Origin of the sequence: Actinoallomurus sp. NPDC050550, assembly GCF_040655075.1 — a bacterium.
Lineage (GTDB): Bacteria > Actinomycetota > Actinomycetes > Streptosporangiales > Streptosporangiaceae > Actinoallomurus.
Genome location: NZ_JBFAJC010000007.1, coordinates 57,235 through 165,877, shown reverse-complemented (window position 1 = coordinate 165,877; position 108,643 = coordinate 57,235). Strand labels below are relative to the sequence as shown.

At 70.9% G+C, this 108,643-nt stretch carries 111 protein-coding genes and 2 pseudogenes (2 of these 113 running past the window's edge); 63 read left to right on the top strand and 50 right to left on the bottom strand.

Annotated elements, in window-relative coordinates:
• Positions 1-964, bottom strand: partial view of a zinc-dependent alcohol dehydrogenase family protein gene (locus tag AB0I04_RS12770; protein ID WP_360882846.1) — the 5' portion only. Its footprint begins 35 nt before the window's first position; 964 of the gene's 999 nt are visible here — the first part of the coding sequence; the start codon lies at positions 962-964; its stop codon lies beyond the left edge, outside the window.
• 372 nt (positions 965-1,336) lie between these two features.
• On the opposite strand from AB0I04_RS12770, the gene fusA reads away from it, so the two are divergent.
• Together fusA and AB0I04_RS12760 are read left to right on the top strand one after the other, a co-directional pair.
• Positions 1,337-3,415 (top strand): elongation factor G, encoded by a 2,079-nt coding sequence (gene fusA, locus AB0I04_RS12765; RefSeq protein WP_360882843.1) that lies wholly within the window; start codon positions 1,337-1,339, stop codon positions 3,413-3,415.
• A 221-nt stretch (positions 3,416-3,636) separates the two neighbouring features.
• Entirely contained in the window at positions 3,637-4,608 is a 972-nt protein-coding gene (locus AB0I04_RS12760) for a hypothetical protein (protein WP_360882840.1), read from the top strand.
• 17 nt (positions 4,609-4,625) lie between these two features.
• On the opposite strand, the gene AB0I04_RS12755 is transcribed toward AB0I04_RS12760, so the two are convergent.
• The 6 genes from AB0I04_RS12755 to AB0I04_RS12730 all read right to left on the bottom strand — a co-directional run bounded on the left by AB0I04_RS12755 (position 4,626) and on the right by AB0I04_RS12730 (position 9,264).
• Positions 4,626-5,519, bottom strand: coding sequence for an alpha/beta fold hydrolase (locus AB0I04_RS12755; RefSeq protein ID WP_360882837.1), 894 nt, complete (start codon positions 5,517-5,519; stop codon positions 4,626-4,628).
• Between the two features lie 258 nt (positions 5,520-5,777).
• On the bottom strand, positions 5,778-6,113 hold the full coding sequence (locus tag AB0I04_RS12750; protein ID WP_360882834.1) for a hypothetical protein: 336 nt from the start codon (positions 6,111-6,113) through the stop codon (positions 5,778-5,780).
• A gap of 29 nt (positions 6,114-6,142) precedes the next feature.
• A complete protein-coding gene (locus tag AB0I04_RS12745; protein WP_360882831.1) occupies positions 6,143-6,517 on the bottom strand; it encodes a hypothetical protein in 375 nt (124 codons plus the stop codon).
• A 148-nt stretch (positions 6,518-6,665) separates the two neighbouring features.
• Positions 6,666-7,142 carry a PPOX class F420-dependent oxidoreductase gene (locus AB0I04_RS12740; RefSeq protein ID WP_360882829.1) on the bottom strand — a complete coding sequence of 159 codons (477 nt, stop codon included), beginning with the start codon at positions 7,140-7,142 and terminating at the stop codon, positions 6,666-6,668.
• A gap of 52 nt (positions 7,143-7,194) precedes the next feature.
• Positions 7,195-8,703, bottom strand: a complete 1,509-nt coding sequence (locus AB0I04_RS12735; protein WP_360882826.1) for a DHA2 family efflux MFS transporter permease subunit — start codon at positions 8,701-8,703, stop codon at positions 7,195-7,197.
• Positions 8,704-8,775: 72 nt separating this feature from the next.
• Positions 8,776-9,264 (bottom strand): MarR family winged helix-turn-helix transcriptional regulator, encoded by a 489-nt coding sequence (locus AB0I04_RS12730; protein WP_360882823.1) that lies wholly within the window; start codon positions 9,262-9,264, stop codon positions 8,776-8,778.
• 110 nt (positions 9,265-9,374) lie between these two features.
• On the opposite strand from AB0I04_RS12730, the gene AB0I04_RS12725 reads away from it, so the two are divergent.
• Complete coding sequence (locus tag AB0I04_RS12725) at positions 9,375-10,964, top strand: MFS transporter (RefSeq protein WP_360882821.1); 1,590 nt, start codon at positions 9,375-9,377, stop codon at positions 10,962-10,964.
• A 108-nt stretch (positions 10,965-11,072) separates the two neighbouring features.
• Here AB0I04_RS12725 and AB0I04_RS12720 read toward each other — a convergent pair whose 3' ends face one another.
• Entirely contained in the window at positions 11,073-12,191 is a 1,119-nt protein-coding gene (locus tag AB0I04_RS12720) for a Gfo/Idh/MocA family oxidoreductase (protein ID WP_360882819.1), read from the bottom strand.
• Between the two features lie 100 nt (positions 12,192-12,291).
• Here AB0I04_RS12720 and AB0I04_RS12715 point away from each other — a divergent pair, with 100 nt between their 5' ends.
• The 3 genes from AB0I04_RS12715 to pgi all read left to right on the top strand — a co-directional run bounded on the left by AB0I04_RS12715 (position 12,292) and on the right by pgi (position 15,867).
• Positions 12,292-12,900 carry a TetR/AcrR family transcriptional regulator gene (locus AB0I04_RS12715; RefSeq protein WP_360882817.1) on the top strand — a complete coding sequence of 203 codons (609 nt, stop codon included), beginning with the start codon at positions 12,292-12,294 and terminating at the stop codon, positions 12,898-12,900.
• A 164-nt stretch (positions 12,901-13,064) separates the two neighbouring features.
• Positions 13,065-14,114, top strand: a complete 1,050-nt coding sequence (locus AB0I04_RS12710) for a biotin/lipoate A/B protein ligase family protein (RefSeq protein WP_360882814.1) — start codon at positions 13,065-13,067, stop codon at positions 14,112-14,114.
• A gap of 109 nt (positions 14,115-14,223) precedes the next feature.
• The gene (gene pgi, locus AB0I04_RS12705) at positions 14,224-15,867 is read left to right on the top strand and encodes a glucose-6-phosphate isomerase (RefSeq protein ID WP_360882812.1); all 1,644 of its coding nucleotides are present in this window, start codon (positions 14,224-14,226) and stop codon (positions 15,865-15,867) included.
• Between the two features lie 96 nt (positions 15,868-15,963).
• Here pgi and AB0I04_RS12700 read toward each other — a convergent pair whose 3' ends face one another.
• Positions 15,964-17,016: a DoxX family membrane protein gene (locus AB0I04_RS12700; RefSeq protein WP_360882809.1), complete on the bottom strand. Its 1,053-nt coding sequence runs from the start codon at positions 17,014-17,016 to the stop codon at positions 15,964-15,966.
• A gap of 167 nt (positions 17,017-17,183) precedes the next feature.
• On the opposite strand from AB0I04_RS12700, the gene AB0I04_RS12695 reads away from it, so the two are divergent.
• Genes AB0I04_RS12695 through AB0I04_RS12670 form a run of 6 tightly spaced genes read left to right on the top strand, consistent with a single transcriptional unit; the run spans position 17,184 to position 21,504 of the window.
• Positions 17,184-17,798, top strand: coding sequence for a DUF4178 domain-containing protein (locus tag AB0I04_RS12695; RefSeq protein ID WP_360882806.1), 615 nt, complete (start codon positions 17,184-17,186; stop codon positions 17,796-17,798).
• A gap of 3 nt (positions 17,799-17,801) precedes the next feature.
• On the top strand, positions 17,802-18,296 hold the full coding sequence (locus tag AB0I04_RS12690) for a DUF2617 family protein (RefSeq protein WP_360882803.1): 495 nt from the start codon (positions 17,802-17,804) through the stop codon (positions 18,294-18,296).
• Positions 18,297-18,312: 16 nt separating this feature from the next.
• Positions 18,313-18,729 (top strand): DUF4247 domain-containing protein, encoded by a 417-nt coding sequence (locus AB0I04_RS12685; RefSeq protein WP_360882800.1) that lies wholly within the window; start codon positions 18,313-18,315, stop codon positions 18,727-18,729.
• Positions 18,730-18,739: 10 nt separating this feature from the next.
• Positions 18,740-19,165 (top strand): DUF350 domain-containing protein, encoded by a 426-nt coding sequence (locus AB0I04_RS12680; protein WP_360882797.1) that lies wholly within the window; start codon positions 18,740-18,742, stop codon positions 19,163-19,165.
• Entirely contained in the window at positions 19,165-20,700 is a 1,536-nt protein-coding gene (locus AB0I04_RS12675) for a polyamine aminopropyltransferase (RefSeq protein ID WP_360882793.1), read from the top strand. Before AB0I04_RS12680 ends, AB0I04_RS12675 begins: the two co-directional genes overlap by 1 nt.
• Positions 20,701-20,736: 36 nt before the next feature.
• On the top strand, positions 20,737-21,504 hold the full coding sequence (locus AB0I04_RS12670) for a ribonuclease HII (RefSeq protein WP_360882790.1): 768 nt from the start codon (positions 20,737-20,739) through the stop codon (positions 21,502-21,504).
• A 239-nt stretch (positions 21,505-21,743) separates the two neighbouring features.
• Here the strand turns inward: AB0I04_RS12670 and AB0I04_RS12665 are convergent, their stop codons facing one another.
• Entirely contained in the window at positions 21,744-22,034 is a 291-nt protein-coding gene (locus AB0I04_RS12665) for a transposase (RefSeq protein WP_360882788.1), read from the bottom strand.
• 5 nt (positions 22,035-22,039) lie between these two features.
• Between AB0I04_RS12665 and AB0I04_RS12660 the strand changes: the two genes are divergently transcribed.
• Positions 22,040-23,251 (top strand): transposase, encoded by a 1,212-nt coding sequence (locus AB0I04_RS12660; RefSeq protein WP_360882785.1) that lies wholly within the window; start codon positions 22,040-22,042, stop codon positions 23,249-23,251.
• A 334-nt stretch (positions 23,252-23,585) separates the two neighbouring features.
• On the opposite strand, the gene AB0I04_RS12655 is transcribed toward AB0I04_RS12660, so the two are convergent.
• From AB0I04_RS12655 to AB0I04_RS12645, 3 genes and pseudogenes are all read right to left on the bottom strand, one after another.
• A complete protein-coding gene (locus tag AB0I04_RS12655) occupies positions 23,586-24,191 on the bottom strand; it encodes a response regulator transcription factor (protein ID WP_360882782.1) in 606 nt (201 codons plus the stop codon).
• Positions 24,188-24,430 (bottom strand): hypothetical protein, encoded by a 243-nt coding sequence (locus AB0I04_RS12650; RefSeq protein ID WP_360883187.1) that lies wholly within the window; start codon positions 24,428-24,430, stop codon positions 24,188-24,190. Before AB0I04_RS12650 ends, AB0I04_RS12655 begins: the two co-directional genes overlap by 4 nt.
• A gap of 155 nt (positions 24,431-24,585) precedes the next feature.
• A pseudogene (locus AB0I04_RS12645) lies at positions 24,586-24,966 on the bottom strand (histidine kinase dimerization/phosphoacceptor domain-containing protein); the annotation flags it as partial.
• Between the two features lie 759 nt (positions 24,967-25,725).
• Between AB0I04_RS12645 and AB0I04_RS12640 the strand changes: the two are divergent.
• The 5 genes from AB0I04_RS12640 (at position 25,726) to AB0I04_RS12620 (ending at position 31,247) form a co-directional block, all read left to right on the top strand.
• Complete coding sequence (locus tag AB0I04_RS12640; protein ID WP_360882779.1) at positions 25,726-26,139, top strand: hypothetical protein; 414 nt, start codon at positions 25,726-25,728, stop codon at positions 26,137-26,139.
• Between the two features lie 86 nt (positions 26,140-26,225).
• Complete coding sequence (locus AB0I04_RS12635) at positions 26,226-26,924, top strand: sugar isomerase domain-containing protein (RefSeq protein ID WP_360882776.1); 699 nt, start codon at positions 26,226-26,228, stop codon at positions 26,922-26,924.
• Positions 26,925-26,951: 27 nt separating this feature from the next.
• Positions 26,952-27,584: an endonuclease gene (locus tag AB0I04_RS12630; protein WP_360882773.1), complete on the top strand. Its 633-nt coding sequence runs from the start codon at positions 26,952-26,954 to the stop codon at positions 27,582-27,584.
• A 185-nt stretch (positions 27,585-27,769) separates the two neighbouring features.
• Positions 27,770-30,139, top strand: a complete 2,370-nt coding sequence (locus AB0I04_RS12625) for an AAA family ATPase (RefSeq protein WP_360882770.1) — start codon at positions 27,770-27,772, stop codon at positions 30,137-30,139.
• 40 nt (positions 30,140-30,179) lie between these two features.
• Positions 30,180-31,247 carry a winged helix DNA-binding domain-containing protein gene (locus AB0I04_RS12620; RefSeq protein WP_360882767.1) on the top strand — a complete coding sequence of 356 codons (1,068 nt, stop codon included), beginning with the start codon at positions 30,180-30,182 and terminating at the stop codon, positions 31,245-31,247.
• 63 nt (positions 31,248-31,310) lie between these two features.
• Here the strand turns inward: AB0I04_RS12620 and AB0I04_RS12615 are convergent, their stop codons facing one another.
• Positions 31,311-31,481, bottom strand: coding sequence for a hypothetical protein (locus AB0I04_RS12615; protein WP_360882764.1), 171 nt, complete (start codon positions 31,479-31,481; stop codon positions 31,311-31,313).
• Between the two features lie 217 nt (positions 31,482-31,698).
• On the opposite strand from AB0I04_RS12615, the gene AB0I04_RS12610 reads away from it, so the two are divergent.
• A complete protein-coding gene (locus AB0I04_RS12610; RefSeq protein ID WP_360882761.1) occupies positions 31,699-32,658 on the top strand; it encodes an alpha/beta fold hydrolase in 960 nt (319 codons plus the stop codon).
• Positions 32,659-32,681: 23 nt separating this feature from the next.
• Here the strand turns inward: AB0I04_RS12610 and AB0I04_RS12605 are convergent, their stop codons facing one another.
• From AB0I04_RS12605 to AB0I04_RS12595, 3 genes are read right to left on the bottom strand one after another with little or no spacing between them, the layout of a single operon-like run.
• Positions 32,682-33,872, bottom strand: coding sequence for a low temperature requirement protein A (locus AB0I04_RS12605; protein ID WP_360882758.1), 1,191 nt, complete (start codon positions 33,870-33,872; stop codon positions 32,682-32,684).
• Between the two features lie 10 nt (positions 33,873-33,882).
• The gene (locus AB0I04_RS12600; protein ID WP_360882755.1) at positions 33,883-34,146 is read right to left on the bottom strand and encodes a hypothetical protein; all 264 of its coding nucleotides are present in this window, start codon (positions 34,144-34,146) and stop codon (positions 33,883-33,885) included.
• Positions 34,127-34,417: a hypothetical protein gene (locus AB0I04_RS12595; protein ID WP_360882752.1), complete on the bottom strand. Its 291-nt coding sequence runs from the start codon at positions 34,415-34,417 to the stop codon at positions 34,127-34,129. The genes AB0I04_RS12600 and AB0I04_RS12595 overlap by 20 nt, the downstream gene beginning before the upstream one ends.
• A 100-nt stretch (positions 34,418-34,517) precedes the next feature.
• On the opposite strand from AB0I04_RS12595, the gene AB0I04_RS12590 reads away from it, so the two are divergent.
• The 3 genes from AB0I04_RS12590 to AB0I04_RS12580 all read left to right on the top strand — a co-directional run bounded on the left by AB0I04_RS12590 (position 34,518) and on the right by AB0I04_RS12580 (position 36,037).
• Positions 34,518-35,318 carry a helix-turn-helix transcriptional regulator gene (locus AB0I04_RS12590; protein WP_360882749.1) on the top strand — a complete coding sequence of 267 codons (801 nt, stop codon included), beginning with the start codon at positions 34,518-34,520 and terminating at the stop codon, positions 35,316-35,318.
• Positions 35,315-35,440, top strand: coding sequence for a DUF397 domain-containing protein (locus tag AB0I04_RS12585; protein ID WP_360882746.1), 126 nt, complete (start codon positions 35,315-35,317; stop codon positions 35,438-35,440). The genes AB0I04_RS12590 and AB0I04_RS12585 overlap by 4 nt, the downstream gene beginning before the upstream one ends.
• 90 nt (positions 35,441-35,530) lie before the next feature.
• Positions 35,531-36,037, top strand: a complete 507-nt coding sequence (locus AB0I04_RS12580) for a hypothetical protein (RefSeq protein WP_360882743.1) — start codon at positions 35,531-35,533, stop codon at positions 36,035-36,037.
• Positions 36,038-36,123: 86 nt separating this feature from the next.
• Here AB0I04_RS12580 and AB0I04_RS12575 read toward each other — a convergent pair whose 3' ends face one another.
• Entirely contained in the window at positions 36,124-36,930 is an 807-nt protein-coding gene (locus tag AB0I04_RS12575; protein WP_360882740.1) for an alpha/beta hydrolase, read from the bottom strand.
• An 86-nt stretch (positions 36,931-37,016) separates the two neighbouring features.
• Here AB0I04_RS12575 and AB0I04_RS12570 point away from each other — a divergent pair, with 86 nt between their 5' ends.
• Positions 37,017-37,559 carry a helix-turn-helix domain-containing protein gene (locus AB0I04_RS12570; RefSeq protein ID WP_360882737.1) on the top strand — a complete coding sequence of 181 codons (543 nt, stop codon included), beginning with the start codon at positions 37,017-37,019 and terminating at the stop codon, positions 37,557-37,559.
• A gap of 42 nt (positions 37,560-37,601) precedes the next feature.
• Here the strand turns inward: AB0I04_RS12570 and AB0I04_RS12565 are convergent, their stop codons facing one another.
• From AB0I04_RS12565 to AB0I04_RS12550, 4 genes are all read right to left on the bottom strand, one after another.
• The gene (locus AB0I04_RS12565; protein WP_360883184.1) at positions 37,602-38,333 is read right to left on the bottom strand and encodes a GNAT family N-acetyltransferase; all 732 of its coding nucleotides are present in this window, start codon (positions 38,331-38,333) and stop codon (positions 37,602-37,604) included.
• Positions 38,334-38,571: 238 nt separating this feature from the next.
• The gene (locus AB0I04_RS12560) at positions 38,572-39,573 is read right to left on the bottom strand and encodes a zinc-dependent alcohol dehydrogenase family protein (protein ID WP_360882734.1); all 1,002 of its coding nucleotides are present in this window, start codon (positions 39,571-39,573) and stop codon (positions 38,572-38,574) included.
• Between the two features lie 455 nt (positions 39,574-40,028).
• Positions 40,029-40,598 (bottom strand): hypothetical protein, encoded by a 570-nt coding sequence (locus AB0I04_RS12555; RefSeq protein ID WP_360882731.1) that lies wholly within the window; start codon positions 40,596-40,598, stop codon positions 40,029-40,031.
• 250 nt (positions 40,599-40,848) lie between these two features.
• Positions 40,849-41,715 carry a helix-turn-helix transcriptional regulator gene (locus AB0I04_RS12550; protein WP_360882728.1) on the bottom strand — a complete coding sequence of 289 codons (867 nt, stop codon included), beginning with the start codon at positions 41,713-41,715 and terminating at the stop codon, positions 40,849-40,851.
• Between the two features lie 141 nt (positions 41,716-41,856).
• Here AB0I04_RS12550 and AB0I04_RS12545 point away from each other — a divergent pair, with 141 nt between their 5' ends.
• A complete protein-coding gene (locus AB0I04_RS12545; RefSeq protein ID WP_360882725.1) occupies positions 41,857-42,780 on the top strand; it encodes an SDR family NAD(P)-dependent oxidoreductase in 924 nt (307 codons plus the stop codon).
• Between the two features lie 31 nt (positions 42,781-42,811).
• Here the strand turns inward: AB0I04_RS12545 and AB0I04_RS12540 are convergent, their stop codons facing one another.
• Positions 42,812-44,275 carry an MFS transporter gene (locus tag AB0I04_RS12540; RefSeq protein ID WP_360882722.1) on the bottom strand — a complete coding sequence of 488 codons (1,464 nt, stop codon included), beginning with the start codon at positions 44,273-44,275 and terminating at the stop codon, positions 42,812-42,814.
• A 212-nt stretch (positions 44,276-44,487) separates the two neighbouring features.
• On the opposite strand from AB0I04_RS12540, the gene AB0I04_RS12535 reads away from it, so the two are divergent.
• Positions 44,488-45,162, top strand: coding sequence for a hypothetical protein (locus AB0I04_RS12535; RefSeq protein ID WP_360882719.1), 675 nt, complete (start codon positions 44,488-44,490; stop codon positions 45,160-45,162).
• 122 nt (positions 45,163-45,284) lie between these two features.
• Entirely contained in the window at positions 45,285-45,644 is a 360-nt protein-coding gene (locus AB0I04_RS12530) for a hypothetical protein (RefSeq protein WP_360882716.1), read from the top strand.
• A gap of 72 nt (positions 45,645-45,716) precedes the next feature.
• On the opposite strand, the gene AB0I04_RS12525 is transcribed toward AB0I04_RS12530, so the two are convergent.
• Complete coding sequence (locus AB0I04_RS12525; protein WP_360882713.1) at positions 45,717-46,427, bottom strand: hypothetical protein; 711 nt, start codon at positions 46,425-46,427, stop codon at positions 45,717-45,719.
• Between the two features lie 205 nt (positions 46,428-46,632).
• Here AB0I04_RS12525 and AB0I04_RS12520 point away from each other — a divergent pair, with 205 nt between their 5' ends.
• Positions 46,633-47,196, top strand: coding sequence for a hypothetical protein (locus AB0I04_RS12520; protein ID WP_360882710.1), 564 nt, complete (start codon positions 46,633-46,635; stop codon positions 47,194-47,196).
• Between the two features lie 15 nt (positions 47,197-47,211).
• Here the strand turns inward: AB0I04_RS12520 and AB0I04_RS12515 are convergent, their stop codons facing one another.
• Positions 47,212-48,714, bottom strand: a complete 1,503-nt coding sequence (locus tag AB0I04_RS12515; RefSeq protein WP_360882707.1) for a serine/threonine-protein kinase — start codon at positions 48,712-48,714, stop codon at positions 47,212-47,214.
• A gap of 19 nt (positions 48,715-48,733) precedes the next feature.
• Positions 48,734-50,605 (bottom strand): N-6 DNA methylase, encoded by a 1,872-nt coding sequence (locus tag AB0I04_RS12510; protein ID WP_360882704.1) that lies wholly within the window; start codon positions 50,603-50,605, stop codon positions 48,734-48,736.
• 201 nt (positions 50,606-50,806) lie between these two features.
• On the opposite strand from AB0I04_RS12510, the gene AB0I04_RS12505 reads away from it, so the two are divergent.
• From AB0I04_RS12505 to AB0I04_RS12485, 5 genes are all read left to right on the top strand, one after another.
• On the top strand, positions 50,807-51,544 hold the full coding sequence (locus AB0I04_RS12505) for a hypothetical protein (protein WP_360882701.1): 738 nt from the start codon (positions 50,807-50,809) through the stop codon (positions 51,542-51,544).
• A 171-nt stretch (positions 51,545-51,715) separates the two neighbouring features.
• Positions 51,716-52,792 (top strand): helix-turn-helix transcriptional regulator, encoded by a 1,077-nt coding sequence (locus AB0I04_RS12500; protein ID WP_360882698.1) that lies wholly within the window; start codon positions 51,716-51,718, stop codon positions 52,790-52,792.
• 79 nt (positions 52,793-52,871) lie between these two features.
• Complete coding sequence (locus tag AB0I04_RS12495) at positions 52,872-53,378, top strand: PadR family transcriptional regulator (RefSeq protein ID WP_360882695.1); 507 nt, start codon at positions 52,872-52,874, stop codon at positions 53,376-53,378.
• Between the two features lie 2 nt (positions 53,379-53,380).
• On the top strand, positions 53,381-54,106 hold the full coding sequence (locus AB0I04_RS12490; RefSeq protein ID WP_360882692.1) for an ABC transporter ATP-binding protein: 726 nt from the start codon (positions 53,381-53,383) through the stop codon (positions 54,104-54,106).
• The gene (locus AB0I04_RS12485) at positions 54,106-55,842 is read left to right on the top strand and encodes an FtsX-like permease family protein (RefSeq protein WP_360882689.1); all 1,737 of its coding nucleotides are present in this window, start codon (positions 54,106-54,108) and stop codon (positions 55,840-55,842) included. The genes AB0I04_RS12490 and AB0I04_RS12485 overlap by 1 nt, the downstream gene beginning before the upstream one ends.
• A 67-nt stretch (positions 55,843-55,909) precedes the next feature.
• Here AB0I04_RS12485 and AB0I04_RS12480 read toward each other — a convergent pair whose 3' ends face one another.
• Positions 55,910-56,806: a helix-turn-helix transcriptional regulator gene (locus AB0I04_RS12480; RefSeq protein ID WP_360882687.1), complete on the bottom strand. Its 897-nt coding sequence runs from the start codon at positions 56,804-56,806 to the stop codon at positions 55,910-55,912.
• Positions 56,807-56,933: 127 nt separating this feature from the next.
• Here AB0I04_RS12480 and AB0I04_RS12475 point away from each other — a divergent pair, with 127 nt between their 5' ends.
• Entirely contained in the window at positions 56,934-57,911 is a 978-nt protein-coding gene (locus AB0I04_RS12475; RefSeq protein ID WP_360882684.1) for an aldo/keto reductase, read from the top strand.
• 72 nt (positions 57,912-57,983) lie between these two features.
• Entirely contained in the window at positions 57,984-58,961 is a 978-nt protein-coding gene (locus AB0I04_RS12470) for an aldo/keto reductase (protein WP_360882681.1), read from the top strand.
• 7 nt (positions 58,962-58,968) lie between these two features.
• Here AB0I04_RS12470 and AB0I04_RS12465 read toward each other — a convergent pair whose 3' ends face one another.
• Entirely contained in the window at positions 58,969-59,865 is an 897-nt protein-coding gene (locus AB0I04_RS12465) for a helix-turn-helix transcriptional regulator (RefSeq protein WP_360882678.1), read from the bottom strand.
• Positions 59,866-60,029: 164 nt separating this feature from the next.
• On the opposite strand from AB0I04_RS12465, the gene AB0I04_RS12460 reads away from it, so the two are divergent.
• Together AB0I04_RS12460 and AB0I04_RS12455 are read left to right on the top strand one after the other, a co-directional pair.
• A complete protein-coding gene (locus AB0I04_RS12460; RefSeq protein ID WP_360882675.1) occupies positions 60,030-60,173 on the top strand; it encodes a hypothetical protein in 144 nt (47 codons plus the stop codon).
• A 25-nt stretch (positions 60,174-60,198) separates the two neighbouring features.
• A complete protein-coding gene (locus AB0I04_RS12455; RefSeq protein WP_360882673.1) occupies positions 60,199-60,576 on the top strand; it encodes a DUF2255 family protein in 378 nt (125 codons plus the stop codon).
• A 140-nt stretch (positions 60,577-60,716) separates the two neighbouring features.
• Here AB0I04_RS12455 and AB0I04_RS12450 read toward each other — a convergent pair whose 3' ends face one another.
• Positions 60,717-61,214 (bottom strand): MarR family winged helix-turn-helix transcriptional regulator, encoded by a 498-nt coding sequence (locus tag AB0I04_RS12450; protein ID WP_360882670.1) that lies wholly within the window; start codon positions 61,212-61,214, stop codon positions 60,717-60,719.
• Positions 61,215-61,315: 101 nt separating this feature from the next.
• Between AB0I04_RS12450 and AB0I04_RS12445 the strand changes: the two genes are divergently transcribed.
• From AB0I04_RS12445 to AB0I04_RS12430, 4 genes are all read left to right on the top strand, one after another.
• Positions 61,316-61,690, top strand: coding sequence for a nuclear transport factor 2 family protein (locus AB0I04_RS12445; RefSeq protein WP_360882668.1), 375 nt, complete (start codon positions 61,316-61,318; stop codon positions 61,688-61,690).
• Between the two features lie 23 nt (positions 61,691-61,713).
• Positions 61,714-61,953, top strand: coding sequence for a hypothetical protein (locus AB0I04_RS12440; RefSeq protein WP_360882665.1), 240 nt, complete (start codon positions 61,714-61,716; stop codon positions 61,951-61,953).
• Positions 61,884-62,585 (top strand): TIGR03560 family F420-dependent LLM class oxidoreductase, encoded by a 702-nt coding sequence (locus AB0I04_RS12435; protein WP_360882663.1) that lies wholly within the window; start codon positions 61,884-61,886, stop codon positions 62,583-62,585. The genes AB0I04_RS12440 and AB0I04_RS12435 overlap by 70 nt, the downstream gene beginning before the upstream one ends.
• A 119-nt stretch (positions 62,586-62,704) precedes the next feature.
• A complete protein-coding gene (locus AB0I04_RS12430; protein ID WP_360882660.1) occupies positions 62,705-63,376 on the top strand; it encodes a response regulator transcription factor in 672 nt (223 codons plus the stop codon).
• Positions 63,377-63,492: 116 nt separating this feature from the next.
• On the opposite strand, the gene AB0I04_RS12425 is transcribed toward AB0I04_RS12430, so the two are convergent.
• Genes AB0I04_RS12425 through AB0I04_RS12415 form a run of 3 tightly spaced genes read right to left on the bottom strand, consistent with a single transcriptional unit; the run spans position 63,493 to position 67,004 of the window.
• Entirely contained in the window at positions 63,493-64,746 is a 1,254-nt protein-coding gene (locus tag AB0I04_RS12425) for a sensor domain-containing protein (RefSeq protein WP_360882657.1), read from the bottom strand.
• Positions 64,739-66,103: an FtsX-like permease family protein gene (locus AB0I04_RS12420; RefSeq protein ID WP_360882654.1), complete on the bottom strand. Its 1,365-nt coding sequence runs from the start codon at positions 66,101-66,103 to the stop codon at positions 64,739-64,741. Before AB0I04_RS12420 ends, AB0I04_RS12425 begins: the two co-directional genes overlap by 8 nt.
• A 1-nt stretch (position 66,104) precedes the next feature.
• Complete coding sequence (locus AB0I04_RS12415) at positions 66,105-67,004, bottom strand: ABC transporter ATP-binding protein (protein WP_360882651.1); 900 nt, start codon at positions 67,002-67,004, stop codon at positions 66,105-66,107.
• A 325-nt stretch (positions 67,005-67,329) separates the two neighbouring features.
• On the opposite strand from AB0I04_RS12415, the gene AB0I04_RS12410 reads away from it, so the two are divergent.
• A complete protein-coding gene (locus AB0I04_RS12410) occupies positions 67,330-67,728 on the top strand; it encodes a tautomerase family protein (protein WP_360883182.1) in 399 nt (132 codons plus the stop codon).
• 21 nt (positions 67,729-67,749) lie between these two features.
• Here the strand turns inward: AB0I04_RS12410 and AB0I04_RS12405 are convergent.
• The 9 genes and pseudogenes from AB0I04_RS12405 to AB0I04_RS12365 all read right to left on the bottom strand — a co-directional run.
• Positions 67,750-68,580 (bottom strand): annotated as a pseudogene (locus AB0I04_RS12405) (biotin-dependent carboxyltransferase family protein); the annotation flags it as partial.
• A 123-nt stretch (positions 68,581-68,703) separates the two neighbouring features.
• On the bottom strand, positions 68,704-69,354 hold the full coding sequence (pxpB, locus tag AB0I04_RS12400; protein ID WP_360882648.1) for a 5-oxoprolinase subunit PxpB: 651 nt from the start codon (positions 69,352-69,354) through the stop codon (positions 68,704-68,706).
• Positions 69,351-70,094, bottom strand: coding sequence for a 5-oxoprolinase subunit PxpA (locus AB0I04_RS12395; RefSeq protein ID WP_360882645.1), 744 nt, complete (start codon positions 70,092-70,094; stop codon positions 69,351-69,353). Before AB0I04_RS12395 ends, pxpB begins: the two co-directional genes overlap by 4 nt.
• Positions 70,091-70,885, bottom strand: coding sequence for a putative hydro-lyase (locus AB0I04_RS12390; protein ID WP_360882642.1), 795 nt, complete (start codon positions 70,883-70,885; stop codon positions 70,091-70,093). The genes AB0I04_RS12395 and AB0I04_RS12390 overlap by 4 nt, the downstream gene beginning before the upstream one ends.
• Before the next feature lie 58 nt (positions 70,886-70,943).
• Positions 70,944-71,744 carry a TetR family transcriptional regulator gene (locus AB0I04_RS12385; RefSeq protein ID WP_360882639.1) on the bottom strand — a complete coding sequence of 267 codons (801 nt, stop codon included), beginning with the start codon at positions 71,742-71,744 and terminating at the stop codon, positions 70,944-70,946.
• Between the two features lie 83 nt (positions 71,745-71,827).
• Complete coding sequence (locus AB0I04_RS12380) at positions 71,828-73,324, bottom strand: hypothetical protein (protein WP_360882636.1); 1,497 nt, start codon at positions 73,322-73,324, stop codon at positions 71,828-71,830.
• Positions 73,325-73,565: 241 nt separating this feature from the next.
• Positions 73,566-73,817 (bottom strand): hypothetical protein, encoded by a 252-nt coding sequence (locus tag AB0I04_RS12375; protein ID WP_360882633.1) that lies wholly within the window; start codon positions 73,815-73,817, stop codon positions 73,566-73,568.
• Between the two features lie 81 nt (positions 73,818-73,898).
• Positions 73,899-74,603 carry a cytochrome b/b6 domain-containing protein gene (locus AB0I04_RS12370; protein WP_360882630.1) on the bottom strand — a complete coding sequence of 235 codons (705 nt, stop codon included), beginning with the start codon at positions 74,601-74,603 and terminating at the stop codon, positions 73,899-73,901.
• Complete coding sequence (locus tag AB0I04_RS12365; protein WP_360882628.1) at positions 74,600-75,286, bottom strand: molybdopterin-dependent oxidoreductase; 687 nt, start codon at positions 75,284-75,286, stop codon at positions 74,600-74,602. Before AB0I04_RS12365 ends, AB0I04_RS12370 begins: the two co-directional genes overlap by 4 nt.
• 284 nt (positions 75,287-75,570) lie before the next feature.
• Here AB0I04_RS12365 and AB0I04_RS12360 point away from each other — a divergent pair, with 284 nt between their 5' ends.
• The 3 genes from AB0I04_RS12360 to AB0I04_RS12350 all read left to right on the top strand — a co-directional run bounded on the left by AB0I04_RS12360 (position 75,571) and on the right by AB0I04_RS12350 (position 80,442).
• Positions 75,571-76,143: an HhH-GPD-type base excision DNA repair protein gene (locus AB0I04_RS12360; RefSeq protein ID WP_360882625.1), complete on the top strand. Its 573-nt coding sequence runs from the start codon at positions 75,571-75,573 to the stop codon at positions 76,141-76,143.
• A 396-nt stretch (positions 76,144-76,539) separates the two neighbouring features.
• The gene (locus tag AB0I04_RS12355) at positions 76,540-78,597 is read left to right on the top strand and encodes a SpoIIE family protein phosphatase (protein WP_360882622.1); all 2,058 of its coding nucleotides are present in this window, start codon (positions 76,540-76,542) and stop codon (positions 78,595-78,597) included.
• Between the two features lie 198 nt (positions 78,598-78,795).
• Positions 78,796-80,442: an RNA polymerase sigma factor gene (locus AB0I04_RS12350; protein ID WP_360882619.1), complete on the top strand. Its 1,647-nt coding sequence runs from the start codon at positions 78,796-78,798 to the stop codon at positions 80,440-80,442.
• 164 nt (positions 80,443-80,606) lie between these two features.
• On the opposite strand, the gene AB0I04_RS12345 is transcribed toward AB0I04_RS12350, so the two are convergent.
• The 4 genes from AB0I04_RS12345 to AB0I04_RS12330 form a co-directional block, all read right to left on the bottom strand.
• Positions 80,607-81,329 (bottom strand): peroxide stress protein YaaA, encoded by a 723-nt coding sequence (locus tag AB0I04_RS12345; RefSeq protein WP_360882616.1) that lies wholly within the window; start codon positions 81,327-81,329, stop codon positions 80,607-80,609.
• 100 nt (positions 81,330-81,429) lie between these two features.
• A complete protein-coding gene (locus AB0I04_RS12340; RefSeq protein ID WP_360882613.1) occupies positions 81,430-81,660 on the bottom strand; it encodes a hypothetical protein in 231 nt (76 codons plus the stop codon).
• Positions 81,661-81,792: 132 nt separating this feature from the next.
• Positions 81,793-82,857 carry an ABC transporter permease gene (locus AB0I04_RS12335; protein WP_360882610.1) on the bottom strand — a complete coding sequence of 355 codons (1,065 nt, stop codon included), beginning with the start codon at positions 82,855-82,857 and terminating at the stop codon, positions 81,793-81,795.
• Entirely contained in the window at positions 82,854-83,756 is a 903-nt protein-coding gene (locus AB0I04_RS12330; RefSeq protein ID WP_360882607.1) for an ABC transporter ATP-binding protein, read from the bottom strand. The genes AB0I04_RS12335 and AB0I04_RS12330 overlap by 4 nt, the downstream gene beginning before the upstream one ends.
• A 187-nt stretch (positions 83,757-83,943) precedes the next feature.
• Here AB0I04_RS12330 and AB0I04_RS12325 point away from each other — a divergent pair, with 187 nt between their 5' ends.
• The 8 genes from AB0I04_RS12325 (at position 83,944) to AB0I04_RS12290 (ending at position 92,190) form a co-directional block, all read left to right on the top strand.
• Positions 83,944-86,037 carry a DNA topoisomerase IV subunit B gene (locus AB0I04_RS12325; protein WP_360882604.1) on the top strand — a complete coding sequence of 698 codons (2,094 nt, stop codon included), beginning with the start codon at positions 83,944-83,946 and terminating at the stop codon, positions 86,035-86,037.
• A 151-nt stretch (positions 86,038-86,188) separates the two neighbouring features.
• Positions 86,189-86,524: a metalloregulator ArsR/SmtB family transcription factor gene (locus AB0I04_RS12320; protein WP_360882601.1), complete on the top strand. Its 336-nt coding sequence runs from the start codon at positions 86,189-86,191 to the stop codon at positions 86,522-86,524.
• Positions 86,521-86,793 (top strand): hypothetical protein, encoded by a 273-nt coding sequence (locus AB0I04_RS12315; protein WP_360882598.1) that lies wholly within the window; start codon positions 86,521-86,523, stop codon positions 86,791-86,793. Before AB0I04_RS12320 ends, AB0I04_RS12315 begins: the two co-directional genes overlap by 4 nt.
• Positions 86,794-86,910: 117 nt before the next feature.
• Positions 86,911-89,187, top strand: coding sequence for an MMPL family transporter (locus AB0I04_RS12310; RefSeq protein ID WP_360882595.1), 2,277 nt, complete (start codon positions 86,911-86,913; stop codon positions 89,185-89,187).
• Between the two features lie 192 nt (positions 89,188-89,379).
• On the top strand, positions 89,380-89,856 hold the full coding sequence (locus AB0I04_RS12305) for a hypothetical protein (protein ID WP_360882592.1): 477 nt from the start codon (positions 89,380-89,382) through the stop codon (positions 89,854-89,856).
• Positions 89,853-91,016 carry a sensor histidine kinase gene (locus AB0I04_RS12300; protein ID WP_360882589.1) on the top strand — a complete coding sequence of 388 codons (1,164 nt, stop codon included), beginning with the start codon at positions 89,853-89,855 and terminating at the stop codon, positions 91,014-91,016. Before AB0I04_RS12305 ends, AB0I04_RS12300 begins: the two co-directional genes overlap by 4 nt.
• A complete protein-coding gene (locus AB0I04_RS12295) occupies positions 91,013-91,669 on the top strand; it encodes a response regulator transcription factor (protein WP_360882586.1) in 657 nt (218 codons plus the stop codon). Before AB0I04_RS12300 ends, AB0I04_RS12295 begins: the two co-directional genes overlap by 4 nt.
• A gap of 164 nt (positions 91,670-91,833) precedes the next feature.
• Positions 91,834-92,190, top strand: coding sequence for a hypothetical protein (locus tag AB0I04_RS12290; protein ID WP_360882583.1), 357 nt, complete (start codon positions 91,834-91,836; stop codon positions 92,188-92,190).
• A gap of 65 nt (positions 92,191-92,255) precedes the next feature.
• Here AB0I04_RS12290 and AB0I04_RS12285 read toward each other — a convergent pair whose 3' ends face one another.
• Positions 92,256-92,783, bottom strand: coding sequence for a PadR family transcriptional regulator (locus AB0I04_RS12285; RefSeq protein WP_360882580.1), 528 nt, complete (start codon positions 92,781-92,783; stop codon positions 92,256-92,258).
• A gap of 84 nt (positions 92,784-92,867) precedes the next feature.
• On the opposite strand from AB0I04_RS12285, the gene AB0I04_RS12280 reads away from it, so the two are divergent.
• The 4 genes from AB0I04_RS12280 (at position 92,868) to AB0I04_RS12265 (ending at position 96,356) form a co-directional block, all read left to right on the top strand.
• Positions 92,868-93,683 (top strand): alpha/beta hydrolase, encoded by an 816-nt coding sequence (locus AB0I04_RS12280; protein ID WP_360882577.1) that lies wholly within the window; start codon positions 92,868-92,870, stop codon positions 93,681-93,683.
• A gap of 71 nt (positions 93,684-93,754) precedes the next feature.
• Positions 93,755-94,270 (top strand): GNAT family N-acetyltransferase, encoded by a 516-nt coding sequence (locus AB0I04_RS12275; protein ID WP_360882574.1) that lies wholly within the window; start codon positions 93,755-93,757, stop codon positions 94,268-94,270.
• A 31-nt stretch (positions 94,271-94,301) separates the two neighbouring features.
• Positions 94,302-94,877, top strand: a complete 576-nt coding sequence (locus tag AB0I04_RS12270; RefSeq protein WP_360882572.1) for a TetR/AcrR family transcriptional regulator — start codon at positions 94,302-94,304, stop codon at positions 94,875-94,877.
• 66 nt (positions 94,878-94,943) lie between these two features.
• Positions 94,944-96,356 (top strand): MFS transporter, encoded by a 1,413-nt coding sequence (locus tag AB0I04_RS12265; RefSeq protein ID WP_360882570.1) that lies wholly within the window; start codon positions 94,944-94,946, stop codon positions 96,354-96,356.
• 87 nt (positions 96,357-96,443) lie between these two features.
• Here AB0I04_RS12265 and AB0I04_RS12260 read toward each other — a convergent pair whose 3' ends face one another.
• A complete protein-coding gene (locus tag AB0I04_RS12260; RefSeq protein ID WP_360882567.1) occupies positions 96,444-98,960 on the bottom strand; it encodes a DNA topoisomerase IV subunit A in 2,517 nt (838 codons plus the stop codon).
• A gap of 143 nt (positions 98,961-99,103) precedes the next feature.
• On the opposite strand from AB0I04_RS12260, the gene AB0I04_RS12255 reads away from it, so the two are divergent.
• From AB0I04_RS12255 to AB0I04_RS12235, 5 genes are all read left to right on the top strand, one after another.
• Positions 99,104-100,234, top strand: a complete 1,131-nt coding sequence (locus AB0I04_RS12255; protein ID WP_360882564.1) for a lactate 2-monooxygenase — start codon at positions 99,104-99,106, stop codon at positions 100,232-100,234.
• A 102-nt stretch (positions 100,235-100,336) separates the two neighbouring features.
• Complete coding sequence (locus AB0I04_RS12250) at positions 100,337-101,221, top strand: ABC transporter ATP-binding protein (protein ID WP_360882561.1); 885 nt, start codon at positions 100,337-100,339, stop codon at positions 101,219-101,221.
• Positions 101,218-102,090 carry an ABC transporter permease gene (locus AB0I04_RS12245; protein WP_360882558.1) on the top strand — a complete coding sequence of 291 codons (873 nt, stop codon included), beginning with the start codon at positions 101,218-101,220 and terminating at the stop codon, positions 102,088-102,090. Before AB0I04_RS12250 ends, AB0I04_RS12245 begins: the two co-directional genes overlap by 4 nt.
• 22 nt (positions 102,091-102,112) lie before the next feature.
• The gene (locus AB0I04_RS12240; RefSeq protein WP_360882555.1) at positions 102,113-102,481 is read left to right on the top strand and encodes a hypothetical protein; all 369 of its coding nucleotides are present in this window, start codon (positions 102,113-102,115) and stop codon (positions 102,479-102,481) included.
• Positions 102,478-103,083, top strand: coding sequence for a response regulator transcription factor (locus AB0I04_RS12235; protein WP_360882552.1), 606 nt, complete (start codon positions 102,478-102,480; stop codon positions 103,081-103,083). The genes AB0I04_RS12240 and AB0I04_RS12235 overlap by 4 nt, the downstream gene beginning before the upstream one ends.
• Positions 103,084-103,246: 163 nt before the next feature.
• Here AB0I04_RS12235 and AB0I04_RS12230 read toward each other — a convergent pair whose 3' ends face one another.
• Positions 103,247-104,452: an RNA-guided endonuclease TnpB family protein gene (locus tag AB0I04_RS12230; RefSeq protein ID WP_360882549.1), complete on the bottom strand. Its 1,206-nt coding sequence runs from the start codon at positions 104,450-104,452 to the stop codon at positions 103,247-103,249.
• A 179-nt stretch (positions 104,453-104,631) separates the two neighbouring features.
• Between AB0I04_RS12230 and AB0I04_RS12225 the strand changes: the two genes are divergently transcribed.
• Positions 104,632-104,961, top strand: a complete 330-nt coding sequence (locus tag AB0I04_RS12225) for a helix-turn-helix domain-containing protein (protein ID WP_360882546.1) — start codon at positions 104,632-104,634, stop codon at positions 104,959-104,961.
• Positions 104,962-105,063: 102 nt separating this feature from the next.
• Here AB0I04_RS12225 and AB0I04_RS12220 read toward each other — a convergent pair whose 3' ends face one another.
• A complete protein-coding gene (locus AB0I04_RS12220) occupies positions 105,064-106,134 on the bottom strand; it encodes a glycosyltransferase (protein WP_360882543.1) in 1,071 nt (356 codons plus the stop codon).
• Between the two features lie 418 nt (positions 106,135-106,552).
• Between AB0I04_RS12220 and AB0I04_RS12215 the strand changes: the two genes are divergently transcribed.
• Positions 106,553-108,187 (top strand): hypothetical protein, encoded by a 1,635-nt coding sequence (locus AB0I04_RS12215; protein WP_360882540.1) that lies wholly within the window; start codon positions 106,553-106,555, stop codon positions 108,185-108,187.
• Positions 108,188-108,326: 139 nt separating this feature from the next.
• Here AB0I04_RS12215 and AB0I04_RS12210 read toward each other — a convergent pair whose 3' ends face one another.
• Positions 108,327-108,643 carry the final stretch of a hypothetical protein gene (locus tag AB0I04_RS12210; RefSeq protein ID WP_360882537.1) on the bottom strand. The gene runs 664 nt beyond the window's last position, so the window shows 317 of its 981 coding nt (coding positions 665-981); its start codon lies off the right edge, out of view — the gene reads right to left on this strand; it ends in the stop codon at positions 108,327-108,329.

The following is a 108,643-nucleotide window of genomic DNA, read 5'->3' as shown; positions in this document are numbered from 1 at the left end:
GGGCGTTCGACTCCAGGTACCGGTGGGCCTCGACGATCTGCTCCAGGTCGAAGGTGCGGTCCACAACGGGCCGGAAGGCGCCCGAGCGCAGCCCGGAGGTCACGAAGGCCGCAGCCCGGCGCAGCCGCTCGGGTCGTCTCGTCGTCTCGTACAGCGTGTAGGTGCGCATGCTCAGCGCGGGCATGCCGAGGTCGAGCCCCGGATAGGGGGTCGGCTCGCCGCTCAGCGCGCCGTACACCAGGTGCATGCCCTCGTCGGCGACCACCTTGGCCAGCTCCATCACGCCGGGACCGGCGACCGCGTCGAAGACGAATTCGGCGCCCCGCCCGCCGGTCGCCGCCAGCACCCGCTCGACCACGTCCTCCGACTCAGTGACGATCACCTCCGCCGCGCCCTCCTTCAGCAGCGCCTCCCTCTTGGCGGTGGTACGGGTGAGGGCGATCGGCGTGGCGCCGATGCGGCGGGCGACATGGATGGCGGCCAGCCCCACGCTGCTGGACGCGGCGTTCAGCACCACCGTGTCTCCGGGGCGCATCCCGCCGACCTCCACCAGCGCGCCGTACGCCGTGACGTACGGCATCCACACCGCCGCGCCCTCGATCGCGCCGAGCCCATCGGGGCGGCGCACCACCGCCGCGGCGGGCACGATCGCCTGTTCGGCATAGACCCCGTAGTCGTTCTGCGAGAACGCGGGCACGGTGCTGACCGGCTGCCCGGGCCGCAGCCCGGTGATGCCCTCACCGACCGCCTCGATCATGCCGGCGGCCTCGGTGCCCAGCCTGGCGGGGAACCGCTTCACCGGCTCGATGTAGTGGCCGCTCCGGAACAGCGCCTCGGCCCTGTTCAGGCCGATCGCGTCCACCCGGATCCGTACCTCGCCCGGCCCCGGCTCGCCGACCTTCAGGTCCTCGAGCCGTATCACCTCGGGGCCGCCGAGCTCGTGGAACCGCACCGTCCTGGTCATCGCGTCGTCCTTCCGTGACGTCGTGGTGCCCCAACTCAAGCGCGAAGTTACGATCGCTGTCAAACTTCGATCGTCATCGTACTTAGTTGGCCGCGCGACCGTGCGGCGCCGCCTCCGGCCTCAGGTGCGGGGCGTTCGACATTCGCATGGCCAATTCCATGGCCACGCGCCATTCCCGTTCCCCGGCCCGGATCAACGCCGTCGTGTCCGCCGATTCGGTAGCGCATTCAATCCGTCAATCGCGCCGAGCCACGCCGGTCGGGGCGACCGGCCGCCGAAAATCGCGTGCGCCGCCCGGGGTGCCGCGTTCATACTCATGACCTGGTACGACCGGTCGTCGCATCCCACCCGAGCGCAGAAAGGAACAAGCCCATGGCCACCACCACCCGTCTGGATCTGGCCAAGGTTCGCAACATCGGGATCGTGGCCCACATCGACGCGGGCAAGACGACGACCACCGAGCGCATTCTTTACTACACCGGCGTCTCCTACAAACTCGGCGAGGTCCATGACGGTAATACGACAATGGACTATCTGCCGCAGGAAAGGGAACGCGGCATCACGATCACGTCCGCCGCGACCACCTGTCACTGGGCGCTCGACGGCACCGATCACCTGATCAACATCATCGACACTCCCGGGCACGTCGACTTCACCGTCGAGGTGGAGCGCTGCCTGCGGGTGCTCGACGGCGCCGTGGCGGTCTTCGACGGGGTCGCCGGCGTGGAGCCGCAGTCCGAGACCGTCTGGCGTCAGGCCGACAGGTACGGCGTGCCGCGGATCTGCTTCGTCAACAAGCTCGACCGCGCCGGCGGAGACTTCCACCGGTGCGTCGGCATGATCGCCGATCGGCTCGGGGCGGTGCCGCTGGTCGTCCAGTTGCCGATCGGGGCCGAGGACGGCTTCACCGGCGTCATCGACCTCGTCCGGATGAAGGCGTACGTCTGGTCCGCCGAGGCGAGCCTCGGCGAGGCGTACGACCTCGTCGACGTTCCGGATGCGCATCGCGCGGCCGCCCGTGAGTGGCGCGGCAGGCTGCTGGAGACGGTCGCCGAGTACGACGACGAGGCCATGCGGCACTACGCGGACGGCGTCGAACCGTCCGAGGAGTCGCTGTACGCGGCGATCCGGCGGATCACGATCGCGTCCGGCAGGTCGGCGGGCGTCACGGTCACACCGGTGCTCTGCGGCACGGCCTTCAAGAACAAAGGCGTGCAGCCGCTGCTCGACGCGGTCGTTCGGTACCTGCCGTCCCCACTGGACGACGAGCGGGAAGTCGCCGTCCGGCCGTCCGAGGACGAGCCACTGGCCGCGCTGGTGTTCAAGGTCCTGACCGACGCGCACCTCGGCAGGCTGGCCTTCGTCCGGGTCTACGCCGGCCGCCTCGAGCCGGGCGGCACGGTGCTCAACTCCGTCAAGGGCAGGAAGGAGAAGGTCGGCAAGCTCTACCGGATGCACGCCGACAAACGGCTGGAGCTGGAGTCGGCGGGTGCCGGTGACATCGTCGCCGTCATGGGGCTGAAGGACACCACGACCGGCGAGACGCTGTGCGACGGCCGGAACCCGGTGGTCCTGGAGTCCATGGACTTCCCGGACCCGGTCATCGAGGTGGCCATCGAGGCCGTGGCCCGGCGCGACGGGGAGAGACTTCGGCTCGCGGTCCGCCGGCTCGCGGAGGAGGATCCGTCCTTCACGGTACGGACCGGGGAGGAGACCGGCCAGACCGTCATCGGCGGGATGGGCGAGCTTCACCTGTCGATCGTCGTCGACCGGCTGGAACGCGAGTTCGGCGTCGAGACGACGGTCGGCCGGCCGCGGGTCGCCTACCGGGAGACCATCCGCAGGCCGGTCGAGAAGGCCGAGTACACGCACAAGAAGCAGACGGGAGGAAAGGGGCAGTTCGCCAAGGTCCAGCTCTCCATCGAACCGATCGCGGACGGCTACGAGTTCGTGAACAGGGTCACCGGTGGGCGTGTCCCGAAGGAGTTCATCCCCGCGGTGGACGCCGGCTGCCAGGACGCGATGCGGGTCGGCGTCGTGGCCGGCTACGAGATGACGGGCGTGCGCGTCACGCTCCTCGACGGCGCCTTCCACGAGCAGGACTCCTCCGAGCTCGCGTTCCATCAGGCCGGCTTCCACGCGTTCAAGGAGGCCGCTCGCCAGGCCGCTCCGGTGCTCCTGGAGCCGGTCATGGCGGTCGAGGTCACCACGCCCGACGACTACACGGGCGAGGTGATCGGTGACCTGAACGCGCGCCGTGGCCACATCCAGGCCATGGACGAGCGGTCCGGCGCCCGGATCGTACGGGGGCTGGTGCCGCTGTCGGAGATGTTCGGCTACGTCGGTGATCTCCGTAGCCGGACCTCGGGACGGGCGAGCTACTCGATGGAGTTCGACTCGTACGCCGAGGTCCCGCGTCACCTGGCCGAGGAGATCGGCGTACGAGCCTGACCGTACGGGCGTTCCGCCGCGGTCCCGCGGTGGAACGCCCGGCGTTTCCGGCGGCGTCACGAGCCTCGGCGAGGCACGGTCCCGTCTGGAAGGCAGGCGACGTCTCCCCCGCGAAGGGGAGGCGGATCACCGGCTGTTCACACCGCAGAGGGTCCTGCCCGATCGGCGTCTCCGCAAGGCTCGCCAGGGTCACATCGGCTCGACGGGGAGTGCTGGTTCGGATGGTGCGAGATCTGGCGGGACCGCCGGTAGGCGTGGGCGCGCGCTGGAGCGCCGCGCGCAGGATCGCCGGTTACGGCGCGGCGCTCAGCATGGGGTCCTACCTGGTCGTCAAGGTCATCTGGGTCGTCGCGGCGTTCATCGGCCGCGCCCCGGAGGGTTTCGGCACCGCCGACTGGGTGGTGCTGAACGCCGTCACGGTGGCGATGTCGACGACTGGGGTCGGACTCGGGCTGGCGCTGGCCCAGCGGTGGGGACGCCGACTGCCCGCCGCTCCGGTGGTCTTCTTCGCGTGGGTGGGGGCGGGCTTCCTCGTTCCCATGATTCCGTACATGGTGGCCGAGGGCCTCCTCGGCACGTTCGGGGCCGACCTGGGCGGTGGGCAGGACAAGTCCGGTTCGGCGCCGCAGTGGGAGACGGTGCTCATCTCGATCGGGTTCGCGGGGATGGCCGTCGGGCTCGCGGTGGCGCTGCCGATCTATCTGCGGGAGCGGTGGCCGCGTGCCTTCCTCGGCCGGCTCGGACGCGGCGAGACCGGCGCGTCGTCACTCGTCAGGGCGGCGCTCGCCGTGACCGTCGGGCTGGGCGTGCTCTGGTGCTTCTGGGGCATGGGCGGGACGCTGGGCCTCGATCCGGCCCATCGCGACCACTGGGATCTCAATGGACGGCTGCTGAACGCCAGTTCGGGACTGTGGGCCCTGCTGGGTGCCTGGAGCGTGTGGGCGCTCACGCGCGGGCGGCCCGCCGGGCTGCGGCGGTGGATCCCGACGACCCTGGCCTTCGCGGCGTCGGGCTCGCTCTTCGCGTGGAGCGGCTGGAAGCTGCCGATGGTGATCCTGCGGCCCGGGGGCTTCACGACCGCCGAGTACACCGGGGTGGCGGTCGCCGAGCACGCTCTCGGCATCGCCGCCGGCCTGACGCTGCTGACGGCGGTCCTGCGGATCGTACGGAGAGAAGGCCCCGAGGGCGGCTGACCGCCCCCGGGACGGGTTCAGCCGTGGGAGAGGCAGGTCGTGGTGGTGGCGTGGGCGGGGTCGAGGGCGTTCTCGACCTCGTGCAGCACGACCGGGTCGAAGGCCATCGCGGCGTGCTCGGAGATGTCGACCGGGCAGAGGTTCTGCACGGTGACGTTGCGGACGCCGGAGCCGCTGAGGAACTGCGTGCCGTACGGCGTGACGACCTCGTCGTACTTGGTGGCGATGACGGTGTAGGAGACGCCCGGGACCGTGTCGCCGCCGGCGTTCAGCCTGGTCAGCAGGGCCGATCCGACCATCTGGTCGACGCAGGCCGGGCAGCCGGCGTTCAGGAGGTCGAGCGCGCCCGGGTAGGAGGACGCCAGGGCGGCGAGGCCGTCGAGGGTGGTCCCATGGTTGGAGGGGGCCAGCCCGACGAGGGCGTGCACCTTGGCCGCGCCGCCGAGGAACCGCAGGTAGTAGCGCGGCATCATGCCGCCCTGCGAGTGCCCGACGATGTCGACCTGGGCGGCGTCCGTGGCGGCGAGGACGCCGGTGACGAACGTCGACAGCTGGGCCGCCGAGTCGGCCACCGGTGCGACGGCGCGAAGGACGGGGACACCAGAGACCTCGCCGTAGGTGAGGGCGAAGACGCAGTATCCGCGCGCGGCGAGGGCGGGGGCCGCGGTGAGCCAGTTGACGCTGCCGTTGGCGAAGGTGCCGTGGACAAGGACCACGGGGCGGGGATGGGCGGCGGTCGGCCGGCACGACCAGTCGTTCGCGCCGGGAACGCCGGGGGCGGCGAGCGCCTTGGCCGCCTCGATGGGGGTGTCCGCGTGCGCGGGGGCGGACAGGACGGCGACGACGACGGTGGAGAGGGCTGCGGCGGCGGTGAGGAAGAGTGTACGGAGGGTGCGGGGGCGTGCGGGCACGGTTCCTCCCGGAGGCGTGGGGGAGCGCCGAAGTGAGTCAGGTCACATAACCGATCACTTATGGGAGGAAGTTACCCGCGGGTTAACTATCTGACCAGAGCGTTACGAATAACGGTCGAGTAACGAATACCGGTGAGTATCCGGTGGGGCGTCGGAAGTGTCCGGCGCCCCACCGGAGCCGGATCTACGGCGGCCGGTCGGCCACCATCTGCCTCAGGGAGGTGTCGCACCCCGACCGGCGTGTGATCAGAGCTGGTCTTAAGCGATCTTGATCGAATCGACCAGCGTCAGATCTGCGTCCGCCCAACCGCCGGGCGCGATGGTGAGGACGGGATCCGTGGCGCAGATCGCGCCTTTGTACCCGTATAGCGGCGCGTAACCGTTGTTGAGGATGCGATGCGTGCCGTACTGGTTGGAGAACGCGTAACAGCCATGCCCGTAGTAAATGGTCGACGGTTGGTCGTTGTTCCAGCCGGCGCCGGGATAGATGCATACGTCCCCGGGTGGGCAGCCGTGCATGGTGGCGGCGTTGGCGCCGGTGGCCGTGATGGTCGCGGGTGCCAGTGCGCTGAGAATGATCCCGATACTGCTCAACCGGCTATGTGGAAACTTCATGATCGGGTCTAGTTGTCGACGAGGTCGATCGAGTTGACCGGCGTCAGGTTCACATCCGCCCAGGCGCCGCCGGATGCGATGTAATACTCGAAGCCCGTGCTGCAGTTAGAGCTCGTGTACCCGTCGGTCGGCGCGTAGCCGGTCTGATTGTTGAGGACGCGATGCGTGCCGTACTGGTTGTAGAGCTTGTAGCAGCCGTACTTGTAGTACTCGTTCGACGGTTGGTCGTTGTTCCAGCCGGCGCCGGGATAGATGCATACGTACCCGGACGGGCAGCCGTGGATGGTGGCGGCGTTGGCGGCGGTGGCCGTGATGGTCGCGGGCACCGCCATTGCGCTGACGATGATGCCGACGGTGCTCAGCCGCCTACCTGGAAACTTCATTTTTCGTCCCCCTGCCTCTGTAGTGGGCTTTGACGGCATTCTGTCGCCGCCGATAACTGGCCCCCTTTTGAAAGGTTGTCTGTGCCCAACTGTCATCGACAAGAAGATTCAGCAAGGACGAAAAGTCCCAGCTAGTGCAGGTGGGACGTCAGCGGATGTCCAGTGCGGTGCCGTACAGACGGCTCACCCGCAGCCGGATCACCAGCCGTTGGTCGGCCACCATCTGCTTCAGGAAGGCCGCCTGCTCCTCTGAGTCCTCGAAGGGCGGGACCATGCCGAGCAGTTCCAGCCCCGTGGGGTCCCCGGGCGTGGTCGTGACGGGGGAGATCTCCGCCGTGCCCTCGGCGACGGCGAACGACCAGTGGTCCTCGCTGCTCACGTAAAGCGCGCTCCGGGGATCCTTCCGCAGGTGCCGCACCTTCAGCCGGTCCGCCGTGGTGCTGATCCGGGCGATGCGCTCCCCGCCGTCCCACGAATACAGGACGGTCGAGAGATGGGGGTGGCCGCTGCTCTTGTTCGTGGCCAGCGCCCCGAACCGGTGCTCGGCGAGGAACCGTACGAGGGCGTCGTCGGAGAGGGCGACGGGGGCGGGGCCGGAGCCGGGGGCGTCGTCGGTGGTGCTCATGGTTCGTGGTCCTCTGTCCAGGGGGGATGGGTGCGGTACGGCGGGTGCGGACTCAGCGGCCGGGGGCGGTGACGGCGGACACGGTGGTGTCGCCTTCCTGGGCGCTGACGGCCGCGGGGACGTCGGTGGGGCCCTCGGCGTCCGTGGCGGCGGCGGTCGTGCCGTGTCGCCGGAGGACCGTCAGGGCGAGGACGAAGGCGACGGCGAGCAGGCCCGCGCCGATGCCGAACGCCAGCTGGAATCCGCCGGTCAGCGCGGACGCCCGGTCGTGCCCGTGCGTCGCGAGCCGGGTGGTGTGCGCGGCCGCCAGCGTGGACAGCACCGCGACGCCGAGCGCGCCGCCGACCTGCTGCGTCGTGCTGAACAGCCCGGAGGCGACGCCTGCGTCGTCGGGGCGCGCGCCCGACATGCCGAGGGCGGTCAGCGCCGAGATCGCCAGGCCGAACCCGCCTGCCAGCAGCATCGTCGGCAGCAGGTCGACAACGTAGTCGGCGTGCACGGGCAGCCGCGTCAGCAGCCCGATGCCGGCGACCAGTAGCGCCAGGCCGGCCAGCAGCACGGTCTGCTCGCCGAACCGCGCGATCAACCGCGCGGAGAGGAGGAGGGAGACGGCCGCGATCATCCCGGCCGCCGGCAGCATCGCCAGGCCGGTGGCGAGGGCGCCGTACCCCTGGACGTTCTGCAGGTACAGCGCGATGAGGATCTGGAACCCGAACAAGGCCGAGACCATCAGGACCTGGATGACGTTGGCCCCGGAGACGTTCCGCGACCGGAACATCCGCAGGGGCAGGAGGGGAGCGGCCGCGGTGGCCTGCCGGAGAACGAAGGCGGCCAGCAGGGCGACGGAGACCGCGCCGAGGAGCAGCGTGGACGGGGCGGCCCAGCCGTGGTGGCTCGTCTGGACGATCGTGTAGACGGTGAGCATCAGCCCCGCGGTGACCAGCAGGGCGCCGATGGCGTCGGCGCCCGCCGCGAAGCCGAGGCCGCGGTCCGCGGGCAGGACCCGGATCGCCAGGAGGAGCGTCGCCACGCCGATCGGCAGGTTGATGAAGAAGATCCAATGCCAGTTGATCGCCTCGGTGAGGACGCCGCCGAGGACCTGGCCGATCGAGGCACCGGCGGCCCCGACGAAGCTGAACGCCCCGATCGCCGTACCGCGTTCGCGCGGCTCGGGGAACAGCGTGACGATCATCCCGAGGCTCACGGCGGAGGTCAGCGCGCCTCCGATCCCCTGGATGAACCGGGCGGCGATGAGCATCTCCTGGCCGGTCGCGAGGCCGCACAGCAGCGACGCGGCCGTGAACAGCACGAGGCCGGCGACGAACACCCGCTTGCGGCCGATCAGATCGCCGAGCCGTCCGGCCAGCAGGAGAAGACCGCCGAAGGCGATCATGTAGGCGTTGACGGTCCAGGTGAGGTTCGCGGGTGAGAAGCGCAGGTCCCGCTGGATGGCCGGCAGCGCGACCGTCACGATGCTGCCGTCCAAGATGATCATGAGTGTCCCGGCGCACAGCGCGATGAGCGCCGCCGTACGCGAGTGGACAGGGGAAGAGGGGTGCATGGTGTCTCCCGGTTCGTAGCAACCGGGTGAGACGCTAGCAGATAGTTTTGTTGTAGACCATCTTCTTTGGACTCACTTTCGCGCCTGGCGGGTCCGCCGTACCGGCCGGTCGCACTCCACCGGCGTCGACAGGAGGCCCTCGGCGAGCCGGGTCAGCGCGCCGACGAGCACGTCCCGCTCGCCCTCGGGGAGCGCCTCCAGGACCTCGCGGTGCACACCGTCGGCGATGCGCGTCCCCTCGGCGACGATCCGCTCGCCCGCCTCGGTGACGGAGATGACCCGCGCGCGGCGGTCCCGGCTCGACGGCCGGCGCTCCGCGAGCCCGGCCTTCTCCAGCTCGTCCACCGTGACGACCATCGTCGTCTTGTCCAGGTCGGAGATCTCGGCCAGCTGGATCTGGGTGCGTTCCTCCTCGAGCGCGTGGAACAGCACGCAGTACGCCCGCGGCGTGATGCCGATCTCCTCGAAGGCGGCGCTCATCCGGGTCGTGAGCACGTGGGCGGTGTGCGTGAGCAGGTACGACATGTCCGGAACGGTCCGAGAGGGTGCGCTGGTCGTCATGCCGCCAATCTAGCAAATACGTAAAGTTGCAGATTATCTATCGGCTTCCGTAACTGGCCGGTCAGCGCATGGTGCGTGGACGGTCAGCGGTCGCGCCGAGGCTTTGGGTCATGGAAACCTCCTCTGCCGAGACCGCGGCCAAGGCCGGCCGCAGGGAGTGGATCGCGCTCTGCGTGCTCCTGCTCCCTCTCCTCCTCGTCTCCATGGACGTGTCGGTGCTGTACTTCGCCGTCCCGTTCATCAGCCGGACCCTGCAGCCGACGAGCACCGAGCAACTGTGGATCTTCGACATCTACGGCTTCGTGCTCGCCGGACTCCTCATCACGATGGGCTCGCTCGGCGACCGGATCGGCCGGCGCCGCCTCCTGCTGCTCGGAGCGCTCGGCTTCGGCCTCGCGTCGGTCGCCGCGGCGTACGCACAGAACGCGGGGATGCTCATCGCCGCCCGAGCCGTGCTCGGCGTCGGCGGCGCGACCCTGATGCCCTCGACGCTGGCGCTGATCCGCAACATGTTCCACGACGAGAAACAGCGCGGCACCGCCGTCGCCGTCTGGTCGGCCGTCACCACGGGCGGCATCGCGCTCGGCCCGGTCCTGAGCGGACTGTTGCTGAACCACTTCTGGTGGGGTTCGGTGTTCCTCATCAACACCCCGGCCATGGTGCTGCTCCTCGTCTTCGCTCCGCTCCTGGTGCCGGAGTTCAAGAACCCGGGGGCCGGCCGGTTCGACCTGGTGAGCTCGGTGCTGTCGCTGGGGGCCGTACTGCCCGTGATCTACGGTGTAAAGGAGATCGCCGCCGGCGGTGTCGACCTCCTGCGGGTGCTGAGCATCGCCGTCGGCCTCGTCGTCGGCGTCGTCTTCATCCGACGTCAGGCCCGCCGCCCCGATCCCATGATCGACCTGGCGATGTTCCGCAACCGGGGCTTCAGCGGGTCGATCCTGACCAACCTCATCGCCATGTTCGCCCTGGTCGGCTTCGCGATCTTCACCACGCAGTACCTGCAGTCCGTGCTCGGCATGAGTCCCCTCACCGCGGCGCTGTGGAGCCTCGTGCCGTCGCTGGGCGTCGGCGTCGCCGCGCCCCTGGCCACCCAGCTCGCCCGCCGGGTGAACCGGGCGTACATCATCGGCACCGGCTTCCTCGTCGCCGCGTTCGGCTTCGCCGGCCTGACCCAGGTACGGGCGGACTCCCCGGTCCTGGTGATCCTCGTGGGGGCCGGCGTGTACGCCATCGGCCTGGCCGTCGTGATGACCCTCGTGACCGACATGGTGCTGGGCGCCGCACCGCCCGAGCGCGCCGGGACGGCCTCGGCGCTGGTGGAGTGCGGCGCCGAGTTCGGCGGCGCCCTCGGCATGGCGATCCTCGGCAGCGTCGGGACCGCGATCTACCGCCACGACGTCACGGGCGCGACGCCCACCGGTCTGCCGCACGACGCGGTGCACGCCGTACGGGAGACGCTGGGCGGTGCGCTCGCGGTGGCCGGCCGACTGCCTGGAGGGGCCGGTGACGTGGTCCGGCGGGCCGCCCGTACGGCGTTCGTCGACGGCATGCACGCCGCCGCGGTCGTGGGTGCCGTGGTCATGGTGGCCGCCGCCGTCCTGGCCTTCGCCGTCCTGCGCCGCGCCGAGATCGCCCAGCCGACCGACCGGCCCACGGCGACGCCGGAGCCGGCGCGCCCCGCCCCCGTCTCCGGGCGCTGAGCACAGCGGAGGGCCGAAGCCCGTCAGTCGTCTTCCAGTGTCCGAGACCGCTGCCTTCCATCGCACCGGATGTGGGTCGTTTCCGGTCCTCCCCCCACACGTCGTGCGTCACCGGGCGACGGGGTGCGTGGCGCTCGTCTCGGCCGACTCCCGGATGGCGTCGAGCAGCCGGTGCAGGCGGACTCCATGGTCGAAGCCCGCAACGCTCCGGCCTCCGTCGCGGATGTCGTCGGCGAGCCGTGCGTAGACCCGGGCGACGTTGCGGGCGGCCTCCGCCGGGATCTCGGCCGGGATGCTCCGGTGGTGCTCCGGTACGGGCAGGTCCTGGTACGGAGTGCCGACCTCCCGGGTGCCGCGCAGCCGAGGCTCGGAGATCTGGATCTGGGCGGACTTCCAGTCGCCCGCCGCGACGACGGTCAGGTCGCCCTCGGTGCCGGCGATCTCCAGAACGGTGCGGTTGTCGCCCACTCTTGCGTCCTCCAGGTGGACCGAGGCCATCGCCCCGCCGGTGAGGACGCCGTGCAGGAGCACCTGGTCCGGGCTGGTGGAGGTCACCGCGTCCCCGGACTCGGCCACGGTGTACCCCGTGCGCTGGACCGCGAGGGCGGCCGCGAGCTCGGTGAAGTCGCCGGCCAGGTACTCCAGGACGTCGAGGGTGTGTCCTCCGACGACCTCGAGCAGGCCCGCGCCCTGCGCCCCGTCGAGCGTGTAGGCCGCCCAGGCGGGGATCCCGCCGGCCGCGCCCTTGCCCCGAACGGCGTGGACGTGCACGGACGTGACGCGGCCGACATACCCCTGCGCGATCAGCTCGCGAGCGTAGGAGACCGCCGGCGCGTACCTCGCCTGCAGCCCGATCACGTCGTGCACGCCGGCGGTCCGGGCCGAGGCCGCGAGGTGCTCCGCCTCCTCGGTGGTCAGCCCGAGCGGCCACTCGCAGTAGACGTGCTTGCCCGCGGCCAGCGCCGCTCCGACGAGCTCGGCGTGGGCGGACACCTTGACCGTCACGACGACCAGGTCGACCTCGGGATGCTCGGCGAGCATGCGGGCGTCGGTGAAGGCGTGCGGGGCGCCGAAGGCGCGGGCCGCCTCTTGAGCGCTCTCCGGACGGCTCGTGCCGACGGCGGTGAGCTCGAACTCCGGCAGCGCGCGCAGTGCGGGGATGTGCGCGGTGGCGGCCCACCCGCGATCGGGGCTCGCGCCGATGACGCCCACGCGGATCCTGTCCATGGTCTACCTCCAACGATAAACGGACGAGGTTGGTCCGCTTAGTGTTCCGGAGCGTACGCTAACCGGACGCGATGCGTCCACTTGTTGCTAGAGTGAACGCGTGAGCGGAACGAGTGCCGCAGTGGACCGGTTGCTGGCCGGTGACGCGGAGCGCCGGCCGAGGGCCGACGCGCGACGCAACGTGGAGCGGCTGGTGGACGCCGCCCGTACGGCGGTCGCGGAGGTGGGGGTCGACGTCACCGCCCACGAGATCGCGCGCCGGGCCGGTGTCGGCATCGGCACGTTCTACCGCCGCGTACCCTCCCGCGAGGCGCTGCTGGAGGCCGTGCTGGCGGAGGTCCTCGACGAGATGATCGAGGTGGCCCGCCGGGCGATGGCCGACCCCGATCCGTGGCGCGGCCTCACCGAGTTCGCCACCGCGTACGTCCAGCTGCGCGCCGCGAGCTGCGGCCTGAACGAGGCGCTGGGCGGAGAGTGCGGCCTCACGCTGCCGCAGCTCGCCCCGCTGCGCGACCAGCTCCGCCTCCTCGTCGGGCACGCCCACGAGGCCGGCGTGCTGCGCCCGGACGTGCCCTGGGAGGACGTCGCCTTCGTACTCGCCTCGGTGACCACCTCCACCCGCACGATCGGCCTGCGGGCCGGCGCGGACCAGTGGCGGCGCAACCTGCGGATCGTCCTCGACGGCCTCCACGCCGCACCCGGCCGATGAGCCAGGAATCCCCGCCGGCCCGCGTGGTCGACGAGCCAGGAACCCACGCCGGGGCCGCGAGGCTGACGAGCCAGGAATCCGCGCCGGGGCCGCGCGGTTGATGACCACCGGGATCGCGCATCGGGGCGCGGCCCGGCGGTAACGGTCAGGGCAGGTGGGCCAGGATGCACGGTGAGTACAAGGTGCCGGGTGGCAAGCTCGTGGTCGTCGACTTCGACGTCGAGGACGCACGACTGCGGAACCTCCGGGTCAGCGGCGACTTCTTCCTCGAGCCGGACGAGGCCCTGAACGCGATCAACGACGCTCTCGCCGGGCTGCCGGTCCACCTGGAGGCGCGGGACATCGCCGCCCGCATCGACGCGCGGCTGCCCGCCGGGACCACGATGTTCGGGTTCAGCGCGGAGGCCGTCGGGATCGCCGTACGCCGGGCGCTGACGGACGCGACCGACTGGCGCGACCACGACTGGCGGCTGATCCACGAGGAGCCGCAGGACCCCGCGCTGCACATGGCCCTCGACGAGGTGCTCACCGAGGAGGTGGCGGCCGGGCGCCGGCCGCCGACGCTGCGGGTCTGGGAGTGGGCGGCCCCGGCGGTGGTGATCGGCAGCTTCCAGTCGCTGCGCAACGAGGTGGACGCCGACGCCGCGCGGCGGCACGGCGTGACCGTCGTCCGCCGGATCAGCGGCGGCGGCGCGATGTTCATCGAGCCCGGCAACACGATCACCTACTCGCTGTACGCCCCCGACGCGCTCGTCCAGGGCATGACCTTCGCCGACAGCTACGCCTTCCTCGACGACTGGGTGCTGGGCTCGCTCGGCGAGCTCGGCATCAAGGCGTGGTACCAGCCTCTCAACGACATCACCTCCGACCAGGGGAAGATCGCCGGAGCGGCGCAGAAGAGGCTCAGCGCGGGCGCGGTGCTGCACCACGTGACCATGTCGTACGACATCGACGCGGACAAGATGCTCCAGGTGCTGCGAATCGGCCGGGAGAAGCTGTCGGACAAGGGCATCGCCAGCGCGAAGAAGCGCGTCGACCCGCTGCGGCGCCAGACCGGGCTGCCCCGATCGGAGATCATCGACCGGATGATCGCGCACTTCGGCGGCCGGTACGGGCTGACCGAGGACCGGCTCACCGCCGATGAGCTGCGCGCGGCCGAGAAGAGGGTGGCCGAGAAGTTCGGCACCCTGGAATGGACGGCCCGCGTGCCCTGACCCGAGGCGGGGGTCCGTGAGACGTGGCCCCGCGTGCTTCGGTTGGATGGTCGTGGAGAGGGCACCCGCTCAAGAGTGCTCGGCTGGATCCGATGAAGGGGAGACAAGGATGTCCGACCATGTTCGGGTGGATCAGACGGAACAGTGGCGGGCGCTGCGGCAGCATCGACGGGAGCTCGGCGAGGCGCCACTGCGCGAGCTGTTCGCGGCCGACCCCGATCGGGGCCGCCGATACGCGATGGAGGTCGGCGACCTCTACATCGACTACTCACGGCATCTGATCACCGACGAGACGCTTCGCCTGCTGCGCGAGCTGGCCGAGGCCCGGAAGGTCGCCGAGCTGCGCGACGCGATGTTCCGCGGCGAGAAGATCAACGTAACCGAGGGCCGCGCGGTGCTGCACCTCGCGCTGCGCTCCCCGCGCGACGCGAGCATCGAGGTGGACGGCGAGAACGTCGTCCCGGCCGTGCACGCGGTGCTGGACAAGATGGCCGCCTTCGCCGAGCGCGTCAGGTCGGGAGAGTGGAAGGGGTACACCGGCAAGCCGATCCGCACGGTCGTCAACATCGGCATCGGCGGCTCCGACCTCGGCCCGAAGATGGCGTACGAGGCGCTGAAGCCGTTCACCGACCGGTCGATCCAGGCCCGCTTCGTCTCGAACGTCGACGGCGCCGACCTGCACGAGAACATCCGCGACCTCGACCCGGCCGAGACGCTCTTCATCGTCTCCTCCAAGACCTTCACGACGGTCGAGACCATCACGAACGCCACGTCGGCGCGCCGGTGGCTGCTGTCCGAGCTGGGCGACGACTCGGCCGTGGCGCACCACTTCGTGGCGGTGTCCACCAACGCCGAGCAGGTCGCCAAGTTCGGCATCGACACGGCCAACATGTTCGAGTTCTGGGACTGGGTGGGCGGCCGGTACTCCGTCGACTCTGCCATCGGCCTGTCCCTGATGATCGCCGTCGGGCCGGAGGGGTTCCGTGAGTTCCTCGACGGCTTCCACCTGATCGACGAGCACTTCCGTACGGCGCCGCCGGAGGCCAACGCGCCGTTGCTGCTGGGCCTGCTCGGTATCTGGTACGACGACTTCCACGACGCGCAGACCCACGCGGTGCTGCCGTACAGCCACTACCTGTCCCGGTTCACCGACTACCTGCAGCAGCTCGACATGGAGTCCAACGGCAAGTCGGTGACCCGCGAGGGCGAGCCGGTGAGCTGGGAGACCGGCCCGATCGTGTGGGGCACACCGGGCACGAACGGCCAGCACGCCTACTACCAGCTGCTGCACCAGGGCACGAAGCTCGTACCGGCCGACCTCATCGGGTTCGCCCGGCCGGTGGAGGAGCTCGGAGAGCTCGCCGAGCAGCACGACCTGCTGATCGCGAACCTGTTCGCGCAGGGTCAGGCGCTGGCCTTCGGCAAGACCGCCGAGGAGGTCGCCGCGGAGGGGATCCCCGCCGCGCAGGTGCCGCACCGCACGTTCCCCGGCAACCGCCCGACGACGACGATCCTGGCCGAGTCGCTGACCCCGTCGGTACTGGGTCAGCTGATCGCGCTGTACGAGCAGAAGGTGTTCGTCCAGGGCGCGATCTGGGACATCAACTCCTACGACCAGTGGGGCGTGGAGCTCGGCAAGGCGCTCGCCAAGCGACTGGAGCCCCAGCTGACCGCCGCCACGGCGGACACATCCGACCTGGACGGCTCGACGGCCGCCCTGGTCGAGCGCTACCGCGCGCTCCGAGGCCGCTGACCGGGCGAGCCTCCGCGGGCGTCCGCGTAGCCCTGGCCCGGCCGTGCCGTGGGGGCGTCGGCCGGGCCGGTGGGTCTGCTGCGGGAGCCGGCCGGGTCAGGATCCCTTCGCGGACGGTCCCTTGCGCGACCGCGCTCGGGACGTGCCCTTCGGAGGTGTGCCCTCGGCCGGAGGCTCCTCTTCCGGCTTGGGCCCGGCGACGCGTACGTCGCGGGACGTGCCCATCGTGCCGCGCTTCGGTCGTCCGGCCGTCGTGCCGCCGCCGGTCTCCTGAGTGTCCTGCGGGGGACCGGAGGGGGCAGGCGCGTCCGGGACCGTCGCGTCCGGCGCGGCTGCGGCGTCCCGCCCACTCGACCCGGAGGCGGCGTCGCGCCCGCCTGACCGAGAGGCGCCGCGTCGTCCGCCCGGCGTGGAAGTCGCGTCCTCCCCATCCGAGCGGGAGGCGCCGCGCCGTCCGCCCGGTGCGGGGGCGGCGTCCGGCGTGGCAGGGGAGGGCGAGGTGGCCGCTTTCCGGCGGAGACCTCGCCGGCCGGGAGTGGTCGAGGTGTCCGGCGTTCCCTTGGCGCCTCGCCCGCCGCCCGGCGGCTCGGAGGAGGCGCCGGGGGCCGAGGGCTCCGGGATCTCGTCCGGGCGTGACCGGCGGCGGTGTCCCGGGGGACGGCCGTTCCCGCCCCACAGGCGATGGTCCAGGGTGAGCCTGCCGCCGGCGCCCGCCGCGAACAGCAGAGACGCCAGTCCAAGGACGAGGACCAGCTCGAAACCGTTCCGGGGCGTGCCCTTGTCGACGACGAAGACTCCGTGCGTGGCGTGGACGAACACGAAGGCCCCCGCCATGTCCAGGAAGAGCAGCAGGCCCGCCACCGGCAGCGCGACGCCGAGGATCAGGGCCGTTCCCCCGAGCAGTTCGACGAAGGTCGCGTAGACGGCCGCCGCCGTCGGCGCGGGGACGCCCATGGCGTCGAAGTTGTGGCCGGTCTGGTCGACGCCGACCTGGATCTTCTGCCAGCCGTGGGCGAGGAACACGAGGCCGACGCCGCATCGGGCGAGCAGGGCGGCGACGTCGTACAAGGGCCGCCCGCGCGGCGCTGCGGGTCTCTCTTCATGTTCGTCCGTCCAGAAGGCGCTCATGTCCTCGGGCGAGGTTTTCATCCTGAGATGATCCGTCGGAAGCGGAATCGTCGTCCACCGGGTTCCGCAGCCCGTTGCTTGATCGTGAGTACGGCGAAGGCGGACATCCCGCTGTCCTACTGCGGTTTGACAGCATGCGCCTGGTTTCAAAAAAATGTTACGCCTGATGCCTGTGGGAAGGTTTCGTCATGAATACGGCGGTCGTCGTTCTGCTGGCGTTGATCCTGCTCGCGCTGATCGCCGTGATCGTGGTCTTGATCATCGTGGTGGGTCGGCGCGGCGGTGACGCGCGGCCCGCGCCGGTTCCCGTGCCGCGCGATCCGTTCGGCCAGGAGGACCAGCCCGGTGGCGATCCCCGGTCGCTGAAGGCCGGCGACATGGTCGACTACCTGGGCGCACGGTACTTCGTGCGCGGGTCGATCCGGCTGCGCGAGGGCGGCTTCACCTGGAGCGAGCATCTCCTGGACGGCGACGGCGCCGCCGGCGTCAAGGTCTGGCTCTCGGTCGAGGAGGACCCCGACCTGGAGGTCGTCTGGTGGACCGGGCGCGACGCCGGGCTGCGGCCCGACGGGCGCTCCCTCACGCTGGACGGCGTGGAGTACCGCCGCGACGAGCACGGCACGGCGGCGTACACCACCGAGGGCACCACCGGCCTCGGCGCCTCCGGTCGCGTCGAGTACGTCGACTTCGAAGGCCCTGGCGGCAGGTACCTGTCCTTCGAACGCTGGGACGGCGGCGCCTGGGAGATGAGCACCGGCGAGTCGGCGCCCGCCGGCGCCCTCACGATCTATCCGGGCGGCTGAGCGATGCTCGCCGACATCGACGTCCCGTACGCCGACACCGGAGCGCACATGCTGTCGTTCGCGCTGGGCCTGGCGCCGCAGGACGCCCTCGCCGTCCTCCCGGTGGAGCGCGCCGGCCTGCGGATCGAGCTCCGGCTGCTCGGCGCCTCCCACCAGGTGCTGGCCGGGCCGGTCAGCGAGACGGTGGCGTGCCTGGAGGGTCGTGGTGCGCTGCCCGGCCACGTACGCCGGGCCCTGCCGTCCTGGTCGTACGAGTTCGCCGCCGAAGTCGTGGCCCATGAGGGCGACGCGGCGTTCGCGCGGGCCGTGGAGGGGCTGCGCGCCCGCCTGTCCGGCCGCGACGACGCCCTGACGGGGACCTTCCCCGGATCCCCGTACGCCGTCACCGCGCTGGCGGTGGAGTCCGAGCCGGGCGGCGTCGCCTGGCGGACCTGGCACGCCTACCCCCAGACCGAGGAGGTCGTGATGACGCGCAGCCGGCTGGTGAGCACGTCATGAGGCTGGTGAAGACGCCATGAAGTACGCCGCGATCGCCGGGGGCGTCGTGGTCGCCGTCATCGGCACGCTCATCGGGGTCGCCCACTTCTCCACCAACCCGCAGAAGTGGGTCGCCAAGCGGTACAGCACGGTCGGCTACCACCGGTACCACTCGCCGAAACCGCCGTCCCTGGTCGCCGCCGAGATCACCCGCAAGTTCCGTCCGATCGACCGGCTCACCGACAGCGCCGGCACGTACCTGCAGTACAGCAAGTGGGTGGTCGGCGTACTGCCGAGCGGCGCCGGGTCCGACATCACGGTCGACGGCCCGTCGGACGGCTACAACCGCTACGCCTCCCACGTCGGCGGGCACTGGCAGCGCCCGGGAAGCAGCGGCTGGGGCCGGCACGGCGGCGCGTCCTTCCGCGGCGGCGGCTCGGGATCGGGCAAGTGAGGAGCATTTGATGCATGACATCCTGCGCGAGATCGGCGCCACCGTGGCCTACGGCCTGGTCGGGATCGGGCTGATGGCGCTGAGCTACCTGGTCGTGGAGCTGACCACACCGGGACGGCTCTCCCGCCAGATCTGGGAGGACCGCAACCGCGGCGCCGCGCTGCTGCTGTCGATCCGGCTGCTCGGGGTCGGCGCGATCGTGACCGTCGCGATCGCCACCAGCGACGACAACCTGGGCACCGGGCTGGCCGACACGGTGGTCTTCGGCGTGCTCGGCGTGCTGCTGACGACGCTCGCGTTCTACCTGCTGGACATGGTCACCCCCGGCCGGCTGGGCGCGATCCTCGTCGACGGGACCACCATCCATCCGGCCGGCTGGGTGGTCGCCGCGGCGGACCTGGCCGTCTCGGGCGTGATCTGCGGCGCGGTGTCCTGATGCCCGTCCGCGCCGCCCGGGCCCTGGTGTTCGCGGCGGTGTTCGTCTGCGCCGCCTGCGGGCTGGTGTACGAACTGGCCCTGGTCGCGCTGGGCAGCTACCTGATGGGCGACTCGGTCACCCAGGCGTCCATCGTCCTGTCGGACATGGTCTTCGCCATGGGCGTCGGCGCGCTGGCCACCAAGCCGCTGCGGCGGCGGGCCGTCGAGGCGTTCGCCGTGGTCGAGGGCCTGCTGGCACTGCTGGGCGGGCTGTCGGTGCTCGGGCTGTACGCGGCGTTCGCCTGGCTCGACCTCTACGTTCCCGCGCTGATCGCGGTGGCGTTCGCGCTCGGCGCGCTCATCGGGGCCGAGATCCCGCTGCTGATGGTCCTGCTTCAGCGGATCCGGCGGCAGGACGCCGGCAGCGCGGTCGCCGAGTTGTCCGCCGCCGACTACGTCGGCGCGCTGGTCGGCGGGCTGGCGTTCCCGTTCGTGCTGCTGCCGGTGTTCGGGCAGATCAAGGGGGCGCTGCTGGTCGGGGCGGTCAACGTGGTGGCGGGCACGGCCGTGGTGCTGTGGCTGTTCCGCCGGGAGGTGGGGCGTCTGGCGCGGGCGCTGCTGTGCGGCGCGATGGTCGTGGTCCTCGCCGTGCTCGGGACGACGTACGCCCTCGCCGACCGGTTCGAGGTGACCGCGCGGCAGGCGCTGTACCGGGATCCGATCGTCGTGTCGGAGCGGACGCCGTACCAGGAGATCGTGCTGACGCGGAAGGTGGCGCTGTCGGGCCGGCCCGACCTGCGGCTCTTCCTGAACGGCGACCTGCAGTTCTCCTCCGTGGACGAGTACCGCTACCACGAGTCGCTCGTGCACCCGCTGATGGCGGGGCCGCACGGCCGGGTGCTGATCCTCGGCGGCGGCGACGGCCTCGCCCTGCGCGAGGTGCTGCGGTACCGCGACGTCCAGTCGGCCACCCTCGTCGAACTCGACCCGGCGATGCTCAAGTTGGCCAGGACGGACGGCTACCTGAGCGAGCTCAACCGCCATTCGTTCGCGGACCCGCGCGTCCGTACGGTCACCTCAGACGCCTTCTCCTGGCTGCGCCACAACCCCGAGCGGTTCGACGCGGTCATCGTCGACATGCCCGACCCGGACGCCGTCTCCACCGCCAAGCTGTACTCGGCCGAGTTCTACGGGATGGTCCGGCGCACGCTGGCGCCCGGGGGCCGGGTGGTCGTGCAGTCGACCTCGCCGTTCTTCGCCGCCAAGTCGTTCTGGTGCATCGCCCGGACCATCCAGGCCAGCGGATTCGGGATCCGCCCGTACCACGTGGACGTGCCGAGCTTCGGCGACTGGGGGTTCGTGCTCGCCGCCCCGGGAACGCCGCCCCGGCTTGCGCTCTCCCCGGAGGTGCCCTCGCTGCGGTTCCTCGACGACGCGACGTTGCAGGCCGCCGGCAACTTCGCCAAGGACCTGCGCCGCGACGACGTGAAGGTCAACACGCTGATGGACCCGGTGCTGGTGCGGTACGAGGATGAGGGCTGGCGCGACTATTGACGCGCTCGCGGCCGCGCGGCTGCCATGATGACCCCCATGCATCAGGACGAGGGCATGCTCACGGACGGGCCGGTCGAGGGGGAGAGGCCCGGCGAGACGGGTCCGGATCACCGCACAGAACAGCGGTCGGCGCGGCCCACGGGCCCGGATTACGGCATCGAGCAGCGGCTGATCGAGGCCGGGGCCGCGCGCGTCGCCGGGGTCGACGAGGTCGGCCGGGGCGCGTGGGCCGGGCCGGTCGTCGTGTGCGCGGCCGTCACGGACCTGAGCACGCCGCCCGCCGGGCTCACCGACTCCAAGATGCTCACGGCCCGCCGCCGCGAGCGGATCGCCGGGGAGCTGCGGGACTGGGTGTCCGCGTACGCGTTCGGCGCGGCGAGCCACGAGGAGATCGACGAGGTTGGGATGACGGAGGCGCTGCGCCGCGCGGCCGTACGGGCCCTGGAGGCGCTGCCGGACCGCCCCGACGCGATCATCCTCGACGGCAAGCACGACTACCTCGGCGGAGGCCGTACGTGGCCGGTGCGCACCGAGGTCAAGGCCGATCTGCGGTCGGTGACGGTGGCGGCGGCCTCCGTCCTGGCCAAGGTGCACCGCGACACGCTGATGGCCGAACTCGGGTACGAGGAGTACGGCTTCGCCGCCAACGCCGGGTACCCGTCACCGGTCCACCAGGAGGCGCTGCGCCGGCTGGGCCCGACGCCGCACCACCGGCTGTCCTGGTCCTACCTCGACGACCTGCCGCAGTGGCGGCACCTCAAGAAGCACCGCCCGGACATCGAGGGGCAGCTCTCCCTCATCTGATCCGCGCACGTCAGCGTGGCGGGCTCGTGGTCCCGCGTATCACGAGGCGTGGTCTCAGGACGACGTCACGTCGCTCCGTCCGGCCGCCGTCCAGCCGTTCGACCATGGCCTCCACGGCGTATCGCGCCTGGTTCTGAGGCTCCTGGAGAGATACCCCCGGAATCCCCCTGGCCTTCAGAGCCGGGAGGAATCGTTTCTGTCGTGCGCGGCGCGCTGGCGCCGCCTGAGCGGTTGGTTGGTCAGTCGGGTCGTTTCTGATTCTCGATGCGTTCGGCGATGAATCGCCAGGGTGCGCCGTCGCAGGAGGCAGCGAAGTATGACGGGGGCCGCAGGTGACCGTCCCACAGGTACTTCGACAGATGGGCGCGGTATTCCTGGCTGAGGTGGCGGGCAGAGACGCCTTTGGGACTGTTGGCCGGGCGGGGCAGGGCGATCTTGAGTGGGTAGTGCGCGAGCGGGCGGGCGTGGTCGGTTTCGCCGTTGAATTCGTGGAATTCCACATCGATGTCGTTGCGCAGTAATAGGGTCACTTTCCGTGAAGCTGGTGGTGCAGGTGAAGCTGCTGCCGACGCCTGAGCAGGCGGCGGCGCTCGCGGCGACCCTGCCCCTGTGCAACGTCGCATCCAATGAGGTGTCGGCGGTCGCGTTCGAGCAGGGTGTGTTCGCGCGGCAGAAGCTGCAAAAACTCGTTTACGCGGAGTTGAAGGCGCGGGGGCTGTCGGCGCAGCCGGCATTGCATGTGATCCGTAAGGTCGCCGACGCCTACACCACGCTGCACGCCCAGATCGAAGCGGGACTGCTGGGCGATGAGTATTCACCCCGGTGCCGAAAGGCAACCTCCAAGCTCATCACCTTCCGGGCCGATGCGGCCCAGGCATTCGACGACAGGTGCCTGTCGTGGCAGATGGACGCCCGGACCATCTCGATCTGGACCGCCCAGGGCCGGGTCCGGAACATCGCCTTCACCGGGGAACCCGGACAGCTCAAATTCCTGGCGGACCACCGCAAAGGCGAAACCGACCTCGTACACCGCGACGGGATGTGGTTCCTGATCGCGACCTGTGAGGTTGAAGCAGCGCCGCAGTTCGAGCCTGCCGATTGGATCGGGGTGGATCGGGGGATCGTGAACCTGGCCACCACCTCCGACGGCGACAACCATCAAGGCAAGGGCCTGCAGCGGTATCGCAGGCGGCAAGCCCGGCTGCGCGCTGAACTGCAGGCCAAGAAAGCCGCCGGGAGCCGGTCGGCCGCCCGCCGTCTGGCCCGCCGATCGCAGCGGGAGGCCCGGCACGCCTCGAATGAGAACCACAAGATAAGCAAGACGATCGTGGCCGTTGCCCGACGCACCGAACGCGGTATCGCGCTTGAGGAACTGAGTGGGATACGCGATCGGGTACGGCTCAGGCGGCACCAGCGGGCCACACTCTCTACCTGGCCGTTCCACCAGCTCGGTGAGTTCATCCAGTACAAGGCCCTGCGGGCCGGAGTGCCGTTCGTGGAAGTGGACCCGGCCTACACCTCCCAGCGGTGTCCCGTGCCGTGGTGCGGGCACACCATGCGGGCCAACCGGCCCGACCGGGATACCTTCTGTTGCCGCCGGTGTGGGTTCGCTGGCCCCGCCGACGTCATCGCCGCCATGAACATCCGCAAACGGGCGTGCGTGGCGTGGGCATTCGTCAGCATGCCCGTCCCTGACCCCGACACCAGGGGGAGGGAGATGCGACCCCGGCACGACGGCCAGCCGTGACGGGGAGCGCGACAAGGTGTGAACGCCCGAGCCGCACGCCCGGCCGTTCACGGCCGAGAAGCTGACCGGGCACTACTGGTGGTGCGACGCGAACGCGCCGATGAGCCGGCGTTAGCCAGGGCGGGCCCAGCTCGAAGATCCTCGCCGACGTCGACAGCCCCACCTCGTCGAGTTGGCCGAATTCCTCTGCGGACCGGTGGAGTCCGTGAACGATGCCGTGCTGTCCACGGTGATACCCGACCGTCCGGTGCCGCTCGGCGTCGCGATCGGTCACGCGGCCGGCGCCGTCGGTACCTTCTCGGTGTCCCGCCGTCGACCAAGACATGGGCCGTGGTCACAGCCAGCCGTTGTGGCGGGCGGCCCGTACGGCCTCGATGCGGTTGCGGGCGCCGGTCTTGCCGATCGCGGCGGACAGGTAGTTGCGAACGGTGCTCTCGGACAGGTGGAGACGTCCGGCGATGTCGGCGATGGTGGACCCGTCGGCGGCGGCGGACAGCACGTCGCACTCGCGCTGGGTCAGCGGGCTGGGGCCCGCGCTCAGCGCGGCGGTGGCCAGTTCGGGGTCGACCACGCGTTCGCCCGCGAGGACCCGGCGGATCGCCGCCGACAGCTCCTCGACCGGTCCGTCCTTGACCAGGAAGCCGCTTGCGCCCGCCTCCATCGCGCGCCGCAGGTAGCCCGGCCGGCCGAACGTCGTGACGATGAGGATCTTGCAGTTCGGCAGCTCGGCGTGCAGGTCGGCGGCGGCGTCGAGGCCGCTGCGCCCCGGCATCTCGATGTCGAGGACGGCCACGTCGGGCCGCAGCTCGAGCGCTGCCGGGACGATCTGATCGCCGGCGGAGACCTGGCCGACGACCTCGAAGTCGTCCTCCAGGTTCAGGAGGAGGGCCAGCGCACCGCGCATCATGCCCTGGTCCTCCGCGAGCAGCACCTTGATCAAGAAATACTCTCCTTTAGAGGCAGCGTGATGGTGAGTCGGTAGCCGCCCCCGTCGGCCGGACCGGCCTCGAGCCGGCCCTCCGCCCCGCTGATCCGCTCGACGAGTCCGCGCAGGCCGTTGCCCTGGGACGTCTCGGACGGCGCCGGAGCTCCGCGCCCGTCGTCCCGGACGGACAGGACGGCGGTGCGCCCCTGCCGGACCACCGAGATCTCGCACGCCTCCGCGCCGCTGTGCCGGATGACGTTGGTGACGCCCTCGCGTACGGCCCAGCCGAGCAGGGCGTCGGCCTCCTCCGGCAGGGGGTGCCCTCCTGCCGGACCGTCGCCGTGATGCCGGCGTCCCGGAGGGCGGTACGGGCGCCGTCGATCTCGGCGGCGAGCCCGCGGCCACGGTATCCGGATACGGCGAGGCGCACCTGCCGGAGCGCGTCGCGGCCGATCTCCTCGATGTCGGCGGCCTGGCTCGCGGCCAGCTCCGCGTCGCGCGGGGCGAGCTTGCGGGCCGCCTGTGCCTTGACCACCATCACGGAGAGAGTGTGCCCGAGCAGGTCGTGGAGGTCGCGGGCGAAACGCAGGCGCTCTTCGGATACCGCCGTCCTGGCCAGCTCCTCGCGGGTCGCCCGCAGTTCCCTGATCGCGGCGAACAGCCGCAGGAGAAAGGCGATGATAAAGCCGGAGATCAGGGTGCCGTACCAGGAGCCGATCGCGTCTCCGGCCGACGCACCCCGGATCCAGGCCAGCAGTCCCGCGGCGATGGACAGGGGTGCGATCACCATGGCCGGCCAGGGGCGACGGCCCCACGGGATCACCACCCCGCAGCCCAGGGCCAGCGTCGGCATCAGCTCGTTCATCCCGTGCCCGAACCAGCCGACCAGGACGAAGGCGTCGACCCCGGCCGCCGCGAGGAGCGCGACCGCGAGCCGGTCGCCCTGGCCTCGGCGGTAGCCGTACCAGATGGCCACGACCAGCAGGCCGGTGTAGACCGCCAGGAGCGGCCCGGACGCCCAGACGGGCCGGGCGCGGCCGCTGATCACGTCGTCGAACGCGTTGTAGCCGATCAGGAGCCAGGGATACGTCCCGAACGGGCCGGGACTGTCGTCGACCTGGTCGGCGATCTCCGTCCGGGGCTCGGTGGTCGTGCAGGAGGAGTCGGGCGCGGGGGATTCCCCGGCCGCTCCGGCCTCCGCCGGATCTCGTACGGCCTTCATCCGCCTGTTCACGCCCGCCCCGCCCCGTCGTCTCGCCTCGCCGTGCGGGTCCCGTCCGCCCGCGGTCCCACACTCTAAGCCGGGGATCTGCGGTGCGTGCAGATGCGCCCGTCCCGGTGTCCGTCGGGACAAATGTCATGGAACGTACGGGGCCGGTTCCGTGACCACAGATCGCGTCTCAGCGGCTTGGGCCGAAAGACCTAAGCGGCCGGTGCCCGGTTAGGTCCGGAGACCCTTTCCCGGCCCGCAATGCCCTCGCCATAGTCGACCCGCCCGATTCCGCGCGGGCTCATCGCCGCGCGTTCTCATGAAGATCAAGGGATCCCCATGTATCGCAAAATCGCCATCGTCGCCGTGGCGGGCGTCGCCGCCACCGGTCTCGCCGCGTCCCCGGCCGCCGCCGCCAAAGCCGCCTGTAAGGCGAGCTACTGCGAGTACGAGATCCAGACGTTTTTCTGGGAGAAGACGGAGAGCAAGGACACCAAGTACGCAGCGGCGAAGTTCATCACGCGTCGTGCGGGGAAGGTCCAGGTCGATCTGAACTACAAGCACCGCAATCACGCCGTCGGCGTACGGCTCGTCACCTGTGGGGCGAAGAAGGCGCTCACCGGCTGGCGGCAACTCAACGCCTACAACCACTACTTCACCTTCGACAGGAGCGTGAAGAAGGGCACCTGCTTCCGGGTTCAGGCGGGGCGCTCGGACGCCGGGACGATCAACGGCACCCTCCATCTTCCCTGATGGAGATCCCGGACCGATCCATAAGATCGTGATCAGCGTCTGGAGCGGTGGGCGGGAAAGCTGATAAACCCGTTCGTGTGAACTGGATGCGCGACCATCTCGACCGTGTCGAGCGGCACAACGCCGAGGCCCTGAATTACGCCTGCGGCCTGGTCCTCGACACGGTCGCAGGCGACGGCCTGCTCTACCTCGGCGGGTCCGGCCATTCGCTGGGGATGGTCCTGGAGGGGTTCTTCCGGGCCGGCGGGCTGGCGTGCGTGTACCCGCTGTACCGGCCGGAGATCTCCCCGCTGCACGGGGCCTGGCCCGCCACCCAGGCCGAACGCCGTTCCGGCATGGCCGCTCCGGTCCTGGAGGCCGCTGCGCCCAGGCGGGGCGACCTGGTGATGATCTTCTCCAACAGCGGCTCGAACCCCTATCCGGTGGAGCTGGCGATGGCGGCGAAGTCGTACGGCCTGCCGGTCATCGCGGTGGCGTCCGGCCCGTCGATGGAGGTCGCCCCGGCACGGGCGGGGGTGAAGCTCGGCGAGATCGCGGATCTGGTGCTCGACACCCTGACGCCGCCCGGTGACGTGTCCCATCCCCCCGACGCCCCGCGTACAGCGGCGCTGTCGTCGTTGTGCTCCGTTTACCTGTGGAATCTCCTCCTCGCCCGGATGGCCGATCGCACCGAATTGCCGCTGTGGGTGAGTGCCAACGTCCCTGGGGGAGATGACCGCAATGCGGAACTGCTGGCCCGCTACTCGGAACGCGTGCCCGTACTAAGAACGTCGGTTATGGGGTAAGGACTTGACCTACGTGGAGGTGGCGTCATGGACAAGACGGTCAAGGCGTTGCTGTCGGAGGCCGGGCGAACCTTCGCCGAAGAGGCCGGGATCGAGCTGAAGGACACGCCGGCCGCCCTGTTCAAGCTTCTCGTCCTCGCCAACCTGCTGAGCACCCGGATCGGCGCGGACATCGCGGTCGCCGCGGCGCGGGAGCTGTTCGAGGCGGGCGGCGGGACGGCGCGCGGCATGGCGAAGCTCACCTGGCAGCAGCGCGTCGACGCGCTCGGCCGGGCGCACTACGTCCGGTACGACGAGAGCACCTCCAGCCGTCTCGGGGACATGGCCGAACGGGTCCTCGAGGAGTACGACGGTGATCTGCGGAAGCTGCCGCTCAAGGCCGAGCGCGACATCGGCCACGCGAAGGATCTGCTGAAGGAGTTCTCCGGCATCGGCCCGGTGGGCGCGGACATCTTCTGCCGTGAGGCGCAGGCCGTATGGCCGTGGCTGCGCCCGTACTTCGACGAGCTGACGGTGAAGGGGGCCGAGCGCCTCGGCCTGCCGACCGATCCCAAGCGCCTGGCCGATCTGGCCAAGGAACGCGACCTGGCGCCGCTGGCGGCCGCCCTCGTCCGCGTCGCGAAGGACAAGAAGCTCGCCGATCAGGTGGCGAAGGGATAGTGCATCGGCATCGGCATCCGGCCGGGATCTGCCGCCCGGCCGGCGGGTCGGCGTCGGCCTGGGAGCGTGTGTCAGAGGCGCCGCCACTGTCCGATAACGGTCCTGATAGGGACGCGCCACGCAATGGGATCTGCCATTCGGTGCCCAAGCTGCGCTATACACGTCCTCAGGCATGAGGGAGAGCGATGCGACCGTTCGGCAGATCCCGATCGCGCCCTCCGGTGGCGCGTGATCTGTTCGAACGTGCCCGCTGGCGGTATTTCCGGATTCAGCCGGGTTTGCGGAGACTGACGTTTCTGCTGTTGGTGGTGGGGTCGGCGGCGATCGCGATCGTCGCGAGCCTGCCCTTGCTCACCACCGTCGTCTTCACGGCCACGCTGCTGCTCGTGGTCGACTTCACCCTGCGCTCGCCGAGCGGCATGGCCACCGCCTTCGTCGTCGCCTGCTGGCTGGCGGCCGTGATCCCACTCAGCCGCCTCTACCCGGCGGGCGGGCACGAGGCCGTCTTCCTCGGGGCGCTGGCACTGCCGGTCGCCTTCCTCGCGCACCGCGTCCACGCGTACGCGCCGTGGCGCACCGCGGCCGTGTCCCTCGGCCTGGCCGGGATCGTCGCCGCCGCGCTCGCCAACCCGCTGCCCCGGCTGAACGCCGCGCCCGCGTGGGCGGCGGCGCTGGCCGTCCTCGGGTACCGCTGGTGGCAGGCGCGCCGCATCGTCCCCGCCGAGGCGTACGACACCGGCTGGGCCCAGGAGGACTACGCCGAGGAGGACGAGTACGCCCCGCAGGCCCGCGCGGAGTACGCCGCGCCCGCCCAGGCCCGTACGGCCGACGACGTCCCGGACATCTCGATCGACGAGGCGTTCGCCGAGCTGGAGGCCATGATCGGCCTGGAGCCGGTGAAGCGGCAGGTGCGTTCGATCGCCGCCTCGATCGAGGCCGCCCGGATGCGCGCCGCGGCGGGCTTCCCCACCGAGAAGCCGATGCGGCACTTTGTCTTCGTCGGGCCGTCCGGCACCGGCAAGACGACCGTCGCCCGGGCCGTCGCGCGGATCTTCTACGCCTTCGGGCTGCTGCCGACCCCGCAGGTCGTCGAGGTGCAGCGCGCCGACCTGGTGGGGGAGTACCTCGGCGCCACCGCGATCAAGACGACCGAGGTCGTGGACCGCTCTCTCGGCGGCGTCCTGTTCGTCGACGAGGCGTACTCCCTGGTCAACACCGGCGACGGCCAGCCCGACCGCTTCGGCAGCGAGGCCGTGCAGACGCTCCTCAAACGCGCCGAGGACGACCGCGACAACGTCGTGATCATCCTGGCCGGCTACGAGGAGGAGATGGAGGGCTTCCTCGATTCCAACCCGGGCCTGGCCTCGCGGTTCGGGACGCGCGTGAAGTTCCCCGCGTACCAGCCCGCCGAGCTGCTGGAGATCGCCGAGTACCACACCGGGCTCCGCGGCGACCGCCTCGGCGTGGACGCCGGGCCGTGCCTTCGGCTCAAGTTCGAGGAGGTCTCGCGGCGCGGCATCATCGACGAGCTGGGCAACGGCCGCTTCGTGCGCTCCCTCGTCGAGTCCGCGGCCCGCGCCCGCGACGTCCGGATCGTCCACGCCAGGGCCGAGCCCACGCCGGACGAACTCGTCACCATCGACGCCGTCGACGTCGAGATCGCCTTCGCGGAGCTCACCGAGCGCTACCGCGGCTACGCCGAGACGCCGACCCTCGAGGAGGCACTCGCCGACCTGGACGCCATGACCGGCCTGGAGCCGGTGAAACGGCAGGTCCGCGCGATCGCCGCGCAACTGCAGGTCGCGCAGCTGCGCGAGGAGCAGGGCCTGCGCACCCACCCGCCGATGCGGCACTTCGTCTTCGCCGGCCCTCCCGGCACCGGCAAGACGACCGTCGCACGCGTCCTCGGCCGCGTCTTCGCCGCGCTCGGCCTGCTGGCCCGGCCCGAAGTCGTCGAGACCCAGCGCGCCGACCTAGTCGGCGAACACCTCGGATCGACGGCGATCAAGACCAACAAGGTGATCGACTCGGCGCTCGGCGGCGTGCTGTTCATCGACGAGGCCTACTCCCTCGTCAACCCCGGGTACGCCGGCGGCGACGCGTTCGGCGCCGAGGCCGTGCAGACCCTGCTGAAACGCGCCGAGGACGACCGTGAGCGCCTGGTGGTCATCCTGGCGGGCTACGACGAGGACATGGACCGGTTCCTGCGTTCCAACCCCGGCCTGGCGTCCCGGTTCTCCGAACGCGTGGCGTTCCCCTCCTACGGCCCCGACGAGCTGTTGGAGATCGCGCTCGAATTGGCCGTGAAGGGCGGCGACACCTGGGAGGAGGGCGCCCTGGACGACCTGGCGGGCGTCTTCCAGCGCGTCTGCGGCCTCGGCCGGATCGACGAGCTCGGCAACGGCCGCTTCGTGCGCTCGGTGTACGAGAAGGCCTGCGGCTTCCGCGACCTGCGCGTCGCCGAACTCGGCGCGGACGTCACCACCGCCGACCTGACCACGCTCACGACCGAGGACGTCCGCTCCGCCTACACCGAACTGGCCCGCCGCCACTGACCACCGCCGAGTGTCGGTCCGGCCCTCTAAGGTGCCGTTCGTGGAGAAGGTGACGTGGGGGCAGGTGCTGGCCTGGCGGCTGCGGCGGCAGTTCCTCGAGCCGGTCGACGGCGGCGACCCGGTCGAGGTGGCGCGGCGGCTCGCCGGCGTGCAGGCGCAGGTGGCCTCGGCGGCCGAGCTGGCGATCGCCGTACGGCAGGCCGAGCCCCGCCCCGGCGCGGTGACGGAGGCTCTCGCCGACCGCAGGCTGGTGAAGACCTGGGCCATGCGCGGCACCCTGCACCTCCTGCCCGCCGACGAGGCCGCCGCCTACCTCACCGTGTCCGGCGCCCACCGCAACTGGGAGCGGGCGAGCTGGCAGAAGACGTTCGGCGCCACCCCCGCCGACCTGGAGGCCATCGCGACGGCCGCGACCGAGGCGCTGTCCGGAGGCGCGGCCCTCACGCGCGAGGAGCTCACCGCCGAGATCGTCGACCGTACGGGCTCCGGACACCTCGCCGAGGTGCTCGGATCCGGCTGGGGTACCCTCCTCAAGCCGCTGGCCTGGTGGAAGGTCCTGTGCTTCGGCCCCCCGCGGGGCAACCGGGTCACCTTCGTCAGCGCCGCCTGGCTGCCGGAGACGCCCGACCCGGCGGCCACCGTGCTCCGCGCCTTCCTGGGCGCCCACGGCCCCACCACGCCGGAGCTGTTCGACAAGGCATGGCTGAGCCGGGGCGTCACGCGCAGGGCACTCCTCAAGAGCTGGTTCACCGAGGCGGTCGAGGTCACCGAGGTCGACGTCGAGGGGGAGCGGCGCGTCATGCTCGCCGAGCACGTCGCCGAGCTGGCCGCCACCCCGCCGAGCACGGCCGTCCGGCTCCTCGGCGCCTTCGACGCGTACGTCCTGGGCGCGGGCACGGGCGCCATCGAGATCATTCCCGCCGAGCACCGCGCCGCCGTGAGCCGCAGCGGCGGCTGGATCTCCCCGGTCGTACTCCGCGGCGGCCGCGTCGCCGGCGTGTGGGACGACGAGCGGACCACGCTGTGGGAGGAGATCCCGGCGGACGCGCTCGCCGGCGAGCGGTCGCGCCTCGCCCGCATCTCGCGGGCCGCGTCCTCGCCCGCCTGACCGGGCCTGCACCGGTCAGGCCGGAAGAGCCGGGACCGGGTCTCTCGCGACGGGCTCGTCGATTTACAGCCGGGTGCGCAGCGCGGCCAGGAGTGCGAGGGTACGCGCCCGATCCCCCTCATCACCGGCCGAACTGGCGACCAGCTCGGTCGCGCCGGCGTCGGCGTACGCCCGGACGGCCCGCTCCACCGTGCTCTCGTCGCCCGCGATGATCGTCTCGTGGACGCCCGACATGCCCTGACCGTCCAAGACGGAGCGGTAGGCGGGCTGCCGTCCGGCGGCAACCTGGAGCCCGCGCGGACGATGCCCTGACCACCGTCATCCTCGACGGGCTCAAGGCGGCGGCGGCAGTCGGCCGGCGACCCCGTTACGGTGGACTTACAGCCCGGTAGTGAACACGTAACGTGCCCGCCGCACGATGCGAGGAAGCGACCTCGGGTGGTGAGCAGGTATGAGTCCTGGATCTCTCATCCGGTTCCGTGACATCCACGGATACTGGCGGGCCTTCCGCATGACCGGCAGCGGGCCTCCGCTGCTCCTGATCCACGGCATCGGCGACAACTCCGGCACCTGGCTCGACGTGATCCCGCGCCTGGCGGAGAACCACACCGTCATCGCGCCCGACCTGCTCGGCCACGGCGAGTCCGCCAAACCGCGCGCCGACTACGGCATCGCCGCGTACGCCTGCGGCATGCGCGACCTGCTGAGCGTCCTCGACGTGGACCGTGTCTCGGTGATCGGCCATTCGCTCGGGGGCGGCATCGCCATGCAGTTCGCCTACCAGTTCCCCGAACGCTGCGAACGCCTCGTGCTCGTCGCCAGCGGCGGCATCGGCCGCGAGGTCCACCCGATCCTCCGCGCGGCGGCGGCACCGGGCGCCGAGGTCGGTCTGGCGCTGGCGACGTCCGCGCCGGCGCGCACCGCCGTACGGCTCGCCGCCCCCGTCCTGCGCCTCACCGGCGGCCTGTTCCTGGGCACGGACTTCGACTACCTGCTCCGGCGCTACCGGGGACTGCGCTCCACGACCGCCCGCCAGGCGTTCCTGCGCACCCTCCGGGCCGGCGTCGACGTGCGCGGCCAGGTCATCACCATGCTGGACCGCTGCTACCTCGCCGAGGGCATGCCCATCCTCATCATCTGGGGCCGGGAGGACCGCGTAATCCCCGTACGCCACGCGGGGATCGCCCACGCCGCCATGCCCGGCAGCAGGCTGGAGGTGTTCGCCCGGTCCGGGCACTTCCCGCACCACGACGAACCGGAGCGTTTCGTCACCACCGTGGAGCGATTCCTGGAGAGCACCGAACCGGCACTGCACGACCCGGCGAAGTGGCGGCGGCTCCTGCGCGCGGGCCGGGCCGCGGACCGCAGGAAGCCGAAGGAGGTCGCCCCGCACGTGTCGAGCGGGGCCTGACCCACGGCCTGTGCGGCCGCGGGTCAGGCGGCCTGCTCGGGCACCACCATGACATGGGTCCGGCGCGACCGTACGTCCCAGCCGGCCAACGCCGCCACGACCAGCAGAGCCAGGAACGCCAGCGTCAGCGGGTCGACCAGCTTCGAGACGGGCACGAGCGCGGCGAGCGCCGCCAGCGCCAGCAGACGCGCGTTCGTGAAGTGACCCCACACCGCCCGTTTGAACAGCGCGTGCCCCGCCACGAACAGCGCCGGGCCGCCGAGCACCACCGCCGCCGTACCGCCGGTGACGTGTCCGTGCGGGTGCGCGACGATCAGTTCGTCGGCGACGGCGCTCACGATGATCCCCGCGACCATCGGCAGGTGGATGAAGGTGTACGCGGACCGGCCGAGGCGGCCCGGATCCTCCGAGGCCGCGATGCGCTCCGCCGCGGCTTCCGCGCTCCGGTCGAAGTAGATCCACCACATCGCCACGCTGCCGAGGAAGCCGACCGTGAAGGCGGCGCCCGCGGCCATCCCCACGCCGTGCAGGTCACTGAACGTGTTGCCCGTGACCAGCAGCGACTCGCCCAGGGCGATGATCACGAACAGCTGGCAGCGCTCCGCCATGTGCCCGCCGTCGATCGTCCAGTCCGACGTCCTCGAACGCCCCAGCCCCGGGAACGTGTAGCCGTGCCAGGGCGCGGCGTACTCCAGCGTCAGCGCCCCCACCCAGGCCACGACCTGGGCCGGGTGGTCGGCGAAGGCACCGCCGATCCAGAGCACGGCCGTGGTCAGCTTCCAGGCCAGGATGCGCACGAAGTTCGCGCCCAGTTCGTCACGCCGGGTCATGAAGGCCACGAAGGCCGTTCGTCCCGCCTGACAGGCGACATAGGCGAGGGCGAACCACAGGGCCCGGCTCTCGAACGCCTTGGGGATCGCGGCCGCCATCAGCATCCCGGCGAGCATGGTCCCGGTCAGCGCCATCCGTACGGCGGGATGATCCGGATTGAGCCAGTTGGTCGTCCAGCACGTGTACATCCACGCCCACCAGACGGCCAGCAGCAGCACCAACGTCTCACCGGCGCCGCTCACGGTGAGATCCTTCAGCAGCCGGTGGGACAGCTGTGTCACCGCGAAGACGAAGACCAGGTCGAAGAACAACTCGAAGAACGTCACGCGCGTCGCCCCGTCACCGCGGGAGCGCAGCAGCCCCGCCGGGGTCCCATGCTCCATGCGCCGAAGATTACGGCAGCGCCGACCTGCGCCGGGACTCGAGACGATCACGAAGCTCGTACACCGTCGCACCCGTCACATACGCCTCTCGTCCCCGCACCGCGACCCAGACGGACGCGAACGGATCGAACAGCGCCACCCACCCCGGGAACTCCCGGCGAAGCCGATCCAGCCACACCCACCGCGTCTCCCAGACCGGATCCGGCGCCCGGCCGAACCCGACCTGATCGACCCGCGTCACCGGCGCCGGGGAGTCACCGGTTGCCGAGGACATTGGTGATCTCCTGAGCGGCCCGGCTCGTCTCCTGGGCGGGACAGATCGGGTCGCCCCAGGAGTAGAAGAACCACAGCGCGTCGCCGTCGACCCGGTAGCGATCGATCCGGATCTTCTCGCAGAGGACGGGCGCGTGCCGGTTCCCGACCCGCACGTACGGCATGCCGCCGCGCGGCGTCTCGACCGTGGCGGTGAAGCCGGCGGCGTCCAGCCAATCCCGCAGTTCGTGCAGATGGCGGGCGACCGCCCCGCCCGTCGTCTCTCTGCCCATCCGCGACCTCCTGGAATTCGATCGGTTTCCCGCTCCAGACTGTCGCCGTCCGGCTACTCTCGGCCATATCTGCAGCTCTCCAACCCTCCGCGGAGACCACGTGGACATCGATCCGTCAGCCTCGGCCGCCGAGCAGTACGCCTACCGGCTGCGCCTCCACCGCGAGCGCGCCGAACTCACCCAGGACGACGTGGGCCGGGAATGCATCATCAGCGGCAAGATGATCGGCCACTTCGAGAACGGCCGCCGCATCCCAACCCTCGACGTGTCAAAAGACCTCGACCGCCTGTTCAACCTGGACAGGTACTTCGAAGAACTCCACCCGCACGTCGTACGGGAGGTGACACTCCCGATGGGCTTCGCCGAGTACATCGAGTACGAACAACAGGCGGCGTCATTGAAGGTGTACGAGCCGCAGTTCGTGCCCGGCCTGCTCCAGAGTGAGGCCTACGCTCGGGCGTTGCTCAGTGCGGCGAACCGAGGAGACCGACTGGAGCGGGGCCTCGCGGTTCGCATGGGTCGGCAAGACATCCTCCAGCAGGACGAACCGCCCTTCATCGTGGTCTTGATAAAGGAGGCGGCGCTCCGCGAGCCGGTCGGCGGCGTCGATGTGATGAGGGAGCAGCTCGCTCATCTCCTCGAGATGATGGAGCGACCGAACATCAGCATCCAGGTGATCCCGGCCGGTCGCCCCGTGTATCTGTCGAGTGGGTTCACCCTGCTCGGGTTCGTCGAGGGCCTGGGTATCGGATATGCCGACGCCGCTGGCGGTTACGGGCATTTGATTCAGGCCCCTCAACAGGTCCATGCACTCGCGATACGGTTCGAGCAGATCAGGGGAGAAGCGCTCCCCAGGTCCGAGTCGGAGAAACGGATCCGCGCCTTCTTGGAGGAAATGTGAGCCACAACCTCGCGGACAGTCCTTGGCGCACGTCGAGCTACTCGGGCGAAGAGGGCGGGACATGCGTGGAGGTCACGCATCTCGTCCTCTGCGGGCCTCGGAGCGCTGGTCAAGCCGCTTAGGTTCCGCTCACGAGACCGATGAGTTTCGCCTCGCCGCGTTGTCTACATGTTGGAACGTCCCTTCCGCGCCTGCGGGAGGTCCGAGATGAGATGACGAGGAGCGTGCACACCGTGGACCAGGAGAACGTGAGCGCCACCCTGACTGTCGCCGTGCCGGCCGCGAGGGTGTTCGCGGTGCTGGCGGACCCGACGACCCATTCAGCGATCGATGGCACCGGCTGGGTTCGGGAATCCGTAGACCAGGCGCCGCTGACCGAGGTGGGGCAGGTCTTCCGGATGGACATGTATCACCCCAACCATCCAAACGGTGAGTACCGGATGGCCAACAAGGTCCAGGTGCTCGACCCACCGCGCGCCATCGGCTGGCTGCCGGGGATGGAGACGGACGACGGTCAACTGGAGTTCGGCGGCTGGAACTGGCGCTACGACCTTGCGGCGCTCGGTCCGTCCGAGACTGAGGTCACGCTCACCTACGACTGGTCGGCGGCGCCGCAGGTCATCCGGGAGCGCTTCCAGTTCCCGCCGTTCGGTCCTGAGCATCTCACCAACTCGCTGCACCATCTGGCCGAGCTCGCCGCACCGGCGTCCCGGGCCTGAACGCCCGGCGGCTGGTGCGGTGTCCAACAACGTTCGCCGGGTCTGGTGATACGCCGGTGGATGTCGGTTGGCGGCAGCGCGCTCTTTCATCGGTGTGCGGCGAAGATCGTGCGCAGGTGGGCGGCGAGGGCACGGGGGTGGGATGCGAAACCGTTGTGGCCGCCGGGCAGGGTCGTCACGGGCGTGTTCAGCAGGTCTGCCAGCGCGTGCGCGCATTGTGCGATCGGGCCGGTCGTGGTCGCGCCGACGGCGGGCACGATCTTCGTGGCGTGGGCGCGCAGGGCGGTGATGTCGGGGTGGTATCGGCGTACTGCGGGGGCGTCGTGGGTGAGGAAGAACTCCAGGTTCGGCAGCCGTTCCGGGCCTGGAGGTGTGAAGTGGACGTCGGGTTCGCGGTCGCTGAAGTCCAGCCGGGCCAGCCGTATGAACTGCGCCATTGCTGCGAGGGCCCCATCGCGGCGGTGCGCCTCCTCGACGGCCAGCTGGTCGCCGGCCAGTTCGGCGCGGGTGTCCGCGGGCAGCAGCGTGCCGACCGGTGGTTCGTGGGCGACGGCGACGCGGACCTGGTCGGGGTGGCGGGTCGTCAGTTCCAGGGCGATCAGGGCGCCGATGCTGGCGCCGAATACCAGGGCGGGCTGGTGGGTGACGGTGGCGAGGACGCGGGCTGCGTCGTCGGCGTGGATGGTCAGGTCGGGTGCCGCACCGGTGCTGGTGCTGCGGGACAGGCCACGGCGGTCGAAGGTGACGACTGTGAAGGCGTCCTCCAGGTGGACGGCTAGGCCGTCGCAGGCGTCGGCATCGCCGTCTCCGCCGGGCAGGAGGAGCAGCACCGGGCCGCTCCCGCGCGTCCTGTAGAAGATCTCGGCACCCGAGACCTTGAGAATGCTCTCCAACGATGCCTCCATAAGGAACTCGGGGTTTCTTACGGTGAGGCTAACCCACTCCAGGGGCAATAGGAAACTCGGGGTATCTTAAGCTTGTGGGTGAGAGCAGGCGTCGCGGTGCGGTGCTGGAAGAGGCGATCCTGGACGCTGCCTGGGCGGAGCTTGTCGCGACCGGCTATGGCGGGTTCACGATGGCGGGCGTCGCAGCCAAGGCCGGGACCAGCAAGGCGGTTCTGTATCGGCGGTGGCCGGGCAAGGAGGATCTGGTGTCCGCCGTGCTCGAGCGGCGGGTGCCCCGGCTCGGCCGTCCAGCTCGCACCGGCGACCTGCGGGCGGACACGCTGGCGATCCTGCAGAGCGTGGCCGCCGGACATCACGGACTGCTGGCCGTCGGCCTTGATCCGGGGCTGACCGCGGCACTGCGGCGCCGCAAGGCCGATGAGGCTACGGCACAGCTGGCCGAGGTGGTGGCCGCGGCCGGCTTCGACCCGGCCGCGATCGGCCCGCGAATCCTGCGCCTCCCCATTGTTGTGCTGCAGCATGCCCTACTGGACGGGTCCGCCTCCCCCGACATGGCCGGGACCGTGGACGAGGTCTTTCTGCCACTCGTCCACCTGCGCGACGGCGACCATGTCTAGGGCTCGTATTTAGACGCCCCGGCCACGCCGGCCCTAGCCGCGTTACCGCAGGTGAAGCCACCAGGTGATGCCTTCGCCGATTGGCGTGAACCCGCACGTGCCATACAGGAGGCGGCCCTCGTCCGTCGCGTTCAACACCGCCTGCGCCGCTCCGGCTCGCCGCGCTGCGGAACACACCGTCCGCAGCAGGCCGGTTCCCAGTCCGCGACGACGGAAGCGCGGCCAGACCTCCATGTCGAACACCCCGGCGACGCCATTCGGGCCGCCGTCGTAGAACGACCAGGCACGCCCGGCGAACCGTCGGGGCCGGTCAGACGAAGCAGGACGCGCATATGCGGCTGCGTACCACGCCACCTGCGGTTCTCGCCGTGCCAACGCCAACTGGTCACGGTAGTCGGCGTACTCGCCGTCGTAGTCGAGCGTGTCCGTCTGGAGCTCGATGCGGTCGTCCACGTCGCCTTCGTCCGCGGCGACCGCTGCCAGCGATGCCGCCATCCACCGGATCGGCCAGCCGCGATCGAATCCGCACTCCCGCAGCGCCGATGGATCGACGCCCGTGCTCAGCCACGCGCCGACCAGCGGTCGCCCGCGAGCCAGCGCCTCCTGGACCCCGCGCCGGACCGCCGACGTGTCGAGCTCGCCCGGGAACATCAGATTCAAGCCGTCGGGGCCGTCCGTCCAGGTCAGCGCACCATCGTCCCATGCCTCGCCGCCGAGTGCCTCAGCCCGCGCTCGGAACCAGGAGGTCTGAACACGTTCGCACTCCTTAACCATCACCCGCGACACGGTACCCACGAGGACCGACCGGTCGCGGGGGCATCGCCACCCGCTACGCCCCCCCGACAGCTACCTCGCCAGCCTGCACCTGCGCGCATCGATGATCTGGCTCGCAGACCTCACCCGCACCACCAGATGATCACAACCAAATACGGGCCCTGGGGCGCTGACCACGAACGTGAGCCTGGGCGGCCGATCGCCCCGGGGTGTCTGCTGACCGGAGCGCGGAGCGCTTCTACTCCGATCCGGGTATGAGGAGCACCTTTCCCTGCCGGCTCTTCGTCTCCGACTGGGTCACGGCCGCCCTGATCTGATCGAGCGGGAACTTCGTCCCGGCGGAGGTTTCGAGGATTCCCTCGCGCATGAGCTCGACGATGTCCTGGACCAGGGTTTCCCGCATTTCCCGGTCGAGCCTCGGCAGCCAGTATCCGAGCCAGTAGACCTCCAGCCTCCGGCGGCCGGCGAGAATGTAGCGCGGGTCATCTCCCACGAGCATCGGCCGGCGGGTAAGAGAGCCGTAGAGCAGCATCAGCCCGTCCTCGTGGAGCGCCTTGAACATCTGGGTGCCGGTGTCCCCGATCACCGGGTCGATGGCGTACTTGACTCCTTCCGGGTCGACGGCGCGGCGGACCTGTTCGTCGATCGGGCCGTCGTCGGTCACCAGGACGACGTCGGCGCCCAGGCGCTCCAGTTCCGTGACCGCCTCGCGGCGGCGGACGATATTGACCGTTCGGATGCCGTCGCGTTTCGCCAGCCGGATCACCATGCGGCCCAGTTCCGAGGTGGCCGCCGACTGGAGCAGCCACTCACCCCGGGGCACCGCCAGCACGTGACGGACCATGAGGAGGGCCGAGGCCGGATTGATCATGAAGGAGGCCACCTGCTCATCGGGAAGCCCCTCCGGTGCGGGGAGCAGGTCGTGGGCCGGCACCACCGCGTACTCCGCCCAGTTGCCTCCCTGGCCGTTGACGACCACGACACGCTGCCCAGGCTCCCACCCCTCCACCTGCGGGCCCAGGGCGTCGATGACGCCGACGCCTTCAAAGCCGACGGGAGCGGGAAAACGCGCTTCGACGCCGGCGTAGTGGCCCCGCACGTACAGCAGATCGGACGGGTTGACCGGAGTGGCGATCACACGAACCCGGACCTCCGTGGCCCCCGGTTCGGGAGTGGGCCGGTCCGTGACCGCGAGCACGTCCTTCGGTTCGCCATGCCGGTCGAAAACGACACCTTTCATCGCTCGCCCCCGAGATGTGTCGCTTCCTTTCCGTCCGGAAGCTGCTCCGAATGCTGTGAATACCCGCTGTCGCAAGCTGCTATTCGAGGCGCTTGATCGATTCCGTGTGGGTCACGGCCCGCCTCGATCTGATCGAGTGGGAAGCGAGCAACTTTTCCCTGGGGTGAGGCGGGTCGTGGCCGGAGCGATACCCGGCATAACGCCTGAATGTCGCCGATGGGCAAGGCCCCTTGTTCTGCGGTGTGCACACAGACGGGAAAATTGCCGTGTGGCGGGACAGCGCAGAACGAGGGCAGTCGCCCCGGACGGAAGAAAGTCCCATAATCCGCTCCGGTGAGGCCTTCGAGGTCCGGGTGGCCCGCCCCACTTCGTTCCAAGCCGTACGGCGGCCACGTCGTACAAGATTGCCGCAGATGGCGAGGTCATGCCCATGACCGCAATCGTCACTTGACGCCCTATTGGGTGTCTGTGAGGTGGCGGTCGATCCAGGCGGCGATGGCCGCTGCGGTGTCTTCTGGGGTTCCGCTGCTGGTGTCGACGCGGTCGGTGATGTTGCGGCGGAGCCATTGACCGAATTCGACTTGCTCTTCGATGTCGCGGCTTCGCCAGGGAGGGCGGGTGCTGATACGGGTGCGCCGCAGCTCATCCGGGCAGTCGAGCACGATGAAATGGATGTCCGCGATCCAGCGGCGGGCGGGGAGATCCTTGAGGTGGCTGGGGATGAACGGTCCGAGCAGGACCGTGGGCATCCCCGATTGGGCGACGCCGTGAGCAACGGCCAGCCATGCGCCACGGAATGCGGGCCAGTCGATCGGTTGGCCGCCGCTGAGCGCGGCTGCGGCGTCCATGAGCAGGTCGGCGTCGAAGGTGATGCAGCGGCCTTGCAGCCTGCGGGCGAGTGGGGCGAGGACGGCGGTTTTACCCGAGCCGGAAGCGCCAGTGACGATGAACAGCGGCCCGAGTGCGGCAGCGTCATCCGTGCGGCCGCACTCGGGGCAGACCGCGCGCCCGTTGCGCGGCTCCATGGCGACTGGCTTCTCGCAGGACTGGCAGTAGTGCACCTGGACAGCATGCCCGTACGAGACACGATGCTGACCGGAGTGGCGATCACACGAACCCGGATCTCCGTGAGGTACGGACCCTCGGCTACGTCGTCACCGACGTGAGGTTCATAACGTCGTGTAGCTGACGGGTGCCCCTCTCCCGAGGGCGTCTCGAACACGCGATTCGTCCGGCCGGGCGTGCGGGCGGTCTCCGCCGCCCGGCCCGGGACGATCACGTCGTGGGTCGGGCGGTGGTGGTACGGCCGCCTGTGACGCGAAGGAGGTCGAGCTTTCCCGCGTCGCTGCTTCCGGCCGCCGCCGTGTAGGTGACCATTCGGAGGTCCGCGCCCGGAACGACGAGGACATCGCAGTCGAGCTCGATCTCGCCGATTTCCGGATGCAGGATCGTCTTCCGGTCGGTCGTGTGCTGGGCTGCCGTCGCCGTGGCCCAGTGGTGAGCGAAGGCGTCGGATGCTCGGAGGTCCTCCACGAGACGCGCGAGCTGAGGATCCGCGGGATAGCGGGACACGGTGTCCTTGAGATCGGCGACGATCGCCGTCGGCAAGGCGTCCTCGCCGCGTTCGGACCGGACGGGACGCACCGCGGCATGAGCGGCACCGTTCCCGAAGACGGCGCGGGCGAGGTTCCGCTCGTCGGCCGGGACCAAGGTGGGGTCGCCGAGCAGTGCGCTCCACAGGGGGTTCCACCACACAAGGGACCAGTCGGCGGCGAACACCCCGATCGGGAAGTCCCCAAGGCGCGCGGCGAGCCGCTGGACGCCCGGGGGCACGTGGGTGTTGATCGTCCCGTCTTGTGGTGGCAGGAGCCCGGCGCTTCGGTACAGCTGGTCCCGCTCGGCCCGGGAGAGCTGAAGGGCTCGGGCGAGGGCGCCGACGACCTGGGCCGAGGGATTCTTCGCGCGTCCCTGCTCCAGCCGCAGGACGTAGTCGACCGAGAGCCCGGCCAGCTGCGCGAGCTCCTCGCGGCGTAGTCCCGGAGCACGGCGGCCGGCCGTCACGGTGAAGCCGGCGTCGGCCGGGGAGAGGCGGTCGCGCCAGGCGTGCAGGAGTGCGCCGAAGCCGGAGCGGGGGGCAGCCATGGGTCCATTGTCGCGACTCGGCGCCGGACGAGCCTGGGTACTGCCGGTCCTACTGACGGGCACGGCACTGGTCGGCGGTGGCGAGGGCGGCGAACGTTGGGGACGCGCCGAACCGGACGCTGACCAGTGAAGGAGCCTCCCGTGCAGTCCACCATCGTCATGACGGGCGCCACCCGTGGCATCGGCCGCGTCGCCGCGGAGCTCATCCTGCGCGAGTCGCCGGACGTGCATCTCCTCGTCGTCGCCCGAGGGTCCACGGGCGCGCGGCTGTCCGCGGAGCTCGGCGCCGGTGGGCGCGCGGTCCCGTACGTCGCGGCGGACCTCGGCTCGCTCGAGAGCGTCCGGTCGGCCGCCGCCGAGATCCGGGACCGGCTCGACCGTGGTGACCTGCCGCCGCTGCGCGGCTTCGTGGGCAACGCGGGCATGCAGTACACGAACGCGCTCACCGAGGGCCCCGACGGGTTCGAGTCCACCTTCGCGATCAACGTGCTCGCCAACCACCTGTTCGTCCGCCTCATCGAGGACCGCTTCGCCGCTCCCGCCCGGATCGTGATCACGGTCAGCGACACCCATTTCGGCGACTTCAAGCACAACCTGGGCATGGTGCCCGGCCCGGTCTGGCAGTCCCCGGAGGTCCTGGCCCGTACGGGCGCCTTCCCCAAGCCGGACACCACGGCCGCCGGGCGTACCGCGTACTCGACGAGCAAGCTGGCCGCCATCTACCTCGTGCACGAGTACGCGCGCCGCCTGCCGACCGGGATCGATGTCGTCGCCTACAACCCAGGCTTCGTCCCCGGCACCGGTCTCGCCCGCAACGCCGACCCCGTCTCCCGGTTCGCGATGCGCTTCATCCTGCCGGCGATGGCCCTCACCCCGTTCGCGACCGGCCGCGGTGCCGCGGGGCGATACCTCGCCGACGTCGTCCTCGGCAGGACCAAGGCGCCGACCGGGTCCTACCTCGACCGTGACCGCGTGGCCCGGTCGTCGGAGGAGTCGTACGACCCACAGCGTGAACGCGAGCTCTGGGACGCCGCCGAACGGCTCACCGCCGCGTACGCCGTCTGATGCGTTCGCCGCCGGCGGGGCGTTCCGGTTTTCACGCGGAGGCGATGACCTGATCGTCGGCGGGCGATCCGCCGGATCCCGTGGGAGAGGAGTCCTCGGCCGGGCCGTCGCCGCTGCGTACCGTCAGCCAGGAGCACGCGGTGGACAGCAGCGCGGTGCAGCCCAGGACGAGAGCGGTGACGGCGAACGCGTGGGTGGTCCGCGGTGTGTCGTGCGGTGTCGCCCCGCTCAGGTAGACCGCTCCGAAGGCGGCCACGCCGAGCGCCCCGCCGATCTGCAGGACCGTCGTGCTGACACCGCTGATGTCGGGTGCGTAGCGCGGCGGGACGGCGTTGGTGAGGCGGCCGAGCAGGGAGCTGAACTGTGTCCCGAGGCCGAACCCGCCGGCGGCGAGCAACGGGATCAGTGGCCCGAGGTCGTGGGAACCGGCGAACAGGCAAGCGCTGATGGTCAGGTAGGCGGCGGTGAGCAGCGCGCATCCCGCGACCGGCAGCACGCGGGCGACCCTTCCGGGCACGAGCCGGGCGGCCTGACCGGCCAGCCCGAACGCCGCCACCCAGGGGACCAGGATGAGCCCGGAGACCAGCGGACCGTGCCCCAGGCCGTTCTGCAGATACTGGGCGAGGGTGAACAGCAGCGCGTAGTAGGTCGCCGTCGCGGCCATCAGGGTGAACAGGCCCCACGCGACCGTCGGTCTGGTCAGCACCCGGAGGTTGACCAGCGGCGCCTGCCCGCGGGCGGACGTGCGCCGCTGGACGGCGACGAACACCGCGAGGGCCGGGACGCTCGCGGCGAGCGACACCCACGTCCACGCCGGCCAGCCTTCGGGGCGTCCGAGGATCAACGGAAGGATGATCAGCAGCACCGTGACCGACAGCGTCGCCACGCCCGTGAAGTCGACCTTCTGGCCGCCGCGCCCCTGGTCAGCGGGCAGGCGGCGTGCCGCGGCGGCCATGGCGGCGGCGCACACGGGCACGTTGACGAGGAAGATGGCCCGCCAGCCGGTACCCCCGAGGTCGGCCGTGATGAGCACCCCGCCGAGGATCTGGCCCGTGACGGCGCCCCCGGACAGCGCGATCCCGTAGAGCCCGATCGCGCGGATGCGCTCGGCGGCGGCGAAGTTCAGCTGGATGCCGGTGAGGGCCTGCGGGAACATCAGCGCCGCACCCGCGCCTTGGACGACCCGCGTGATCACCAGCACCGCCGCGTCGGGCGCGAGCCCGGCGAGCAGCGACGCCGCCATGAACAGACCGGTGCCCAGTATGAAGATCCGCTTGTACCCGTGCGTCTGTCCCAGCCGGGCACCGGTGATCAGCAGCACCGCGAACGCGATCAGATATCCGCCGATGACGAGCTCGGCGGATGTCGCCGACGCGTGCAGGTCCTTCTGGATGGCCGGTGTGGCGACGTTGGCGATCGTGGCGTCGGCCTGAGAGAGGAAGGGCGCCGTCAGCAGGACCGCGAGCAGCGCCCCGCCTTGTCGTTGCCGGCTCATTGGCTCATGCTCCTGACGAATATTGGGGGTCGATTCGTACAGGAGTGGGAACCCCGGCCCGCCGGCTTCGGTTGCACGCCGATTGATCCGACTCGTCCTATCCGCTCCGGTGCGGGGCCGCAGGGACTGCTTGCGGTGTGGTCTCAGGCCGGATGTGGACGTCTGGCGTATATGACTCATCGCGCCGCGTGTTCGCTTCGTACGGTCCCTTCATGAGCGAGGACGGACGCGAGGAGTTGCGGGCACGGCGGGAGCGGGAGACCGCAGCCGGCCTGTGGCCGATCGGCCGGGCGTTGACGGTCGCAGGTCTCGGCGCGGGGGTGGGGCTCGCGACCGTGACCGTGGTGGGGCTGGCGGTGCTGGGATTCCCGCACCTGGCCCAGCACAAGGCGCTGTCGGTCGGGGATCTGCTCGACGTGCTGAAGCTGGTCCTGGGCACGGTGGCTGGAGTGGGCGCGTTGGCCGCGCTGGTGATGAATTACCGCAAGCAGCGCCTGGCCGAGGTCGCTGAGGTGCGCGAACAGCAGCGCATGCTTCACGAGCAGCTACGCGCCGACGATGACCGGGTGAGGGAGTTCGCCGGCGGCAGGGTCACCTTCAGCAATGCGAGATTCGCCAACGGCAAGGTCGCTTTCAATTTCGCGGGGTTCACCGGGAGCAGGGTTGTCTTCGGCGATGCCAAGTTCACCGGCGGCCAGATCACCTTCAGTGATGCGGAGTTCATTGGCGGCGAGGTCGTCTTCAGCTTGGTGAAGTTCAACGGTGGCGAGGTCGATCTTCACGACGTCGGGTCATGGGGTGCGCCGCCGTTGTTCGATGAAGCGGTCCTGACGGCGCCCCCCTCAGGGCTGCGACTGCCGTCCACAGGGACGGCACCGACCGGGTGAGACGTCCGGGAACACCACGGCGCGATTCCCTGCAGGGAATCGCGGTGCCGGAGGCCGGGCTGCACACTGCTGCGCATGACTGATCAGTCGATGTCGAGCAACCGGTTCATAGCAGCGAATTGATGCGCTTCACGAAGATTGTCCGTACTGAGGATGGCGGGTCGGCGTTCGAGGACGGAGAGATCGCGCTCGAACGCCGGCACGTCACCGACGGAGTGCCGGCCATGTCGGTCGGCGGAGTGCCGTCGAACGGTGGCGTGCAGTTCCTGCGCAGCGCCGCGTTCGACAGCACCGCGCACCCGGCACCGCGTGAGCAGTGGGTGGTGATGCTGCGCGGAACGATCGAGGTAACGGTCAGCGACGGCAGCCGGCGTCGCTTTGGCCCCGGCGACCTGGTGCTCGCCGCCGACACCACGGGAACGGGGCACGTCACGACCGGTGTCGGCGAACCACCGTACGAGGCGCTGTTCATCCCGGTCTGAGTGCCCCTTTTCGGGACCGTACGACGGCAGGCCCGGACGCGCATCCGGATTCGGCTTCGCCGGGACCCGGCACTAGGTGACGGCGATGGCGGGCGCCACGCGTGCCGATCCGATGCCGCGGTCGGACTTGCCGAGCCGGAAACGCACCTTGCCCTTGAGCACCGTGCCGGACTCGGCCTGACCATCGGTGAGGCCCTCGCCGGGGAACAGGGTGAACGTCCACCTCGGGTTCGATTCGCAGTCGGGCAGGTGGCGGCCGCCCTGCAAGACGCGGGCACCCCAGAGCTGGCGGATCATCAACGCCCTGGTGTCGGTGCCGGCGACGGTGAACGACGCCGGCGGCGCGGCCGTGACCTGGTCGTGGCTGCCCAGCGACGGGCCGTACACGCCGGTCACCGTGGCGACCATGGTCCACGGCCCGCCGGACGGGATGCCGGGGACACCGGCGGGAAGCCGCTCGTCGAACACGTCGTCCGTGGGTGCGCCGAGCTGGTCCGCCCGGACGGCCGCGGCCATCGGACGCCGGGTGTCCAGCCTGCCGGGGTCGGGCACCAGCAGGACGCCGTACGTCGTCTCATCCGCGAAGCGGGCCGAGGCGAAGTGGTCGCGGAGCGCGAGCACCGTACTCTCGGCGGCCTCCCACAGGTCGTCGGAGAACGCCGTCGCCAGGTAGGCGGGCGTGACCGCCGGGAGTCCGGCCCGCGCGACCGCTTCGGCCACGGATTCACAGCGGGACCACCCGGACTCGGCAAGCCTCGCGATCTGCTCGGCCTTGAACGACATCACTCACCTTTCAACCGCACGGATCGTTATCATCGAACACCTCCTTGCACAGGGCCCTCAAGCTCCGCGAGCTCGCGGTGACCGGCCGGTGGCCGGCGTACGGCCGGGCGGTGAACCTTGTTGATCTTGGGTTCCGAGGGGGCGGGGGCATAGCTAATGATCTTGCTCGGTTCCTCCACCACCCCCGATCATCGGAGGTAAGAGCATGCCCACCTCGACCGTCGCTCGGATCAGGACGCTGTCGCTGGCCACCGTGGCCGCGACCGCCGTCGCCGCGTCTCTCGCCATGCCCGCCTCGGCCGCGTCCGCCGGCACCAGCCGGGACACGCGCTATGTGACCACCCAGGTCACGGGGCTGCCCAAGGGCAAGTACATCGCCTACGCGAGCTGCAAGGCCAAGGGCCGCTGGTTCAAGGGCTACGTGAAGACCACCGCCAAGCCGACCAAGAAGAAGCCGGTCGTTCCGATCGTCGAGTGGGGTTATGCCATCCAGAAGACCAGCGGCAACCACGCCAACACCCGCGTGATGGACATCGAGGCCGTCAAGCAGGCCACGGGCACCTGGCGGTACAGCGGCGGCGCCGGCTACACCGGCTGGAACGCCAAAGAGGACAACCACTGGCACAAGGCTCCGTGGATTCAGTACGCCTACCTGGGCGTCGGTAACCTCGGTGCTCTCGCCAACGTCTTCTGGGTCGATTTCGACAAGGGCACCGGCGGCCACTGCGAGGCTTGGGTCACCCACCTGAGCTTGAAGCCCATCAAGTAGTGGCTGATCGGGAGATCACCTCGGGTCGGAGGCGCGGCGCTCCAGCAGGCGCAAGCGTGTCGTCGTGTTGACCCACAGGGCGTGGAGGATTCCGGCCGGCCACAGGAGCAGGGCCAGCACCATGCCCACCGTCGTCTGGACGGTGTCGGTGTCGTTCTCGGGGCCGCTGCCGATCAGGACGAAGGCGACGACCGCCAGTACGAGATAGACCGCCGCGGCGACGAGCCACGCAGGCCGCCGGTGCCGGAGCGCGATGTAGCCGAATGACAGCCAGGTGCCCGCGCCGAAGGCCAGCGTCGGCGCCATCCAGAGGCTGTGGTGCACCTTCCACCCGATCCCGTACGGCTCCGGCGGACGGTGCCCGACAGGTGCGGCGCCGCCGCGCCCCGGAACGGTTCCGGCGTCCATGGCGGATCGGTCGGGGACGGCCGCCGGCCGATGCCCGCCCGTGCCGCGAGCGCCGGTTGCGGAAGCGTGCGGGTGAGGATCGCCTGCCGCTCCGTGCCGCGCCTGCCGGGTCTCTGCCCGGCCTGTGCCGCCGAGCCGGTCGGCCGGTGCCGCTGCGTCGGGAGCGGGCTGCGGGGCAGCCGTACCGGACAGGCGCACGAGCACGCGGGCATAGAGGTGCGGGCCGCTGTCTTGCACGATACCGATCTCGCCGAGCGGGCCCGGCGGGACGACGTGCGGGAGAAGGCGGTCGTACGTCTCCCGGGCGGTCGTGGGGCGGCGTGCCGGGTCCTTCTCCAGGAGTTGCCGGACCAGTGTCTCCAGCGTGGCGGGCACGTCGTCGCGGGGCAGTGGGGCGGGGGCCTGTTCGAGCTGGCGCTGCATGAGCTCGGCGGGTGAGGCGCCGTCGAAGACGGGTTCGCCGGCGAGCATCTCGTGCAGCACGCACCCGAGCGCGTACAGGTCGGTGTGCGGGCCGGTCGGCAGGCCGCGCAGCTGCTCGGGCGCCATGTACGCGGGGGTGCCGATCGGCTGGCCGGTACGGGTGAGCCGGGAGAGCGCCGTCTGGTCGATCAGGGCGGCGACGCCGAAGTCGAGCACCTTGACGGCGCCGTCGCCGGTGACCATGACGTTCTGCGGTTTGACGTCGCGGTGGACGAGGCCGCGCTCGTGCGCGGCGGCGAGCACCGCCGCGACCTGCGCGCCGATCCCGGCCGCCCAGGGCAGCGGCAGTGGGCCCTCCTCGGCCATCAGGTCGCCGAGGGTGCGGCCCTCGACGAGCTCCAGGACGAGGAACAGCCCGCCCTCGTACGTGCCGGCGTCGTACACGGCGGGAACTCCGGGATGCCGGAGTCCGGCCGTGACGGCCGCCTCGCGGGCGAACCGGCGGGCGAGTTCGTCCGGGCGGGTGTGGCCGGCGAGGGTGTCCTCGGTCAGGAGCTTGACCGCGACGCGCCGTTCCAGCTGCCGGTCCTCGCCCTCCCAGACCTGGCCCATGCCGCCGCGGCCGAGCGGGCTCAGCAACTCGTAGCGACCGGCCAGCACCGAGTGCTGCCTCACGTTCCATGCCATGACCATTGGACCCCGAACGCTACGAGGACTCGGGAGGCGCGAGCGTGCCCTCGGCGACCCCGTCGGCCAGGAGTTGCGCGAGTTCGGTGCCCATGGCGACGGTGTTCCGCAGGGCCGATTCGAACTCCGTCATCCGGCGGAACGCGGCGCCGTACCGGTGCTGGTCCTCCAGTGACAGGCGCGGCACTTGGGCGCGCCGGATGTCGGCCCGGCCGATCGTCCCGGTCGACTGGACGATCGTCGCGCGGGCATTGGCCGAGCTGCGCAGGACCCCGGCGACGAAGAACGGGTCGAGGTGCCGGGGATCGACGCGGATCAGGCACAGTTGCGGGCCGAGCAGGGGACCGTCGCCATCGGCGACGCGGACCGCGAAATGCCGGGCGACCACGGCCACCACGACGTCGCCGGCCTCGATGGGGATCCAGCGGGCGTCGTCGCGGGGGACGCTGCCCGTCGGGGCGCGGCCCTCGATGACGTCTTCGGCGGTGAGCAGGGGCGGGTCGCCGTCGCCGCCGTCCTCGGTGTCCCCGCGCATCGGCGCGTGGTGGATCGTGAGGTGGCCCATCCGGGCGAGTTCGGACAGTGGAACGGACCGGCCCTCCGGGTGGCCCGTCGCCGGGGCCAGGGCCGGAACGAGGCCACCGGCCTTCTCTAGCGTTGCGGCCAGCCGGTCGTGGGTCTCGGTGAAGCGTTCGGCGATGCGCTCGGACCGGGCGGCGGACACGTGACGGGACGGCGTCAGGTCGACCTCCTCGTCGAGCAGGTCGATCACGGGGACGGCCCTGCTGACGCCCGCCGTGTCGTGGTCGGGGTCGTCCGCGTGCCGCCGCCAGGTGGTGACGACCGTGTCCGGGTCGGCACTGTCGATCATGAGGACGGTCGACGGCGGGGTGCCCTCGGGGCGGCGCAGGATCCACAGGTGATGGGTCGCGGACAGCCCCGCCACGGCGCGGAGCGCGCCCTTGCGGAGCAGCTGTGCGCGGATCCGGCGGCCCGATCGGCGGCCGGCCGCGACGGCGGGCATCAGGACGACCGCCCGCCCGCCCGGCTCGAGGTGGGCGAGCGCGTGCTGTACCCACGCCAGCTCCGGCTCCAGGCGCGGCGGCAGGCCGTACTCCCAGCGCGGGTCCGTGGTGAGCTCCTCGTGCCCCCACGCGCGCTCGTGGAACGGGGGATCGCAGAGGACCACGTCGGCCAAGGCTCCGGGGAAGGCGTCGCGGCGCAGCGAGTCGCCGTCCAGGACGGTCGCCTCGCCGCCGAGCAGGGTGAGCCGGACGGTGGCCAGCCGGGCGACGTCCCGGTCGGCGTCCTGACCCAGCAAGCGGTGCCCGTCGCCGAACGCGGCGAGGAGGAGGTCGCCGGTGCCGCAGGCAGGGTCGAGGATCGTACGGGCGTCCCCGGCGAGCGCGGCCATCAGGCCGGGTGCCTCGGGCAGAGTGGTGGAGGCGCGGCGGGTCTGCGTCTCCCGGAAGCGGGTGAAGAGGAACTCGAAGGCCTCGACCGCGCCCCGGGCGTCGGCGAGTTCGGCGACCGCCTTGGCCGTCTCGGCGGTCAGCGGCCCGGCCGGGCGGCCGAGCCGCAGCGCCCCGGTCGCGTGGTGTTCGAGGAGGAGCTCTCCGGCGTCCGCCAGCACTTCGGCGACCCGCAGATCGTCGCGGGCCTCGGCCCGTAGCGCTTGCCAGACGCGCTCCTCCAGCGGGAGCTCCTGGAGTTTGCGCTGGTCGCGGAGCCATGCCTCGATCTCGGCGAGCGCGAAGACGGGGCTGGTGGGGGTGCCTCCCACCGGCTGCGGGAAGTCCAGGTGCCGACGGCGCCAGTTGCTCACGGCCGCCCGTCCGACCCCGGCCAGCCGGGCGATGTCCGCCGCGCTCACAGTTGCGTCGTCCTGCACGGTCCGTCGTTCCCCTTCACGGTCCCTGAACGCGACCCGGCGCCCCGGCTGTTGCGTCGCCACGTTACAGCCAAGTGATCGCACAGTCGACCACAGCCGTCACAGTTGTTAATTGGATTCACATGTGCTTTTCTTGGCGAGCGCCGGAACCAGCGAGTATCCGGTGAGCATGATCAACTACTTCAGCCTTGGAGACCGGAGATGAAGATCCCCCCTGCCCGCCGGATCCGGACCGGTGCGATCCTCGCCGCGGCCGGTGCCGCCGTTCTCGCCGTCGGCGGCTGCGGCGGCAGCGGTGGTGGCGCGACGCACGACTCGGCCACGGGTTCCAAGGCGCCGGCCGCCTCCGCCTCGCCGGAGGTCCTGAAGGGCTCCGCCCTCAAGGCGTTCCTGCTCCCCGCGAGCGCCCTGCCGAAGGGCTTCCGGATCGAAGCGGACGGCACGCGGGACAGCGGCGACGGCATCGCGCCCCGCACCAGCGCCCCCGTACCGGCGAAGAAGGTCTGCGGCGCGCTCGGCCAGACGTCCTGGATCCGCGTCACCGGGATCGGCGAGGCCGCGTTCGCGCAGGACGACTACGCCAACGCCGGCAAGACCGAGGAGGTCGCGCAGGAGATCGACACCTACCACGGCGACGACGCGCGCCAGGTGATGGCGAAACTGCGGAAGGTCTTCGCCCACTGCGCGACGTTCACCGACACGTCGAGCGGCTCGGCGGCCAAGGTCAAGGTGACGAGCGCCAAGCTGCGCGGCGCGGGCGATGAGGGAGTCAAGGCCGTCGTGACGTCGTCCGCGTGGGACGGCGGCACGACGCTGGCCGCCGTCAGGGTCGGGAACGCGGTCGTCACCACCCTCTACAGCTCCAGCCACGCCGACAAGGGAGCCCCGGCGGTCACCCTGACCGAGCGCGTGGCCAAGAAGATCAACACCGCGAGCTGACCCGGCCGGCTTCGGAGGGCCCGCCTCGCGCTGCGGCGGCTCGCCGGCGGCACGCGAACAGCTCCCGGCGGACACCGACCGGAGGGCCCGCGTCGCGCTGCGCGAGCCCGAGCCGTCCCGGCCGTGCGTCTCGAGGTCGATTATCCGTGATTACCCGGATGCGGAGTGTTAATGATCTGCCGCATCGTCGTGGTGTTCACTTCTGACGACAGTGGGGCCACGATGAGTCTGGCGGATCCGGACCGGATGGCGCGCGAGCTGTACGCGGCGACGAGGCAGGGTGCCGCCAGCGACGAGCTGGGGGAGGCGGTCTCCCGGGCGTTGAAGGCCGTGGCGCACGACGCGTTGTACCTGGCGGCCACGTGTCCGGCGGCAGGGTTCGGGCCCGAGTCGTTCAGTTTCTGGCACGCCGTGGAGGCCGACCTCGGCCGGGCGTTACTGCGCGACTACCACGCGGGCGTCCACCCGTACCAACCCGAAGACCTCGCCGGATTGGCGGTCCCCGCGGGCGTGATCGGGGCCGGTGACCGCCGGGTACGGCGCCTCTTCGACGCCCACGGGGTGGGTTGCGAGCTGCGGATGCTGCTGCGGGACGCCCGGGGAACATGGGGAACCCTCGGGCTGCTGCGCACCGAAGGAGGCAGGCCGTTCGACGGCGATGACATCGCCCGGGCGGCGCGGTCAGTGCCGGCGCTGGCCAAAGTGGTGCGCGGCTATGTCACCGCCGGCCGGCTCACCCCTGTCATTCCCGCGCCGCCGCCCGGCGTGGTCATCCTCGGCCCGGACCACACGATCCGATCGGCCACCGCTCAGGCGCGCGCGCTGCAAGGCCGGATGGACGGCGACCACACCTCGCCCGACTGGGTCTTCCGCTCGTTCCTGTCCGGTCTGTCGATGCGCGCCCGCAGGGCCGGCGCGGAGCCCGTGGTGGCCTTCGGGCCGGCGGCCAGCTACGGCCGGTGGATGGTGTGCGAGGCGCAACCGCTGGACGGCGACGCCACCGGGGACGTGGCGGTCATCATCCAGTCCGCGGACGGCGAGCGGCTGCTCCCGCACTTCTGCGACTGGTACGGGATCACCCCGCGCGAACGTCAGGTCATCACCCATCTGCGCGACGCGTCGGCGGCCAAGCACATCGCCCGCCGCCTCGGTGTTTCGGTTTACACGGTGAACGACCACCTCAAGGCGGTGTACCGCAAAACCGGCGCCGGCTCCCACGACGAGCTCCTCGCCGCCATCACCAACTGACGCGCTTCGGGCCGGCCCGGTTTGACGCCGTCCACGGCTAGCCGTTATCTATATGGCTAACCGTTAGAGGTGATCACTCGTGCAGGAAGTCGTGCTGGCACTGCTGGCCAAGGAGCCCTCCCACGGCTACGAGCTGCGGGCTCGGCTGCAAGACGCGCTCGGCCCGATGGGGGACGCGCTCAACGCCGGGCAGGTCTACGTCACCCTGTCCCGGCTGGAGAAGTCCGGGCTGGTGACCGCCGAGCACGTCGGCCAGGTCCACCGGCCGGACCGGAAGGTGTACGCGCTGACGGCCGAGGGCCGACAGCGCGTCGACGCCTGGCTCGCCGACCTGACCTGGGGCAAGCCGAGTGAGTTCCATCTGAAGCTCGTCGCCGCGGCGGCGGCCCGGCTCGCCGACCCGCTGGACCTCGTGGAGATCCAGCGCCGGGAGCTGCTGCGCCGCCTGGCCGACGTGCAGCGCGCCGCGCTGAACGAGCCGGACGGCTCGGCGGCGGCGCTGCTCATCGAAGGCGTGACGCTGCGTCTGGAGGCCGACCTGCGCTGGCTCGACGCCTGCGCCCGGCACTGGGACCGAAGGGGCTGACCATGGCAATACTGCGGGCTCGCGGGCTGCGTAAGGAGTACGGCACGGGAACGGGCCTGGTCCGCGCGGTCGACCACGTCGACCTCGACGTGACGCCCGGGGAGACCGTCGCCATCGTGGGATCGAGCGGCTGCGGCAAGTCGACGCTGCTGTACCTGCTCGGCGGGCTCGAACGCCCCACCGGCGGTGAGGTGCACCTGGCGGACCGGCGGATCGACCGGATGTCGGAGACCGAGCTCGCCCGGCTCCGCCGACAGGCGATCGGGTTCGTCTTCCAGGCATTCCAGCTCGTCGACGAGCTCACCGCTCAGGAGAACGTCGAACTGCCCGCCCTGCTCGCCGGCGTCGGTCCCCGCGAGGCTCGGCGGCGGGCCGCCGCGCTACTGGAGCGGGTCGGGCTGACCGACCGCGCGAGCCACCTGCCCGCAGCGCTGTCCGGCGGGCAACGCCAGCGGGTCGCGGTCGCCCGCGCCCTGATCGGCCGGCCGCTCATCGTGCTGGCCGACGAGCCCACCGGCAACCTCGACAGCGAGGCGACCACCGAGGTGCTGCGGCTGTTCGCCGCGCTGCGCGCCGAGGGGCAGACCCTCCTGCTGGTCACGCACGAGTCCCGTGTCGCGGCGACGGCGGACCGCGTGGTCACCATGCGCGACGGCGCGCTCGTCGGCCAGACGAACCTGGCCGGCACGAGCGGCGACCTCGGGGCGTACGCCGGACTGGAGGGCTGATGAGCACGCTCACCGTGGTGATCCGCCTGGCGCTGCGCGACCTGCGCCGCCGCCGCGCCGAGGCGCTCCTGCTGCTGATCGCCCTCGCGGCGACCACGACCACGCTCACTCTCGGCCTGACGGTGGGAGGATCGGCCGACCGGCCCTGGGACCGTACGCGCGTCGCGACCGCCGGTCCCGACGCGGTCGCCACGGCGGCCCGGTCCGCCGACCTGGCCGCGCTCGCGCACGCGCCGGGCGTCACCGGGACGGCCGGCCCGTACCCCAGCGTCTCGGTCGAGGACCTGCGCGTCCGGAACGTCCGCGTCGCGGCGATCGTGCAGGGACGCGACACCGCCACCGGGCCGATCGACCGGCCGCGGGTCAGTGCGGGCGGCTGGGTCCGGCACGGCGGCGTCGTCGTCGAGCGCGCCTTCGCGCACGCTCTGAACGTACGGCCGGGCGACGAGATCACGATCGCCGGTCGCGGGCTCCACGTCGCGGGTATCGCCGTCACCGCCGCCCGGGTGCCCTATCCCTCCTCCACGCCCGGCCTGGTCTGGACGACGCGGGCCGACCTGAAGTCGCTCGGCAGGCCGGTGACCTCCCAGGTGATGCCGATCCGCCTCGCCGACCCGGCGGCCGCGCCCGCCTTCGCCGCCGCGCACCGGAACGTACGCTCCTGGCAGGACATGGGGGCGTACGCCACCGCCGAACTCCACCTGGTGAACCAGGCCCTGCTGACCGGCACGTGGGCGCTCGCCCTGCTGGCCGTCGCGTGCGTGGCGGTCCTGGTCGGCGGGCGTCTCGCGGACCAGACCCGCCGGGTCGGGCTGTTGAAGGCGGTCGGCGCGACGCCCCCTCTGGTGGCGTTCGTCCTGCTCGCCGAGCACCTGCTGGTGGCCGTCGCGGCGGCAGCCGTGGGGCTCGTCGCCGGCTGGGCGGCGGCCCCGGCGCTGGCCCGGCCGAGCGCCGGGCTGCTGGACGCCGGCCGACCGGACCTGACGCCCGGATCGGCGGCGATCGTGGTCGTGGTGGCCCTCGCGGTGACCGGCGCGGCGACCCTGGTCCCGGCGATCCGCGGCGCCCGGACCAGCACCGTACGGGCGCTGACCGGTTCGGCGCGGGTGCCCCGGCGTTCGGCTCGCCTGATCGCGTTGTCCGCCCGCCTCCCGGTGCCGCTCCTGCTGGGCCTACGTCTCGCGGTGCGCCGCCCGCGCCGCGCCGTGCTCGCCCTGATCAGTCTGGCGATCACCGCCGCGATGGTCGTCGCGGCGATCGCCATGCACGGCGACATCGCCCGGAAGGACGCCCGGACGACCGGGATCATGTTCGTGCCCGGTGTCCCCAACCCGGTGACCGAGCAGGTGAACCAGGTCGTGCTCGCGCTCACCGTCGCGCTGCTGGCACTCGCGGCGGTCAACGCGGTCCTCATCGCGTGGGCGACGTCGCTCGACTCCCGCCGCCCGACCGCGCTCGCCCGCGCCCTCGGCGCGACCCCAGGTCAGGTGACCGCCGGGCTGTCGGCGGCGCAGCTGCTCCCCGCCGCCGTGGCCGGGACCTTCGGCATCCCCCTCGGCCTGGCGGTCTATGTCGCGGCCCGGGCGGCCGGCGGCGCGTCGGGCGGCGGCGCGATCCCGTACGCGTGGCTGCCCGCCGTCATCCCGGGGACCATCGTGGCGGTCGCGCTCCTCACCGCCCTTCCGGTCCGCTTGGCCGGCCGGCGCCCCGTCGCCGAGGTGCTGCGCGCCGAGTGAGCGTCCTCCCTGTCGGCACCGGGTTTCGGCGCCCCGGTCGGCGCACGGACCCGCCCGTACCTCGATGTCAGGGTCGCTGCCGCGCGGCAGGCCGGGAGGAGGGCTCGGAGCCGGCCAGGTCGAGGAGGACCATCGCGTCGTAGTCGGGGGTGCCGGGTTCGGCGTAGTAGGCGTTGAGGCGCTGGCCGGGGGTGCCTTCCAGCTGCATGGACTGGTAGCCGAGGGTGAGGTCGCCGACCTCCGGGTGATGGTAGGTCTTACGGCCGTACGGGCGCGCCTTCACTTCATAGCGTTCCCACAGGCGCGCGAATTCGGGGCTCTTGAGCAGTAGCTCGCCGACGAGCTGGGCGAGGTCGGGGGCGTCGGGGTCGGTGCCCGCCACGGCCCGCAGGCGGGCGACACAGCCGCGGACCTGGTTGTCCCAGTCGTCGAACAGGTCGCGCGCCGCGGGGTGGAGGAAGACATAGCGCGCGATGTTGCGCTGCTTGACCGGCCAGTCCTCCATCCCGGCGAACAACCGCAGCGCGGCGGGACTGTACGCCAGCAGGTCGGTGCTGCGGCTGACCACGTACGCGGGGTTGGGCCGCAGGCTCTCCAGCAGCAGCTTGACGCCGGGCCGTACGGTCCGGCTGGGCACGGTCGGCGGCTCCGGGATCTGGCGGGCGGCCCGCAGCGCGAGTTCACGCAGGTGGTCGTGTTCCGCGTCGTCCAGGCGGAGGGCACGGGCGAGGGCGTCGACGACCGGCGGGCTGGGGCGGGTCTCCTTGCCGCGTTCCAGACGCGTGTAGTAGTCGATGCTCACCCCGGCGAGGGTGGCCAGTTCCTCACGGCGCAGGCCGGGGGTACGCCGCAGGCCGGGACCGACCGTGAGGCCGACTTCCGCGGGGGTCACCTGAGTGCGGCGGGCGCGCAGGAAACGCCCCAGCTCCGTACCGCCGGCACTGCCGCTCTGCTGCCTCGTCATGTCTCCAGTCTGGCGGTGCCGTCATCCGCCTGACAGCCACGTGGGGGGCCCTGTCACACCCCCGAACACCACTCCCCGGCACGGCGCGGTCTGTCACGCGGCGAACTCGGCCGTAATGCTTGATGGCATGCGAACCACCACGATCGGCAGCACAGGTCCGGAGGTCGGCGTCATCGGCCTGGGCTGCATGGGGATGACCTTCTTGTACGACATGAAGGCCCCCAGGGACGAGAAGACGTCGATCTCGGTGATCCACCAGGCCCTCGATCTGGGCGTGACGCTGATCGACACGGCCGATGTGTACGGCCCGTACACCAACGAGGAGCTGGTCGGCCGGGCGCTGGCCGGCGGCCACCGTGAGCGTGCGGTGCTGGCCACCAAGGTCGGACTGGTCGTGAGCGACCCGACCGGTGGACCCGACGGCTCCCCGGTCATCGTCAACGACGGCCGCCCCGAGCACGTCCGCAGGTCGATCGACGAGAGCCTGCGCCGTCTCGGCACGGACCACGTCGACCTGTACCAGCTGCACCGGGTCGACCCGCAGGTGCCGATCGAGGAGACCTGGGGGGCGATGGCGGAGGCCGTGACGGCGGGCAAGGCCCGGTATCTCGGCCTGTCCGAGGTGACCGCGGAGCAGATCAAACGGGCTCAGGCCGTGCACCCGGTGACGTCCGTGCAGTCGGAGTTCTCTCTGTGGACCCGGGACGTGCAGGATGAGGTCCTGCCGTACTGCGAGGAGCAGGGCATCGGCTTCCTGCCGTTCTCCCCGCTGGGGCGAGGATTCCTCGTCGGCCGGTTCTCCTCATTCGACGACCTGCCCGAAGGCGACCGCCGCCGTCGGCTGCCACGCTTCCAGCAGGACGCGCTGCGCGCCAACCTGGCCATCGTCGGCCGGGTGCGCGAGATCGCCGAGCGGGCCGGGGTCACCCCGGCACAGGTGGCGCTCGCCTGGGTGGTGGCCCAGGGCCGGTACGTCGTGCCGATCCCCGGGACCAAGACCCCGAAGTACCTGGTGGACAACACCGGAGCCGGCGATGCCGAGTTGAGCGCGGCGGACCTGGCCGACCTCGACGCACTGCCCGCGCCGACCGGCAGCCGTTACTGACCCGCCGGGCGGGTAGGAACACGCGGCGGCGAGAGCGGCCGCACAACGGATTTCGTGATCAGGAGATTCAAGATGGAGTACACCCGTTTGGGCACGTCGGGGCTGAAGGTCAGCCGGATCGTGCTGGGCTGCATGAGCTTCGGCGCTTCCGAAAGAGCGTCGTGGGCGCTCGACGACGAGAAGGCCGAGCCGATCTTCCGGCAGGCCATCGAGCTCGGCATCACCTTCTGGGACACCGCCAACATCTACGGGATGGGCACCTCGGAGGAGATCACCGGTCGTGCGCTGAAGAAGTACACGCGCCGCGACGACATCGTCCTGGCCACCAAGGTCTTCTTCCCGCTGCACGATGGCCCCGGCGGCTCAGGGCTGTCCCGCAAGGCGATCATGGAGCAGGTCGACGCCTCCCTGAGCCGGCTGGACACCGACTACATCGACCTCTACCAGATTCACCGGTTCGACCCGGAGACTCCGGTGGAGGAGACGATGGAGGCGCTGCACGACGTCGTGAAGGCCGGCAAGGTCCGCTATCTCGGTGCGTCGTCGATGTGGGCGTGGCGGTTCGCCGCGATGCAGCACGCCGCCGAGACGAACGGATGGACGAAGTTCGTCTCCATGCAGGACCAGTACAACCTGGTGCAGCGCGAGGAAGAGCGGGAGATGTTCGGCCTTCTCGCGGACCAGGGCGTGGGCAGCCTGCCGTGGAGCCCGCTGGCCGCGGGCCTGGTCGCCCGGCCCTGGGGGGAGAAGAGCACGAGTCGCGCCCAGAGCAACCCGACCACCGACCAGCAGGGCCGTCCGCTCTTCCTCGACAGCGACAAGGCGACCGTGGACGCGGTCCAGCGCATCGCCGAGGCGCGCGGCGTCTCGATGGCGACGGTGGCCATGGCCTGGGTGCTGAAGAACCCCGTCGTCAGCGCGCCCATCGTTGGCGCCACCAAGCCGCACCACCTGGCCGACGCCGTCGCGGCGCTCGACGTCCGGCTCACCGACGACGAGGTCCGCTCGCTCGAGGAGCACTACACCCCGCGCGAGCCCACGTACTTCTGACCGCGCGTCAGCGCTCCCGCTTCGCAGCGGAGTTCGAGCCCTGCTCCGAGGCGATCAGGTCGAGGAGGACCATCTTGTCGTAGTCGGGGGTGCCGGGCTCGGCGTGGTAGGCGACCAGCCGGTGGCCGGGGGTGCCTTCCAGCTGCATGGACTGGTAGCCGAGGGTGAGGTCGCCGACCTCCGGGTGGTGGAAGGTCTTGCTGCCGTTGGTGTGCACCCGTACGTCATAGCGCTCCCACAGGTGGGCGAACTCCGGGCTCTTGCGCCGGATCTCGTCGATGAGTTCGGCGAGGTCGGGTGCGTCCGGCTCGATGCCGGCGAGGGCGCGCAGGCGGCCGACGCAGGCGCGGATCTGCTCGTCCCAGTCGTCGAACAGCGCGGGAGCGTCGGGGTTCAGGAAGACGTAGCGCACGACGTTGCGGTTCTCGGCCGGCCACTTCTCCATCCCGGCGAACAGCCGCAGCCCGCTCGGGTTGCAGGCCAGCACGTCCGTAGTGCGGCTGACCACGTGTGCGGGGTTGGGCCGCAGGCTCTCCATCAGTAGCTTGACCCCGGATCGCACCCTCCGGCTGGGCGCCGCCGGCGGCTCGGACCCGTTGCGGGAGACACCCGCGGCCAGGTCGCGCAGATGCCGGTGCTCGGGCGCGTCCAGCCGGAGCACGCGTGCCAGGGCGTCGACGACCGACGGACTCGGGTGGGCCTCCTTGCCGCGCTCCAGCCGGGAGTAGTAGTCCACGCTCACCCCGGCGAGCGTGGCCAGCTCCTCCCGGCGCAGCCCGGGCGTGCGCCGCGGCCCGGGACCCGCTGTGAGGCCGGCCTGCGCGGGGGTCACCCGGATGCGGTGGGCGCGCAGGAACTGCCCCAGTTCGGTGCCGCTGCTGCCGTCGAGCCGCTCACGTGCCATTCGCCCAGTGTGGCAGGCCGCCGGTGACGGCAGCCCTGTGACCTGGGGAGGAGCGTGAGGGGCCCTGCCACACCCCCGAACGGCGCTCCCCGGCACGGCTCGGCCTGCCGCGCGGCGGGCCAGGCCAGCAGGCTGGATGACGGCCAAGAGCCCATTCGACCGCCGTGGCCGCCTTCGGCGCCCTGGTCGCCGACCAGGGGCACTTCTTCACCGGTCTGCGCACCAGCCTGCTGACGGCCGCGCTGCTCGTGCTCGCGACCGCGGCGACCAGCCTGCTGCTGCGGCACGCACCGCAACAGACTCCCTGACCTGTACGAGAAAGGTGACATCCCAATGACCACGTGGACGAGCGACGAACTCACGAAGATCGAGAGGGCGGAGGAACTGCGGATCGCGTCCCTGCGGCGCGACGGCATGCTGAGCGACTGGCGCACGATCTGGGCCGTACGGCTGGGCGACGACGTCTACGTCCGCTCGGTGAACGGGCCGACCTCCGCCTGGTACCGCGGCACCCGCGCACGCCAGGAGGGCCGGATCCGGGCCGGCGGAGTGGAGAAGGACGTCACCTTCGTCGAGGCCGACCACGACCTGGACGACCTGATCGACGCGGCCTACCGAACCAAGTACGGCCGCTACGCCGCGTCCATCATCGAGTCCATCACGAGCCCCCAGGCGAACTCCACCACGATCCGGCTCGACCCGCGCCACTGATCCCCGGCGCAAGGCCGACTGAGTGGGTGATCGCCGAGGTTCTTCGGGGCCGAAGCCACGACGACCCTCGGCGGAACGAGGCCGTACGGCGCACCCCGCCGGAGGAGCCCCCGGTCCGCCGGGCGGCCGTCGTGCACCCGTCAGCGTCCTTCGGTCTCGGGCGGGCAGAACGGGGAGCCATCCGGTTGGAGTGGGCCGGTGTCGGGGGGCTCGGCGGTGACGTTGTGCTGGAGCCGGTTGAGCAGGCGGTGTAGCGCGGCGATCTCCTCGGGCTGGAGGCCCTGGCGGAGGCGCTGATCGTGGGACTGCGCGGCGGCCGCCAGTTTCCGGAAGAGCTGCTCGCCGCGCTCGGTCAGGGCGACCTGGTGAATGCGACGGTTGGCGGGGTCTCGCTGCCGGGTGATGAGACCGTCGGCCTCCATCGCGTTGAGGTGGTGGGTCAGGGTGGCGCCCTGGATTCCGACGGCGCGCGCGAGTTCGCGCTGGTTGGCGGGCCGCTGGGTCTTGAGCGTGAGCAGGATCAGCCATATCGGCAATGAGCCGCCGGCCGCGGCCAGGGCGTCGTCGAAGACCCGACTGACCGTCTTGGCCGTCTGGGACAGAACCAGCCCGATGGGGGGCCCGAAGGAGGCAGCCATAGCCGAACACCCTATTCGATTCCTCACGAGTCTAACCGTTTGACATCTCACCGTTAGATATCTAATAGTCTACGAAAGCCTACCGACCGGAGGGATCGATCATGAGTACGCAGCAGCAGGTTCTGGAACTGGGCCGCCGCTGGGCCGAGGCGGAGCAGAACGCCGACGTCGCCGCGTTGGAAGAGTTGACCACCGACGACTTCACCCTCGTCGGGCCCGCCGGGTTCGTGCTGCACAAGCCCGAATGGCTGGACCGTTACCGCACCGGCTCGCTCACCACCCACACCCTGATCTGGGACGAGGTGGAGATCCGCGACTACGGCACCGCTGCCGTGGCCGTCGGCCGGCACACCCAGAAGGCCGAATACCAAGGGCATCCGGCCGATGGTCGCTTCCGGGTCACCCACATCGCCGTCCTGCGAGACGGCCGATGGCTGCTGGCCGGCCTGCACATGAGCCCGATCGCCGGTCCGTGACGGCGACACGGCAAGGACGGACCATGCGCGTCAGCATCAACATCACCCGCTATTCGTGGCCGGGTGGCCCGGAACGCGTGGGCGCCGAGCTCGAGCGGATCGTCCGGCTGGCCGACCAGGCCGGCCTGGACACCGTCTGGGTGAACGATCACCTGCTCCAAGCCGACCCGACCAGCACCTGGGACGCCGCGATGTGGAGGCCTACACCACGCTGGGCTTCCTGGCCGCGCACACCCGCCGCGTCCGGCTCGGCACCATGGTGACCGCCGCGACCTTCCGGCCGCCCGCGTTGCTGGTCAAGGCCGTCACGACACTGGACGTGCTGTCGGGCGGCCGGGCCTGGCTGGGCATCGGCACGGGCTACCACCAAGGCGAGGCCGACGCGATGGGACTGCCGCTGCCGCCGCTGCCCGAACGGTTCGAACGGCTGGAGGAGACGCTGCGGATCGCCACTCGCATGTGGGCGAACGACACCAGCCCCTTCGAAGGCCGTCACTTCCGGCTGGGCGGCCCGGTCAACAGCCCGCAGCCGCTGCGGCGCCCGCACCCGCCGATCCTGATCGGCGGCATGGGCGAGCAGAAGACCCTGCGGCTGGTCGCTCTTCACGCCGACGCTTGCAACCTGTTCGACATTCCCGACGGCGGGCGTACCATCCGCCACAAACTGCGCGTCCTTGCGCAGCACTGCGAGGACGCCGGCAGGCCCTACGGCGAGATCGAGAAGACGGTCAGCACCCGCTTGGGAGAGACCGAGTCCGCCGACGGGTTCGCCGAACGCTGCGAGGCCTTCGCCGAGCTCGGACTCGACCACGTCGTCGTGATCACCAACGGTCCCTGGACCCAGGACGCCGTGGCGCGCCTGGCCCAGGCGGCCGACCGCGTACGGACCGTCTGAACCGCACTCGTACCTGGTCCGCGAGCCCGGGTAGACGATCTCGCGACGATGATCGCGGGATCCGTCGGCGTTCGGTCGCTCCGTCGGAGTCCCTTGGGAGACGCGGCATGATGGCGGCCATGACGCGACGTTCACTGCGGGTCGTCCTGGCAGAAGACTCGGTCGTCCTGCGCGAGGGCATGGTGGAGCTGTTGTCGGCGCGAGGGTGCTCGGTCGTCGCCGCGGTCGGCACACCGGACGGCCTGCTGGCGGCGGTCGCCGAGCACGGCCCCGACGTCGCCGTCGTGGACATCCGGATGCCGCCGTCGCACACCGACGAGGGCATCCGCGCCGCCCTGGAACTGCGGCAGAGCCGGCCGGAGGTCGGCATCCTCGTCTTCTCCCAGCACGTGGAGGCCGTCCTGGCGGCGCGGCTGCTGTCCGGCGGCGCCGCCGGAGTCGGATACCTGCTCAAGGAACGGGTGGCCCGGACGTCCGAGCTGGTCGACGCCCTGCACCGGGTGGCGACGGGCGGTACGGTGCTCGACCCGGAGATCGTCACCGGGCTGTTGGAGAGCGGCACCCGGCGGAGCCGCATCGACGCGCTCACCCGGCGGGAGCGCGAGGTGCTCGACCTCATGGCGCAGGGGCATTCCAACCGGTCGATCGCCCAGCGCCTGGTCGTGACGGAGCGGGCGGTCGAGAAGCACGCGGCCGCCATCTTCCTGAAGTTCGACCTGCCGCCCACCGCGACCGACAACCGCCGGGTCAAGGCGGTGCTCACCTACCTGACGGAGACCGGATCGCCCTAGGGGGCGTCCGGTGGATCTTCGCGCGGCTGCGCGGCGCTCGCTACGAACAAGATTCACCGGATACCCCCCGAGCGGAGGGTCAGGGTGGACCGCGCCCACGGTAGGACGGGGTCTGATCAGACCGTGGTCGGCAGGTCGGCGACGACGGTCGTGGGACCGCCGTCGGGGCTGGTGATCCGGAGGGTCCCGCCCGCGGCCTCCACCCGCCGGCCCAATCCGGTCAGTCCACTCCCGGCGGCCGGGAACGCGCCGCCCTGCCCGTCGTCGGTCACTACGAGCCGGACCCGTTCGCGGGCGACGACGACCTCCACGACGGCGGTGTCCGCGCCGCTGTGCTTGGCGGCGTTGGTCAACAGTTCGGCGACACAGAAGTACACCACGCGCTCGATCGCCGGGTCCGGCCGCTCTCGCAGGTCAAGGCGCAGGTCGACCGGGATCGGGCAGCCACCGGCGAGGGACGGCAGGGCGGCGCCGAGCCCGGCGTCCAGCGGGACCGGATTGATTCCCCGGGTGATCCGCCGCAGCCCCGCGATGGCGTCGTCGGTCTGGGTCCGCGCGCGGGTGAGGAGCGTGGCCAGCCGGCCCGCCACCGGATCCGCGTGCTCGCCGAGCGCGTCGTCGGCCAGCGAGAGGGTCATGGCGATGGCGACCAACTCGGCCTGCGTTCCGTCGTGCAGATCGCGTTCGATCGAGCGCAGCGCCTCGGTGTTCTCGGCGGCCAGCGCGTGCCGGGACCGTTCGAGCGCACGCAGGCGCCGCTGCCCGGACGTGGGGCCGAGCAGGAGCCGGGCCAGCCGGCGGTTCAGCGCGCTCGCTCCGCGGACGGCGGCGGGGACGGCCGTCAGCAGGACGACTCCGAGGAAGACCCCGGCCGGGGGCACCCACCACGGGTCCGGGCGCTCATGTGGAGGGAAGGTGAGGGCCAGGAGCGGAAAGCCGATCAGCCAGAGCGCGCCCACCGGCAGTACGGCCACGGCGACGAAGGCCACCAGCCCGGCCGGAAGACGGAGCACCAGGTACAGCAGGGCCCGCCAGCCCGCCGGGTCGGTGAGGCCGGTGCGGATCCAGCCGAGTACGCCGGGCGAACGCGGCGCCGGCTCCGGGCTCGGGACGTCCTCCCCGAGGAGCCGGGTCACGGCGCGGCGGTGCAGCCCACCGAGCACCCCGGCGCCCCGCAGACCGGCCGCGACGAGCGGAAGCCCGACCAGGGTCACCGCCAGCAGCGTGCCCGCGTACAGCATGGCGAAGACGTAGACGGCGCCCACGACGGCCACCGGCAGCCCCGCGACGGCGAAGACGACCTCGCCGGCCCGTACGGGCGTGGCGGGCGGTTCGGGCCCGGCGGCCCCGTTCCCGGGGAGGTCAACCACGTTGCCCCGCGACCGTCTCCGTGGCCGGCCCGGAGGTCGCGCGCCGGCCGGTGAGGAGGATGCCCAGCGCGGCCAGTACCGCCACGCCCGCCGCGATCGACCCGTACCCGACCGGGTTCACCGACGGGAGCGGGGAGCCTGGCAGGGTCACGCTGAACGAGGTCACGGTGGCCACCGCGACGGCCGTGCCGGTGAGCGTCCCCACCGCCGTGATCAGCAGGCACTCGGCGCAGAGCATGGAGGTGACCTGCCGGCGGGTCGCGCCGATCAGGGTCAGCAGTGCGAACTCGCGGCGCCGCGCGGCGGTCAGCGCCGCCAGGGTGTTGACCGTGGACACGCCTCCGAAGCAGACGATGAGGGTCAACTCGGCCTGGCGGAGCCAGGTGTCGCCGGCGGAGTTCACCGAGGCCATCTCCGTTCCTGCGAGGTGGCGGGAGGCATCGCCGACCGTATCGCCCATGAACCGGAACGCGCACGCCAGCGCGGTCAGCAGGGCCAGCGGGACCACCGCCGACGACAACCGGGCGGCGTACCCGCGCAGGTTCGCGTCGGCGAGCCGGCCGGACCGGGGCGCGATGGCCCGGACGGGAAGACCGAGGACCGTGACGACGGCCGCGGTGAACAGCGGCCCGAGGAGCGCGACCGCCGCCATGAGGGCCAATGTGGCCAGCAGCGCGCCCTGCCCGGCCTTGTCCGGGGGCTGGTGCGCGACGAAGAGGCAGAACGCGACCCCGCCGGCGAGCGCGAGCAGGCCGACCGGGGTACGGATCGGCCCGGCCCGGCGGTCGCCGCCGACGCTCTCTCCCAGCGCGACTGCCGGTGCGACACGGCAGACCGGGCGGGCGGCGACCATGGCGGACAGCGTTCCGAGAAGGAGTGCGATCACGGAGGCCGCCACCGCCGGCACCGGGGTGAACGGGATCCGGCTTCCCGCGGGCACCAGGTCCCGTCGCACCAGCGCACCGAGGAGACGATGGGCGCCGAGTGTCCCGGCCGCCCAGCCGACCGGGCTGACGAGGGTCACCACGATCAGGACCTGCCGGCGTACCAGCCCGCGGACCTGCCGGGGAGTGGCCGCCACGGTGCGCAGCAGCGCCAGTTCGCGGTGCTGCTGGCGGACCGCGAAGCCGAGCGTATTGGCCACCACGAACAGGGCCACCAGGATGGCGATCTCCCCGAACGCGCCTCCGATGAGCACGAGACCGGGCTGGCCGGCGCGCGCCGGGGGAGAGACGACACTCGCGGCGATCAGCGCCCCGAACAGGGTGATCGCGGTCACCGCCATGAACAGGGCCGTGGCGAGCCCGGCGAACGTCGCCGGCCGGGTCCGGATCTGCCCGAAGGCGAGCCGCAGCACATCAGCCTCCCAGCCGGCTCAGCCGGTCGGAGACGGTCGCCACCGACGGGCGTTCCAGGTCGTCGACGATGACGCCGTCGGCCAGCACGAGGACGCGGTCGGCGTATCCCGCGGCGACGGGGTCGTGCGTCACCATGACGCAGGTCTGCCCCCGTTCGTCGACGCCGGTCCGCAACAGCGACAGGATCTCCGCGCTGGTGTGCCGATCGAGCGCTCCCGTCGGCTCGTCGGCGAACAGCACCCGTGGCCGGGAGACCAGCGCCCGCGCGATGGCGACCCGCTGCTGCTGGCCGCCGGACAGTTGTCCTGGACGGTGCCGCTCGCGCCCGCCGAGCCCCACCTGCTCCAGCGCCGCCCGTACGTCCGCGCGCCCGGGCGGCCGCCCGGCGAGGCGTCCCGGCAGCGTCACGTTCTGCTCGACCGTCATCGCGGGCATCAGGTTGAACGATTGGAACACGAAACCGACCTCTTCGCGGCGCAGCTCCGCCAGGCGCCGTTCCCGCAGCCGGGACACCTCCGTCCGCCCCCACCAGACCGCGCCGGCGGACGGCCGGTCCATTCCCGCGAGGCAGTGAAGCAACGTCGTCTTGCCCGAGCCGGACGGCCCCATCACGGCCGTGAACGTCCCCCGAGCGAAGGCGACGGTCACGCCGCGGAGGGCGTGGACGGCGTTCGCGCCCCTGCCGTAGCGGCGGTGCAGGTCCTCGCCGCGCGCCGCCGCGCCGTCGTCGGCCGTGTCGTCCGGGGACGAGGCGACGGAGGAGGCTGCGCCATGAGGTCGGTACGGCGAGGCGTGGGACGGGCCGCCGTGCCGGTGCGGCGAGGCGGTTGCGCCGGGTCCGGGGCCGTCGTACGTCGGGAGGAGTGCGTCCTGACGGCCGTGCTTGTTCGACGAGGGCATGTCCCAAGCCTGGTGCCGGTACGGGCCCCGGCACGATCGTGCTTCCATCCGAATCAGGGGTACGGAAAACCGCACCCCAGATCGACTGCCACGGTCGGCGCCAAGGGCTTCGGCGGCGGCTTCGCCGGGCTCCCTGCCTCGGCGACGCCGACGACGTCGAGTGCGCCACCGACGACACGGTCGGCGCGACCCCGTAACGCCTCGCCTAGGCCGCGCCCCATGCCCCCGATTCGGTCGCCCTCACCTGCGGTCGGTTCTTTACGTCCAGCGATTGTACCTACTAGTATGTACGGCCTGGCCGATCTGAGAAGTGAGGACCGCTGACATGCCATTGGTTCGCATCGACGCGCTGGGGACCGCCGTTGATCGGCTCGACGCGCTCGGCCGCGCCGTACACGACGCCTGGGTCGAGACCATGGGCGCCCCGCCGGACGACAGGTTCCAGGTCCTGGTCGGGCACGACGGGACCACCAGCACACTCCGCTACGACGATTACCTCGGTGTGCACCCGGACGACGGCGTCGTCTACATCGCGATCACCATGCGCTCGGGACGCCCGCCCGCGCAGAAGAAGGCGCTGTACCGGCGGATCGCCCAACTCGCCCACGAGTACGCGGGCACCGAGCCGCGGAACGTCTTCATCACCGTGACCGAGAACGCGCCGATCGACTGGTCGTTCGGCTACGGCGCGGCGCAGTACGCCGACGATTCGCCTGCCCGGTGACTGGGATAAGGAGCGGGCGACAAGGCGGAACCGGACGCGCTGCCCCGGGCGGAGCTGGCCGGCACGGCCCAGGTCGGCGTTCGTCACGACGGCCGCGACCGGATAGCCGCCCGTGGTCGGGTGGTCGGTGAGGAAGACGATGGGCAGGCCGTTCGGAGGCACCTGCAGCGCGCCGGTGACCATTCCCTCGCTCGGCAGTTCGCCCTCCTGCCGGCGGGTGAGCGGCGGCCCCTCCAGCCGCACCCCGATCCGGTTGCTGTGCGAGCTGACCTCGTACGGTCCGCGAACGAGCGGTTCGAGGCCCTCGAACCAGTCATCGCGCGGTCCGGGGATGATCCGCAGCACCGGTTCCTCCTCCGGCTCGTAGCCGGGGGCGACGTCCACGGTGATCGGCCCGGAGGTACGGCCGACCGCGAGCCGGTCGCCGACGGCGAGCGGAGCGGGCCCGAGCCCCGACAGCAGGTCGGTCGACCGGCTGCCCAGCGCCGGCGGGACGTCGAGACCGCCTCGCACCGCGACGTACGTGCGGACGCCGCCGGACGGCGTGCCGAATTCGACGACGCCTCCCGCCGGGACATGGCAGGGCGCGTTCATCCCCCCGGGCCGTACGTGCAGCGGCGCGCCGGTCACCGCGATCCAGGCCGCCGCGTGGAACCGCAGAGCCGCGCCGCCGAACGTGAGCTCCAGCCCGGCAGCGTCCTCGGCGTTGCCGACCAGCCGGTTGGCCAGCCGAAGGCTGCCGGGATCCGCCGCGCCGGAGTGCGGCACCCCGAGGTGGGCGTGGCCGGGACGGCCGAGATCCTGAACCGTCGCGAGCGGCCCCGGCCGGACGACCTCGACCACCTCGGTCATGTGCTCTCCTCCGCCGGGGGAGGGACCCGGCGGGCCATGCTTACGATCCGCTCGCTCATGTGGTCTCTGTCGCCGGGGGAAAGGCCAGGCGGGCTGTGCTCTCGATTCGTGTGCTCCGCCGGCTCATGAGGCACCGCCTCCGGCGGCGGCATCGTCGGTGACGATCTCGAAGCGGACTCGGGTGCCCGGCTGCAGGAGGGACGGCGGGTCGCGGTCGGGATCCCACAAGCGCAGCGTCGTACGGCCGAGCAGCCGCCAGCCGCCGGGGGAGCGCGCGGGATAGACGGCGGTGTACGGTCCGGCGATGGCCACCGCGCCGGCCGGGACGGCCGTGCGCGGAGACTCCCGCCGGGGGACGTGCAGTGTCTCCTCGAGCCCGGTCAGGTAACCGAATCCGGGGGCGAAGCCGAGATAGGCGACGACGTAGTCGCCCGCGGCGTGGCGTCCGGCGACCTCCTCCGGGGACAGGCCGGTGAGCGAGGCGACCTCCTCCAAATCCTCCCCGTCGTACACGACGGGAATCCGCAGTGGCTCGCCGCCCGCCTCAGCCGCCTCGGGGAGGGGCAGGCCTCGCAGCAGCCCGTCCAGACGGCCCAGATCCGTGCCGGGGCGCGCCGTCACCAGCAGCGTCCGCTCGCCGGGGACGACCTCCACGATCTCCGGCCGGTCGAGCGCACGCACCGCGGCATGCAGCCGGTGCGGCGCGTCCGTCTCGATCAGCAGCGCGGCATCCCCCGCGCGACGGACCTCCGCGATCGCGTCCCCCGCGTTCAAGCGAACGACTCCACGGTCACGCCCGCCTTCTCCAGGGCCTCCCGTACGGAGCGGGCCAGCTCGACCGCGCCCGGGGTGTCGCCGTGCACGCAGATCGACCGGGCGTCGAGGCGTACCTCGGTGCCGTCGACGGCCTCGACCACGCCGTCGACGGCCATCCGCAGCGCCCGCCGCGTCACCCGCTCGGCGTCGTGGATCACCGCGCCGGGCTCCCGCCGGGAGACCAGTGTCCCGGCCGGGGTGTAGGCGCGGTCGGCGAAGCACTCGTGGACGATCGTCAGGTCGCTCACCTCGTGCAGGACCGAGCCGGGAAGGGTCAGCACGGGCAGCGTCGGGTCGTACGCCGCGACGGCGGCGGCCACCGCCTCGGCCTGCACCGGGTCGCGCACGATGCGGTTGTAGAGCGCGCCGTGCGGTTTGACGTACCGCACCCGGCCGCCCTCCGCGCGGGCGATGCCGTCCAGCGCCGCGATCTGGTACAGCACCTCGGCGGTCAGCTCCTCGGCGGCGACGTCCATCTCCCGGCGGCCGAATCCGGCCAGGTCCCGGTAGGACACCTGGGCGCCGATCACCACGCCGCGCTCGACGGCCGCCGCGCACGTACGGCGGAGGATCAGCGGATCTCCGGCGTGGAAGCCGCACGCGACGTTCGCGCTGGTGATGACGGACATGAGGGCCAGGTCGTCGCCGAGCCGCCACGGCCCGAATCCCTCGCCCAGGTCGGCGTTGAGGTCGATCATCCTGCCACGCTCTCATCCGACCGGTCGGTGATGAGCATCCGGCCCGGCGCGTGTGTGATCGCGAACGGGGGAGCGCTCGCCATCACGACCGCCTGCGGGGTGACGCCGCACGCCCAGAAGGCCGGTACGTCGCCCGGCTCGAGTTCGACCGGATCCCCGAACTGCGGGACGGCGAGCGAGGCGATTCCGATCTCTGCCGGGTCGCCCACGTGCACCGGGGTGCCGTGCATCGCGGGGTAGCGGGCGGTGACCTCGATCGCGACGTCGACCAGGTCGGCGGGGATCGGGCGCATGGACACCACGAGCGGGCCGGCCAGCCGTCCCGCGGGCCGGCACGGCCGGGACGTGACGTACATGGGGACGTTCCGACCCTGCTCGATGTGGCGGAGGGGCACGCCCGACGCCGCGAGCGCCGCCTCGAACGTGAAGCTGCAGCCGATCAGGAAGGCGACGAGGTCGTCCCGCCAGTACGCGGTGGCGTCGGGCACCTCCGCGACGAGGGCGCCGTCCTGGTACACCCGGTAGGCGGGCAGGTCGGTGCGCAGGTCCGCGGCGGCGATCTCGCGGGCGTACGGGTCGCCGGGGTCCGTGACCTCGAGGATCGGGCAGGCCTGCGGGTTGCGCACCGCGAACAGCAGCGCGTCGAAGGCCAGGTCGCGGGGGACGGCGAGGAGATTCGCCTGAACGTATCCGCGGCACCAGCCACTCGTGGTCACCGGCGTCTCACCGGTCCGGAAAACCTCGCGAGCCTGGGAGGGGGTGAGGATTCCACGCTGGTCCATGGTCGTCATGGCAGGTTCATGCCCGCTGAACGCCCTCTACCGCGCGCCCACCCGTATCGGTCTCACGTCACGGTGCCGGACGGTCGGCCGGAATCGGGGACGGTCCTCCACCGGACTCGGCCGGAACCGTCGCCTGGAGGGCGTGGAGCAGCCGTGCCACCGTGTCGATCATCGCGCGGATCGCGTCCGGCCGCGCCTCGACGAGGTCGCGCGCGATCATGCCTTCGACCGTCGCGACCAGGATGTCGACGTCCGCCGAGGCGTGCGGGTAGCCGGCCTCCGCCAGCACCTCGGCGACGATCTCGTGGCAGCAGTCGGTCCAGGCCCGCGCGAACGGCCGGAACGCGGGCTCGCGCCCGACCTGGAAGTACAGCTCCCACAGGGCCAGCTGACGGCTCCGCTCGGCTTCGCAGGCGGGGGCCAGCGCGCTGACGACGGCGTCGGCGACCGCGGCCGGTTCGGTGTCGGTGAGCGGCCGCAGCCGCTCGCGCATGGCCGACACGTCGCGCTGCACCAGCCGGGCGAACGCCTGCGTCAGCAGGTCCTCGCGGGAGCGGAAGTAGTACGTGGTCGCGGCGAGCGGCAGCGCGGCCCGGTCGGCCACGGCGCGGTGGGTCACCTGGGCGAACCCGCCCGCCTCGAGGAGGTCGACGGCCGCGTCGAGCAGCGCCTCCTTGCGCTGCCGCCCCCGTGCCTGGGCCGGCTCCTGCCGGTACGGTCCCCCTTCGGCGGCCGTATCCCCGGGGGGTGTCTTCGAACGTGGTCCCGCCTCGGCCGGTTCTACGGCGCGGTCGGCGTCACGCTTCCCCGGCTTGCTCTTCGCGGCCTCCGCGCGCCCGCGGGGCGGCATCCGTTTGCCCCAGGCCATGACCTCTCCAGCACGTGTATCGGTCAAGCCTAGGGGTGTCCGGTGGATCGCCGCGCGGCCGGAGAGAGATCCACCGGATCCCTTTAGTTCTCGGGGCTGTCCCGCAGGGCCAGCAGTGCCGCCCGGAGCGCCCGGGGATCGCCGTCGGTCTCGTTCAGGATCGCCATGAACCGGTGGAGGATGGAGTGCCGGTCATGCCCTCGGTCGAGCAGGCGCTGGGCGACCGTCCACAGGTGCGGCGGGTCACCGTCCCAGATGCGCGAGGCGAGCCGGAGGTGGGCCTCGATGTGCGCCGGATCGGCGTCCGGATGCTCGAACGTCAGCAGCAGGCGCCGATCGTGGTCGTTCGACGGGTCGAGACGCGTCAGGTCGATGTCGGCGTTGCCGCCCGTCAGGAACGGGAACGCGAACGCCCGCCGGGCCAGGGCCTCCAGGTCGCCGTCCGGCAGCAGCCGCTCGACGAGCTCCCGGTCGAGCCCGAACGTGGTCGGGTCGCGGTACGCCTTGGCGAACTTGCCGGTGATGTCCCAGACCTTGTCGAGGGTCTGTCGGACGCCCTCCTCGGGCAGGCCCGTACGTTTGCTCGCCCAGCGCACCCACGCCGCGAGCACGTGCGGCATGGCCTCCTGCTCCGCGGGCGACAGCATCACCTTGCGCGGCAGCCAGTGCAGCAGGAACGTCTCGCACTTGATCGGGCTGACCCGCAGCGGGCGGCCGAAGTCGTGGTCGCAGCCGTAGTCGATGATGCGGTCGACGCAGCGGCTCGCCGCGGAACGGTCCGACAGCTCCTCCGCCTCATCGGAGGCGAGGAACTGCGCCGCCATCGTTGCGCGGCGGTCGTGGCCGTACACCGGCGGCGAGGCCAGCCGGCCGCCGGGCGGCAGCGCGCGCACCCGGGCCCGGACGAACGCGTGGTAGTTGCCGAAGGTCTCCTTGACCGGCGGATCCTCGGTGCCGTCCGTGACGGCGAGGGCTCTCTCCAGCCGCGCCCGGGCCTGGGCGGCGGGGATCGGCTCGAACCGCATCAGGGGGTTCTCCTCGGCCTCCTTGCGGCAGTAGCCGAGCAGCTTGTCCACCTGCGAGGAGACCCACGCGTCGATCACCATGCCGCGCTCGTTGTGGTCGACCACGACCACCAGCGCGTGGCGCTCCTCCCCGCCGTAGGTGTAGGTGCAGACGATGGAGTCCTGGTCGCCGTAGACGTCGTGGGAGACGTAGCTCTCCTCGGAGACGACCATGCCGACGCGGTCGGCCCAGCCCGGCCGGGCGACCCCGGCCTCCATGAGCGGGAGCGCGGCGTCCTCGGCCTTGGCGGCCTGGCGCGGCGTGCCCAGGGCCGCGATGCCGGTGAGCAGGGCGAGGGCCGCCGGGGTACGCGCCTTCGCGGCGTACTCGACCAGCGCCTCCCCGATGAGCTTCTCGACGTCCTCCTGGACGAGGCGCTTGCCCCACCAGGTGCCGAGCATCTCGCTGACGATCAGCTCGGCGTCGAGGGGACTGCGGACGGCCAGGAGCTCACGGGCGGCACGGAGCATCTCGGCGAACACGGCGTCCGGGGGCGGCGCGGGACGCCGGGTCATGCGGCCTCCCCACGGAAGGACGCGTCCGTGCCGCGGCGGGACCCGCCGAGCGACTCGCGCGTCGATCGACGTCGCCTGATGACTGCCGAATACGCGGGACACGCCCGGGGAGCGGCGTCCGCGGGGGCGCGCAGGCCCACCTCGCGCAGGTCGCTCACGTTCTACCTTTTCGGAGTACGTCCCGATGCGCGCCCGTGACGGATGCGCGAGGGATTAGTGGTCCAGTGTCCGGCCACTCACCCTACTCGCCCGAGGGCCGTTCGGGTCGGCGTCCCGAGGGTGGTTCCGACTTGATCATCGACATCAGGTGCTCGCGCGCGACCACCTCGACGAGCGTCGGCGTCAGGTCGACGCCGAGATGTCGGGCCCGCAGCCGGAGGTCGCAGACGCAGCGCTCCACCGCGTCCCGGGAGAGGGTGGGGAAGTCCCGGCAGAGCCGCCCCACCACCGGATCCCGTACGTCGACCTGCAAGACCCGCTGCGTGGAGGTCATGCCGACCCCTCTCGCCTCAGACGATTTCAGTCCACCTGCGTCCCGCTCAGCGCCCAATCTCGATCCTCCCCCGAAGCAGTGTCAAGACCTCCGGGGGGACAGGTCGTCCTTGCCCTCCTCAGTGTTCCCGCTGGGGTCGGGGGGCTCACCGGGGCCACCGAAATTCCTGGTCGAAACAGGACGAGAGCCCGCTTTTTCGTCGAGCCAGGCGGGGTGATGCCGGGCGGCCCACTCTGGCTTGACGTGCCCGAGGAACATCCCGGACAGCGCGCCCGGGTCCCGCAGGGCGTACCAGAGGTGACCGAGGAACACCACGAAGATCGCCAGGGTCAGCCAGTCGTGGACGAAGGTCGCCCCGGTGCGGTAGACGTCCGGCCACGGGTGGGGGAACGTCAGGATCGTCCCGGTGCCCAGCATGACGAGGATCGCGCCGGCGACGAACGCCGCGTTGAGCTTCTGACCCGCGTTGAACTTGCCCACCGGGTGGATCCCGCGGCCGCCCACGGTCGCCCGCCGGTCCCGGCCCCGCAGCCACCCCCAGTCGGCAGGGGAGAATCGGTTGAGCCGCCGCAGGTCGTCGCGGAAGGCGCGCGACGCCCAGCCGAGCAGCGCGGGAACCGGCAGCCCGAACCCGGCGACGATGTGGATCATCCGGAACAGGTGGCGTCGCCCGACGGTCTCGGCCAGCGCCGGGACGTACAGCACCGCCGCGGTGGCGAGGCAGACGAGCATGAGGACGGCCGTCACGTGGTGCACGCTCCGTACGGCGCGGGTGAACCGGATCATGACGTGTATCCGTTCGAGCGGCCGATCCACGCGTCCACGTCGTAGCCGCGGACCTCCCAGTAGCCCGGTTTGACCCGGTCCACCAGGTCGATCCCGCCGAGCCACTTGGTCGACTTGTAGCCGTACATCGGCGCGACGTACATCCGCACCGGGCCGCCGTGCTCGTGGCTCACCGGGCCGCCCAGCATGCTCGTGGCCACGAGCACGTCACGCCGGCGCGCCTGCTCGAGCGTGAGCGCCTCGGTGTACGCGCCGTCGAACGAGGTGAACCGGACGCCCTTGGCCCCCGGCCGTACGCCGACGACGTTCAGGAGGTCGGGCAGGGCCACTCCCGCCCACGCGACGTCCGGCACCGTCCATCCGGTGACGCAGTGGAACGTGTCGGTCATCCGCGTCTGCGGCAGCGCCTCCAGGTCGGCGAAGCTGAACGTACGCGGGTGATCGACCAGCCCGCCGACGGTGAGGCGGTAGTCCGCCGGCTCGACGCGCTTGACGGAGTCGACCACGGAGTAGAAGCGGAAGCCGCCGGCCGCCGGGATCAGGCCCGAGACCCGCGAGCCGACCGGGCCGACCGCGCGGTTGACGCCGCTCTGGACGCGCGCGCCCACGACGACGCCCACGGCCCCGAGGCCGACCATGCCGAGGACGACGCGCCGTCCGACAGGGGTTCCATCGCTGGTCATGTCTCTATTCGAGCACCGCGGAGGCCGCATTCGGAACGGCGGCGGACGATACGTCAGCGAACCGTCACATCTCTGGCACTTGACGGCCGCGACGAATCGTCCTCCATCTCCCGACCGGACGGCCGAGGACCGTCGCGTACGGGGGACCGGAGCCGGTCACCCTGCGCATGCCTGGGCGAGCGGCGGTCGCGCGGACCGTCTCGTACGCTCGTCCTCGGTGACCCGGTGTGACCGCCGGGGCCCGGACGGTGCAGGATTGAGGCCGGACGCTCCCGGAGGACGCCATGACGATCTCGCTGCCGATCGATTCCGAGGCCAACGCGCTGCTGAACCGCAGCCCGCTGGCGCTGCTGATCGCGATGCTGCTCGACCAGCAGGTGCCGCTCGAGCGCGCCTTCGCGGCGCCGTACGAGCTGGCGCGGCGGCTCGGGCACGACCCCGACGCCGAGGAACTGGCCCGGTACGCCCCTGACGCGCTCGTGGCGGTCTTCAGCGAGCGGCCCGCCTTGCACAGGTACCCCAAGGCGATGGCGGCCCGTGTGCAGGCTCTCAGCCGCGCGGTGCTGGAGGAGTACGACGGGACGGCCGAGCGGATCTGGACGGAGGCGGCGACCGGCCGTGAGCTCCTGAACCGGATCGGCGCGCTGCCGGGCTTCGGCGACCAGAAGGCCCGGATCTTCCTGGCGCTGCTCGGCAAGCGCTTCGGCGTGCGGCCGGAGGGCTGGCGCGAGGCGGCCGGCCACTACGGCGACGAGGGCGCCCATCACTCGGTCGCGGACATCGTCGACGAGGAGTCGCTGGGCCGGGTCCGCGCTTACAAACAGGAGATGAAGGCCGCGGCCAAGGCCCAAAGCTGATTTACAAAGTTTGTCAAACCGGGAAATTGCCGCGAAGTCGACAGTTGCCAGAACCGCCCCCGGCGGACTGATCATCGCGCCCCCGGGACGACACGGGACTCGCCGAGATCGGGGATGTCGCCCGCCCGGTGACGATCGGCCCCTATCATCATGCTTCCCGCCGGACGCGAGGTCTCGCGCCGAGTGACCGGAGGGTGACCGGAGGGCGCGCCTGGCGCGGTCGCCGGAATAACGATGCCGCACGGGGCTTCCGTCGGCGCCGAAGCATCGACATGATGAAAACCTGACTCCGAGCGGTGTTGTGATGGAGGCGGGAGCGCTAGCCTGCTCCCATTCACCCATAGTGATGCGGAAATGCCTCGCAGTAGGTCTGAGCGCGCGACGGAGGTGTCGACGGTGAGCACCGATACGTCTGTGCCGCACCCACGGATCTCCGGTCTCGACGCGTCGGATTCGGCGCTGTTCGCCACGTTGCTTCGGGAGGCTCCGATCGGGTTCGCGCTCTTCGACAACGACCTGCGCTTCAAGCGCGCCAACGAGATGCTGGCGCGCATGCACGGCGTCAGCGTCGCCGACCTGGAGGGCAACCGGCCCGCCGAGGTCATCTCCGGGGAGATCGGGGGCGTCATCGAGGCCTCCGCCCGCAAGGCCCTCGACGAGGACCGCCCGGTCCTGGACGTCGACCTGCCGCTCGGCGAGCGGCATTGGGCCCACTCCTGGTTCCCCGCCCACGGCGCCGAGGGCGAGGTGTCCGGGGTCGTCATGGTCGCCGTTGACGTCACCGACCGTGTCCTGGCGGAGCGGTCGATCCGCCGCAAGGAGGAGCGCTACCGCTCCCTCGTCGAGGCCAGCTCCCAGGTGGTGTGGGTGACCACGCCGTCCGGTGAGGTGGTCGACGACGCGCCCGAGTGGCGGGCGATCACCGGCCAGACGCACGAGGAGTACGCCACCGAGGGCTGGCTGGGCGCCGTGCACACGGAGGACCGGCCGCGCGTCGAGGAGACCTGGCGGGCCTGCGTCACGAACGACCGGATCTTCGAGGCGACCTACCGCATCCGCACCCGCGCGGGCGGCTACCGCAACTACGACGTGCGCGCGGTGCCGATACGGCGCGACGGCGAGATCGTCGAGTGGGTCGGCGCCAACACCGACGTCACCGGCAAGCGCGAGGCCGAGGAGATGCGCGGCCGCCTGACCGAGCAGCTGTCGGCCGCCGCACTGCGCACCGCGCGGCTCCAGCAGGCGACGTCAATGCTGGCCGAGGCGCTGACCGTCAACCAGGTCGTCTCGGTTATCACCGAGGTCGGCCGGTCCGCGATCGGCGCCGACCGGTCGGCGGTCGCCCTCCTGGAGGAAGACAAGCTCCGCCTGCGCATGATCACTCCGGGTGGCATCCCGGAGCTTCCGGGCCCCGCCCGGGAGGAGATCGGCATCGACGGCGCCAGCGTCATGTCGATCGCGGTCCGCGAGCGGCGGCCCTTCCTCGCGGAGAACCCGGTGAGCCTGCGGCTGCAGCTCAAGGGCGACGAGATCGCCGACTTCGTCCGGCGCACCGACGAGCGCGCGTGGGTCGGCCTGCCGCTGCTGGCCGCCGGCCGCGCCCTCGGCGCGCTGCGGTTCTCCTTCACCCGGCCCCGGGAGATCACCGAGGAGGAGCGGGTCTTCCTCGAGGCCCTGGCCGGTCAGTGCGCGCTCGCGGTCGAGCGGGCGACGCTGTTCGAGCGGGAGCACAAGACCGCCGAGGCGCTGCAGCGCAGCCTGCTGCCGGACCGTCTGCCGCAGCTGCCGGCGATGCGCCTGGCGGCCCGCTACCACCCGGCGACGCGGCACGTGCAGGTCGGCGGCGACTGGTATGACGCCTTCCCGCTGCAGGACGGCCGCGTGGCGATCGCGATCGGCGACGTCATGGGCAAGGGCGTCAAGGCCGCGGCCGGCATGGGCCGGGTGCGCAACGCGCTGCGCGCGCTCGCGCTGAACGACCCGCGCCCGGCTGCGGTGATCACCGGCCTCGACCGGCTGTTCGCCGCCACCGAGGGATGGGAGCAGATCACCACCCTGGCGTACGCCGTCATCGACCCCGCTACCGGCGAAGGAATGATCAGCAACGCGGGTCATCTTCCGCCGCTGCGGATCTTCCCGGACGCCCCGCCGCGGGTCAGTGACGCGGAGGCCGGCACTCCGCTCGGGTGGCCCTCCGAACGAGAAGAGACAATTTTTTCGGTCCCACCCGGCAACACTGTGGTCTTCTACTCCGATGGACTGGTGGAGAACCGTAGACGGGGGCTCGATGCCGGTCTCGACGAGATCGTCTCGATCGCCGCCGCTGCCCCATCGGAGGTGCTTGCAGATCCTGAGATACTCGTTGACTTCTTGGTCGACCGGATGCTGGCCGGGTACGACCATGATGATGACGTGACAGTACTTGCCCTACATGTTCCGCCGAAGACGGCGTAGCACGTACGAAGGACCGCTCAGTGCCCTCTAAGGTGGGTGTCACCGGGCAGGACTCCACCGCGCGGAATAGGCGGGCGTGCCAGACTGCTAAACCGAAGGTGAGGCAGGGGTACGCTGCTCAGCGCATAGAGCCTGCAGGGCCGGCGCCCGACAGAGCACTGGGTAAACATAGCCACACGTTTCGTTCGAGAGGTGTTTGTGTCGCCTGCGAGTTCGACCTCCAAGCCGTCCGAGCTGCACGAGCACGTTGTCAGGCAATTGATCGAGCGTGGGCGTTCCCAGGGCTACCTCGAGGCCGATGACGTACGCCGTGCGTTCGAGGAGGCCGACATTCCCGTGTCGAAGGCCTCGAGCATCTTGCGGAGTCTCAGCAAGGAGGGTGTGACCGTCATGGTGAGCGCTGCCGACTCCGCGGCGCCTAAGCGCGCGCGCAACAGCAGCAGCAAGCGCGCGACGCCCGCGACCAAGAAGCCCAAGACGACCACCGCCGCCGCCGCGGCCAAAGAACGGGACACGGTCACCGCCGTCGTCGACGACGAAGTCGACGCGCCGGTGCGGCCGGCCCGCGCCAAGAAGACCGCGGTCAAGCCCAAGAAGGCAGCGCCCAAGAAGAAGACCGCCGAGCCGCCGGTCGCCAAGAAGGCGGCCGAGAAGCCCGAGGACACCGACGAGGTCAACGAAGCCGATCTCGAGGTCACCGACCTCGACGAGGCGGACCTCACGGACCTCGAGGAAGTCGACGAGGCCACCGACCTGGAGACGGGGGACGACGCCGAAGCCGACGCCGCCGCCGAGCCCGAGTCCGAGGCGGAGGTCGAAGAGGCGCCTGCGGCCCCGGCCGACAACAACAAGAAGCCCACGGGGGAGGACGACTCCTTCGTCATCGGAGACGACGACGAAGACGCCCCCGCGCAGCAGATCGCCGCGGCCGGTGCCACCGCCGACCCGGTGAAGGACTACCTCAAGCAGATCGGTAAGGTCCCGCTGCTCAACGCCGAGCAGGAGGTCGAGCTCGCCAAGCGCATCGAGGCCGGCCTGTTCGCCGAGGAGAAGCTCGCCCTCGAGGGCGGCACGCTCGAGTTCCAGGTCCGCGAGGACCTCGAGTGGATCGCCGAGGACGGCCGCCGGGCCAAGAACCACCTGCTCGAGGCCAACCTTCGGCTCGTCGTCTCCCTCGCCAAGCGCTACACCGGGCGCGGGATGCTCTTCCTGGACCTCATCCAGGAGGGCAACCTCGGCCTGATCCGCGCGGTGGAGAAGTTCGACTACACCAAGGGTTACAAGTTCTCGACCTACGCCACGTGGTGGATCCGACAGGCGATCACCCGCGCCATGGCCGACCAGGCGCGCACGATCCGCATCCCGGTCCACATGGTGGAGGTCATCAACAAGCTGGCCCGCGTGCAGCGCCAGATGCTCCAGGACCTCGGCCGCGAGCCGACCCCGGAGGAGCTGGCCAAGGAGCTGGACATGACGCCCGAGAAGGTCGTCGAGGTCCAGAAGTACGGCCGAGAGCCGATCTCCCTGCACACCCCGCTCGGCGAGGACGGCGACAGCGAGTTCGGTGACCTGATCGAGGACTCCGAGGCGATCGTCCCCGCGGACGCGGTCAGCTTCACGCTCCTGCAGGAGCAGCTGCACTCGGTGCTCGACACGCTGAGCGAGCGGGAGGCCGGCGTGGTCTCGATGCGGTTCGGCCTGACGGACGGGCAGCCGAAGACCCTCGATGAGATCGGGAAGGTCTACGGCGTCACCCGCGAGCGGATCCGCCAGATCGAGTCGAAGACCATGTCGAAGCTGCGCCACCCGTCCCGGTCGCAGGTGCTGCGGGACTACCTCGACTGAGGAATCCCGCCTAACGTTCCGATAACGATGGGCCTGGGCCGGCACCGCCGGTCCGGGCCCATCACGTACCCGCGTCCGGACGTTTTCGCGGACGGCCGCCCGAGTCTTCCGGGGCGTCCGCCGGGCCCCTCGGGACTCGGCCGCTCGGACCGCCTCCGTACCGGTCAGCCGGTGATCACGTCGAGGTCCGTGCCGGTCAACTCGGCGGGGTAGCCGAGGTCCAGCACGGTCTTCAGGAGTTCCTCCGGGCCGGCCGGGTCGGCGCCGTTCGCTAGGAGGTCGCGGGCCAGCGCGCCGCGGGTCGCCTTCGCCATGTGGCTGACGACCGTCCGCCGGCCGTCCTGCTCGCGGAAGACACGGACCCGGACCACCGGTGCCTTCCACGCGGCGGCGTACGGCGCCGAGCGCATGTCCACCAGCAGGCCGCCCGCGGGCAGGACCTCGGTGAGGACGGGACGCCACACGGCCGCCAGAGGGCCCAGAGGCGGCAGTTTCACGCCCATGGAGAGCCGGTACAGGGGGACGCTGTCCGCGGGCCGCAGCGCGCCCCACAGCGCCGAGAAGATCAGGACCGAGCGTGCGGTGCGCTCCGGATCCAGCGTGGACAGGCCCAGGTTGTCGTAGAGCACGCCGGTGTAGAGGCGCCACGCCGGCAGCGTGGGCGCGGTGCGCAGGTGGCGGTTCCGCCCGATGGCGTCCGCCTGCCCGGGGGACAGGCCCAGCACGCGCCGTGCCTCCTCCTCCGGGCCCGCGCACAGGGCCTCCAGCGCGCCGAGCACCCGTTCCCGGGTGGCGGTCAGGCCGGGAAGGCTCAGCGCCGTCATGTCGAGCGGCGGCCCGTCGCCCTCGGCGGCCTTGCCCTCCGAGGGCGGCAACAGGATCAGCATCGTCCTCCTTCACCGGGTCGATGCGGGGCTCGGCATGCGAGACGGCGGCCACCCTGGCTGGGTGGCCGCCGTCATGGGTTATCGGGTCGGCTGGCCTGGCCTACCGTTCGTCCTCCGTGGGGGATGCAGGGGTCTCAAGCAGCCGGTCGGTTTCGTCGTGAATCTCAGCGCCCTTCGCACGAAGCGTCTCGCCGTACTTACGGCCGTGGTGCGCACAGAACAGCAACTCTCCGCCGCCCGCGAGGACCGCGCGGACGTAGGCCTGAGCACCGCAGCGGTCGCAGCGGTCCACGGCCGTCAGCGGCTTTGTTGGGGCAAGAGCTCCAGTCACGTCGCCTTCCTCGTCTCGGGGTCGGTCGCTTAGGACAACATCTAACCTGACGCGAGCGTTCCCATGCGGGTTCTGTGTACGCCGAGAGCGGAATAGCCCCTGAGGTGACAAAGGTCACCGTGGCGTGGATTGTTAGATTTGTTCCCAGCGGAATACCCGGACCGCGATGACCGTGGCCACGACCGCGAAGCCCAGCAGGATGCCCATCTCCGGCAGGACCGACGCCGGTCCCTCCCCACGCACCAGGACCTTGAGCATCCCGTTGTTGAGGTGGCGCAACGGGAAGATCTCCGACACGATCCGCAGCCAGCGTGGCGCGTCGTCGATGTTGAAGAACGATCCGCCGAGGAAGGCCATCGGCAACACGACGATCTGTGTGACTCCTTGTGCGGCCTCCTGCGTCTTTGCCCAGGCTCCGATCAGCATGCCGATCGCGAGGAACGCCAATACCCCGCACAGCACCATCGGGATCGACATCCACCAGAAGTGCGCGAGCTTGAGACCGAAGAACGGCATGCTCGCCACGCCGATGAACAAGGCGGTCTGCACCATGGCGACCCCGAGGCTGACCACGACCCGCGCGGCGAACACGCTCCGGATGGGCACCGGCGACAGGCGCAGGCGGCGAAGCAGGCCCTTCGTCCGCCATGTCACGAGTGTGGTGGACGCGCCGAACATGCCGGCCGAGGCGAGCGCCCACCCGAGTAGGCCCGGGGTGATGTACTGGATCGCCTTCAGTGACTTGTCCTCGACCTGCTGCCCCACCAGGCTGTACTTCGGCGGACGCCCGGACGACGCCTGGTTGGCCGCCTGCACCAGGCCCTCGATCTGGCCCTCCGCGGTCCCGGACTTGACCTGGTCGGCCGCCGAGAAGTGCAGCACGACCCGATCGCCGCTCTGCTCGATCGCCGCCTCATAGTCGCCCTTGCGGACCTTCTCCAGGGCGGCGTTCCGGTCGGAGATCTTCGTGAACTTCAGCGACTTGTCCACCCCCGCCCGCATGTCCGCCGGCATCTGGTCGACGATCGCCACCGAGCCGATCTCGAGCACCTTCGACTTCGGGGTCGACTGCCGGGAGAACACCCCACCGATGATCACCAGGAACAGCAACGGCAGTGCCACGGTGAAGAACAGCGCCCCCCGGTCCCGGCGGAAACCGAGGAACATCGCACGCGCCAGGCTCTGGAAACTGCTCATGCTCGGTACTCCCGCCCGGTCAGATTGAGGAAGACGTCTTCGAGGGTGGCGCCCTTGATCTGGACGCCGTCCAGCGCGCCACGGGCGGCCAGTGCCGCCACGACGGAGGAGGGATCGCGGGTGGAGATGACGAGCGAGACCCCGTCGTCGCTCACGTCGTCCACGCCCGGCAGCGCACGGGCCTCCGCCACGCTCAGCACGCCGCTCACCACGCCGATCCGGGTCGCGGCGTCCAGGTCGCGGACCAGCGCGGCGGGCGGACCGCTCTGCAGGATCCGCCCCCGATCGATGATCGCCACCCGGTCGCACAGGGTCTCGGCCTCGTCCATGTAGTGCGTCGTCAGCACGATCGTGCGGCCCTCGGTGTTGATGGCGCGCAGGACGTCCCACAGGTTGCGGCGCGCCTGGGGGTCCAGCGCGGCCGTCGGCTCGTCGAGGAACACCAGCTCCGGCTCGTGCACCAGCGCGCAGGCGATCGACAGGCGCTGCGCCTGGCCGCCGGACAGCTTCTCCACCGGAGTGTCGGCCTTCTCCGTCAGGCCGACCGTCTCCAGCATCGCGTCGGCCTTGCGGTCCGGCACGCCGTACAGCGAACCGAAGGTGCGCAGCTGCTCCCGCGCGGTGAGCCGCTCGAAGAAGGAGGATGCCTGGAGCTGGACGCCGATCCTCGGCAACAGCCCCGGGTCGCGCGGCCACGGGGACCGGCCCAGGACGGTGACCTCACCGCCGTCCGCCTGGCGCAACCCCTCGATGATCTCGAGAGTCGTCGTCTTCCCCGCGCCGTTCGGCCCGAGGATTCCGAAGAACTCCCCCTCCTCGACCGTCAGCGTCACTCCGTCGACCGCTCGTACGTCGCCGTAGCGCTTTCGCAGATCTTTGGCGACAATCGTGTTGGGCATGGCTGAACCATAGAGACGGGCTGATTGGCGAACACCCTCCTTTAGATGGAGTTACGCCAGATCGACCGCCGTGTGGTCGCCTCCGCCCAGGGATGGAGGACGTACCGGACGGCGCGCCGGTCCGCGTAGTGTCGGTGCCGACGGGTACTCTGCTGCCCGCACGCCCTACCCCCGAGGAGCAGAGCCGTTGACCGCCGCCACCATCACGACTGAGGACCCGCACGGATACACCGCGCGGCACCTGTCGGTGCTCGAAGGGCTCGAGGCCGTACGCAAACGACCCGGGATGTACATCGGGTCCACCGACAGCCGTGGCCTCATGCACTGTCTCTGGGAGATCATCGACAACTCGGTCGATGAGGCGCTCGGCGGTCACTGTTCCCGCATCGACGTCGTCCTGTACGCCGACGGCTCGATGGAGGTTTGCGACGACGGCCGCGGCATCCCGGTCGACGTCGAGCCCAAGACCGGCCTGACCGGCGTCGAGCTGGTCATGACGCGGCTCCACGCGGGCGGCAAGTTCGGCGGCATCTCCTACACCGCGTCGGGGGGTCTGCACGGCGTGGGCGCCTCCGTGGTCAACGCTCTGTCCGCCCGGCTCGACGTCGAGGTCGACCGGGACGGCCACACGCACGCGATGAGCTTCAAGCGCGGCCTCCCCGGCGACTTCGCCGACGACGGGCCGAACGCCAAGTTCACCAAGAAGCCGGCGAAGCAGCGGGGGCTGCACCAGACCAAGCGCGTGGCCAAGGGCATCACCGGCAACCGCGTGCGCTTCTGGCCCGACCGTCAGATCTTCCTCAAGGACGCTTCGATCGCCGGCGACACCGTCGTCGACCGCATGCGGCAGACGGCCTTCCTCGTGCCGGGTCTCACCATCACCGTCCGCGACGAGCGGGGCGAGGAGCCGGCCGAGCACGAGTTCCGGTTCGACGGCGGGATCGGCGAGTTCTGCGACCACCTGGCGAGCGACCCGCCGGTCTGCGACGTCCTGCGCATCCAGGGCCGCGGGCACTTCACCGAGACCGTGCCCGTCCTCGACGAGCAGGGCCACCTCACCCCGACCGACGTCGAGCGCGACATCGACGTCGACGTCGCCCTGCGGTGGGGCACCGGCTACGAGACGATCACCCGGTCGTTCGTCAACGTGATCGCCACGCCGAAGCATGGCACCCACGTCACCGGCTTCGACCGCGCCCTGGTCAAGGTGATCAACGACCAGCTCCGCGCCACCAAGCTGCTCAAGAACGGCGACGACCCCGTCGTCAAGGACGACATCCTCGAGGGCCTCACCGCCGTCGTTACCGTGCGCCTGCCGGAGCCGCAGTTCGAGGGCCAGACCAAGGAGGTCCTCGGCACCTCGGCCGCCACCCGCATCGTCTCCCAGGTCGTGAGCCGGGAGCTGAAGGAGGCGTTCGAGAGTCCCAAGCGTGGCCAGAAGCAGCAGATGCGGGCCGTCCTGGAAAAGGTCGTCGCCGCGTCCAAGGCGCGCATCGCCGCCCGCACGCAGCGGGAGAACCAACGCCGCAAGAGCGCCCTGGAAAACTCCGCGCTCCCGGCCAAGTTGGTCGACTGCCGCACCACCGACGACCGCAGCGAGCTGTTCATCGTCGAGGGCGACTCGGCGCTCGGCACCGCCAAGCTGGCGCGCAACTCCGAGTTCCAGGCGCTCCTGCCGATCCGCGGCAAGATCCTCAACGTGCAGAAGGCGTCCGTCGCCGACACGCTCAAGAACGCCGAGTGCGCCTCCATCATCCAGGTCCTCGGCGCCGGCTCCGGCCGCACCTTCGACCTCGACTCCGCGCGCTACGGCCGCGTGATCCTGATGGCCGACGCCGATGTCGACGGCGCTCACATCCGGACCCTGCTGCTTACGCTCCTGCACCGTTACATGCGGCCGATGCTCGAGTCCGGGCGGGTCTTCTCCGCGGTGCCTCCGCTCCACCGGATCGAGCTCGTCAAGCCGAAGAAGGGGCAGGACAAGCACATCTACACCTACTCCGACGCGGAGCTGCGCAAGAAGCTCGTCGAGCTGGAGCGCCGCAACGTCCGGTGGAAGGAACCGATCCAGCGCTACAAGGGCCTGGGTGAGATGGACGCCGACCAGCTCGCCGAGACGACGATGGATCCGCGCTACCGGATGCTGCGCCGCATCCGCATCGAGGACGCCGAAGAGGCGGAGAAGATCTTCAGCCTGCTGATGGGGTCGGAGGTCGCCCCGCGCCGGCAGTTCATCGCCGCCGGCGCCACCGAGCTCGACGAGGCTCGCATCGACATCTGACACCTCTCGGCGCCGCACGACGACGGCCTGCTCACCCCGGTCGGGGCGAGCAGGCCGTCGCTTTTTTGCCCCGAATGCGTCCTGGTGCCAAGAAGATTGAGCACCTGCTAACATTTCTTTGCATGTCCGCCATCGCGATGAGCCGCCTCACATGAACGGCGACGAGCTCGTGCGCGTACTGGCGACGCTGGCCAATCCTCACCGCGTCCGGGTGATCGCGGCGCTCGCGCGGGAGCGCGCGTACGTGAGCGAGCTCGCCCGCACGCTGGGCATCAGCCGGCCGCTGCTCCAGGTGCACCTGCGGAAGCTGGAGGCGGCGGGCCTCGTCTCGGCGCGGATGGAGGTGTCCGAGGACGGCAAGGCGATGAAGTTCTACGAGGTCAACGCGTTCGCGATCGAGCTGACGCCGGAGGTTCTCGAAGCCGCGGAACGAACCTTGAGCACGCCGGGCGAAGGGCCGGGCGACGGAACGAAGGGATCTCCATGATGGGCGGGCACGGTTTGGCGGAGGCCGTCGGCGCCTTCGGGCTATTCGCGCTGTTCACCTGCGTGATCACGGTGACCATCTGGCAACTCGCCGCCACCCGGCGGGCCAAGGTCCTCGTCGTACGGGAACAGGAGTACCGCAGGATCGCCGAAGAGGCCCTCGCGGCCCAGCGGAGCACCGAGCAGCTGCTGACGGAGCTCAACGGGCGTGTCGGAGAGATGCAGTCCCGGATGGAATCACTCGAAAGGATCCTGCAGACGGTCGAGTGACGGATCTGCCCTGGGCCGCCGAGCTGCAACTCGACGGCCCAGGTGACGAAGAAGCACCACCTCGCCCGCAGGGCGAGCTCTCACAGGAACGCTCCTTCTCGGAAAGGACAGCAGTTCATGCTGCCTACTGGCAAATCGACCCGCCCGCCTGCCGGGCCGGCCGATCCGTCGGCCGCGACCGGGCCACCCCGCCAGGGGGCCGTGGTCGAGCGGATCGCCGGCTGGTCGATCCGGCACCGTCTTCTGGCGATCACCGGCTGGTTCGCCCTCGTCATCGTCGCCGTACTCTCGAGCGCGCTGATGCCGGGAGACACGATGAACAGCACGGACCCCGGAGAGTCCGGCCGAGCCGATCGGGTGCTGTCCGCCCAGCGCTCGTACGTGCCGATCGAGGAGAACGTCCTCATCCAGGCCCGTACGCCGGCGGGGGAGCGGTTCGCGGACAGCGCCGAGCTGCGGAACGCCACCCGCGATCTCGTGCTGACCCTGCGCCGGACCCCGGGTGCGGTGGCCGAGGTACGTTCCCCGCTGGGCGGCGACGGCTCGTCGGCGGACGCGAACCGGCTGGTGTCGAGGGACGGCCGGTCCGGGCTTGTCACGTTCCAGGTCGCGGGTCCGGACGACCTCCTCCACGCCCATTACGACGCCGCCGTACGGGCCGTGGACTCGGTGCGGGCCCGCCATCCGCAGGTCAGGCTGGCGCAGGCGGGCGACCACAGTCTGACGCTCGCCGTGGACCAGGGGATCAAGGGCGACTTCAAGAGCGCGGAGTTCGTCTCGTTGCCGCTCACCGTGCTCATCCTGCTCGTGGTCTTCGGGTCGCTGATCGCGATGGGCATTCCGCTGCTGCTGGCGGTGACCACCGTGGTGGGCACGTTCGGGTTCCTGCAGGTGATCGCCCACTGGGTTCCGGTGAACAGCGCAACGTCGTCGATGGTCCTGCTGATCGGCATGGCCGTGGGCATCGACTACTCCCTGTTCTACCTGCGCCGTGAGCGGGAGGAGCGCGCCGCCGGACGCGGCATCGCCGAAGCGCTGCGGATCACCGCGCGTACATCGGGCCGCGTGGTGGTCGTCTCGGGGCTGACCGTGATGCTCTGCCTGTGCGGGCTGCTGTTCACCGGGCTGGACAACTTCCGCGGGCTGACGGCCGGATCGGTCCTCGTGGTCGGCCTGGCGATGGTCGGCTCGGTCACGGTCCTTCCCGCTCTCCTGGCCCTGCTCGGCCGGTGGGTGGACAAGGCCCGGGTTCCGTTGCTCGGCCGCCGCCGGACCACCGCCACGGAGTCCCGGGTCTGGTCACTGGTCGCTCGTGCGGTCGTACGGCGTCCGCTCCTGTGGGGCGGGTCCGCGACCGTGGTCCTGGCCGTGCTGGCGCTGCCGGCGTTCGGAATGCGGCTGCAGGACGCGGCGACCACCGACAGCCTGCCGCGCAGCGTTCCGGTGGTGGACGCCGCGCTCCGCATGCAGGAGGCGTTCCCCGGCACGCCCGCACCGGCCCGCGTGGTGATCTGGGCGAAGAACGGCGGCTCGGTGGACGGGCGGACGGTGAACCGGGCGATCGACGACCTGCGCGGGCGCGTCGCCGCCGGTGACCGCGCACTCGGCGAGCCCATCTCCGCGGTGACCGTGGACCGCGTCGTCGTCGTACGGGTGCCGCTGGCGGACTTCCGGAACAACGGCGCGGCGAACCACGCCCTGGAGACGCTGCGCGACCGGATCCTGCCCGCGACGCTCGGGCGGGTGGACGGCATCGACTACGCGGTCGCCGGGAAGACCGCCGTCGCCCACGACTTCGCCGAGCAGCTGGAGGCCCGCACACCGCTCGTGTTCGCCTTCGTGCTGGTCCTGGCGCTCGTCCTGCTCGTCGTGGCGTTCCGCTCGCTGGCGATCCCGGTCATCTCGATCGCGTTGAACCTGCTGTCGATCGGCGCGGCGTACGGGGTGCTCACCTGGGTGTTCCAGGAGGGTCACCTGGGCTCGCTGCTCGGCTTCCGCTCGTACGGCGGTGTGGTCGGCTGGCTGCCCGTGTTCATGTTCGTGATCCTCTTCGGGCTGAGCATGGACTACCACATCTTCATCCTCAGCAGGATCCGCGAGCGCTGGGCCGCGGGAGCGGACACCCGGGAAGCGGTGGTCGGCGGCATCACCGGCAGCGCGGGGGTGGTGACCAGCGCCGCCGTCATCATGACCGCGGTGTTCAGCGTCTTCATCACCCTGACCGCCATCGAGTACAAGATGATGGGCGTCGGCATGGCGGTGGCCATCGTCATCGACGCGACGATCGTCCGGGGCGTGCTCCTGCCCGCGGCCATCGCCCTGCTCGGCCGGCGGTGCTGGACCCTTCCGCGCGGGCTGCGACGGCTGCTTCCGGGATCCGCTCCGGTGCACTGAGCGGCAGGTATCCCTGGTGATCGCCGCGGCGGGCGGGACGGGCCCGTCGCCGTGGAGGGCCCGCCAGGGCCCTCGTCCGCCGGTCACCAGGGGTCGCCCGGCGGGGTGCTGCTCTCCACCCGGGGGTGGACGGGGCCGGAATCCAACCCGGCTCCGATCCGTGGCGGGCGGCGGATTCCTACCGTCGAAGTCATGCACGCTCTGCTCAACGGCCTGCTGATCGCCGCCGTCGTCGTCCTCGTGATCTACCGCCGGTTCGCGCCGCGGCGCGTCGCCGCGGAAAGGCCGTACGTCCTCCCCGTCATCCTCGCCGCCGTCGGGTTCGGCCAGGGCCATGTCATCGATCCCCGCCACCAGGTGCTCGCCACCGTCCTGCTGGCGGCGGAGATCGTGGCCGCGCTCGCGCTCGGCTGTGGGCTCGGTTCCACGATGCGGGTCTGGCGGGAGCACGACGGGTCCGTCTGGAGCCGTGGCACGTGGGCGACCTTCGGCGTCTTCCTCGCCTCGATCGCCGTACGGGGCGGGGCCGTGGCCTTCGGGTACGCCGCCGGGGTCAAGGCCGGGACGGGTGACATCCTGGTGTCCGTGGCCGCCTGGATGCTCACTCAGAACCTCGTGCTCGCCTGGCGTGCCCGTACCCTCCCGGTGCCGGTTAGCGTTGACGCGTGACCACCCCCGGCTTCCTCCGCGGCCGGCGCCACCCGTTCGACGAGGCGCGCGCCGCCGCCAACGGTGCGGACGGCCGGGAGCGGATGCTGTTCCGGATCGGCGCGCTCGTCGCCAGCATCGTGTGGTTCGGCTACGCGATGCTGCACGGTTCGCGCCGGCCGGGCTTCGGACTGCACGGCACGAACCTCGCGTACACCGCCGGAGTGCTCCTCGCGGTGTCCGTGTTCGTCCTGGGGATCCTCTCCCACCGGTTCCGGTGGCCGTACGGCCATCTGATCTTCGCCGCCGCCGCTTTCGTCGGCATGTTGCTCTACGTGACCGCGCCGGCCCGGCCCGCCAGCGCCCTGCTGTTCGCGGTGTCCGGGTTCGCCGCGGAGTACTACTCGGTGCGCCGCGCGCTGCCCACGTTCTTCATCTCGGGCCTCGCGATCGGGCTCGGGTACGAACTGCAGCACGGGCGGCTGGGAGACCTATGGGCGATCATCGGTCTTGCCGGGATGTTCGCCGGGGTGCGGGCGAGCAAGGCTCGGGAGGCGACGCGGCGGGCCGAGCAGGAGAACCTCGTGCTCGCCGAGCGGGCCCACATCGCCCGGGAGATCCACGACATCCTGGCGCATTCCCTGTCCGCCCAGCTCGTTCACCTGGAAGGGGCCCGGTTGCTGATCGCGAACGGCCGGACGGACGAGGCGCTCGACCGGGTCGAGCGCGCCCGCGGTCTGGCCCGTAGCGGGCTGGAGGAGACGCGCCGGGCGTTGGCCACCTTGCGCGGGGACATCCCGCCGACCGACGAAGTGCTCCGTGAGCTCGCCGAGGAGCATCGGTCCCTCGCCGACGTCCGCTGCCAGGTGACGATCACCGGGCAGCCCCGCGAGCTGGAACCGAAGGCGGGCCTGGCGATCATCCGTACTGCGCAGGAGGCGCTGACCAACGCCCGTAAGCACGCTCCGGGCGCGGAAGTCGCGATCGACCTGCGCTACCTCGACGACCGGTGCGAGCTGGAGGTCCGGGACACGGGCGGTAACGGGCCCGGGCCGCTCGCCGCGACCGGAGGCGGCTACGGTCTGGTCGGGATGCGCGAGCGCGCGGAGCTGATCGGCGGCGCGCTGGAGGCGGGTCCGGAGGAGAAGGGGTTCAGAGTGCTGCTGAGAGTGCCGCTATGACGCGCGTCCTCGTGGTCGACGATCAGACCGTCGTACGCGACGGCCTGGTGCTGCTGCTCGGGCTGCTACCCGGGATCGAGGTGGTCGGGTCGGCGCCCGACGGTGAGGAGGCGCTGCGGCTGGTCGCCGAGCACGTACCGGACGTCGTGCTCATGGACCTGCGCATGCCGCGCGTCGACGGCGTGGAGGCCACCCGCCGGATCAAGGCGGCGCATCCGGCCGTGCAGGTCGTCGTGCTGACCACCTACAGCGACGACGAGTCCGTGTTCGCCGCCCTGCAGGCGGGCGCCCGCGGATACCTGACGAAGGACGCCGGCGCGGACGAGATCGCGCGGGCCATCGCGGCCGTACGCGACGGAGACGCCCAGCTGGACCCGTCCGTCCAGCGCCGGCTCGTCGACGCGCTCGCCTCAGGCGGACAGTCGCCGCGGCGCCGCAAGGGCGACCTGCCGGACGGGCTGACCCAGCGGGAGGCGGAGGTCCTCATGCTGATCGCGGATGGGAAGTCGAACGCGGAGATCGCCCAGGAGCTGTACATCAGCGAGGCGACGGTGAAGACGCACATCAACAACCTGTTCGCCAAGGCCGGGCTGCGCGACCGGGCGCAGGCCGTGACGTACGCCTACCGCAAGGGGCTCGCCTCGCCCGGATGACCCGACGCTCGCGGCCGCAGCGGACGTGAGAGGCAATCGCGGCTCATCGAAAGGCAAGGGGTCGGTGTGTTCTCGGCGCTCCGGCGACATCCGCGGTGACAGTGAGTTATTTGTCGACTACTGTGCGCCATTGTTCGGAGTGAATGCCTTTCCAAGGAGGCCGCATGCGGAAGTCCCGCATGATCGCTGAATGCCTGCGTCGTCACGCCTGGTGGCGACTTAACCGAGCCGACGCACGCGACGACGGGCGCAACGCGCGGAGCGCGGTCGCCCTCCTCGACGCCGCGGCGTACGCCGTCGATCTCCCGGACGACGCCGCCGTCATCACCCGCCTCTCCGCGGCCGGGTGCTTCTCGGGCGAGGAGTTCCGGCTGAACGACGTCGCCGAGCGCATCGTGCGCTTCTGGCACTACGAGGAGGCCTGCGGCGGACCGGCGGACCTGCTCGACGCCATCGCCGAGACCGTCCAACCTCCCAAGATCCCCGCACAGCGGGACGGCGGTCGCTCGCTGCGCCGCTGACCCGCAGCGCCGCGACCGTGGTTTTTGGCCGGACGATGGTCGTCCGGCCAAAAACCAGAACCGCGCTAAGTGCCTTCCAGGTCGGTGATGGTCTGGCGCAGCCATTCCATGTCCGCCCGTTTCGTGACGGCGGCCAGCGACATCATGCCCTTGCGGAACCGATCGCTCATCTCGGCCGCCCGCAGCGGGCGTCCCTCATCGTAGAAGTAGCTGGCGGGCTCCTCGTAGAACGCCAACCGGCGGCGGAGCACTTCGGCCTGGGCCGCGGGATCCTCCAGGTAGCCGAGGAAGGCGAGGAGGATGGAGAACGAGTTCCGGTCGGTGATTTCGAGCTCGGCCGGCCGGGCAAGCCGACGGAGGAGCTCGTCCCGCCCCGCCTGGGTGAGTGAGAGGACCTGCCGAGGCGTCGCGCCGCTCCCCGGCTCCTCGTGCCGGGTCAGCATGCCCGCCTTCTCCAGCCGGCCGATCGCCGGGTAGAGCGCGCCGTCGCTCACCGGCCGGATGTGGCCGGACAGTCCGGAGATATGGCGGCGCAGCTCGTACGCGTGCATGGGTCGCTCGTAGAGGAACCCCAGGATGCTCAGGCTCAGCATGACTCCATCGTATCGACGGTGCTCGTTTCGAGGTACCTCTAGGCGTGTTGACTCGAAAAGAGTGTCTCGATTAGAGTCCCTCGCATGATGAAGACCGAATACCTCACGAATCGCGATGGACTCCGTCTCTCCTACGTCGACTCCGGCGGCACCGGCCGGCCGATCCTCGCCCTGCACGGCGCCTTCGGACGCGGGCGGGCGTGGTCGGCGCTCGCCGGCCACCTCGGCCCGGACTGGCGGGTGATCGGCCTCGACCAGCGGGGACACGGCCTGTCCGATCGGGCCGGCGACTACGGCCGGGACGCGTTTGTCGCCGACACCGTGGACGCGATCGAGCACCTCGGGATCGCCCCGGCGGTCCTGGTGGGCCACTCACTCGGCGCGATCAACGCCTACCAGCTCGCGGCCCACCGCCCCGACCTGGTGAGCGCGTTCGTCGCGATCGACTTCCCGGCCGAGACCCCGCCCGTCGGCGCCACCACTCCGTGGCTGGACGGTTTCCCCGAGCGCTTCCCCAGCCTTGGAGCCCTGCGGGCGGCGATCTCCGAGCGCGTTGTACTGGGCGCGATCGACCACTTCCAAGAGAACGCCTTCGAGGATGAGGACGGCTGGGGCTTCCGCTGGGACCGCGACGACATCGCCGCGATCAAGCAGGGCATCCGCGGCGACTGGTGGGCGGACTGGACCGGCAGCCATCAGCCCGCCCTCCTGCTCCTCGGCGGCGACAGCGAGGTCGTCCCACCCGACGTGGCCGAACAGATGATCGCCCGCAGGCCGGGGACGGAGCTGGTCACCATCGACGGCGGTGGGCACGACTGCTACATCACCCACGCCCGCGAGTTCGGCGATGCGGTCGCGCGGTTCCTGTCCCGCCTGCCCGCCGCGCCCGCCCTCGCGTGATCGCGGGCCGGCGGTGGTAGCCCGTACGAAATTCGAATGCCCGTCGCCGGCGGAGCGGGGAGGATGGGCGGATGCGCATCCGTGCGGTGGAAACCGGTGATCTTCCGATCCTCCAGGACATCGAGGTGGCCGCCGGCCGGTTGTTCCGCGACGTCGACATGCCGGAGATCGCGGGGGACGAGCCGCTTCCGCTCGGGGAGCTCACCCGTTACCAGCAAGGCGGGATGGCGTGGGCGGCGGTGGACGCGGCCGATCGGCCGGTCGCCTACCTCATCGCCGCGCGCATCGACGCCGGGGTGCACGTGGAGCAGGTGTCGGTGCATCCGGACAGCGCGCGTCGGCGGATCGGCCGGTCGCTCCTCGGCCACGTGGCCGCCCAGGCGGAGGACGGAGGCGCGTCGGCGCTCACTCTGACGACCTTCGAGCACGTGCCGTGGAACGCTCCGTACTACCTGCGGTGCGGATTCCGGCGGCTGACGGACGCCGAGCTCACCCCTGACCTGCGAGCCATCCGCCGACGAGAGGCCGTCCTCGGCCTGGACCGCTGGCCGCGAGTCTGCATGCTGCGCCCTCTGAATGGTTTTTGACAGATCCATCAAAAACTGGCAATCTGCGGGCATGGCACGTCCGAGGAAGTTCGACGCCGACGCGGCCGTCGAGGCGGCGATGGAGACGTTCTGGACCAAGGGCTACACCGCGACCTCGACCGATGATCTGATCAACGGGACCGGGATGCTCCGCGGCAGCCTCTATAACGCCTTCGGCAGCAAGCGGGGCCTGTTCGAGTTGGCGCTGCGGCGTTACCGGGACAAGGGTGCGGCCGGGCAGAACGCGATCCAGGCGGACCGGCCGCCGCTGGAGCGCATCCGGTGGCTCATGCTCAGTGGCGTGGATCGGACGGTGGCCGACCGTCGCGGCTGCCTCGCGGTCAATACCGTGACCGAACTGGCCGGCGCGGAACCCGAACTGTCGGCGCTGGCCCGCCAGTGCTTCACTCAGCTCGAAGCGGCGCTGGTGGAGGCGGTCGAGGACGGCAGGGCCCAGGGTGAGATCCGGGCCGACCGACCGGCCCGCCTGCTCGCTCGCCAGGTGATGAGTGCCTTCCACGGTCTGCTCGTGCAGGCCAAGGCCGGCTACAGCCCCCAGTCGCTGCACGAGACCGTCGACGCGGTGGTCGCCGACCTGCGCGTCTGAGTGCCGGCGGGACAGCGTCTTCGCGCGCCCAAGTTTTTGACTGATCCATCAATAATGGAGGGTTCCATGCTCCTGCTGCCCGTCATCCTGGCGGCCTTCTTCATGTACGGCTTCGACGGCAACGTGGTCAACGTCGCCCTTCCCGCCATCCAGTCCGACCTCGGTGCCGGGGCGGCGGCACTGGAACTGGTCGTCGGCGGCTACGTCTTCAGCTACGCCGCCGGGCTCGTCCTCGGCGGCCGTCTGGGCGATCTGCTCGGCCGACGGAGGATGTTCCTGACGGGCGTGGTGGCCTTCACCCTGGCCTCCATGCTGTGCGGACTGGCGCAAAGTCCGGTCCAACTCGTGCTGGCCCGCATGCTGCAGGGACTGACGGCCGCCGCCATGGTGCCGCAGGTACTCGCCCTCATCACCACCGTCATCCCTGGGGAGCAACGGCCACGCGCGCTGGCGTGGTTCGGCGTCACCGGTGGACTCAGCGGCGTGTGCGGGCAACTGCTGGGCGGCCTGCTGCTCGGCGCCGACGTCCTCGGCCTCGGCTGGCGGGCGATCTTCTTCATCAACCTGCCCGTCGGCCTGATCGTCTTCGCCCTCGCCTCCGCCCTGCTGCCGCGCACCACCGCCAACGGCCGCCCGGCCCTGGACGGGATCGGCGCCTTGGGCGTCTCCGGATCGCTGGCGCTGGCACTCGTGCCCCTGGTCCTCGGCCGGGAGGAAGGCTGGCCGGTGTGGACCTGGGTGCTCCTGGTGTCCTCCGTGCCCGCGTTCTGGGCCGCCGTGATCTGGGAGCGACGCCTGGCCGCCCGCGGTGGTCAGCCGCTGCTCGACCTGACACTGTTCCACCGGAAGGTCTTCACCATCGGCATGGCCATCAACGCCGCGTTCATGGCCTTCTTCTCCAGCTACATCTTCGTGATCAGCCTCACTCTGCAGACCGGTTTCGGGTACAGCCCACTCCGGGCAGGGCTCATCTTCACCCCCACGGCGGTGCTGGCCATGGTCACGTCGCTGGCGGGCAAGCGTCTGATCGTCAAGTACGGTCTGCGGGTCATGACCGCGGGCGCGGCGATCACCGGGCTGAGCGTGCTTCTGGTCGCGGTCGGGTTGCAGACCGAAGGGCACCGCGTCGCCGTCCCGTGGCTGCTCACCGCGATGGGCCTGATGGGCGTCGGCAACGGCCTGATCCTGCCGTCCCTGGTCGGCGCGCCGATGGCGGGGATCACCCCCGAGCGGGCCGGCGTCGCCTCGGGCACGCTCTCCACCATCCAGCAGTTCGCCGGCGTGACCGGTGTCGCCGTCGTGGGCGGGATCTATTTCGCGGTGCTCGACCGTGATGGGTACGCGACGGCCGCGGAGGTGGCCGCATGGATCGCACTGGCCCTGGTGCTCACGATGATGGTGCTGACGGTACGGCTGGCCAGAGCCGTGGTCGCGCAGCGCCGGCCGAGCACCGACAAGCCCGAAGCCCTGGTCTCCTGACATCTCCTCGCGTGCCCACACGCACCCCGTGACAGGCCTCCCGCACGGCGGGCCGCCCACAGCGTGGGCGGCCCGTCCGTCTCGGGGTTACTCCTGAGGAGGCTCTCCCGCCTCGGGGGCGGCGTCTCCGGCCTGGTCGGCGGCGTCCGGGGCACTGAGCGTGACGGGGCCGGCGATCGCGGCGATCGGCGCTGCCAGCCTTTCGCCGGATCCGTCGCGGCGGCCCAACTCGGTGGGCAGGTCGGTCGCCTTGCCGGTCATCCCGGCGGCTTTCGCCGGGACCGGGCCGGCCCAGGCGAACAGCAGCGTGTCCTCGCCCTTGAGGAACCGCTGCGCCCGGACGCCGCCGGTGGCGCGGCCCTTCGCCGGGAAGTCGGCGTAGTCCGAGACCTTGATCGCACCGGTCTGGGTGCCGGGCAGCGCGGTCGAACTGCCCGCGATCGTGACGACCAAGGACTCACGGGAGCCGTCGAGGGCGCCGAACCAGATGGCCTTGGCGTCGGAGCCGAGACGGATGCCGGCCATACCGCCCGCCGCGCGGCCCTGCGGGCGTACGGACGAGGCGGGGAAGCGCAGCAGCTGCGCGTCGCTGGTGATGAAGACCAGGTCGTCGTCCTCGGACTCGAGCTGCACCGCGCGGACGACCCGGTCGCCGTCCTTGAGGCCGATGACCTCGAACTCGTCGGCGTTCTTCGGGTAGTCGGGCGCGACGCGTTTCACGACACCCTGCTCGGTGCCGAGGGCGAAGCCGCGGGTGTCGAGCGAGGCGATCCCGACGATCGTCTCGTCCTGCTCGAGTGCGACGAACTCGCTCACCGGCGCGCCGCCGGCGAGGGACGGCGGGGACGCCGTCGGCGGTATGGCGGGGATGTCGATGACGTCCATCCGGATCAGGCGGCCGGTGTCGGTGACCGCGCCGACCTGGCCGCGCGCGGTGGCGGTGACCGCTGAGACGATCACGTCGTGCGCCGCCCGTGGGCCGTCGGCGGGCAACGGCTCGGCGGACATCGTCCGGGCGAGCAGGCCGGTGGAGGACAGCAGCACGAAGCACGGGTCGTCGGGAACTTCCAGCGGCACCACGGCGGTCTTGGCCTCGCCGGTGGACTCCAGCAGCGCGGTGCGGCGCGGGGTGCCGAACGTCTTGGCGATCTCGGCGAGCTCGTCGGAGACGACCTTGCGGAGCTTCCGCTCCGACTCGAGGATCGCGGTGAGCGCCGCGATCTCCTTGGTGAGCTGCTTCTTCTCCTTCTCCAGCTCGAGCCGGTCGTACTTGGTGAGGCGGCGCAGCGGCGTGTCGAGGATGTACTGCGCCTGGATCTCCGACAGCTCGAACGTCTCCATCAGCCCCGACTTGGCGGCGGCGGAGTCGTCGCTGGCCCGGATGACCTGGATGACCTCGTCGATGTTCAGCAGCGCGATCATGAGACCGTCGACGAGGTGCAGCCGGTCCTCCCGCTTGGTGCGGCGGTACATGCTGCGGCGCCGCACGACCTCGATGCGGTGGTCGACGTACACCTGGAGCAGCTCGCGCAGGCCCAGCGTGCGCGGCTGGCCGTCGACCAGCGCGACGTTGTTGATCCCGAACGTCTCCTCCATCGGCGTGAGCCGGTAGAGCTCCTCCAGCACCGCCTCGGGGTGGAAGCCGTTCTTGATCTCGATGACGAGGCGCAGGCCCTGCTGCCGGTCGGTGAGGTCCTTCAGGTCCGCGATGCCGGCCAGCTTCTTCGCGTTGACCATGTCCTTGATCTTGGCGACGACGCGCTCGGGGCCGACGGCGTACGGCAGCTCGGTGACGATGATGCCCTTGCGCCGGGGCGTGACCTGATCGATGTGCGCGGTGGCGCGGGTGCGGAACGTGCCGCGCCCGGTCGCGTACGCGTCGCGGATGCCCTCCAGGCCGACGATCTTTCCGCCGGTGGGGAGGTCCGGCCCGGGCACGAAGCGCATGAGCTCCTCGAGGGGCGCCTCGGGGCTGTCGATCAGGTGGCGGGCGGCCGCGATCACCTCGGTGAGGTTGTGCGGCGCCATGTTGGTCGCCATGCCGACCGCGATGCCCGACGCACCGTTGACCAGGAGGTTGGGGAAGGCCGCGGGCAGGACCTCCGGCTCCATCTCCTGCCCGTCGTAGTTGGGGCGGAACTCGACGGTCTCCTCGTCGATGCTCTCGACCATGAGCATGGCCTCGCGGGCCATCCGCGCCTCGGTGTACCGCATCGCGGCGGGGGAGTCGTCGCCGCCGAGCGACCCGAAGTTGCCGTGCCCGTCGACCATGCGCATCCGCATCGCCCACGGCTGGGCGAGCCGGACGAGCGCGTCGTAGATGGCGCTGTCGCCGTGCGGGTGCAGCTTGCCCATCACCTCGCCGACGACGCGTGCGCACTTGACGTGCCCGCGGTCGGGCCGCAGGCCCATCTCGTTCATCGAGTAGAGGATGCGGCGCTGGACGGGCTTGAGCCCGTCGCGCGCGTCGGGAAGCGCCCGCTGGTAGATGACCGAGTAGGCGTACTCGAGGTAGCTGCCCCGCATCTCCTCGGAGACATCGACGTCGACGATGTTCTCTTCGAAGTCCGGCGGGGGAGGGGTCTGCGAACCGCGTCGTGCCATGCAGCCATTGTCGCGGGTTCCGGTGACATCTTTGGCCGCTCTCCGTCTCTTCCGGCATGTCTCGGCCTGACACACGGTCGATATACGACCAAGGTCGGTCGACGCGGCACTAACGTGAGGCCTCTCGGAGAAGGAGCGCCCGCATGTACGCCGACTTCCAGTTCGAGATCTACCTCAACGGCCTGAACGACGTCCTGCCCTCGCTGCCGACCGACCTGACCCGCCTGGAGGCGCTCGCCCGCGAGAAGCTGCCGGAAGAGGCGTACGACTACATCGCCGGGTCGGCGGGCACCGGCGACACCGCGGTCGCCAACCGCGAGGCGTTCCGGCGCCGGCGGATCGTCCCGCGCATGCTGCGCGGCGTCACGGGCGGCGATCTCACCACGCGGGTGCTCGGCGCGGAGCTGCCGGCCCCGCTGCTGCTGGCGCCGGTCGGCGTGCTCCGCATCGCGCACCCGGAGGGGGAGCTCGCGGTGGCGCGGGCGGCGCGTTCCCTCGGCCTGCCGATGATCCTGAGCACGGCCGCGTCGTACGGCATGGAGGAGGTCGCGGAGGTGGCAGGCCCGCGCTGGTACCAGCTGTACTGGCCGGGCGACCGCGACCTGGCGGTCAGCTTCCTGGAGCGGGCGGCGGCCGCGGGCTACACCGCCCTCGTCGTCACAGTCGACACGTTCACGCTGGCCTGGCGGCCGGGCGACCTCGACAACGCCTACCTGCCGTTCCTGCGCGGCATCGGGATTCAGAACTACCTCGCCGACCCGGTCTTCACCGCCAAGGCCGGGGCGGATCCGGTCGCCCACTGGGCCGGCGTCTTCGGTAATCCGGGCCTGACCTGGGACGACCTGGCGTTCCTGCGCGAGCACTGGGACGGGCCGATCGCGTTGAAAGGGATCCAGCAGACCGACGACGCCCGCCGCGCGGTGGACGCCGGAATGGACGGCATCGTCGTGTCCAACCACGGCGGGCGCCAGGTGGACGGGGCGGTCGCCGCACTCGACGCGCTGCCGATCATCGCCCACGCGGTCGGCGACCAGATCGAGGTGCTGTTCGACAGCGGCGTACGGACCGGCGCGGACGTTCTCAAGGCCCTGGCCCTGGGCGCGAAGGCGGTCCTGCTGGGCCGCCCGTACGTGTACGGGCTGGCGCTGGACGGCGAGGAGGGCGTCCGGCACGTGCTGCGCTGCCTGCTCGCCGAGCTCGAACTCACGCTCCGGCTGTCCGGCCACGACGGCGTCGCCGCCGTGTCCGCGGAGTCCCTCCACGAGGAGCGGTAGCCGCGGGACTGACGTATGTCATGGCCGCGCCCCGCGAACCTCATGCCCGTCCGGTGACGTCGCGCACTGCCGCGCCTCCCGTCGTCCCGGGACCCTCGGAGCATGGAAACGGCGATCGAGGTGCGGGATCTGCACCAGAGCTACGGCGACTTCGCGGCCGTACGCGGCGTGTCGTTCGCGATCCGTCCGGGTGAGGTGTTCGCCCTGCTCGGGACCAACGGGGCGGGCAAGACGACCACGCTCGACGTGATCGAGGGCTACGAGCGGGCGGGGTCCGGGGACGTACGGGTGCTGGGCGCCGATCCGTACGAGCAGCGGGACCGCGTCCGTGCCCGGATGGGGATCGTGCTGCAGGACGGCGGCTTCTACAACGACCTCACGGTCGCCGAGACCGTGGACGCCTGGCGTCGCTGGACGCCCTCGGCGATGCCCCGCACGGAGGCGCTGGCGCTCGTAGGGCTCGACGGGCGGGCGAGCGTACGGGTCGGGAGACTGTCGGGCGGGGAGAAGCGGCGGCTGGATCTGGCCCTCGCCGCGCTGGGGCGCCCGGACGTGCTGTTCCTCGACGAGCCCACCACCGGCTTGGACCCCGAGGCCCGGCGCGGCGTGTGGGACCTGATCCGGGAGCTCTCCGGCGAGGGCGCGACCGTGCTGCTCACCACGCACTATCTGGACGAGGCACAGCGACTCGCCGACCGGCTCGCGATCATGAATGAGGGACGGATCGCGGCGGAGGGGACCGTTCGGGAGATTCTCGCCCGGCGGGCCCCGCGCATCGCCTTCGGCCTGCCGATGCCGTCCGAGCTGCCTTTGCTGCCCGGGGCATCGGCCACGTACGAGGGGGACCACGTCGTCATCGAGGCGCGGGACGTGCAGCGGACGCTGCGCGAGCTGCTCGACTGGGCCGAACGCCGCGGCCTCGAGCTGACCGACCTGGAGGTCACCCGCCCGTCCCTCGAAGAGATCTTCCTGGAGGTGGCCGGATGAACCGGTCGACAACGCTCGAAAGCCCGGTGGGGATCCAGGGGCGCGCTGCCTCGGTGCCCGGATGGCCGGCGATGGTCTGGGCGCAGGTCCGGCTGAACCACGCGGCCTTGCTTCGCCAGCGCGGCCTGGCGTTCAGCGTGCTGACGCTGCCCCTGTTCCTGGTCGTCGTCTACACGATGAACCCGACGGCCCACGAGACGCTCGGCGGCGTGCCCCTCCGGGCGTACGTCGGGGTCGGAACCCTCGCGATGGGCTGCCTGGCCGCCTTCATGAGCGTGTCGGCCGCCGCGGTGTATCGCCGGGAGGAACGGATCTACAAGCGGCTGCGCGGCACGGCGCTGCCGGTCGGCGCGATCTTCGCCGGTGACGTGGCGTACGCGGTCCTCGTCGGCCTGGTGCAGGAGGCCTTCGCGGCGGGGTATCTCATCGTGGTGCTGCACGCTCCGATGCCACGGAACATCCCCCTCATCCTCGTGGCGAGCCTCATCGGCTCGGTCGCCTTCTGCGTACTCGCGCTGGGCGTGTCGGGGCTGCTGCCCAGCAACGAGGTGGCTCAGCTCGCGTCCGTTCCGGTGCTCCTCATCGGGGCGCTGGGCTCCGGGATGGCGATCCCGCTCTCGGCCCTGCCGGGCTGGGCGCGCGGCGTCTGTGAGGTCCTGGCGCCGACCCCGATCGTGCGGGCGGTCCGCACCGGCTGGTTCGGCCGGGACTTCTCCGCCGAACCGGCCAAGCACGTCGCCGCGCACCACGTCGGCCTCCTGAACGGCTTCCAGGTGTCCGGCGCGGGACTGGGCGTGGCACTGCTGTGGATCGCCGTCGGCCTCTGGTTGACCCGGCGCTTCTTCCGCTGGGATCCTCGCCGGGCCTGAGCACGGGTGAAGGGGGTATCCGATGCAGGTCCGCCTGCCGCGTCCCGGTGTGATCGCCGCTGTGGTGACCGTCCTGTACGGGTTGGGGAGCACGGCACAGATCCTCACGCCGGTGGTGTGGACGTTCTCCGAGTCCCACTCGCCGGTGCGGCGGACGGTCGCGGTGGCCGCGTTCGTCGCGCTTCCGCTGCTGTACACCAGGCTCCTGTGGGTGGCGACACGCCGCCGGGTGGCCGCGCGGCACTACGTCGACCTGGCCGAACGCGTCGGCGCGGCCGGCGGCGAGTTCTCGGCGGGCCCGGCCGGGGACGGAACCTTCCGGGTCACGGCGAGCGTCCCGCGGACCGGCGGGCTCGCGACGGGAGAGACGGCGGAAAGGAGCGTCGCGTGATCAGGGTGCTGCTCGCGGACGATCACCATCTGGTGCGCGAGGCACTGGTCGCGCTGCTCGCCACCGAGAACGGCATCGACGTCGTCGCCGACGTCGGTCGCGGTGACGAGGCGGTCGAACAGACGCTACGTCTCCGGCCGGACGTCGCGGTCCTCGACATCGACATGCCCGGCCTCGACGGCCTGGCCGCGGCCGAACGCCTCGCCCGTGACCTGCCCGGCTGCCGCGTGATGATCGTGACCGGCCACGGCCGCCCGGGCAACCTGCGGCGGGCCATGGCGGCCGGGGCGCGCGGCTTCCTCGGCAAGGACGTGCCCGGCGCGCGGCTCGCCCAGGTGATCCGCCAGGTGCACGCCGGCGCGCGGTACATCGACCCGGAGCTCGCGGCCGACGCGCTCGCCGCGGAGGAGTGCCCGCTCACCGCCCGGGAACTGGACGCTCTCCGGGCGGCGGCGGACGGGCGGCCGGTCTCCCGGATCGCCCGCGACCTCGGCCTGTCGGAGGGCACCACGCGCAACTACCTCTCGGCCGCCGTCACCAAGCTGGGCGTCGGCAACCGGCACGCCGCCGTCGGCAAGGCCCGCGACATGGGCTGGCTTTGAGCGGGAGGGGACGGTTGCGCGGGGATGGCTGCGCCGGGACGACAACGCCGGGACGGCTGCGGCAGGACGACTACGACGGGGTCGAACTCACCGCGTTTTGACTTCCTCCCCCTTCTGAAGTGAAGAAGGGGGATTCCCATCGGCCTTGCGGCCGATCCGGCCTTCAGGCCGGGCGCCTCGCGGCGCGGGTTTCCTGTTTCAGCGCCGACTGCGGAAGGGAGGACCCTTGCCGTCTTACACCAGCTCCACAGGCATCACCAGGCGTTGGCCCGGCTACGGCTCGACCAGCCGCAACGATGTTCTTGGCCGCGTTGATGTCCCGGTCATGCCGGGTACGGCAGCCCGGACACGTCCAGTGCCGGGTCGAAAGACTCAACTCAGCGAGCAGATGCCCACACACCGAGCAGGTCTTGGACGAGGGATACCAGCGATCGATCACCACGAGCGTGCGCCCGGCACGTTCGGCCTTGTACTCCAACTGCCGACGGAACTCCCCCCACCCCGCATCACTGATGACGCGCGCCAGCCTACGGTTCTTGACCATGTTGGCGACTGCGAGGTCTTCGATGACGATCGTGTCGGCCCTGCGGACGAGGCTGGTGCTGGTGCGATGCAGGAAATCGGCGCGGGCGTTACGGACCTTGCGGTGCGCGCGGGCGACCTTGGCCTTGGCCTTACGCCGGTTCATGCTCCCACGCTCGCAGCGGGCCATCCGCCGCTGATACCGGGCCAGGTTACGGGCCTTACGCTCCAGGTGGCGGGGGTTGGCGATGCGTTCCCCGTCGGAGGTGACCGCGAAGTCCTTCACGCCGAGGTCGATGCCGATGGCATGCCCGGCCTCGTCCATGGGCTCGGGGGCGTCGGTGTCGATGGCGAACGTCACGTACCAGCGGCCGTCCGGGTCTCGGGAGATGACGGCCATGGTCGGGTTGAGCGTGGACACCTCGACGTCGTCGAAGGACCACACGAACCGCAGCGGTGTCGTGGTCTTGGCTATGTACAACTCGCCGTTCTTCATGCGGAACGCCGAGCGGGTGTAGTGCGCGGTCTGCCGGGATTTGCGGTTCTTGAACCGCGGGTACTTGGTGCGGCCGGCGAAGAAGTTCGCGAACGCCGCGTGCTGGTGCCGCAGCGTCTGCTGCAGCGGAACCGACGACACCTCCGAGAGGAACGCCAGATCCTCGGTCTTCTTCCACGCGGTCAACGCCGCATCGGTCTGCTTGTAAGAGGTCTTCTCACCCTGCTGATAGGCCACGTGGCGTTCGGTGAGGGTCTTGTTCCACACCAGGCGCACACACCCGAACGTGCGGTTGAACACCGCCGCTTGTTCGGGGTCCGGGTAGGCCCGGCACTTGTACGCCGTCCGCATGACCGACACCTTACAACCGCCATTCGAGCATGTAAGGAGAATGGCGGAATGTTGGCGGAGTCCGTTCTGCACCGGTCCCGGCTACGCCGGGCCGCTCCTGACGGAGTCCGGATTCCTCCCCGGCCTGAAGCTGAAGGCCGGGGCATCCTCCGGAGGAGTAGGTGAAATATGCTCGGTTCGTGAGCGATGAGGTCTTCCATCCCCCTGTTGAGGAGCTGACCCTGCCCAAGGTGCTCGCGGCCCTGGCCGATCCGGCGCGACTGGCGACCGTCCGGACGCTGGCCCGCGTGGGTGAGTCGGCGTGCGGCCGGATCCAGCACGACGCCGGGCTGGAGGTCAGTAAGTCCACCATGTCCCACCACCTGCGCATCCTGCGCGAGGCGGGCATCACCCACTCGCGGGTGCAGGGCGCCCGCCGCCTCCTCACGCTCCGCCGTGACGACCTCGATCGTCGCTTCCCCGGTCTGCTCGACGCCGTGCTCCAGCCGGAGCTCACCGAGGTCGCCTGAGCGTCAGGGGCCGATCCGTCCCCGCGTGGGTGGTCGACGCGGAGTCGGTGTGCGGTTGCGATGGGCCGGTCCATGGCGCCTTCCTGCGCGTGTCCCCGGGCGCTATGGCGCCGACGCGCTGAGTCCCTTCTTGCAGAAGTCGAGGTTCTTCTGGACGCGCGCGCGTTCGCTCGTGGGAAGGGCCTGTCCGGAAAGCAGGCGCTCGTTCACGGCGATCCCTTCTCGGTGGCGACCCGCGTAATAGGCCGCGACCCCGAGCTCGTCGAGTGCCCGCCAGGCGTAGACCGCATCGTCGATGAACAGGACGTCGTTCGGCAGTGGGATGTCACTGGCCGCCCGCGCGAACGGATACGCGGCCGCGGGGCGGCCCCGGAAGCGGAGGCAACGCGCGAGCTCGCAGGGCGCCTCGGCCCGCTGGGGGCGCGTCTCGAACGCGCGCAGGTAGTGCCCGACGACCGCGTCGTCGTCTTCGTCGAGACGATCGGCGAGGCGTGCGCGTTCGTAGAGCGAGTACCAGACCTCCTCGATCCACCCGCCCATCTTCGAGCGTCGCTCGTACGCGGCGGCCGCTCGCGCGTACTCGCCCGCGTCACGCCAGCTCTGCGCGAGGTAGAAAGCGTAACGAGCATTGTCCGGATCCGCCTTGAGGGCTTTTTCAAGTACCGCCGCGTCTTTCCGGAACTTATGAGGATCGGTCGAGCGTGCGCCATCGTACGTGCGGCGATAAGTGAGTCCATCGAGGCGTGCGAGCGTGCGTCCAGGGCTGGACATGATGACCTCGTGGAGGACGCCGACATAGTGGAAGTCGAGGTCGCCTCTGAAGAAGTGGACGCGATAATAAGAGGTCCCGGAGTCGTCGATGCGGATCTCATAAGAGTCGGCGGTGAGGCGCGGCATTGTGAACCCATCCGGGATCACGAGGACATCGTCCGCGTCCATCACCAGATCGTAGTCGGCCTTGCCGCGCGCCAGATCGATCGCCTCCGACCGGTTATGGCCGAAGTCCTTCCAAGGCCGCTCGTAGAGGTCGCCCGGCAGGTCGGCGAGCTCTTTACGAACGAGCTCCTGTGTGCCGTCGGTAGAACCGGTGTCGACGATGCACCACGAGGTGATCAGTGGTCTGACCGAGTCGATGCAGCGGGCGATGACGTGCGCTTCGTTCTTCACGATCATCGTGAGACAGAACGTTTGCTTCCCCGAAGACATGGCCTCTGATTGTAGGTTGGGCGGTGCCGGAAACCCGTTCGACACGCGTCGTAAAACGTCGAACGGGTCGGTCCCGAGTGCGGTTATGAGAGGGCTGGGCGACTTTGTGGGAGTCGGTCCTCTTTTTGGCATCTAACCAATTACATGCATAAAAGCGCCGAGGCTGTATCCCGCTTCGTTGATCGGCTATCGTCCGCCGTGGATCGGGAGCCGCTCCATGGGGCCGCCCGAGATGCGGGACGGGGGCGCTTCATTCTCGGACGGAGATGCCATGGGATCGCCTGGGGTCATCAGCCCGGCAGAGCGTGTGGACTCAACGGCTCGCCGCAATGCGCTTCGACGTCATCGCTGGCCTCTGCTGCTCGTCGGCGGCTGGATTTTTCAAGTGTGCGTCCGACTGCTGTTCGCCGAGTATCGGACGGCCCCCATCCTCATTCCCGATGAGACGGGCTACCTGCTGGCCGCGCGGCTGCTCGCCGGAGGCGCGGCCGGCAACCTGTCCGGGTGGTCGTTCTACCAGCCGGGCTATCCGCTCCTGATCTCTCCCGCGTACTGGCTGAGCGATGACCCGGTGACCGTTTACCACCTCGTCGTCGCGATCAATTCGCTGATCGGCGCGGCGCTCTTGCCGCTCGCCCATGTCGCGCTGCGCCGCCTGAAGCTGCCGCGCGCGCACGCGTACCTCCTCGCGACCGTGACCGCGCTCCTGCCGTCGGTCCTCTTCTACAGCCAATTCGCCATGGCCGACGCCGTACTGCCGGTCGTGATGCTCGGCTGGCTGTTGCTGATCCACTCGTGGATCGCCGGCGGGCGGCCGGGGTACGGCGCGGCGGCGAGTGCGGTGGCCGCCTACTGCTACTGCGTGCACTCTCGAGGCGCGATCATCGTGCTGGTGCATGCGGGTCTTCTCGCCGCGGCCCTGTGGCGTCGCTGGGCGAGCAGACGGGATACCGCGGTGATCGCCGGCACGCTGGTCGCCGCGTCGGCCGCCGCGTGGGCGCTGAACGGCTGGGCGAGGTCCCAGATCTATCCGGGCGGAGTGAACCCGCTGGGCGACTTCGTCTCCCGTCGTCTGACCAGCCCGGACGGGCTGGGGTGGACGCTGGGACTGGCCACGGGAAAGATCTGGTACCTCATCGTTTCGACCGTCGGCGTGGCCGGGGTCGGTCTGGTGGCCGTCGGCGTACTCGCCGCGCGCCGAAGCACGCCGGTCGCGATGCGGGCGACGGCATCCGTCATGCTCGCCGCGATTACGGGCATCGCGGTCGCCAGCTCGGCCGCGGTCCCCGACGAGGGCGCCGTCGCGAACTTCGCCTACGGCCGGTACCTCGGCTGCCTGGCTCCGGTGCTCTTCATTGCCGGGGCCGCGTTCGCGGTGCGCGCCACGAGAAGGGCGGCCGTCCAGGTCGTGCTCGCCACGGCGGCCCTGGCGCTGGTGACCGGTGGCATCGTGTGCCTGCACGCCGGGGATCGGCTCTCTCGGAGCTTCTTCACCGCATTGGAATTCCCCGAGATCTGCTTCTTCACCTGGAGCTGGGGCTCTTTGAAACTGTGGTCCGCCACCTGCGTCGCACTGCTGCTGCTGGCGCTGTCGGGCGCCGTGATCGCGAAGTGGCGCCGAGGCGGATTGCTCATCGTCGCCGCCGCCTTCATCGCCTTCGCCCTGGCCGACACGATCGTGGTCGCCAATCGAGTCGTCCGGCCCCCGGAGAGAATGCTGTGGTCCGCCGCGAGCCTGGCCCCGGCCGGGCTCCGTGCCCAAGACCGAGTGGCGGTCAACTATCCCGACCTGCCGTGGCGGATCTGGGTCGCGCAAGCGTTCCAAGTCCGCACCGGCCTGGTGCCGATCGACCGTTTTCGCGGTGCGACACTGCCGCCGGACGTGACGCTCGTCGTCGTGCCATGGGACGGTGTGCTGCCACCGGAGTTCAGCTGGCCCACCGCCCCCGCAGGCTGGCACCTCGTCTCGGTCCGCCGTACCTATACCGGCGACTGGGTCGCCTGGCGTCGAGGAAGGTGACCTCGGCAGCGGAAGCCCGCAGGGACGACCGGCATACGCCGTGGAACAGGGAGTCCTGGGCGCTCCCACCTTCGAGTGCGCCCAAGACTCCCTGGGTCGGTCGATCGTGGTCGGTCGATGTCAGATCATCGGCCGTGCCTTACCGGTGCTGTGGTGCTCCAGCCGACTGCGGCCGAGCGGCCAGCCGGGCGGCGCGGAGCAGCGGCAGTCCGGCTGCGGCGGCCCTCCGGTTCGCCATGAAGGTCTGAGCCAGAGGCGTGGTGAACGGAATGGTGATCGCTGCGGTGCAGTTGGCGGCCGTGGGGATCGCCCCCGCCGGCGTGACAGTGCATTCCCGTTCCTCTACCACACCATTCGTCCCGAGCACGGTGATCTCCAGGACATTGCCATGGTTGGACAGCGCGACGCAAGCCGGCGTCTTGTCCGGGAACAGACTGTTGATGTTCGTGAACGGGC

What these genes read in the sequence shown, in the direction of transcription:
- AB0I04_RS12335 (WP_360882610.1), bottom strand. Translation starts at nt 82,857, where the DNA reads ATGAGCAGTTTCCAGAGCCTGGCGCGTGCGATGTTCCTCGGTTTCCGC.
- AB0I04_RS12295 (WP_360882586.1), top strand. Translation starts at nt 91,013, where the DNA reads ATGACGCGCGTCCTCGTGGTCGACGATCAGACCGTCGTACGCGACGGC.
- AB0I04_RS12290 (WP_360882583.1), top strand. Translation starts at nt 91,834, where the DNA reads ATGCGGAAGTCCCGCATGATCGCTGAATGCCTGCGTCGTCACGCCTGG.
- AB0I04_RS12595 (WP_360882752.1), bottom strand. Translation starts at nt 34,417, where the DNA reads ATGGGCAGAGAGACGACGGGCGGGGCGGTCGCCCGCCATCTGCACGAA.
- AB0I04_RS12375 (WP_360882633.1), bottom strand. Translation starts at nt 73,817, where the DNA reads ATGACCTCCACGCAGCGGGTCTTGCAGGTCGACGTACGGGATCCGGTG.
- AB0I04_RS12720 (WP_360882819.1), bottom strand. Translation starts at nt 12,191, where the DNA reads ATGGACAGGATCCGCGTGGGCGTCATCGGCGCGAGCCCCGATCGCGGG.
- AB0I04_RS12580 (WP_360882743.1), top strand. Translation starts at nt 35,531, where the DNA reads ATGACGAGGAGCGTGCACACCGTGGACCAGGAGAACGTGAGCGCCACC.
- AB0I04_RS12680 (WP_360882797.1), top strand. Translation starts at nt 18,740, where the DNA reads ATGCATGACATCCTGCGCGAGATCGGCGCCACCGTGGCCTACGGCCTG.
- AB0I04_RS12555 (WP_360882731.1), bottom strand. Translation starts at nt 40,598, where the DNA reads ATGGAGCCGCGCAACGGGCGCGCGGTCTGCCCCGAGTGCGGCCGCACG.
- AB0I04_RS12695 (WP_360882806.1), top strand. Translation starts at nt 17,184, where the DNA reads ATGAATACGGCGGTCGTCGTTCTGCTGGCGTTGATCCTGCTCGCGCTG.
- AB0I04_RS12700 (WP_360882809.1), bottom strand. Translation starts at nt 17,016, where the DNA reads ATGAAAACCTCGCCCGAGGACATGAGCGCCTTCTGGACGGACGAACAT.
- AB0I04_RS12675 (WP_360882793.1), top strand. Translation starts at nt 19,165, where the DNA reads ATGCCCGTCCGCGCCGCCCGGGCCCTGGTGTTCGCGGCGGTGTTCGTC.
- AB0I04_RS12690 (WP_360882803.1), top strand. Translation starts at nt 17,802, where the DNA reads ATGCTCGCCGACATCGACGTCCCGTACGCCGACACCGGAGCGCACATG.
- AB0I04_RS12430 (WP_360882660.1), top strand. Translation starts at nt 62,705, where the DNA reads ATGACGCGACGTTCACTGCGGGTCGTCCTGGCAGAAGACTCGGTCGTC.
- AB0I04_RS12490 (WP_360882692.1), top strand. Translation starts at nt 53,381, where the DNA reads ATGGCAATACTGCGGGCTCGCGGGCTGCGTAAGGAGTACGGCACGGGA.
- AB0I04_RS12525 (WP_360882713.1), bottom strand. Translation starts at nt 46,427, where the DNA reads ATGTCGTTCAAGGCCGAGCAGATCGCGAGGCTTGCCGAGTCCGGGTGG.
- AB0I04_RS12395 (WP_360882645.1), bottom strand. Translation starts at nt 70,094, where the DNA reads ATGATCGACCTCAACGCCGACCTGGGCGAGGGATTCGGGCCGTGGCGG.
- AB0I04_RS12440 (WP_360882665.1), top strand. Translation starts at nt 61,714, where the DNA reads ATGCGCGTCAGCATCAACATCACCCGCTATTCGTGGCCGGGTGGCCCG.
- AB0I04_RS12345 (WP_360882616.1), bottom strand. Translation starts at nt 81,329, where the DNA reads ATGCTGATCCTGTTGCCGCCCTCGGAGGGCAAGGCCGCCGAGGGCGAC.
- AB0I04_RS12535 (WP_360882719.1), top strand. Translation starts at nt 44,488, where the DNA reads ATGAGCGAGGACGGACGCGAGGAGTTGCGGGCACGGCGGGAGCGGGAG.
- AB0I04_RS12380 (WP_360882636.1), bottom strand. Translation starts at nt 73,324, where the DNA reads ATGACCCGGCGTCCCGCGCCGCCCCCGGACGCCGTGTTCGCCGAGATG.
- AB0I04_RS12500 (WP_360882698.1), top strand. Translation starts at nt 51,716, where the DNA reads ATGATCTGCCGCATCGTCGTGGTGTTCACTTCTGACGACAGTGGGGCC.
- AB0I04_RS12370 (WP_360882630.1), bottom strand. Translation starts at nt 74,603, where the DNA reads ATGATCCGGTTCACCCGCGCCGTACGGAGCGTGCACCACGTGACGGCC.
- AB0I04_RS12275 (WP_360882574.1), top strand. Translation starts at nt 93,755, where the DNA reads ATGCGCATCCGTGCGGTGGAAACCGGTGATCTTCCGATCCTCCAGGAC.
- AB0I04_RS12270 (WP_360882572.1), top strand. Translation starts at nt 94,302, where the DNA reads ATGGCACGTCCGAGGAAGTTCGACGCCGACGCGGCCGTCGAGGCGGCG.
- AB0I04_RS12685 (WP_360882800.1), top strand. Translation starts at nt 18,313, where the DNA reads ATGAAGTACGCCGCGATCGCCGGGGGCGTCGTGGTCGCCGTCATCGGC.
- AB0I04_RS12280 (WP_360882577.1), top strand. Translation starts at nt 92,868, where the DNA reads ATGATGAAGACCGAATACCTCACGAATCGCGATGGACTCCGTCTCTCC.
- AB0I04_RS12615 (WP_360882764.1), bottom strand. Translation starts at nt 31,481, where the DNA reads ATGTCGGGCGTCCACGAGACGATCATCGCGGGCGACGAGAGCACGGTG.
- AB0I04_RS12630 (WP_360882773.1), top strand. Translation starts at nt 26,952, where the DNA reads ATGGACAAGACGGTCAAGGCGTTGCTGTCGGAGGCCGGGCGAACCTTC.
- AB0I04_RS12320 (WP_360882601.1), top strand. Translation starts at nt 86,189, where the DNA reads ATGAACGGCGACGAGCTCGTGCGCGTACTGGCGACGCTGGCCAATCCT.
- AB0I04_RS12735 (WP_360882826.1), bottom strand. Translation starts at nt 8,703, where the DNA reads ATGCACCCCTCTTCCCCTGTCCACTCGCGTACGGCGGCGCTCATCGCG.
- AB0I04_RS12515 (WP_360882707.1), bottom strand. Translation starts at nt 48,714, where the DNA reads ATGGCATGGAACGTGAGGCAGCACTCGGTGCTGGCCGGTCGCTACGAG.
- AB0I04_RS12445 (WP_360882668.1), top strand. Translation starts at nt 61,316, where the DNA reads ATGAGTACGCAGCAGCAGGTTCTGGAACTGGGCCGCCGCTGGGCCGAG.
- AB0I04_RS12250 (WP_360882561.1), top strand. Translation starts at nt 100,337, where the DNA reads ATGGAAACGGCGATCGAGGTGCGGGATCTGCACCAGAGCTACGGCGAC.
- AB0I04_RS12610 (WP_360882761.1), top strand. Translation starts at nt 31,699, where the DNA reads ATGAGTCCTGGATCTCTCATCCGGTTCCGTGACATCCACGGATACTGG.
- pgi (WP_360882812.1), top strand. Translation starts at nt 14,224, where the DNA reads ATGTCCGACCATGTTCGGGTGGATCAGACGGAACAGTGGCGGGCGCTG.
- AB0I04_RS12480 (WP_360882687.1), bottom strand. Translation starts at nt 56,806, where the DNA reads ATGACGAGGCAGCAGAGCGGCAGTGCCGGCGGTACGGAGCTGGGGCGT.
- AB0I04_RS12565 (WP_360883184.1), bottom strand. Translation starts at nt 38,333, where the DNA reads ATGGTTAAGGAGTGCGAACGTGTTCAGACCTCCTGGTTCCGAGCGCGG.
- AB0I04_RS12450 (WP_360882670.1), bottom strand. Translation starts at nt 61,214, where the DNA reads ATGGCTGCCTCCTTCGGGCCCCCCATCGGGCTGGTTCTGTCCCAGACG.
- AB0I04_RS12455 (WP_360882673.1), top strand. Translation starts at nt 60,199, where the DNA reads ATGACCACGTGGACGAGCGACGAACTCACGAAGATCGAGAGGGCGGAG.
- AB0I04_RS12470 (WP_360882681.1), top strand. Translation starts at nt 57,984, where the DNA reads ATGGAGTACACCCGTTTGGGCACGTCGGGGCTGAAGGTCAGCCGGATC.
- AB0I04_RS12670 (WP_360882790.1), top strand. Translation starts at nt 20,737, where the DNA reads ATGCATCAGGACGAGGGCATGCTCACGGACGGGCCGGTCGAGGGGGAG.
- AB0I04_RS12360 (WP_360882625.1), top strand. Translation starts at nt 75,571, where the DNA reads ATGACGATCTCGCTGCCGATCGATTCCGAGGCCAACGCGCTGCTGAAC.
- AB0I04_RS12725 (WP_360882821.1), top strand. Translation starts at nt 9,375, where the DNA reads ATGGAAACCTCCTCTGCCGAGACCGCGGCCAAGGCCGGCCGCAGGGAG.
- AB0I04_RS12230 (WP_360882549.1), bottom strand. Translation starts at nt 104,452, where the DNA reads ATGCGGACGGCGTACAAGTGCCGGGCCTACCCGGACCCCGAACAAGCG.
- AB0I04_RS12740 (WP_360882829.1), bottom strand. Translation starts at nt 7,142, where the DNA reads ATGAGCACCACCGACGACGCCCCCGGCTCCGGCCCCGCCCCCGTCGCC.
- AB0I04_RS12365 (WP_360882628.1), bottom strand. Translation starts at nt 75,286, where the DNA reads ATGACCAGCGATGGAACCCCTGTCGGACGGCGCGTCGTCCTCGGCATG.
- AB0I04_RS12600 (WP_360882755.1), bottom strand. Translation starts at nt 34,146, where the DNA reads ATGTCCTCGGCAACCGGTGACTCCCCGGCGCCGGTGACGCGGGTCGAT.
- AB0I04_RS12520 (WP_360882710.1), top strand. Translation starts at nt 46,633, where the DNA reads ATGCCCACCTCGACCGTCGCTCGGATCAGGACGCTGTCGCTGGCCACC.
- AB0I04_RS12260 (WP_360882567.1), bottom strand. Translation starts at nt 98,960, where the DNA reads ATGGCACGACGCGGTTCGCAGACCCCTCCCCCGCCGGACTTCGAAGAG.
- AB0I04_RS12305 (WP_360882592.1), top strand. Translation starts at nt 89,380, where the DNA reads ATGCACGCTCTGCTCAACGGCCTGCTGATCGCCGCCGTCGTCGTCCTC.
- AB0I04_RS12605 (WP_360882758.1), bottom strand. Translation starts at nt 33,872, where the DNA reads ATGGAGCATGGGACCCCGGCGGGGCTGCTGCGCTCCCGCGGTGACGGG.
- AB0I04_RS12310 (WP_360882595.1), top strand. Translation starts at nt 86,911, where the DNA reads ATGCTGCCTACTGGCAAATCGACCCGCCCGCCTGCCGGGCCGGCCGAT.
- AB0I04_RS12410 (WP_360883182.1), top strand. Translation starts at nt 67,330, where the DNA reads ATGCCATTGGTTCGCATCGACGCGCTGGGGACCGCCGTTGATCGGCTC.
- AB0I04_RS12245 (WP_360882558.1), top strand. Translation starts at nt 101,218, where the DNA reads ATGAACCGGTCGACAACGCTCGAAAGCCCGGTGGGGATCCAGGGGCGC.
- AB0I04_RS12255 (WP_360882564.1), top strand. Translation starts at nt 99,104, where the DNA reads ATGTACGCCGACTTCCAGTTCGAGATCTACCTCAACGGCCTGAACGAC.
- AB0I04_RS12390 (WP_360882642.1), bottom strand. Translation starts at nt 70,885, where the DNA reads ATGACGACCATGGACCAGCGTGGAATCCTCACCCCCTCCCAGGCTCGC.
- AB0I04_RS12625 (WP_360882770.1), top strand. Translation starts at nt 27,770, where the DNA reads ATGCGACCGTTCGGCAGATCCCGATCGCGCCCTCCGGTGGCGCGTGAT.
- AB0I04_RS12745 (WP_360882831.1), bottom strand. Translation starts at nt 6,517, where the DNA reads ATGAAGTTTCCAGGTAGGCGGCTGAGCACCGTCGGCATCATCGTCAGC.
- AB0I04_RS12330 (WP_360882607.1), bottom strand. Translation starts at nt 83,756, where the DNA reads ATGCCCAACACGATTGTCGCCAAAGATCTGCGAAAGCGCTACGGCGAC.
- AB0I04_RS12635 (WP_360882776.1), top strand. Translation starts at nt 26,226, where the DNA reads ATGCGCGACCATCTCGACCGTGTCGAGCGGCACAACGCCGAGGCCCTG.
- AB0I04_RS12730 (WP_360882823.1), bottom strand. Translation starts at nt 9,264, where the DNA reads ATGACGACCAGCGCACCCTCTCGGACCGTTCCGGACATGTCGTACCTG.
- AB0I04_RS12285 (WP_360882580.1), bottom strand. Translation starts at nt 92,783, where the DNA reads ATGCTGAGCCTGAGCATCCTGGGGTTCCTCTACGAGCGACCCATGCAC.
- AB0I04_RS12265 (WP_360882570.1), top strand. Translation starts at nt 94,944, where the DNA reads ATGCTCCTGCTGCCCGTCATCCTGGCGGCCTTCTTCATGTACGGCTTC.
- AB0I04_RS12505 (WP_360882701.1), top strand. Translation starts at nt 50,807, where the DNA reads ATGAAGATCCCCCCTGCCCGCCGGATCCGGACCGGTGCGATCCTCGCC.
- fusA (WP_360882843.1), top strand. Translation starts at nt 1,337, where the DNA reads ATGGCCACCACCACCCGTCTGGATCTGGCCAAGGTTCGCAACATCGGG.
- AB0I04_RS12550 (WP_360882728.1), bottom strand. Translation starts at nt 41,715, where the DNA reads ATGGCTGCCCCCCGCTCCGGCTTCGGCGCACTCCTGCACGCCTGGCGC.
- AB0I04_RS12760 (WP_360882840.1), top strand. Translation starts at nt 3,637, where the DNA reads ATGGTGCGAGATCTGGCGGGACCGCCGGTAGGCGTGGGCGCGCGCTGG.
- AB0I04_RS12315 (WP_360882598.1), top strand. Translation starts at nt 86,521, where the DNA reads ATGATGGGCGGGCACGGTTTGGCGGAGGCCGTCGGCGCCTTCGGGCTA.
- AB0I04_RS12530 (WP_360882716.1), top strand. Translation starts at nt 45,285, where the DNA reads ATGCGCTTCACGAAGATTGTCCGTACTGAGGATGGCGGGTCGGCGTTC.
- AB0I04_RS12710 (WP_360882814.1), top strand. Translation starts at nt 13,065, where the DNA reads ATGCACGGTGAGTACAAGGTGCCGGGTGGCAAGCTCGTGGTCGTCGAC.
- AB0I04_RS12385 (WP_360882639.1), bottom strand. Translation starts at nt 71,744, where the DNA reads ATGGCCTGGGGCAAACGGATGCCGCCCCGCGGGCGCGCGGAGGCCGCG.
- AB0I04_RS12415 (WP_360882651.1), bottom strand. Translation starts at nt 67,004, where the DNA reads ATGCCCTCGTCGAACAAGCACGGCCGTCAGGACGCACTCCTCCCGACG.
- AB0I04_RS12560 (WP_360882734.1), bottom strand. Translation starts at nt 39,573, where the DNA reads ATGAAAGGTGTCGTTTTCGACCGGCATGGCGAACCGAAGGACGTGCTC.
- AB0I04_RS12240 (WP_360882555.1), top strand. Translation starts at nt 102,113, where the DNA reads ATGCAGGTCCGCCTGCCGCGTCCCGGTGTGATCGCCGCTGTGGTGACC.
- AB0I04_RS12465 (WP_360882678.1), bottom strand. Translation starts at nt 59,865, where the DNA reads ATGGCACGTGAGCGGCTCGACGGCAGCAGCGGCACCGAACTGGGGCAG.
- AB0I04_RS12475 (WP_360882684.1), top strand. Translation starts at nt 56,934, where the DNA reads ATGCGAACCACCACGATCGGCAGCACAGGTCCGGAGGTCGGCGTCATC.
- AB0I04_RS12640 (WP_360882779.1), top strand. Translation starts at nt 25,726, where the DNA reads ATGTATCGCAAAATCGCCATCGTCGCCGTGGCGGGCGTCGCCGCCACC.
- AB0I04_RS12485 (WP_360882689.1), top strand. Translation starts at nt 54,106, where the DNA reads ATGAGCACGCTCACCGTGGTGATCCGCCTGGCGCTGCGCGACCTGCGC.
- AB0I04_RS12220 (WP_360882543.1), bottom strand. Translation starts at nt 106,134, where the DNA reads ATGATCGTGAAGAACGAAGCGCACGTCATCGCCCGCTGCATCGACTCG.
- AB0I04_RS12540 (WP_360882722.1), bottom strand. Translation starts at nt 44,275, where the DNA reads ATGAGCCGGCAACGACAAGGCGGGGCGCTGCTCGCGGTCCTGCTGACG.